The organism is Bacillus sp. DX3.1 (genome assembly GCF_030292155.1).
Lineage (GTDB): Bacteria > Bacillota > Bacilli > Bacillales > Bacillaceae_G > Bacillus_A.
On sequence record NZ_CP128153.1, the window covers coordinates 2,499,096 to 2,614,438 of the forward strand.

Consider the following 115,343-nt stretch of genomic DNA (forward strand, 5'->3'; position numbering starts at 1 on the left):
AAATTCTGAAGGGACTTTCCATTCACATAATTAGTGTTATCGTAAGTCAAGGTTATCGTTAGTTTGGATTCGACTTTTGTATAGTTGACGAAATTTGATGAAAGAGATAATTCTCCAAGGTAAGATATATCCCAGTGCTACAGTCATAAATAGTGCTGCTTCTGTTTCTGGACCTAGCCATTTTAAATAATCACGAAGTAAAAACCGGGTAATTGGAGAACTAAAAGAAATTATAAGACACCCAATAAAATCATTTCGCGGGGAAAATGTTCAACAAACTTACATTGCATCCTATGGTTTATATGGAGATAGAAGCCATGCTTTTTTAGATGAAACAAGACCAGAAAAATATTTAACCGCAACACAATTTCATGAAATGATTGGCTATACGGCGAGTTTTATGGGAGAAGAATTTTTGGATACATATCTACCAATCAAAATCGTTTCTCCTGAAGGGAAAATATACAAGTGGGGAGATCAAGAGTTACTTACAGAATTAGAAGAAAAATCAGGTCGTAGAATTAAAGGTATACAATACTTACCTCGGCAAGTACCTCTAGGTGCAATTGAAGAAGAACATGTATTAATCGTGACTGATACATCACTACAAGAAATGAGTGCACTGTGGGGGCAAGAGGTGAACCATAGGAGATTTCGTCCGAACTTAATATTCTCATTATATGAAAATATTCCTTTTGCAGAAGATACATGGTTTGGAAAATGTATACGTATAGGAGAAGTAGAATTAGAAATAGTAAGACACTGTGAACGTTGTATGATTATTACTATTGATCCTAGCACATTAACATTAGACAAAACTCTCTTAAAAACTGTTGTACAAAAAAGAAATAATCATTTTGGAGTCTATGCATCAGTTATAAAACCAGGAAAAGTGAATGTTGGCGATTCTATTAGATTGGAGTAACTTCAAGTATTTGAGCTTTCGTAACCTGGTGGAAATGGCGGAGAGGTATTTTGAAAAAGCATACAAGGTGAAATGGAAAGCACAGGAAAACAGCCATGTTATAGAGTTAGCAAAGCAAAATGGGATTAGTATAGAAAATCTTGAACAACTTAAGGTTATTGTTTAAGAACCGAATAAATATAGTGGCGGAAAACATATCTCACAATGATTACTCTAAAATTTTAAACGGTTCCATATTGGTGGTACATTTTAAAAATCAGTAACCAGACTCAATGGTTTAGATTGAAAGAAACACGTTGATACAGAAGGGCGTTTGCTCTTCTCTCAGTTACTTCATATAGCTTGATGCGCAGCTGTATAAAGCAGCATTAAGCAACTGAGAGAAGAATAAAACTTCATATACCGTATTTATAGAAATAGTATAGAGTTTTGACGAAAGGGTAACTGATGCATGGTTGCTCTTTTTATTTACTTTTAATGGGAACTTGTTTTTCGCTATGATACAATTATATTAGTTTATAATTCTGATATTAAATATGGAAAGGAGCGTTGAAAAAAAAGTGAGCTTCCCGGATGAATTTGCAATAAGAATAAAAGAATATTTAGAAGACGAGAAGGATAAAAAAATTATCAAGAACGGGCACAGAGATGTAATCTTTCAATATTTATATGAACTTGAAGTTAAGATAGGTGTTGTAAAGAATCCTAATTTTAATTTTTTTACATCTGGAAGACGTTCGCATATAGTAGTAGAAAATATTGAATTTAAAACGGAAGTAAATACTGAAAAAAATATAATTGAAATTACAAAAATTGTTGATAAAGTAGTTACTCCTCTTGATACAATTATTGTAAAGGATGGAGAATTGTTTGTTTTAGGTTGTAATGAAAAATTTACGACAGAGATCTTAGAAGGCTATCTGCGCGAAACATTTAGTGAAAAGTTAGGACTTGATTAAATTATTTTAAAGCATTCCTTATGGAGTGCTTTTTATTTTGAACATTTGAGTATGAGATAGCATTATAGGTTTTGGTGCAAAAACTTCAGGACAATTGCAAATCTTGAACATACTGATACTATTACTCTACAAAAGGTGTGTGATTAGTATGGAAAAAGAATATGTATTCAAATGGAAGCATTACCAGCCTGAGATTATCCTTCTTACAGTGAGATGGTACCTATGGTATAATCTCAGCTTTCGTGATTTGGTAGAAATGATGGAGGAACGGGGCTTATCCATTTCTCATACAACGATTATGCGTTGGGTTCATCAGTATGGTCCTGAATTGGACAAACGAATTCGTCGTCACCTCAAGCAAACCAATGACTCTTGGAGAGTCGATGAAACATATATCAAAGTTAAAGGGCAATGGATGTATCTGTACCGTGCTGTTGATTCGAAAGGAAACACAATCGATTTTCGCCTAAGTAAAACAAGAGATCAGAAGGCTGCAAAGCGTTTTTTCAAGAAAGCTTTGCGGTCTTTTCATGTTTCGCAGCCTCGCGTCATAACAGTCGATAAGAATCCGGCTTATCCTATAGCAATTGAACAGTTGAAAAAGAGAAAAGCATACCTGACGGTATGCAACTTAGACAACAAAAGTACTTGAGTAACATAGTAGAGCAAGATCATCGCTTTATAAAGAAGCGAATCCGTTCTATGCTAGGGTTCAAATCTTTTGACACAGCTACAACCATTCTTTCTGGAATAGAAGCCATGCATATGATTAAAAAAGAACAGATTGACTTACGGGACCAGTCTGTCCAAAAACAGAAAGAATTCATCCATCAATTGTTTGAGCTAACAGCATAAAATAGGATTCCGCTAGAAATATATACGCTATATTCTCTATTATTTTATCTTTGCACCAGAGCCTAAATTGTCGAGCAATCGATAATTTAGGCCTTTTTTCTATAATTTTCGCAAAATTTTTTTGACGTATTACTTTTTTCACTATAAAATAATATTCAGACAACCAAATTTAACCAAAAACATGAAAAAGGATATACCTTTCAAGCAGTTATATGCTTAGGTATGTCCTTTTTTGTAATTATAAGGGGGAAATTTCATGAGTCAATTCAAAAGAATGTTGTTTTGAAAATAATTTGATTAAAATCAACTCATAATTCTTAAAAACGGAATAACACTTCATAAATCAATTATTCGGGGGGAAGGGTTAACATGAAAGCAAAGAAACTAGTTACACTAGCAATTCCAGTTATGTTATTAGTAGGTTGCGGAACTGATAAAACAGACGCAAAACCAAAGGGAAAAGTGGAGTCTAAAGCAGAAACAAAGGATAAGTTATCAAAAGAGAAGTATCCAGTACGTATGATGAATTTATCTTCTGAGTTAACACAAAAGATTACGGTCATAACGGAAATAGCAATGGACAAAAGCAAAGATGAAAAGACTCTATATAAAGAGTTATTAAAGGAAGAATCTGAGTTACAGAAAATCATTGCTAAGTTCGATAAGATAGAACCACCTAAAGAATTTCAAGACGCACATAAAGACATCTTAAAAGCAGTAGATTGCTATAGTAGAGCATATGGACTACAGGCTGAGATTATCAAAACTGATGCTAAAGACATAGATACATCTAAAGCACAAGAGTCAAAAGACTTACTGAAGAAGGGTAACGAGTATTGGAAGACTGGTTTCCAACCTATCCAAGACGCGGCAGTAAATGGAGCAAACTCTCTTGATAATAAAACAAAGGATGAATCAAATAGTTTTGAAACCTCTGATTTTGATAATGAAACGGTACAAATATCAAAAAACGGTAATGAGTTGTTAGGAGAATGGGGTAGTTATAAAGGTTCTAAGTTCTATGTAGGTTTAGAATTCAAAGAAGATGGTACATATACCGCATATGATGATACAGGTAAAACATCGTATGAAGACAACCATATGACAGGAACATGGTTCTACAGTGCAGACAAGAAGCAAATTACATTCATCCCTAAAGAGTTTGTTAAAGACGGTAAAAAGCTAGAAGCGAAACAAATGAATGCGGTAGTAGACCATAATGTTGAGTTTTTCAGAGCAGGTTCTTTGAAAATGACAGATGGTAAAGGGAATACAATAACAGCAGAAAGACGTAAATAAACACAAATGTGGCTTTTAAATAAAGTTTAACTGTTTATAAAGTAAACGTATTATTTATCAGCATCTCACTCATCTATTTTGCGGTTAAACATTACTTTTTACTATTCACAGGTTTAAGTATACTAACTAACTTTATACTGATAGGGTACTGTAAAGTAGAGATAAGGTTTAAGTTTAAAGGTACACCTAAATTTAAGAAGTCAGTTTGGGCGGAGTCTTTTCGAAACCTATTGTTCTTTCTGTATAGCGGTGGACTTATCTCAGAAGGGGCATACTTTTACTTTCAAGTACTAAAGTCAATATTACATAAATAAAAGGGGTACAGACGAAATGAACGGTATAGGGAACTTAATTGAAAATCATGTTGAGACTTTGTTTCTTATCTTTGTAAGTATAATTGTACTGGTATTTCAAAGTATTGTCTTTGTAAGAATAGCAAGAGACCGGTTTAAAAGTAAAGATATAGAGAAGTTAAAAGAAGATAAACAGTATATTAAGAAGTTAACTATAGTATACATAGGAATTATGGTAATAGGTACTATAACAAACTTACCTTTATTCGGATTTATATTGTTAGGTTTTATGTCTAACACTATTATATTAACGTCTTTAAAGATAGAATTGTCTGATACAAAGTCAAATCAGTTGAAGACTGTAAAGAACTCAAATTTCATGTTATGGTTTGTAATAAACGCTATGCACTTAGTATTATTCTTTATTGAGGAAATAAAACTTATTAAAAGTATTTAGGGGGTAGACTTATGGATAACGATATGACTTCTTATGCTTCACTGATGAACTATATAATAATTGCATTACAACTAGCTATCTTTCTAATGGTGGTTCTTTACTTTATTAAGAAAGACTTATTAATAGCTATAATTAAGAAGATGATAAAGAAAGACATTAAGATAGAGGATATAGGTCTTTTAAATGCAGTAAGATACTTATTATTTAAAGGTATTATTATTCAAGTAACAGTTACATTGATTTTAAGCTTTATGTACGGATTATCTCAAGTAACACCTATGTATGTGAGTTTTGTAACAAACATTGTTCTTTTAGTATTTTTCTCATTTGAGTTAAACTACAAAATGGATAAGAATACTTTTAATAAAACAAAAAGAAATGTATTCTTAATACTATCATTCCTTGTCACAGTGGGGTACTTTTCAGTAGTTTTAGACTTCTTTAGTCAACTATAATTTCTAACTAAAATTGTTGCACCAGAACCCCCCATATAGCCGTTTAATAATTATTTCTGTTATCTTTATATATTTACATAGTCTTCGTTATCGGAAGTTAATTAGATCCGTCTTATAAAATAAAATAATAAAGATGATAAAGTAATAGGAATACTGTCTTTTAAAAAGTCCAGTATAGTAAAAGATATAATATGTCCTCCAGAGAATCCCATACCGATTAAAAAACCATAGAAAACTCCTAACAATACAAATAAGGGGATCCCGACTTTTAACTCATAACTCCTTTTTATTTTTCTATAAAAGAATTCTCCTAATAAACAACCTATAAGAACAGGGATACTTCCAAGTATCACATACATAATAATTGATACTCAAATTGGACCCCATGTCTCTGCAAAATTTGGTTTTTGTACATACTGTAAAACATTCACAAAAGTAGAGAAAAACATCAAGCACGCTAAATAGCTAACAGCAAATTTTTTCAACGTAATCATCCTCACGATTTCCTAATCTTGCCTTCATTATATGACAGTTACCATTGTGTAAGATAGATAAAATGTGAAATGAATATCGTATACATGTAAGGTTTACATAATATATTATTATCAGTAGTCAATAATGAATAGAATTTTCGTTATGGGGGGATTTTGATTCTTTAGGTTGATGGCGATGTGGTGCTACCCCATGCCCATCAACCTAATTTTTTAAAGTACCCAAAACGAAAATTTTATCTTTCCACAATTGTCCATGAGAGTTCAGCTCATTTTTTCCGTTTTTGGGGTATTTAATTTCGTTAGGTTGATGGCGATGGGTCTGTACCCCTATAAGGGATACAACCAATATATGTGTCAAAGAGGGGCATAGTGTGGATTGGATATCATGCTATGCCCCTCTTATTTGGTTAACTTAAAAATTTTGTAGATCTGATAGTTTTGTAAGCAAACTATCTATACTATCTGTATCCTTCTTAAAATTTTTAAGTATACGTGCCATAACATAATAATTTTCTCCGCCACGCTCAGCTACAAGAGCGTTCTTTTCATTTTCTTTTACAACTTCATTTTCTAATACAGAGTAGGCTTGTTTGTAATCACCTTTTTCAAATGCTACACAACATGTAAGCAAAGCAATTCCGTAATAATAGCCTATGGAGTCATACATGTCAAAACTACTATTCGGCATCAATTTTAATTCGTAAGAATGTATTACATCTGCAATAAGCTGTGTTACTTCTTCGGATTCGATAAACGGGGTCATACGTAAACAATGATTTCTGTTTAGTGGTGTATGAGCAAACGATTTCAATTTGCTAATCAACTTCTTTAATACTTTTTGATCGTCTTCATTTAACGTATCTATTTTAGATAATAAAATATCTCTTATCTTTTCCATTTCTAATCTCCTTCAACAATTAGTAGGATATAGCTACATTATCATTATAGCAAGGTTCTACACGCTTCCCTATGGATATGTTTTATATTTAGGGAATCTTGGCGAAGAACTAATGAATCCTTATAAGAATCGACACCGATAAATCGGCATTGTATTCATTTTAATTATGTAAAAAATACATAACTATAAATAATGGTACTGAATTCATATAAGACAAATGTCAGAGTGAAAAAATTAAAATTCATCATCCGCAATTAAATTTCCAGCATCATTATCTTTCGTCAATCTTTGTTTTAAGTAGTTTTCTTTTGTCGTCCGGTCATTTTTATGACCTACTGCAACTGCAATAACATGAGGTGCTAGTCCCTTGTAATCATATAAGTACTGTACATAAAAATGTCTAAAAAAGTGAGGAGTAATACGAATATTCTCCGTAAAGGGTAACTTTGTATCTTTTATGATCTTAGAAATATATTGTGATAGATAATTTTCTCTATAAGCAGTATGGTTCTTGGTTTGAAATGTGGTCCCGCCATTTTTATTGCCTATATCTATAGGTAATCGTCTACGGATTCGGAATGCAACGATACGATTAAAAATTTCTTTATTAATAGAAACAATCCTCTCATTATTACCTTTTGTGTCTACTGTTAAGTAATAACGTCCACGTATAGAGTCATATTCAATATGCTCCCATTTCGCATGTGCTACTTCTGCTACACGTAACCCTGTAGTAGCCAGGACCGATAATAAAGCGTAATTGATTTCATTATCCTTGTAGTAGTTTAGCAGTTGCTTCACTTCCTCATATGATAACTCACGCTTTGGTTTATGCTGTTTATTCACCGTCGTGCTTAGAATCTCCACATGAAGAGGTTCCTGAATATATTGGATTTCATATAACCATTTCAAATAGGAACGTATCACACCAAGCTTCCTACTAATCGTAGATGCTTTGTATTTTTCTTTTGATTGATAGGAGATTGCCTCCTGGGATAGCCATTTTTGATAGTTTCGGATATGACGCTTTCTTAGATTCCTCCAAACTTGGCCAACTTCATAATCTTTTACATCTTGCTGCAGAAATTCTGTACTTTGTTTGATAAAGAAGTAAAACTGGCTTAAATCGCGTGCATATAGAGTCCTGGATGCGTCCTTGATACATTTTTCCTGGTCAAAATGTGTTTGCCGGTTCAAGTAGTAATATAGAATCTCTTTATCTGAAAATTCCTCATAGGGATCCCGCCACATGTCCAACAAGCTAAGATGAATCAATTTTTCTAATATTTGTGATGAACTAATTTAACAGTTAGACTTGTTGTCTAACGGTTTTTGATTTGGTCCTATTTTTCACCTATATTAAAAATAATGATAGGGTTATTGATTTTCATTCGTATTAGAAAGTAGGTACCAATTAGCAGTGCAAGGAGGTCTAGTTTTGAAGATAACAGAAGAAAATGTTGTACAACAAATCAAAAAACGTAATGAGAAGAGCATTACGTTCATTATTCAAACATACGGAGGCTTACTCAACGCTATTATTAAAAGATATGTACATAGTAATCAGCAAGATTATGAAGAATGTTTAGATGATGTATTATTAGCAATTTGGTTTCATATCGATTCATTCGATCCAAGTAAAAATACGTTTAAACAATGGATAACAGCCATTGCTAAATATCGAGCGATTGATTATCAGCGAAAAAATATGAGAAATCAGCAACAAACTGTCAGTACGGAGATTAATGACCGTCTATATAAAGAACAAAGAAAATCAAACGATTCCTTAGACGTACAGGAATTGCTCAGTGAGCTGTCAGCAACAGAGCGTGACATTTTTGAAAAGTATTATTTAGAAGGTGTACCGTCTCGTGAAATTGCTTCCCATCTTAACGTGAAAGAGTCATGGATTCATAACAAACTGTCACGCGGACGAAAAAAGCTCAAACAGATTTTTATTTTTAAAAATGGAGTGTGAGGGCATGTCTACTTATAAAGAGTTAAATGATATTCAGTTGGATGTCACAGAATTTGAAGAGATCCTCCTAACAAAGCTAGAGGAAAAGCAGTGGGAAAAGCGTGTGAAAAGTAAGCTCCGTAAAAAAAAACAGTCAAAAAAATGGTTCGGAATCGCTGCGGCTTGCTTGCTAATCGTCGGTATTACAGTGCCACTTGGGCAATCTTCTTTAGCCAATATGCCATTTATTGCGGGATTGATTGAAAAATATATTGATGAACAGCAACCACGCGACTATTCAGCCTATAAAACGGTCATTGGGGAAACCGCAGAAAACAAATACGGTAAACTGACTTTAAATGAGGTACTAGTGGATGACAATAAATTGCTCATTAGTTCTACATTTGAGCCAGCAGAGGGCGTGAAGTTTGATTATCAAACATTTTTAATTCCACAAGTACGAATAAACGGCCGTGACTTTTCCACAACAAAAGAAGCTCAGTCAATTGAAGTGAATGATTCTATGTTTACAATCTACGGTGGTGTCGATTTAAGCGAAATGCCACAAGCTGACACACTTCAAATTGAAATTACTTATGATACATTCAACTGGGATACTGTGATTGAACAACCATGGGTATTCGACATGAAAGTGTCACAAGCTCAGTTAATGAAAGAGAAGCAGACGTTTGATCTAAATGAAACGATTGTTTTACATGATGGCAACAAAGTAACTGTTACAAAAGTTGTTTACACACCGATTTCCACAACGATTTATTATGATGTGACACAAAGTACAAATGAAGAAATCTATTTTAAAATCGAATCAGAATCTGGAGAAGCGTGGACATTTAAAGAGGCATTTGTATCGAATGAAGCTGGAGACATTTCTATTAGTAGATTTGATGCAATTAATCTAGCAGTGGGAAAGTATTCACTCGTACCGTATTCTGGTGAAGAGAATAAAGTAATCGGACCATCTATCTCAATTCAATAACTTATCTAAGCTGCTAAATCGAAGTATTACTCAGTGGTCGATTTTTAAACGTGCAGCTTGGACTCGGAAAGAATAATGATAAAACATACGGTACTATCTGCCTTGAAACCGTTGAAAAAGGGGATTTGTGCTTGCGAGATCTCGGTTACTTTGATTTAGGCGATTTACAAGCGATTCATGATAAAGGGGCTTACTACATCTCTCGGTTGAAGCTGAATACACGCATTTATATCAAGAATACAGAGCCAGAATACTTCAAAAATTGGACATTAAAAAAACAAACGGAATACATCCAGCTCGATATGGCACACATGATGACGGAGCTAGCATCTGGTAAAACGATTGAAATTCCCGATGCGTACATTAGTCAAAGTCAGAAGCTCCTACACGTGTCATTGATGGGTTATGAAAACCTGGTATATAGAGAGTTTTATTTTTGTAATTTTAAGAAAAATGATACAATAAAAGATAAAATATTTGATTATACATACTGAAGAGGGGATGACTTCATGCTTTTAAAAGAAGAGATACGAGTGGTAGTTGGCGCTGGAGGATACAATAATAATCCCGAGTGGATACAAACAGAAGAAACAGAACTAAATTTGTTAAAACGAGGTAATTGGGAGAAAAAGTTTTCACCTGATACGGTAACAGCTATTTTAGCTGAACATGTATGGGAGCACTTAACCTATGAAGAAGGGAAAGAAGCTGCAAAAATATGTTTTGATTTTCTAAAACCTGGTGGTTATATTCGTTGTGCTGTTCCCGATGGTTTTTTCCCAGATGAAGAATATCAAAGTGGAGTACAAGTAGGCGGACCTGGACCTAAGGATCATCCAGCAGCAAGTCATAAAATTGTACATAACTTTAAAACCATAACTTCTATGTTTAAAGAAGCCGGTTTCAAGGTGAAGATTTTGGAATATTGTGATGAAAAAGGAGATTTTCATTTTCATAAATGGGATGAAAAACAAGGATTGATTTATAGATCTAAACGTTTTGACCATAGAAATAAAAATGGAGAGCTTGGTTTTGTTTCTCTTATAGTCGATGCTATAAAACCAGAAAAATAATATCAACTGCTAAGGAATTAAGGGTTTATAAGAGGAAGTTGGCTATGATTATGTTAACCTTTTACAATTCGCTTCCGCAAACGTGAATTATGTTAACTGGGAAGGAAAACGTTTAGTAGGAGAGTATAATGACAATTTATTATTTTACGTTTGAGGCTATACCATGTTCAGATAATCCAGAAAAAGATAGCTGTGAAGGTGCATTTATAAATTGTTGGATTGACTCAATAGATGTGAACTCAGCATTAACTAAAGCGAATAACTATATTAACGATGAAGGCTGGGACGTAATAAGTATTGAAGATCAATTTATTGCAAACCGAAAGCAGTACGAAGGGGATTATAAATTAAAGGAATCACTTGAATGTTTTGATCAAGCTATGAGCGATGGAATCGTTGTAATCTTTTACACTTGGTCTTATGATGATTAGATTTAACTTTGTAAGCTAACGGGTCCAATGTTTTAAGCGTAATATATTTACTTACGCTGATTATGTGAATGAAAAGCCCCTTCAGATTTTTTCTGAAGGGGCTTTTCTAGGTTTCTAGATAGATTGAACACCGATAAGTGGGGTTATGTTAACCTCACATGAATATGATATACAACAAAAATCTTACTTAATAAGAACGTAATAGGAGAGGAAACCTAACCCAAATAAGCATTTAGGAGGAAGGAAATAATGCGACAGTTTATTTGGATGTTAGTGTTGGTTATAACAATTGTTATAAGTCCGAATCAAATTCAAGCAGATTCTTCATCGTCTTTACCATGCAGTTTAATATTAGAACGAGTCAATAAAGAGGATAAGAATGCAAAAGGAGTAGCATTGGTGTACAAGGTGAAGCTGACACCGAGTTTCCCACGAACAAGTATAAGTATTCATGCTCTTCACTTACCTGATCCAAGTACTTTGGGTGATTATGACATGTATGAAGGATTTGCTTTTATTCCAGATGAAATCAGTTGGCGCTTTACATTGTATCCCTCTGTTGAAGAGGGCGGCCCCACATGGGCAGGAAGAATTGACATTATTACAGCTGAAATGAAAGGTGTTCAAATCCAAGTCCGTCCTTCCAATTCAAAGACAGAAAAATTAGGACGGCCAATCCTGACAAATAGCATAAAATACTGTAAATGATTTTTTTGAAAATATTGTAGGTACAACTTTAGCTACCGGGAATTATGTGAAAAAGGCTAGCGTGGAACTAGTTTTTTCGCTTTTTTTCATCAATGTTCTAACCTCTTTATTTATCATATTTTGAATGTATACTTTTGTTAGTTATTTTTAGAGAAAAAGGGGTAAGCACGATAAAATCAATGAAATGAATATAAACAAATATACTAAAGTTTACTTTCGTTATTAATGGAACATGTAACAGTCAAATACCCTCACCAAAACAGAACTGAGCATGTATGTACCAGGAGCATATATTGCTGTAATGGAGTACACATTCAAAGATGGAAAAAAAGAATATCGCTCATTCATGATTTCAAAATAAAAAAACACTCCCTTGAGTGTTTTTTTATCTTCAGAAAGACATATTTTAGTGAGTTGTATAGCGGCCAGATAACTGTTCTTCGCTCATACGAACTAAACGTTTTGTGATTTCTCCTCCAACAGAGCCATTTGCACGTGCTGTAGTGTCTGGACCAAGTGTAACACCAAATTCACGAGCGATTTCATATTTCATTTGCTCAATAGCAGTAGCAGCAACATTTGTCAAAAGTTCATTTGAATTTTGGCTTGCACGAGTTTTCATATAAATCACCTCCTATTTGATTATGTATAGGATTCGCTTTTTTTCCATAAATATGTATACATAAAATTGGTATATATGATGAAAGGACTATCGTGTATGAACAGCACCTTCTTGACTATGAATACATTGATATAGAGCATTTAGAAATGGAGGGAGATATTGATTTTCACCAGAAAAATACAATGTGTCTTTTATACCAAGAGAAAACTCTAACATCTATGTATGATGAACATCTACATTGGATTAGATATTGCTTGTGTTGCGACCATAGAGCAGAAAAACAAATATATAGTCTATTTATATACTAGTGAGGGAGGAATTTGTATGTTTCAACATAAAGCAGGAGGATTTTTTGAATTTGAAGACAAGTTCCCAGTAGAATTATTAGAAAGAGGACATGATTGGTCGGACCTAAACGATTGGATACTTTCTATTGAAACAGAATACTCGAAGAATGAGAAGAGGTTAGTAATTGCTTAATCCCATGCTTTATAGTAGTATTTTGTGTTGCATCGAATTATCATAAAAAAGACCTGATGAGGTATTACTCTCAGGTCTTTTTTGTTTAATATCTTCTAAAAAATCATCCAGTATGTCCATGTGTGTATTGAATAATATCAGTAGTATTTTGAGTCTCTTGTGAAGTTGGAGAACCAAAAGTTAAAGTTAAAGCAGTTACAATTCCAAATAGGCCAAATATTACTTTTTTCATTTTAATGCCTCCTTCTCAAAGAGTTTTTCTCTAGCCTTGCTGCTTAAATAAAAATATTGACTTGCTTTTGAGTGGTTATCCTCATGATAAAACTTTATGGCTAATTTTTCATTGTACTCATGAATATATTCATGAAGTTCTTCTCTTTCAAAATAGGTTAATCCCTCAATAACGACCTGTTCTAATTCTTTTGTTGAAACATTATTATTTAGATTTTTTAAGATATTGAAATGAAGTATATAACCTTCATTATTTAACCCATGGCAAATCGATAAACCTTTTTCAATAAGTTCAGCAGCTATTTGTGTTTCTCCTAATTTAGAATGCTCCCTAGCTTCAATGAAAATTGCTTTATAGTTACTTGGCATTTTTTGATTCACTTCAGATAAATAACGAATAGCTAAACTAGATAAGTTCTGAGTTGCATACATGAATCCAAGGTTATGACGGACAATCATAGTGAAATGTTCTTCGTTTTTCTTTTGGAATGATTCTATTGCAGTAATATAATGTTCTTCAGCTAGTTCAAATTCTTTTAATTGAGTATAAGCTAATCCATAGAGGTTATTACAAAAAGCAACTTTCATTTCGTATCCGCTGCCATTATTAGAAAATATGTCTTTTGATTTTTGTAAATAGTTTATTGTGATAATGGGTTTTTGTATATGGCAGTAGAATATCGCTAACTCATAATAGAATTCTGCACTCTCAATCTCATCCGGTATTTTCTTTAATAACAATTCTGCTTTATCGTAATGTTTTTTAGCTAAAGTGTGATTACCGGTTATGTTAGAATGAATGGCTTTAAAGAAATGCAAAAAGTACGATAAAAAATTATCAGTTGGTTCTTCAAAAGAATCTATTTTTTTAAAGCTGTCTTTTGAAATGCTTAAACTATCTATTAGGTATTGGTGTCTGAAATCAAGTAGTGAATAGTATAAAAGTAAGTTTTGATCTTCTTCTATACTATGAATCATTGTATCAATTTCAGCTTTTAGTCGCTGTGCGTTAGTAACATGCCTCGCACGAATTTCGAAATACCATTCATTTAAAAGCCTCGTAATTTGCTCATTCCCCTTCACCGAAACGTTCATAGTATCCTCCTCGTTATATTTATTCTTGTAAGAATAGGATAACAGAATTTATCTATAAGATAGAAGTTATACTATATTTCTCGATTGTTTTTTGAATATTCAGTTTTTTATTATTGAAAATAATGTCTAAAGAAAGTGGAACATGATGTGGCTTTAAAACAAAGATGAATTGTTTTGAAAAAAGTCGATTCCTTTACGTACAAGAAATCGACTTTTTAGATTGAATTTCATTTGCTCTAAGTAAAGGAAATTCAAACTTTTTTACTGTATATACGGAATAAGTTTTACTGTAAAAGTTGTTTTTTCTGCATCGCTATATACTTCAATTGTACCATCATGAATTTCCACAATACTTTTGGCAATTGCTAAGCCGAGTCCTGATCCACCTGTATATGCAGAACGTGATTTTTTAACGCGGTAGAAGCGTTCAAAAATATGTGGTAAATCTGTGCTAGGGATGGGTTGTCCATAGTTTGTAATTTCAACAGCAACCATGTATTCGTCTTAATATGCAGAAATATCAATATATTGTCCGTCATTTCCATAAGTCATTGCGTTCATTATTAAGTTTTCAAATACACGTACTAGCTTATCACCATCGGCAAGTACCATCAGTTTTTGAGATGGAAAAGAGGGTCTACATTCTATATTTGCTTCTTGAAACTGCATGCGAAATTGAACGGTTAATTGACCAAGAAGTTCGATGATATCAATGGGTCCGTTATTTAGTTGGATACCTTTATTTTGCACACGCGTATATTCAAATAAATCATTCATTAACATGTTTAAGCGAATGACTTTATCGTAAATCACTTGAATATAGTAGCGTAATTCTACTTCGTCTCTGTAATTATCATGATGAATGAGACTAACATAGCCAACGATTGAAGTTAAAGGTGTCCGCAAGTCATGAGATACATTCGTAATCAGTTCGCTTTTTGCTTGCTCTGTTTGACGCTCTTCTTCAACAGAAACCTTTAATTGTTCCACAATTTGATTAACCCCAGTTGCTAAGTCTTCTAAGTAATCATGTTGTAAAATAGAGATTTTATGATTGAAATTTCCATTCGCAATGTAACGGATTTCTTCAATCATTTGTTTTATACACGCTTCATAGTATAATTTCTTTTCGTGAAGATAGAAGATATATACATAGAATGAAAAAATAGAAAACAAAAATAAATAGGACAGCATGATAGTCCAAAGAGATTCTTTTAAACCGTTGTATTTTTGGTAACCGACGATTCTTACAAATTCTTCACCTAATGCCGTCAATGTAAGGGAACTGTCAATGACACTCGTAATTAGCCGGTATACTACAACCTCAGTAATGGGTGTTAGTAAAATGGCTAACAGGAGCCAAAAAGTAATCTTCCATTTTGGAATTGCTTTTAATATATCAAACGTTTCATTTCTCAATTTTATAACCTACTCCCCAAACAGTATGGATGAGTTTTTCTCCAGTTGTTCCTGTTTCAAGCTTATCTCTCAAGTTACTAATATGGACCATCACCGTTTTATTAGATCCATATCCATCTTCATCCCAAACGCGTTCAAATATTTCTTCTGAACTAAATACTCTACCAGTATTGCTTGCAAGCAAATATAAAATATCAAATTCAATGGATGTGAGCTTTATATGTTTTCCATGTACGTTAACAGTGTGATTATGTTTATTTATCTCAACAGAGCGGATCCGGATGATTCCATCTTCTTTTATTTGTGATGCTGCATATTGGAAGGACGCTCTACGTAATAAGGCTTTTACTCTTGCAACTAGTTCTAACGGGTTAAATGGTTTAATCATATAATCATCAGCACCGGTCATAAGTCCGAGGATTTTATCCATATCTTCAGCTTTTGCGCTTAACATCAGGATAGGTATTGTGCTTTCTTCTCTCACATGTTGGCATACTTCTAATCCATTTCGTTTCGGCATCATAATATCTAATATCATAAGATCAACTTGATGTTGGGAGAGCATATGTATAGCCTCATCGCCATCATAGGCTTTATAAATCGTGTAGCCTTCGTTTCGCAAATAAACTGCCAATAACTCTACGATTTCTTTATCATCATCAATAATTAAAATATTTCTATTCATAAAATACGCAATTCCTTTCCTGTTAGTTCTTCATAATTAATATAATACCAACATTTGAGTCTTTTTTGTTGATTCCATTCGTATTTCATCCATACACATATAAAATTTCATGTAACGTAATAAAAAGAATTAAAAAATATTTCAAGAACAATAATATAATAGAAAGTTAAAATATATTGTAAAACGATTTTATAAAGGAGAAATGAAAATGCTACATAAGCAATTTTATACATCAACACTACCAGGAAACTGGGATATGGATATAAAACAATTTTTTACGCATTATGATAAGTTATGTACTTATGAACATTCCTTTCGAGTTGCAAATGAAGCAAGAAAGATTGCGAGAAGATTTAATCTAAACGAAGAAGCAGCTGGTATTGCGGGTTATTTACAGAATTTATGAGTGGGAAAGCTCATATGCTTCAGCCGTGGGATGAAAGCGAATAAAAAAAGACATATGTTTTTGTTTTATTTGTTATATTGAACGTAAGGAAAAATAAATAAGAAAGGAAAATACAACATGTTTGTCACACATGCTTCTTGTAACAAATGTTTATAGAATGAAAGAAAGTTTGACTAAAAATATAAAAAAAGTAAACGTGTATAATCGTTACATAAAGAAAAAAGAGTTAAAATTTCATGTAATTCAAGAAACGTTGCCATATATGTTTGATGATGAAGATTGCTATTGTATTTATCAGTTTTCTTTAAAATGTAACAAAAATGATATTCGATATTCGGAACTTCTCCAAGCAGTAAATTTCATTAATGCTACAAAAGCTATCATCATGTTTATTTACGATGATAGAGGATGTGAGGTAATTGCGAAGAATAAAGAAACTATACGACCTTTCTATGAAAAGTATAAAAAGTGGATTTCGTGTTATGACTGTCAAAAAATAGATTCATATTTCATATAAAGTGAAACTTTGATTAGTGGAGGCATTACAGCCCGCGAATAGCGAGATAAATATAGATAGCTTAAGAAAGGAGAGATTTTTATGAAACGAATTGCAATCGTAGCAGCGTGGGAACCAGAGCTTACATACTTACATCAACATTATCCCAGTCATCGTATAGAAAAACGTGCTGCTTGGGAGTTCCATTTTCATCATATTAATGAATTAGAAATTATATCTGTTATTACTGGTGTTGGAAAAGTTAATTGTGCAAGCTGTGTACAGCTGTTGATTAGTGAATTTCAACCTGAACAATTATTTATGACGGGAATATGCGGGAGTTTATCCGAAAAAGTAAAGAATGGTCATATCGTAGTTGCATTGAAAACATTACAGCATGATGTAACAGCCGCTGGAACAGGTGTGGATTCTTTTGATTTATATACGGGCCGCACAGCTACGATTGAAACGACGAAATACCTTGTAAAACAAATGAAAAAAATGCGTTCCTATGATCCTGTACATTATGGCATTTTTATTTCGGGAGATCAACACATTCGTAGCACAGAAACGAGATATTTACTACAAACTGTATATGGTGCGCTTGCTGTAGATCAAGAAATAGCAGCTTTTGCATATGTATGTCATGTAAATGATAAGCCGTTCCTTTGTTTGAAAGCAGTATCTGATCAAGCGAATGACAAAACAATAGAAGAACAAAAAGTGTTCAAAATGTTAGCTTGTGAAAAATCTTGTGAGTACTTAATTGCTTTTCTACGTACATATGAAGCATCTGCAACTCGTCTATAAACTCGTCATAGCAATATAATCGTTTGGAAGGAGATTATTTGAAACAATGCAGAACAAAAATAAAATAGCAATCATTGGAGCCAGTGGAAAGGTTGGCCGTTTTCTTGTAAAACAAGCATTACAAGACGGCTATCAAATCCGTATTCTTACAAGAAGTCCAGAAAAAATCAAACGATCTCATAAAAACCTTGAAGTTGTTCAAGGAGATGCGCGAGATATAACGGCAATTCGTAATTTACTTAAAGGGTGTATCGCCGTGATTAATACAGTTGGCCAACCAAAAAATGAACCGTATATGTTTAGTACTGTCACAAATCATATTTTAGTAGCAATGAAAGAACATGGGATTAAGCGATACATTCTCGTTTCTGGTGGTTCTTTAGATGTTCCGGGAGATAAGAAACGTATGATGAATAAATTAGGTGCCAAACTGTTTCGTGTATTCCTGCCTAAGATGATGCAAGACAAATATAAAGAACTGCAGACGATACAGAATAGTAATGTCGATTGGACGATTGTCAGATTGCCTTTTGTTGTAGAGGGAGAAGGTACAGGTCAATTAAAAGAAAGTGTAAAAGATATGCCAGGGTTGAAAATTCAAAATGGAGATATTGCTCCTTTTCTTATTAATCAAGTTAACAACCCTACCTATATAAGAAACTGTCCGTTTATATCGAATTAATGGCTTATACAGCTTTGATTTGTTAAAAGAAAGGAAGTGAATGGATAAGTAGATTTCAAATTTAACCGTAGTATGACATCTCTCATCTTCATCTAAAGCAGAAGGAGAGGGATGTCTGTTTGTCGTATATAGTGTGAAGTTTTCATTTCATTTTTGTTGTATTTCGTGTAATATTGTATTAGAAACAAAAAACGAACGTATGTTCATATTTTTGTCTTTAACTCACTATACTAAAAAGAAAATTAATTAAAAGAGAAGTTTTAAAAAAAGGAGGAATAACTATGTTAGCTATAATAGAGAAAATGGAGAATGGGTATGTAGCTCAATATAATCGTCCATTAAGTAATTCAGTAGAAAAAGTGTGGGCTGCATTAACAGAAAATGATAAGTTAGCAAGATGGATGCCAAACCTCCAAGTAGAGGATCTTCGAAAAGGAGGCACCATAAAATTTGATATGATGGATGGTTCTGGAACATTTATTGATATCGAGATTTTAGATTGCCGTTTAAATTCTGTATTGGAATTCACATGGGGGAACGATCGAGTTCGATTTGAATTATACCGGGAATCCGATGGCTGTCTATTAACATTGAAGGAATTTATTAACGCAATAAATGATCATACACCAAAAGACTTAGCTGGATGGCATATATGTCTAGATGTTTTATCTGCTTTACTGGATGGCTGCTATATGGAATTCCCAAAAGAAGAATGGGAAAGATGGTATAAAAAGTATGATTTAGCAATCAAACAAATGAAAAGTGACTAACAAGTAGATTGTCCGTATCCTCTTATTTAATTCAGGAAAATGAATAAGTTATTGTGTAATAATTGTATAATAAATTAAAGCTTAAAGATGTTAAATAAAATGACATTGGAGGAATTGTAAGTGAATGAAAAACATATAGAAGAGAACAAACTTATTATTACACGCATATTCGATGCGCCGCGTGATTTAGTTTTTAAAATGTGGACTGATTCTGAACACCTTAAACATTGGTGGGGACCAAAGGGATTAACAATGCATATTGCTAAATTAGATCTTTGCTCAGATGGAGTCTTTCACTACAGCATGAAATCCCCCGATGGGCAAGAAATGTGGGGGAAGTTTGTTTATCGTGAAATTAGTGCACCGGATAAACTTGTATTCATCAATTCTTTTTCTGATGAGGAAGGTAATACAGTCCGTGCCCCATTTAGCCCAACGTGGCCTCTTGAAATCCAAAATACATTGATATTCTCTGAAGAAGAAGGAAAAACAAAATTAATTATGCAAGGAACCCCTGTATCTGCGACCGAAGAGGAATACGAAACTTTCCGGGCAGCGCATGATGGAGTTAAGCAGGGGTTTGCTGGCACATTTGAGCAATTGGCTGATTATATCAAGTAGGTTAAATAACAATTATCAATTTTCAAATTACTAACGTTGAAAGGACTGAACAAATATATGCTTGCTGTCAAAAACTATACTCAAAAATATATAGATGAATGCCGCTCTAAAGTTAATTTAGTGCTATCAACTTATGAAGACTTGGTTAAAATATCAAGAGAGCAAGTTGGGGCTAATAATGAGCAACTTAACTCTGCAATTGAATCTTTTGAACCTAATTTCTTCAATAATATGATTTTAGCTTTAAATGATTATTTTGTTCATAGAATGAGGACTTTAGAAAAGAAAGATGGCAATCCATTGAATGAAGTGAGGATTTTGTGTGATTCAATAATGAATAACAATAATATTGTAATTCCAGATAATACGATTAAATACAAAGCTGATAAATCAGTCTTAGGGTATAAGTATGGTGATAATATCAAGCTTTCTCAAGAAAATTTCGAAAAACTATCTGAAGCATTTTTCGCTGAAATTGAGAAGAAATTTTTATAATTAGAAGATGTTTATGAAGATGTAATTAGGGTTCAAGGTAAAAGTAAGGTAAGATTCGTACCTATATCGCTTATTTTAAAGAAGTAATTACTAAAGTATATGAGAGTTCGTAACAACGTTTCTAAAGCTGAAAACTGTCCCTATTTACTGTTTTCTACACAAGGGTCTTCATATGGATACACTTTTACGCTTACTTAAACAAGCATATCGACGAGTTGTTTCAATAGATTCATGTCTAGCCATTTGTGCAACTAACACAAGATCACCACCACTAACTTCTAAAAGACTTTTACAATATGTATGTCTAAGACTGTGTGTAGTTAGTCCGCCTTTTGGTGAGACTTTTTCTAAAAGTGGTTTCACCTGTTTATGAATTGCCTGTCTGGTCATTTTTTTCTTATGAGTGGAAAGAAAAAGGGCTGTGCTATCAACAGATTGTCCTCGAACTTCCATCCACTCATCGAGGGCGCGACAAATATCCTTTTACTGCCTTTACTACATCAAGCTTACCGCCTTTACCTTCACGAATTGTAATAGTCCCTACACTACTAATTTTTCTATAATCCTCTATCTCTAGATTTACAACCTCACCAATTCGAAGGCCCGCTTGTAACATTAAACGAACCATGGCCATATTCCTTTTTCGTTTCCATTCATTTTCTTCTCGTCGGATCAAGTTAAGTAATTTCACTTGTTCCATGTCATTCAACCAACGTGGAGTGTCTTCTAACCTAGAAATACGTTTTATCTTTATTTTCTTTGTGGGATCATATATTGCAATCTTTTGTTCAATAAGATACGACCAGTATACTTTTAATGAGGCAATTCTTTTATTTATTGTAGGTTTTGCCACTTTTTCAATGGTCTGCATATGATGAATCCATTCATGAATAAATTTTGCACTTATTTCATCAGGGTTCCAATTTCGTCCATGTGAAATTTGTAACCATTCCATAAATTGACGGACTGAACGAACATACACTTGAATGGTTTGCTCTCGTTTCCCTTCGTTTTTTAACCAGTTTTTAAAATCCATAGGTATCCTTCTTTCTTCAATTGTGTTCCGTAAACTTAAATTATCATCAATTTCAACTGTGTTCCGTAAACAATATCTATTATATTAAGTTTAATAAGTTAACGGAAGACATCTTCTGTTAACTAAAAAGAAATAAGAGATAAAACATTAAGAATAGAAAGTTTTTTGTTTTTTTACAAATAGCACACAAAAATGACATACTTCTATCTTACCTTTATATATAAGGATTATTTTGTAAGTCATATGACTTGAAATAGTTACTACATATAAAGGAGGTTTAAAATGGATGTGGATTCCTATTATTGGGAAATGGTTAAGAAGAATATTGGTGTGTATTCTAAACAGGAACAAGAATACCTTAGAAATAAGAAGGTTATTATTTTTGGATTAGGGGGTGTAGGTGGATATGAAGCAATTCTCTTCTCTCGGATGGGGATTGGGCATATTACAGGCGTTGATCCAGATGAATTTGAAATATCTAATATTAACAGACAAATGTTAGCGCTTTCTAGTGTTATAGGTGAACCAAAAGCAAAAGTTGCAGAACAGGTTGTAAAAGATATACATCCCTATATATCAACAAACTTTATACAAACAAGAGTAGATGAAGATAATGTAATCGAGCTTATAAAAGGGCACGATATTGTAGTAGAAGCCGTAGATGATATGCCTTCAAGAGTTATTATACATAGAACAGCTAGAGAATTAGGTATACCAAGTGTGGGGATGTCAGGTAGTCCTCCTACAAGAGGATTTGTTTCTACATTTTTTCCAACTGGAATTCCTTATGAGGAAGCATTGAATGTATCTATTGTAGGAGGCAAATTAACAAATCATGAATTAAGACAACAAATTGCGGATATAAAGAAAAGTCGAGCTTGGTATTCTGTAGAAAAAGGAGCACCAAAAGAGTGGGCGCAAGATTTTTGTGATGGAAAAGCAGGCTGGATTATCACGCCGATGCGTGCCCATCTATTGTCACTATTTAGCTTTCATGAAGCAATCCAAGTGTTAACTAGTCGTGAACCGTTAGCGAGAGCTCCAAAAGGAATTGTTATTGATATAAATAGCCAGAACCCCGTCCAAGTAAAAAATGAACCAAAAGATGGTTGGGATTATACAACACTGTAAGGAGGAAAATAATTTGTTAACAAAAAATAAAAATACGCAAAATATATATGAAGAAAGTTTCACGAGAAATATTGGCGTCATTTCTGTAGAGGAGCAAGAAAAATTAAAAAATGCTCGCGTTACTGTAGTTGGGGCAGGGGGAGTAGGAGGAATTACACTCATTCAATTGGCGCGAATGGGTGTAGGTTCTTTACATGTTATTGATCAAGATGTATTTGAAGCAAGCAATATCAATCGACAAATGCTAAGTTCCATCAGTAAATTAGGACAGCAAAAAGCAGAGGTCGCTTTAGAAGTTTTGCAGGATATTAATCCATTATTACAAGTAGAGATAACAAAAGAATTTGTTACCGAGGACAATGCATTAGAACTTCTAACGAATACAGATGTCATTATAGATGCAACTGATAATTTAGTAGCGAGAGTAATTATCCATCGTACAGCTCAGAAACTAGGAATCCCTTCTATTTGGATTGCAGTTACCCCCCCTTTTAGAGGTGGCGTCATGTCTTTAACTCCTAACTCTACGCCCTATGAAATTGCGTTAGGATATCCATCCTATCAACAAGAGCTAACACCAGAAATGCAGAATAAAATTCATGAGTTAAAAGATGGACGTGCACTTCATTCTGTCAAGCATGGTGCGGATGAGAAATGGGCAAATAGTTATGTACAAAAAGATCGCCCATGGGCTGTACTGTCTCCTGTTGCGAATATCATAGGCATTCTAGCAAGCTTTGAAGCATTTAAATTTATAATAAATCGAGAAGAATTAAAACCTGTAATAAGTCCAAATTTAATACAAATTAACCTTGCAAATCAAAATATGGTACATGTGTCTGTACCTGAAAATGATAGTTGGAATTATACAACATTATAGATGAGGTAAGAGAATATGCTTCCTTTTTTGTTACTGGGGATTATTGTTACACTCGCCCTGCTTGTTAAGGATTATGCGCTAGCTGGTACGGCTTGTTTATTAGGAGTTTTACTTGCTGTTGGACAAAAAGCTTTATTACATCTTATTCAACAATATTCTTTTCCAATTGGTATTTTCTTTCTGATGTTATTCCTTTTAGTACCAATTACATCTGGAAAGATTACAAGTGAAAACGTAATAAAATTAATTACCTCTCCTATCGGATTAGGATCCATTCTAGCAGGTTTTACTGTGTCATACATAGGAGGAAAAGGTGTAGGAGTTCTACCTATGAATCCTACGATATTGTTAGGTGTCTTAATAGGTACTCTTATTGCCGTATTATTTACAAAAGGGTTACCAGCCGGATTAATTATTGCGGCTGGAATCATAGCTATTATTTCTATGAAATGAAAGGAATATTCTAAATGAAGATAAAATGGACACATATTAGTTTAGTAGGAATTTTTTTGATAATACTTATGTCTAGTTGTTCTAATATCAAAGAAACTTCTCAAAATGATCAAACTTCTAAAGTGGTAAAACAAGAATTAGAAATTCAGCAAGGAGAAGAAAAATTATTTTTACTTCATAAAAACTTAAATAATAAAAAACAGTATACATCTGATGAAATTATCTTATTTTTAGAACCATTTAGTGTACCTACAGCTCAAGCATTTGATGTACCAAAATTTTCGTGGATGGATGAGTATGCCAGAAAAGGGTATGATACTTGGGCTATGGATTTCAGAGGGTTTGGTCGTTCTTCTCGCCCTAAAGAAATGTCAGATCCTCCTTCCCAAAACCGTCCGGTTATTCATTTGAATGATGCAACTAAGGATCTAGAAACAATTGTAAATTGGATTAAAAAGAAGAGAAACGTAAAAAAAATTCATATTGTTGGATGGTCATATGGAGGCGTTGTGGCTGGAAATTATGCGATGTCCCATCCACAAGATATTAATAAACTGATCTTATACGGATATATGCATGGATTCACGCTTCCTATGATGACAAAACCTCTTGAAAATCCATTACAACCTAATCAATTTAATCCTGAAGCATCAGCCTATCAAATGGTGGACTTTGATAAAGGAATGCATCATTGGCATATGATGATGGGAAATAAAAAAATTGTTACAAACGAAGCAACGGATGCCGTAAAACAAGTTTTTATTGATTCAGATCCTATGAGTAAGAAAAATAATCAAACGATTCGTCGACCAGTTGGTCCACTTGAAGATTTATTTTATATTTGGAAAAATCAGCCTCTATATGATGTATCTAAAATTACTGTCCCAGTACTTGTTATTTATGGTGAAGATGACATATTTGCAGACCGAAATATGATATCAAAATTAACAAGTACAAAACAAAAAAAAGAAGTGATAATCCCTGATGCAACGCACTGGGCCGTTTATGAAAAGAATCGTAATATTCTATTTGAACAAACATTAAACTTTATAGAAGGGAAAGAAGGCAAAAAGGAATGAAAAATGGCATAACAATATTAGATGCTACCTTACGTGAAGGAGAACAACAATGTGGTATTCGTTTCTCCAAGGAAGATAAAATTTCATTACTGCATATGTTAGAGAATTTTGGAGTAACTCTTATTGAGGTTGGACATCCAGGTATTTCTGAAGAAGAAGAAGAGATTTGCCGAGAAGTTGCAGCCTCTGCAAAGTGCGCTGAAATACTTATGCATGCTCGGGCGAAAAAAGAAGAAGTTCATGCGGCTTATCGTGCTGGTGCCGATTGGATAGGAATCTGGGCGTCTATTAATCCTATTTCTTTACAAACAAAGTATACCAATCGATCAAAAGATTATGTTATTAATCAGGTGAAACAAGCTATTGAAGAAGCAAAATCTTTAGGAATGAAAATCCGTTTTACTATTGAAGATGCTTCACGAACGGAATGGGAAGATATCGCCTACATTGGACAGATTGCACATATAGCTGGAGCAGATCGAATCAGTTTAGCAGACACTGTAGGAATTTGGGAGCCAGGTCAGTGTGCGACAATCGTGAAGAAATCTGTTGAGACATTCCCTTGTGAGATTGAAGTTCATCTTCATAATGATTTAGGATTAGCCATGGCAAATGCTCTTGCTGCAATCGATTCAGGGGCATCTGTCATTGATACTACATTGTGCGGAATAGGTGAACGTGCTGGGATTGTTGATTTGCTAAATTTATCAGTATTTTTATCTCAAAAGCGTAATCTACAGTGCTTTAAACTACAGATGATTCCTGAATTAACGCAATCTCTCCAATTAGCTACTGGTTGTCAAGTAGATCATTGGAGACCGATTATTGGAAAGAATATATTTACTCATACTGCGTCCTATCATATAAAAGCTGTTCAGCAGAATTACTCAGCATACGAGGGTATTCAACCTGAAATGATAGGAAGAGTAAGGAACATACAACAAAAACGTATAGAAAGAAAAGGGCCTCGGCTTTCAAAGTCTCTCCGAGTTAGTAAACCATTTGTAAAAGGAGCATCTGAGCTTTTATATCATCGTGATGGTCCAGGAGAGCGTTGGGTACAGATGGATTATAGAACTGATGAACGTGCTTCATTTTATGTAATACAGCGTGTATTTTACGACGCCCATATGGATGAGAACTTAGAAGGACATGTAGATACTCACGCACATCATTGTGATAGTGCCTTTATTTTCTGGGGGAATAGAATAGATGGTACAGGTCTCATATGTGAAGTGGAAATTGAAGGGGAATTGCAAATAATTGAAAGTCCAGCATCTGTTTTTATTCCATCGGGGTTAAAACATAGGTACAAATACCTTTCAGGGACAGGAACATATACAAACATCGTACTAGCACCTAATTATAATTCTAGTTTGTTAGAGGAAAACTCATCAAAAGTATTTGTATATTAATTAAATATAAAAAAGTTTTTATTTCTGTTATGATGATGTTTTAGTAAACCATCTGACTGATAATTGTATAAGCAGCCTCAATGTTCTTTATGTGAAAAAATAAAAAACAGATAGAATTCAATATGTTCTTTGAATTCTATCTGTTTTTTGAATGGCCCCAAAAAGAAAGGATCGTTGCCGTGCACCTAGAGAAGGAATTTCAGCTTTTCTATTCATGTTCGGAGTGGTCGTAATGAATGTAACGTAGTTGCTTGTTTTATATTAAATGTATATTCACCCAGAAAGTTGAAACACTAATCCTTCATAAGCCGTTAAAATATGGGCATAGTTCCAACGAAGTGTGTTGCTAAAACCAGTTGGTTGTATGTCAGCATGTTTTTCTAGATTTTGTAAATTGTTTAAAGTAAACCCACGAAAAAATTGAAGTTGTTCAAAGACTTTGTCTATTATTATTCCTCCGTAACCATTTTTATTATTAATAATTATGCCTGATGCCATGCACCTGGATTGTTTCCTTCCACATATTGCTTCAGAATGTACATAAGTGTACCCCAAGTTGTATTAATCATCGCATATGGACCCTCCATGGACTCCCATCCAGAATGGTTAAAGTTTACAATTGTCGCCCCGTTTTCATTCACATTCAAATCGAAACGAATTTTTGTACCTTTCCATCCTGGCATATCATGCTGAGCTGTCCATGCTACCAGCTTACCTGGTTCGAGCTGATCAATGTGCATTTGGAAGACGGCTTGACGATTGTAAAAGCCAAATTCAGCAATGCTTCCTATTTGAGGTTCAGCTTTAGCATCTGTTGTCCACCAACCCTTAAATCCTTCTGCTGTGGTAATGGCTTCGTATACTTTCTCAGAAGTTGCGTTGATTATGATTTGATGCGGCATGTTTATCATCATATACCCCTCTTTTCTTCAACATATAGTTTTATAGTTAGCTCTGAGCTTGAGCTTTATTCCACTATGTGGTGTTTTATGTTACAAAAAGGTCACATTTATTTTTATTGCTTTATTCATGGGAGAAGGGAGGTTTGTTTATACTACATGATGATGGAAAACGAAACATTAGCAAATATGTTTAAGGCATTGGCTCATCCTATGCGAATCAAAATTCTTGATTTAATAAAAGATCGTCCGATGAGCACTGGAGAATTAAGCAAACAGTTTCAAGTCACTCGATTTGCTGTTATGAAACACATCGATATATTAGAAGAAGCCGGACTGTTGGTTCATCGAAAAGTAGAACGAACCCGATTAAACTACCTCAATGAGCAAGAAATTATATTGTTGAATATCTACTCGTGTTAGATGCGTAAAATCACCACCATTTTGAGAAAGTCAGCCATGAAAATTTCAAAAGTCATAATACTATTATAGTTAACTTGTTTGCGGTTTGTTAAATATTATAATTTTTCTAATAAAGCAAGCTCTTTCTCTACAAAATCCACAACTTCTTTTATCGTCTCACTCGAAAAATCAAACCGGATTCCAGCAGCTTCATACACTTCTTTTAAGGATTTTGAACTACCTAATGCCAAGGCTTTTTTATAATTATGTAATGCTTGCTCTGGATTTTCTTTATATTGTTTATACATTTGCAGTGCGCCAATTTGTGCAATCGCATACTCAATGTAATAGAAAGGTGCTTCAAAAATATGCAGAACAGAAAGCCATTGTGTTGCTCGCCATGTTTCATACCCTTCCCAATTTACTATACTTGAATCATAGGTACCGTATAATTCTAGAAACTTTTCATTTCGTTCTTTAGCTGAATGAACCGGGTTTTCATAGATCCAATGTTGAAATTGATCAATAATAAGAATGATTGGTAAATACATAATAGTTCCTTGTAATTGTTCTTTTTTTGCTTTCTTAACGTCAGCCTTATTTTGATAGAATACATCCCAGTATTCCATTGTAAACAGCTCCATTGTCATACTTGCTAATTCAGCTGATTCCATAGGTACATTTTGATACTGCTTTAGTTCAAAATGTTTCATACATTCGTTATGAATACTATGCCCCATCTCATGCAAAAAGACTACAACGTCATCTTGCGTATATGTGAGATTCATAAAAATAAAAGATAGTTTCGAAACGGGTAAATATTCACAGAAACCACCATGTGCTTTTCCTTTTCGGCTTTCTAAGTCCAAGTAGTTTTTTTCGTGCATACGCTGTAGTAATGATGAAAAATCCGGGTCTAGTTTATGTAAAATTAGGGAGCTTTTTTCTATTAATTCATTTTCTTTTTCTATCGGTTTTAAAATTTTTTGGTTAGGAGCTATAGCTTTAACATCCCATGGACGAAGTGTGTCTAATTGAAGGTCCGTTTGTTGCTCCCGATGAAATTTTTCTTGAAGAGGCACAACGAATTTTCGTATTGATTCTGCTAAATTATTACAATCTACAGCGCTATAATCAAATCGTTCATATTTTTGAAACATGTAATCACGATAATTAGGTAAACCGACATTTTTTGCTTTTTTATGACGAATTGCAATTAATTTATTTAAAATGTCTTGTAGTTCCATTTCGACTGATAACATTTTTTCAGAAATAAGCGTTTTAACATTTTGTCGCACATTGCGATTCGAATCTTGTAAATATACGTTCAATTCAGTAATTGTTTTTTCCGAGCCTTCCCACATCACGGTCAAATTACCTGTAATTTCGTAATATCTTGTTATCAATTCATCTTCTTCTACTTCTAAATCAATATTTTTTTCATGAAATAATGCCATTGAATTTGTTATTTTCTTATTTAATAAACCATAGTAATTAGAATCGAGTTGCAACCGGAAAGGTGAATCAAAATACTTTTTATCTAATAAACTTTGATAACGTTTTACTAGTGGCTGGACATGTTTTTGGTCAAAATCAAGTGCTGCTTTTGTTTCTAAATCATCTGTATTACATTGAAAGGCGATGTAATGCAACCTCAATTGTTCATCAATTTCATTCATTAATTGTGATTGTTGCTTTAGCCAACTTTCAAGATTTGTACTAGAAGAAATTTTGGTGTGTAATAGTATTTCAAATTCTTTTTCTAATACATGTAAATTACTAATATCTAAAGTATCAGTGTGCTGCATAATGTAATCCCTCGCTTTTTTATTTGCTATTAGAGGGTTTCTTCATTATTATATGAATTCCTTTTTATGGATTTCTTCTTTTCTTTTTTACCTAAAAAGTTTGTTCCTAATATACCGAGTACAATCATGACTGCTCCAATCATATGATAGTATACAATTTGTTCATTTAAGAACAGAACACCTGCGATAATTGTAAGTAACGTTGAAAGATTGCTGAACACGCTCATTTTAGATGCTTCTATATATGTTAATGCATAGTTGGATAAAAACGCTGTAAGAAGGGAAGAAAGCACCCCTAAATATAGAATTGATATGAGAAATGCCCCGTTTGTAAATGGTTGAAAATATAGGTTTATTGTTCCTGTACGTATGTGATTGAAAATTGCAATCATATTAAAACAAAGGAAACCAATTGCTGTCATCATATACGTTAAGTCAATGAGTCTGAATGTCTTTGTCATTTTCCGGGCTAATATGTTATATCCAGCCGATGCCAATGCTGATAAAAGAATGAAAATAATCCCTGTGAAGCTAGTAGCTTGCGTTCCAAGACCTTTCATTACAAAAATATAAATGACACCTGTAACAGATAGGAGTACAGATAGTTTTTGCCACATATTTGTATGTTCTTTTAAAAAATAAGAGGCCAAGACCATTGTAAAGATCGGAATGGATGCTTGAATAATGCCTGCTTCAGATGATGATGTATATACTAATCCAAATGCTTGAAAAGCAAAGAACAATGCTGGATAAAATAAAGCTAATGGCAAAATAGATAACATGTTTTTGAAGGAAATATTCAATTTAATAAAACCGAAAATGACAGGTATCATCGCTACTAAAAATGCTACTGTGAATCGATGAGCAAGTATATCAAGTGGCCCTGTAACTGCTAATGTTAATTTCACAAACATAAATGAAAATCCGATAATAAAGGCGTATAGCAAAGCTGCAATATACGCTTTTTTTGTATTCTCCATATTTCCACCTCATATTGTCATTTTGTTACTGGCCAGTATATGTACATGGTAATGTTTTGCAGCCTTTGCTACAATGTAAAGAAACATAAACTGTACCGGTACAAAATGTACACATAGGGGTGAAATGATGTATAAGTATTTAGCTGTGCTTAATCATTTAGAAGATATGATTCAACAAGGCGAAATAAAAGAAGGGAATAAGTTACCGTCTATTCGTTATCTCGTTAATCAGTATCAATGTAATAAAGCAACGATTATACGTGCACTACATGAGTTAGAAAGACGACACATCATCTATTCCGTACCAAGAAGTGGATATTATGTTGTGAAAAAAATGAGTGATGATGGAGAGAATGATGCAACAAGTATTAATTTTGCATCATCTGCGCCTGATCCAGATGTCTTTCCATATTTAGATTTTCAGCATTGTATTAACAAAGCAATTGATACATATAAGAACGATCTATTTATTTATGGTACGCCAAAAGGATTACCATCATTAATTTCAGTCGTGCAAAAACAACTCGCAAACTATCAAGTATTTGCAAATGAAGAGAATATTTTTATTACATCTGGTGTTCAGCAAGCTTTAGCTGTATTAACGTCTATACCATTTCCAAATAGAAAGGAAACCGTGTTAATTGAACAACCGAGCTATCATTTGTTTATTGAATATCTAGAAACACACAATATTCCTGTGATTGGAATAAAACGAACTTCTGAAGGAATTGACTTAGCTGAGCTAGAAAAAATCTTTCAAACAGAAGAGATTAAGTTCTTTTATACCATTCCAAGATTCCATCATCCGTTAGGAACTTCATATTCTAGAAAAGAAAAAGAAGCAATCGTTTCTCTAGCTCAAAAATATAATGTTTTTATTGTAGAAGATGATTATTTAGCAGATTTAGAACGAGACAAAAAAGCAGATCCACTGTATAGTTACGATGATTCTGCGTATGTAATTTATGTGAAAAGCTATTCCAAGATTATTTTCCCAGGATTACGTGTTGGAGTTGCGATCATTCCTTCATGTTTAGCAGAAGCATTTCACAAATATAAGAAATTACTAGATATCGATAGTTCCATGATTTCACAAGCGGCATTAGAGGTCTATATAAAAAGCGGCATGTTTGAAAGGCATAAACAAAAAATACAGTCTTCCTATTTTGCAAGATCAAAAACGTTATCAGCTACCCTACAATATGCTTACACAGAGAACCAACAACTATTTACATATACTCCAGTGAAACAATCAAGTATTCATACTTGTCTTTCGTTACATAAAAGCATTCCCCTTGAGCCTTTGATTCGTACTTTAAAACAAAAACAGATTTTTATTGAGTCGATTAATAGAAACTACTTATCAGCTTTTCCAAAAGAAAAACTGATAAAATTAAATGTTTCGAATGTAAAAGAAGAGAAAATTGAAGTTGGTATTTGTAGAATCATAGAAGAAATGAAGAACATAAATAATGCGCCATTTCAGTTTAAGCAGGACTGACATCCATGAACTAGAAGTATTAATAAGTTATGGATGAGGTGATTGATATAGATATTAGAGAATGCAGCAATTATTTTGGAAACGCTTAGGGAATCTTAAATAAATGATTCTTATGTTTATAAGGTTCGGATAACGTATTACATTGATACAAAACAAACAGCTTTTGAGGAATAAAGGTAAAATAAAGTGCGTGAAATATAGATGTCTAGTGGTAATCTATATGTATTTAGGAGGGGAAGATATGGTGGAAGCCAATGTAGTGATAAGGCAAGCTACGGAACAAGATTGGCAAACGTTATGGTATTTGCTTCAAACAAGAAGCGGTACGGATGGTAAAGAAAGAGCTCAGCAAAGATTTTTATCAATAATTAAAAATCCAGATCATTTTTTACCAGTGGCTTTCGTAAATGATAAGGTTGCTGGATACGGTTGGATTCAAAATTATGGACCACATTTAAGAAGTGGCAAGTCTATACATCGATTTCATGATTTGTTTGTATTAAAAGATTTTAGAAACAAAGGAATTGCAGCGGCGCTGTTCCAACAGATAAAATTATGGTCTGAGCAAACGGGAGCTGCTTGGTTACAATGGAATGCCAATCCTACATCAGCGAGTTTTTATGAAAAACTTGGGTATCATTCAATTCCAGAAGAAGAGAAAGGCTTTCCGTTTTTTGAAATTGAATTTAACTAAAGTGAAATAAAGTAGATCCATATGAAACCATTACAAGGGAAAATTGCGCTAGTAGCTGAGATTTGAGGTCATCACAAATTTCAGCACGGTTACTCACACATACTTTTTGGAAAACAGTGGGCCTCTTATTGAAGAAATATCTCAGTCTCTAGAAGTATATGTGAATATTTGGTATGTACAATAATAGAGGAGATCAGGTAATAAGAAAGAAGGAAATATTAATAGGATTTTCTAAATAAATGAGTAGTGGTATTCCATTCGAAAAAGTAGATGTAACAGAATTTAGAAAAGTTTTATAAAGGGAGGATGAGATTGAGGAATAGAATAATAATAGTTTTTATCTTATGTATTTTAATAAGTATTAGAATCTTCGCGATTGTTATAAATAATAAAATGATTAACGATAAAAAAACAATACGAATACAACAATGTGTATCGAGATTGGTAAGCACATAAAATCAGTTGTGTTAGATCAAGACAACTAACCTTTACTAAGTATTAAAGTTTACGAAGATGCTATTAGTGAAAAAGAACTGGCTGTTACAAATTCGCAAGGGGAGCTTACATTTGGTACTGATGTTTGGTTTGTGGTGAAATTACTTTAATATTTGTCGGCCCAGATGGAGAAACATTCACAAAAAAATACGCCAGAAAGAATATACCTAAAATTATCAAATCGGATTAGAGATTAGAAGATAGAGTATAACTCTTATATATCTTATTTTCATTTATTACATGATATTATTATTTAATTATTACATATTAAAAATGGAATTTTAGAGAGAAATAATTGATTTTAATGGATTACCCGTTTATCAAAAAAATTTTAAATAATTGATTCTCACATTATGTTGTTGTTTAAGCTATATTTGAGCTTGAAATATCAGAAATATATATGAGGAATAAATGTTTAAAATAGGAATTTTTCATGACGAAGACTTTAAAGAAAACGATGTTGATGTAGAGATAAAGACAAATGGATGTGATAGGTGAATATAAAAGTACAAAAAAGGTCACGTTTAAAAATGTGAATTTAGCTTTAATCGCTTCTATTACAGTAAACGGAAGTTATAAATAAATGTTGAGGCTACTGTGAGATGGATTGAATCTTGAGAGCTATAAATCAGTATTTATCATGTGAGTCTAGCAACAGAAGAATATTCTAATAAGTTGATTGCAGAATAAAGAATAAGATAAGTGATATATAAGAAGAAAAAACACTCTTTAAGTGCTTTTTTCTTTTTACAACCATTTTAATAATATCGCTTTAAATCAATTGTAGCATATAATGTATTGAGAAATATACTAGGCTCATATGAGGGAATGATTGTTGTACTGGTATTTTTCTATTACAACAAGCCAATCAAGTATAAAAAGCTACCCTCTGTCTCTCAAAGCTTACGTATAGGACTAAATAATGCAATGAGGACCTCGATAATCTTTGTAAAGGATGCCAAGGCAAATACTGCGACTGGGTTATAGGAAGAAATCATCCCGCCAACTAAAGCTCCTAATGGCATAGCTAAACGAGTAAGTACGCGTGAAAATCCTAGAACTCTTCCTTGCATATTAGTAGGTACTGTTTTTTGCCGAACTGATGCGACGATCGTGTTCCAGGCTATATTACACGTCATAGCGATACCAAAAGCAATACCGGGTGCGAGCCAATATTCGCTCCATAGCGCATACGTTAACCCAATTGCGCCTATACCTAGTAAGACAGGAATAAGAACCCCTCGCCGAAAATGTTGTTCGAGTGGCACGACAATGATGCTCCCTACAAGGCCACCTATTCCAATCAACGTATAATTGAAACCGCTTTGCTCAGATGTTAAATGTAATGTAAAAAGTAAGTAATACATAAATACTCCTAGAACAGCACTAGCACCAAAGTTACCTACCATAGCTTGCAGAGATAAAGCAAGGTTAAGTCGATCATTCGTTAACCATTTAAATCCATCTATCAAATCAGTTTTTATATTTTGCAATACATTACCAGTTCTAACCATAGGTTCGTTTTTTTCCAATTTAGGTAATAGTAATACAGTGATTAAAGTAGCAACAAAAGAAATCACATTGAGCCAGAGGGCATGAAATCCTCCTATTAAAGCAATCATAATACCAGCTAATGCAGGTCCAGCTAAACTAGCGATTTGATTAACCATTTGGTATGCAGAATTCGCTCTTGTTAACGATTGACCTGCAATATGTGGAATCGCTGTAATCATTGCTACGTCAAATAACATGGATAGTACCGCTAAGGCAAAAGAAATCACATAAAGATGCCAGATTTGAAGTAGGTTAAAAATGTGGAGAATAGGAACAAGTCCGACCAAAACGATACATCCTACATCAGAAATCCACATCAATTTTCTTCGATTCCATCGATCTACTATTACTCCGACGAGTGGACCAAATAAAACAATTGGTAATACACTAGTAGCAAAAAGTGAACTCATAATTACCGCGGACCCTGTTAGTTCATAAGCAATCCACGGAAGGGCGAAGGTATAAAGAGAGTCGCCGATTCTAGAAATAAGTAAACCGAAAATAAAAATCATGTAGGAACGGGGCAATCTTGTAATTGCTGAAAGCCTGTTTTCATTCGTTCGCTTTGCCTTCAGCATAGAAGTAAGCTTTGCTTCTTTATTAATTTTCACAATTCTATTTTACCTCCTCTTAATAGAGTCATGTTATAAATGTTCTTTATACCGTTTAATAAATATTTGATAATGTTAGAATTCTTTACAGTTTTATAAATTCCTACTGTAGCTGCATTTATTAATCTTATTTTTATATGGAGAGGGAGAAATGATAGCAGTCTTTTTAGGTCGTGATGGCACAAGTAATTGATGGTACAGGAACATATACATGCCCCTAAATATAATTCTAGTTTGTTAGACAATAGTCTACTAAAAACTGTTTTATGCTAACTTGATGTAAAATGGTCATAAATGTTGAAGGTAATAGTGTTGTATATTAGGATAATCTAGAAAACTTTAAGATTATCATAATTTTTTTATGTTAACTTCTAAGTATATACAGTATTAAGACTCTATTTTTGAAAAGTTGATTCAAAAATAGAGTCTTTTATTTAGCAAAGATTAAGCATTAAAACACAATTTATTCTTATTTACTTATATTTTTTCTAGCAACTCTAATTCCTCTTCTATAAAACACATTCATTCTATTATTTTTTTACCAAAAAAACCAAATTAAATTCCAGTGGCTTCATATACTTTCTTTCTATAAAAAAAAATTTTTAAAAACTAAACGTATTAAATGTGAAAGGAGATAAAATCGAGGTAGGGATTCATAAAGTAATTGAAGAAATGAAGCAAGTGAATCACGTAGATTTTCATTTTAAGGAGGATTAGGCTTATTATGAAGAAAAGAATAATAGCTTTGTTTATATGTATTGTCATAGGTATCGGAGGAATAGCGATTGTTATATTTAATAAAGAAGATTCAAAGTGTAGAGCTGTTGCTATTGAAATAAAATCAGTTGTTGTAGATCATAATAATGTACCTTTATCAGATGTTAAAATTTATGAAGATACGTTTGAAGATAAGGAACGTGCCATTACAAATTCACAAGGTGAGTTCAAATTTTACTCTGGTGTTTGTGGCAAAATCAAGTTACAATTTGTTACTCCAAGTGGAGAGAAATATACAAAAAAATATGTTAGAGAAGATGTACCTAAATTGATTAAGTTAAAAAATAAAAATGAAGGAGAATGATATGAAACCATTACAAGGAAAAATTGCGCTAGTAGCCGGTGCAACGCGCGGTGCTGGCCGAGGTATCGCAATGATGCTTGGTGAAGCAGGCGCTACTGTATATGTAACAGGAAGAAGTACAAAAGGAAACTTATCATCGATGGGAAGAACAGAAACGATTGAAGAAACAGCCGAACTTGTAACAAAACAAGGCGGAGAAGGAATTGCTGTCCGTGTTGATCATACGGTTGAAGAAGATATAAAAGCGTTGTTTGAAAAAATTAAAAAAGAACAAAATGGTCAACTTGATATTTTAGTAAACGATGTATGGGGCGGTGATCCGCTTACAGAATGGGGCACACCATTTTGGGAGCATAACTTACATAACGGACTATTAATGCAGCAACGTGCGGTGCAGTCACATATGATGACAAGTTATTACGGTGTACCTCTTATGGTGAAAAACAAGAAGGGTCTTGTGATTGAAATTACAGATGGTGTTGACTACCAATATCGAGGAAACTTATATTATAGTCTAGCTAAAATCTCAACGATTCACTTAGCAGAAGCGATGGGTAAAGATTTGGAAAAACATCATATTACTGCTGTTGCGGTAAGTCCGGGGTTTTTACGCTCTGAGGCAATGTTAGATTTATTTGGTGTGACAGAAGACAATTGGCAAGAAGGCGTAAAGAAAGATCCTCATTTTATCGCATCGGAAACACCTTTCTTTATCGGAAGAGCAATCGCTGCCTTAGCAAGTGATCCAAATGTTCGTAATAAGACTGGAAAATCCCTTAGCTCATGGGAACTAGCGAGAGAATACAGATTTAAAGACATTGACGGAAGACAACCTGACTGGGGTAAGTATTTTGAAGAGAATGTTTTAAATGAAAAGGAATAAATTGTTGCTGTTTTAAAATAAAATTTGATCAAAATAAATACTTTGGTTTACATAAAATATAAGGGCTTATTTCTATAAATAAGCCCTTATATTTTATGAGATTTTGTTACTACTCTGCTGCTTTTACATAGATTTTTATAGAACCACCACTAGTACCATATCCTTCGGTTAAGTGAGTCCATCCATTTTTTTCGTAATAACCATTCAAGTCAGTGCTTAAATAAAGATTTTCATACCCTTTTTTTGAAGTCTCTTCAATGGCGTACTTTATATATGAAGACTAATTTGAATTATTAGCTTGATAGACATGAAGCGGTCGCTCCTATCCTATAAGTTATTCCTTGAGGAAAATTGTACGTTTACACACTATTTAATAGTCAAAATGAACAAGCTATTTTCTATCAAATGAATATACTGTAATATCAAATGAATAGGGAAGTGACTCATACCATGTCTAAAGGTTTTTTTGCTAGATTAACAGGTCGGGAGGAAGTACCTCCTGTAAGAACAGATGCTTTTGGTTTAGCGCAATTTAGGTTTAACAATGATTTTACGAGACTTCGATTTAAATTGGTGGTCAATGATATAGAAAAGTTGACCGTTGCTCATATTCATTTAGGAATGAGGGGCGAAAACGGACCCGTTGTCGTATTTCTTTTTGGACCGGTAACGCGTGGTATCAGTGTCGATAGAGGAGTGGTAACGGGGATCATTACAGAAAGTGATCTTGTCGGTCCTTTACAAGGTATGTCTTTATTAGAACTAGCAAGAGAAATGGAAGCAGGCAATACTTATGTAAACGCTCATACGGAAAACCATCCAAATGGAGAAATTCGAGGTCAAATAAAAGAAATCCATCATTCTTAACAATTTAGACAGTATGCTTCTTTGAAAAGCATACTGTCTTTTTAATTATTTATTTAGAGTATATTACGCCTGAAAATTTCTAAGGACTTGATCTACGTAATCTGATTTCATATTTTCATTTCTGGTAAGTATGATTATAGCAACCTTTAGCCATAATTATGACTAAAGGTTTTTTGTTATTGAAAATGGAACAGACTTTAAACAAATCTCATAAGGGAGAAAAGTTCATGATAGAAAATAAAAACTTAATAATTCTTTTTATTATTTTAGCTTTAGCTTTAATGTTAGTAATTGGAGGCATGGTATATGAATTATGGGGGCCATTTTGAATTGTAGGAGTTACTTATATTTTAACTTGAAGATACATCTCACTCAATGATTTGAGAAATGAATGAATTAACCTTCTCAAATGCACGTTACATGTTTTTCCTTTATTTCTGAAATGATATATATATATCATTTCAGAAATAAAGGAGAGCATCGGTATGAATTATAAGATGTTTAAGGTTATTAACCGTCTCGTTGGTCAATTTGCTTTGTGGAGTATAGCAAGAAAATCCATAAATTGAAAACTCCTTTAAAGGACTGGATTATTAATGAATATTCTTTTTGAAAGCTTAATACTAATCGTTACAGGTATCCTTGTCTTAAAAGTAACGGGGAGTAAATCGATCAGTCAGATGACAAGAGCTGAAATCATTATCGTTGTATCCATTGGACGCATTATTGTAGAACCAGTGCTAAGTAGCAAAGTAGGACCTTCTATTCTCGCTGCGGGTATATTTTCTGGTGTTTTACTTATTATTCATTATTTAGAGATGAAATCACGAAAGGTGGAACAATTCCTAAACGGTAATAGCATCATTATTATTGAAGAGGGAAAAGTTTTAAAGAGTAATTTAAGACGTGCCAAAATGACAGAACAGCAATTGTTTATGTGTTTAAGGGAACAAGGAATTCATGATATTAAAACATTACAACAAGCAACAGCAGAGCCAAACGGTCGCGTTGGGTATCAACTAACAGCTCAAGCACAGCCAATTACTCGTGAAGTGTTAGAAAAAATACTGCGTCAATACACTTTTAAAGAATAGTTAATATGTAACTATATTAGATCCTTTTCAAAGCTGGTTTTGAAAATTGAATATTACATCACGGAGCTTTTGTAATCCAATCGCTAAATCTTGTTCACTTAACATAGAATAGCTAATACGCAAATAATTATGTTTCGATTCATGAACAAAACAAGCTGTGCCAGGTAAAAAGGAAACATCTGCTTCTTTTGCTTTTTCAAGTAGTGCAAGAGAGTCTATTGTATCTGGGAGGGAAATCCATAAATTAAAACCTCCTTGTGGGATTTGGAAATGAACGATACTCCCTAAAGAAGATACAAGATCTACAGCGGTATCTCTTCGGATTTGTAAAGCAGTCCTTAATTTTTCTAAATGATTTTTCATTCTTTCAGTCCGTAAAAAAGGTAGAATGGCTTTTTGTGTTAACAGTGGACTACCTATATCCATTAAAGCTTTCACAGCATACAACCAATCAAAAACAGGCCCTTCTGCCAGCAATGCTGCGACGCGAATACCAGGTGCCAGTGTTTTGCTAAAGCCTTTTAAATAAATAACATGACCATTATTGTCAAAATGTTTAAGAGGAGCTGGAAGAGAGACTTCATCAAAATAAATCTCACCAAATGAATCATCTTCAATAATGAAAAAATGATAAAGTTCTGCTAATTCTATAAGCTCGATTCGTCTTTGTTTACTCATTACGATTCCGGTAGGGTTATGAAAAGCGGGATTCACGTATAATAAAACTGGTTTCTTTTTTTGACAAACCTCATCTAATAAATCAGAGCGAATACCTTGTTCATCAAGCTCAACGGGAATTACATGAATTCCTTTATTAACAAATACATCAATGGCAGCACCGTAGCATGGGCTTTCCACGATAACCGTATCCCCAGGCTTTAATAATGTTTGAGCAATTAAGTCAATTCCTTGTTGTGCACCACTTGTAATTAATAAATGAGCAGGATCTACCGTTAACCCTTGATAGTCTTTTAAGTATTTAGTAATTTCTACGCGAAGCTCTTCATCACCTTGTACAGGGCCGTAAGTGGCCAATATCATTTGATCTTTGTCTAATAGTTTTTGTATTGCTCCTGATAGAAATGGATTCGGTAAAAGACGAGGGTAGAGAATTGCCTGAGAAAAATCATAATACTCTTTTTGACGATTACTTACATATTGAGACCTTACAACATTAACAGCTTTCATGTGCTGCCAATCATATGGTTCCTGTACTTGCAGGGCGCCATCTCTTTTTCTTCTTATGTAAACTCCTTTTCCTGGTTGTATATGTACATAACCTTTTGTTTCGAGCCATTTATATGCTTTGCGAACCGTTAATACACTTACTTTTAAATCATCTGCCATCGTACGTAGAGAAGGGAGGAGCTCACCATCTGTTAACATTCCACCTTGGATACGCTGGACAATTTGCACATAGATTTGTTGATAGAATGGTATATTAGATTCTTTGCGCAGCACAACCTTCATAATTTCACCTGCGTTTCTTTTTATCTTCATTAAAACGGAAAAAACGCCTGAAATCAACTGAAAATTCATACAACTGTTATATGCCGTGATGTACTGTTATACATCATTTCCTCTATACTCATTTCAAGAGTAAAAAGGAGGAAATTAGATGGTTATTTTCAATTATATTCTCATTTGTATTATTTTCGGAACGACATTTTTAACGATTAAGATTGGAATCGAGGCCGGCGCGCCGCCCCTTTTTTCAGCTGGTATCCGTTTCTTTATAGCAGGTGTGATTGTCATAACATTTTTTATTGTGAAACGTAAACATGTCATGACATACCTTTTATCTAAACGAATTATGTATGCTGGTTTTTGTCTTACCTTTATGACCTTTTCGACTTTATATTGGGCAGAGCAGCATATTTCTTCCGGCTTGGCAGCTGTTCTTTCTGCTATAGGCCCAATGATGATTTTACTGCTTCAAGTAAAACGAAATAAAGCAAAGTTGAGAAAGGAACAACTTTTTGCTTTAATAATTGCTCTTGTGGGAGTGGTTTGTATTTCCTTACCAGGATTTCAACAACAAGTTTCTTATGTATGGAGTATCGCCTGTCTTGCTATATTAGTAGGAGCGTTTTTCTACGGAATGGGTGCAATCCATTCGAAGGAGATTTTATCGGATTTACCGAAAGTATCGCCGTTTTTAGTGAATGGAATTCAAATGTTTTATGGGGGATTATTATTGATTGTTTGTTCTATCTTTATAGAAGCTCCAAATCTGTCTGTATTAACATCATGGAGCGTTCAATGGCCTATTCTCTATTTGATCTTTATCGGTTCTATCGGTGGACACGGATTGTATTACTGGCTTTTATCAAAAACGAATCCAGTGTTTCCTTCTACGTGGCTGTATGTTTCACCTTTAATCGCTGTACTGACAGGCTATTTATTGTTAGGAGAACCAATCAAGCCAGTAATGGGAGTGGGAGCTTGTTTCATCTTAATAGGTGTATTTATGGCGAATCGATCGACACTTGAACTATATTGGAAACAAGGGAAGTTATTAAAAAAAGAGATGTAATCTCCTTACAAAGGTAATGTTACACTTTTACTTTACTCTACGTTAAGCTTAAGACCTTTTTATTTTCTATAGGATAAATAAAAAAACTTCTCGTATATAGTCGCAGAATTAAAACTGCAAAATAGTACGAGAAGTTTTTGTGTGTGTTTATGTATTGATAATTAATTTACTTTTTTTATAAATCCTTTGTAATGACGTTTTACGAGCTGGCTTTCTAACGTTTTCATTGTTTCTAACGCAACACCCACGATGATTAGTAAACTTGTGCCACCAATTTGTGCAGAAGGGGGAAGGTTACCGAACTTTGTAAATACGATTGGCAGAACAGAAATAGCTCCTAAGAAAATTGCACCGATAAAAGTTAAACGATACAAGATTTTTGTTACATATTTCTCAGTCATTTTCCCTGGTCGAATACCTGGAACATATCCATTTTGCTTTTTTAAGTTTTCTGCCATTTGTTCAGGGTTTACTTGAACAAATGCATAAAAGTATGTAAATGCAATAATGAGTCCAACGTATAGAACCATACCAATTGGATGTGTAAAGTCAAGATTTGTACTTAGCCATTTGGATACTTCAGAATTAGGGAATAGTTGCGCAATTGTCCGCGGTGTCATTAGAAATGCAGAAGCAAAAATAACTGGAATTACACCTGCGCTATTTACCTTAAGAGGTAAGTGCGTATTTTTTGCTCCTTGATATTGATTATTTCCCGAAACAGCTTTTGCATATTGAATTGGTATTTTACGAATAGCTTGTTGAATGTAAATCACACCAACAATAATTGCTAAAATAACTAACCCAATCAATACTATCTTTACGATATGCATAAACAGTTGATCGCCAACATCTTGAAATTGCTGTAAATACACTTGGTTTACCACATTTGGAATCGCTGCAACAAGACCCGCAAAGATAAGCATAGAAATACCGTTACCTACTCCGTTTGCGGTAATTTGCTCACCTAACCACATTAAAAATGCAGAACCAGCAGTTAATACCGTAGCAATAAATAAATAGGTAGTCCAGCCCGGATTTGAAATGAGTTGTCCACCTGCTATATTGTTAAAGCCAAAAGACATTCCTAAGGCTTGAATGAATGCAAGAATGATTGTAAAATAGCGGGTGAATTGAGCTGATTTTTTGCGGCCCATTTCACCTTGCTTTGCCCACTCTGTAAATTTAGGAACAACATCCATCTGTAATAACTGTACGATGATGGAAGCTGTAATATAAGGTGTGATACCTACAGCAAAGATTGAAAAGTTTTGCAGGGCACCTCCGCCAAAAATATTAAGCATGCCTAGCACATTGGCTTGATCTTGTACTTTTAATACCTCTGCATTAGTATGAGGTACCGGAATAAACGTGCCAATCCGAAATACGATTAACATTGCTAAAGTATAAAGGATTTTACTTCTAATCTCAGCTACTCTCATAAAGTTTGAAATTGTACGAAACATCATGTCGCCTCCTGTATTTTTGTCAGTTGTCTAAATGAAAGAAAACTGATCATTATATCCCGATGAATAAACCGCAAGCCTCCTTCCGTGTAGAATTCATTTAACAAATGGATTTTTAAAAATTTTGCAGTTTTGTCATGGATATAAAAAATACAAATATAAGCGATAGATTGATTTTCGTAATCATTCAATAACCATAATATAACTAATAAATAAAAATTTGTATACAGAAAAGGCAGAAAAGAGTAAAAGTAACAGCTGTTTCATAATTTTCTTTCTAGATAAATAGTTGGATTTGCAAATTATTAACATGGAGCAAAATCATTCCCCTTTGCAGTTATATAACCTTATAGTAATATTATGCTATGAAAACTCTAATTCAAAAAAGAAGGAGCCTGCTATGACAATTATCGATAAATTAAATCTTAATAAATATACAAATATGGCAATAGTTAACCAACCAAACGACTATAATGTCTTTACTGAACAAACGACTACCCTTTCCAAAGATCATGATGCTATTTTTATTTTTGTAGAAACAATTGATGAGATGGTTACGCATACACAACTTATCCTTAATAATGAACAACTATTACTTGAGAAGGGTTATGTATTTCTCGCTTACCCGAAAAAAGGTAACACTCGTTATGAAACTTTTGTTCACAGAGATGAAATATTTCCAGCATTTCCAGCAATGAAAGTTAGAGAGGATGGATATGTAGGTAATAGCGATATCAAGTTCGCGCGTATGGTGAGTATGGACGATGTCTTCACTGTTGTAGGTTTAAAACGTGAAAAAAAGAAAGTTAAGAAAACATCTCCTGTTAGCCAATGTGTTGCGGATTACGAGAATAATGTTAAGGATGTTGAAGCATTATTAGTCGATCATCCCAATGAACTTAAGTTTTATCAAAGCTTAACACCGGGATATCAAAAAGATTGGGCGCGTCACATATTCTCAGCAAAGCAGCAACGGACACGCGAAAATCGTCAACAACAAATGATTGAAATCCTTTCACAAGAGTACAAATCAATCGATTTATTCCGTCGGAAGAAGAAATAAAGCAGTGTCAGCGTGCCAGACGTAGAACTGGAGCATGACAAAATGACTTGAACTTTTTAAAAGATTGTGGTTTCGATTTCCTATTAATATTAGGTACTATCTATAATGAATTTGAACCAGTTTAGAGCATATAAGAAATAAAAGAATTAAAATGAAAAAGGTGTATTTTAATGAAATCGTATATTATAGTTGGAGCTGGAATTCTAGGAGCATCTACTGCTTATCACCTTGCAAAGGCAGGGGTTAATGTTACATTAGTTGACCGTCAAGATTTAGGGCAGGCAACGGATGCGGCAGCTGGAATTGTGTGTCCTTGGCTTTCACAGCGTCGTAATCAAGCTTGGTACAAAATCGCAAAAGGTGGAGCTCGTTACTACGCTTCTTTAATTCAACAATTAGAAGAGGATGGCGAGACGGATACAGGTTATAACCGAGTAGGTGCTATTAGTTTACATACAGAGGATAAAAAGTTAGATCAAATGGAGGAACGAGCGTATAAACGACGCGAGGATGCTCCGGAAATAGGTGAAATTACTCGCTTATCACCGATTGAAACGAAACGTTTATTTCCGCCTTTATCAGAAGAATATGGCGCTGTACATATAAGCGGTGCTGCTCGAGTAAACGGACGGGCTCTTCGTCAATCCCTTGTAAATGCTGCTAAAAAGCATGGTGCTACCTTTATAAAGGGAGACGCAGTTTTAATTCATGAAAACAAGCATGTTACAGGTGTTAAAGTAAACGGTAAAGCGTTAACGGCAGATCAAGTTATTGTAACTGCTGGTGCATGGGCAAACGAGTTACTAAAGCCGCTTGGTATTAACTTTCTAGTGACTTTCCAAAAAGCACAAATTGTTCATTTACATATGCCAAATACGGATACCAAAAGTTGGCCAGTAGTTATGCCACCAAATGATCAGTACATCCTAACTTTCGAAGATGGCCGAGTAGTTGTAGGTGCAACGCACGAAAATGATACGGGTCTTGATTACCGAGTTACAGCAGGTGGTTTACATGAAGTGTTTGATAAAGCACTGTCAGTTGCTCCAGGTCTGGCAAATAGCACGATGCTTGAAACAAGAGTAGGATTTAGACCGTTCACACCAGGTTTTCTTCCTGTAATTGGTTCATTACCTAACTTTGAAGGCATACTAATTGCCAATGGACTTGGTGCTTCTGGTTTAACAGCAGGACCATACCTAGGTTCCGAACTTGCAAAGCTTGCTCTTGGTCAACCGACAGAACTTGACCTTAGTCATTATGATGTAGCTGGAGCGATTGAATAATTATATAATGAATAAATTCATATATTATAAAACGATTATGGCTTTTGTTACATACTTGTGATATTATTTACATTTATACCAAAAGAGGACGTGACTTATTGTGATTAAAATTGAAATACCTGAAGTAGATATTACTATTACAGAGCGCAAACAAGTAATAAAAGGAGACGAGCCAAGAATTACTCCTATTCATGGGTTCATCGATTTCCACCTGATTCCAAGAGATAAAGGCGGCATTTTTATGTTTTATAACATAAATGACGAGCTTCTCTTTGTTGGGAAAGCAAGAAAACTAAGACAAAGAATTAAAAAGCATTTTGAAGACAATGTTTCACCAATTAAAGCCCACAGAGATGAAGTATATCGAATTGATGTATGTGTAGTAGAAGACCAATTGGAAAGAGAAATTTACGAAACATATATTATTAACGAGCTTCAGTCAAAATGCAATGTGGATAAAGTGTTTTTTAAATAAAAAGCATTGTAGTTTGTCTATTATAAAATCCCCCCAGTATTGTTCTGGGGGGATTTTATTTGAATACCATTGTTGTACACTTTTATTTTTCAATGCTACATCATTTGTTCATTGTTTATTTATAGATCTTCATCGAATCCTCTTTCTTTATGACACGCTTATGTATTCAATATAAGAACCTCCTAAAAATGAACAACTTTACATAACAAGAAAAAACAAACATATACTGGTACAAGCAAACTAGAAAGGAGACAATCATGAACTGGTTAGAAGCCTTTATTTTAGGAATCATTCAAGGGTTAACGGAATTCTTGCCTATTAGCAGTACTGGTCATTTGTATTTAGGGAGACATCTTTTTAGTTTAGATGAAGCAGGTCTTTTTTTAGATACGATGCTTCATATCGGAACGTTACTTGCCGTGTTTATTTACTATAAGAAAGAGTTTATCTATTTAATTAAAAATCCGTTTTCAAAGCTCACATTTTTACTCATTGTTGGAACAATTCCTGCTGTTATTATTGGCCTATTATTTAAAGATTTTTTTGAAGACATTTCAAAGACAGGTGTCACAATTGGTTGGGAGTTTTTAGTGACGGGTTTGTTTCTATATATGGCAGAGAAACAAACAAACGGACGGAAGAAGATGGACGATATTACATATCAAGATGCTTTGATTATTGGTTCGTTTCAAGCATTTGCTATTTTTCCAGCAATCTCTCGTTCGGGCATGACGATTGTCGCTGCACTTTGGAGAAAGCTAGATCGTGAAACAGCAGCATATTTTTCCTTTTTATTATCGACACCTGCTATTGTTGGAGCAATCATTTTGCAGTCTGTTGATGTCTTTCAAGGGAAAGCAGAAGCAATCTCTAGTACGTCTTTAATTATCGGTACATTATCTGCGGCATTCTTTGGTTATATCGCAGTCTCTTGGATGATTCAGTATTTAAAACATCATTCTTTAAAGATATTTGCGTACTACGTATGGGCTCTCGGAATCTTAATTTTAACTTTACAATTTACTGGCGTATTTTAGGAGGAGAGAACGTGAAAAAATCCTGTCTCGCATTTATACAACAGGATTTTTTATTTTATAATTCTATTAACATGTTAGGAAAATGAATGGGATTATATAGAATGAAGAACAAAATAAAAATTTAGATTTTAGTATAGGTATCATGAGATGGGAGGTAGAAAAATATCGGAGAAAGTGATAGTTATTGGCGGAAGCATTGCGGGGAAATTAGCAGCAAAAGCTTTATCTCATTTCTTTCGAGAAGTGATCATTTTAGAAGCTGGTGAAGAGTGGAGTGAAAAAAGTCCTAGAAAAAGAGTGCCACAAAGCTATCACCCCCATGTGTTATTAAAAGGAGGAGCAGAAGCAATTGAGAAATTATTTCCTAATATTACGGCGCAATTAATAGAAGATGGAAGTATTGTAAATAACTTTACTGGTGATTTAAAGTGGCATCACTTTGGCTTATGGAAGCAACCCTTTGCCGGAGAATTGAAAATGGTCCAACAGAGTCGTCCTATGCTGGAGTGGCATTTACAAAGGCGAATCAATCAAGTTTCTAATATTATAACGAAATATGAAACGATAGCGGATCAGTTGCTAATAGATCAGCAGCATAACAAAATCTCCGGAGTAAAAGTACGATGTTTGAGAACAGGAATAGAAGAGGAACTTCATGCAGATGTAGTTGTTGATACAAGTGGATTTGGTTCCAAGAATATAGATTGGTTACAAACGTATGACATAGAGGTGAAGGAAGAAAAAGTATGGATTCAGCTATTTTATGCAACTAGATTATTTTGTCTAAAACAGAAAGAACGTCTTGACTGGTGTAACTTACTTGTTTCCCCTAGTTTTCCTGAAAACCCTTATGGCGCATTCATTCAAACGATTGAAGACAATCGTTATTTTGTGACTTTTAGTGGTTACGCCAATGAACGTGCACCTCAAACTGATGAAGAATTCCTTGCCTTCGCTCATAAGTTACCTATTCCAGATGTACTTCATTTTCTTGAACAAGCAGAACCCATTACAGATATAAAAATACATAAGATTCCTTACCAAGTACGTCGGCGTTTTGATTTAGTAAGAAATATCCCAGAAGGTCTCCTAGTAATTGGAGATGCTCACTGTCGTTTTGATCCTGTATTTGGACAAGGAATTTCTGTCGCAGCGATGGAAGCAGCAGAATTGCAAAAGTGTCTCCAGCAAGGCAGTTCGCTAGAAAAAGGGTTCACTAGGAAATTTTATAAGCGAATTTCTAAGATTATTGCAACGCCGTGGGAAATGGTTACTACAGAATCATTTCGTCATCCTAAGATTAAAGGAGACAAGGCTTTTATGCAGCCATTTCAACAGTGGTATACGAAAAAAATATATCAACTTTCCGCCAATAATTCAGAAATTTACACCCGATTGGTTAGAGTTATGAATCTTATACGTACCCCTTTACACCTTTTTCATCCAAAAGTATTGCTTGCTATATTTACGAGTCGATGGAAATAGCCTTTCTCCAGCAGGAATTCACGACTAAATAGCAAATTTATATAGTTGATTGATTTTGAAAAGGACTGGTTAGCAAATGGAAATATACATAGAAAAGTTAAAGGTACAAGATGCAGAGGAATTGTTTGCTTTTGAATGTAGTAACAGAGTTTTTTTCGAAAAGATGGTGCCTAGTCGTGGAGATGATTACTATACATATGAAACGTTTCAAAAGATACTGTATGAATTATTAAAAGAACAAATTGAAGGTATTTCATATTTTCACCTCATAAGAAATCATGAAGGGACAATCGTCGGGCGAATCAATTTAGTGGACATTGAGAAAGACAAAGAATTAGGATACCTTGGTTATCGAGTAGGAGAAGAGTATGTTGGAAGAGGCATTGCAGCTAAAGGTGTGAAAATCCTCTTAGATGAAGCAGTAAACTATCATGTTACTGAAATTCATGCGAAAACAACAAATAATAATATTGCTTCTCAAAAAGTATTAGAAAAGAACTATTTTTCACGTATCTCAATCGATGAAAAGGCAGCAGAGTTATACGGTCAAAAAATTAATTTCATCCATTATATTTGGAGACATACTAATTAAAACAAAAAAGGGGAGCAATACAATTATGGACTTACGTTATCCGATTGGTCATTTCACTTATGAAGAAAACATTACGCAAGATACAATAGAAAATTGGATAAAAGAAATTGAAAATCTTCCTGCAGAGTTAACAAAAGCGATAAAAGGCTTGCAAGAAGATCAGCTTGATACACCATATCGTACCGGTGGATGGACAGTGCGTCAGGTCGTTCATCATGTTGTCGATAGTCATATGAATAGTTATATTCGTTTTAAATTAGCCCTTACAGAAAACAATCCTACGATTAAACCATACATGGAAGAAAAATGGGCAGAACTTCCTGATTCAAAGCTACCAGTAGATGTATCCCTAGTGTTATTGGAAGCATTACATAAAAGATGGGTAAATTTATTACGTTCTTTAGGACCTGCGGATCTTGATAAAACGTTCAATCATCCGGAAACGGGTAAGAATAAACTTGCTGTTGCAATTGGACTTTATGCATGGCATGGTCGTCATCATACAGCACACATTGTATCTTTACGGAAAAGGTTAGGTTGGTAATCTATAAGACTTCATACAAAAAGACTATCTGTAAACTAGATAGTCTTTTTGTATATTTAAAAGAAAATAATGCATTTTGTTCCAAAATATACGGGGTTAATACTTTTGTTTTTGCATAAACATACATTTCTCGTTATTTTGTTGTGTATGTGACTAATGCTTTTTGGATGCTATAAATACTATCATCCTTTTTGAATTCTTTCGTAATCGGATTGTCCATACTAGAAATCCAAATTTTAAGTTCTGCATCTAAATCGAAATGACCAGCTGTCTCAATGCTATACTGTGTAATGCTTTTATAAGGAATAGAATGATATTCTGTTTTCTTACCAGTCAGCCCTTGCTTATCAACTAAAATGAGACGACGATTTGTAAATACGATTAAATCGCGAATCAACTTATATGCATGTTCAACTCGTTCATCTTCAAGCATAATCTTTTCTAAATCACGTTCCACGCTATCCGTATTCGCATCAGAAGCGTTTCCTAAAATCCCATTAAATAAACCCATATAAAATTCCTCCTTTATTATGAATGGAATGAGTTCCTTACATTGTATCACGTTATGCAGGAAGAGATTCTTACATAATGTAAAGAGGTTTTATTACTCATTGCAATGAATTTATTAATACTTCCTCCTAATATCTTATGCTAAAATGAAGTAAATAATAAAATCAATAAATGATAGCAGAGGGAATATGGATGAAAAATATCGGTTTAGTATTAGAAGGCGGAGGGATGAAAGGCTTATATACAGCAGGAGTCCTAGAGTACTTTATGGAGAATGATTTATTTTTTCCGTACGTAGTCGGTGTTTCGGCAGGTGCATGTATGGGGGCTACTTATTTGTCTCGTCAAAAAGGGAGAAATAAAAAAGTAAATACAGAATTAGTTTCTGATCATCGTTACATATCCTATCGAAATTTATTATGGAAACGTGAACTATTTGGCATGGACTTCCTATTTGATGAAGTTCCGAATAAAATTGTGCCATTTGATTTTCAAACATTTTTAAACGGAAATGAGCAGTTTGTTATAGGGACAACGGATTGTGAATTAGGACAAGCTGTTTATTATAATAAGCAGGAGCATGGGAATGACATTTTAAAAATTATTCGTGCATCGAGTTCTGTACCGTTTATTGCTCCAGCTGTGGACTATGATGGGAAAAAACTATTAGACGGAGGAATTATTGATCCCATTCCAATTCGAAAGGCACAATACGACGGGTTTCAAAAAAATATAGTTATTATGACAAAACCAAAAGGATACGAGAAACAACGGAATAAGTTTTCACCTATGGCGAAATTTTTATATCGACGTTATCCGAAAATATCGGAACTATTAGTAAATCATTATCACTTTTATAATGAAACCGTTTCTTACATGTATTCTGCAGCGCAACAAGAGAACTTCTTTGTGATTCAACCAAGTGTACAGCTACCTATAAGCGGTATAGAACGCAATAAAGAGAAACTCGTTAATTTATATCACCTTGGGTATAACGATGCAAAGAAGCAGCATGAGAAGTTATTAGAGTGGATGAACAAATAAGGAGTGATCGATTGATACTAGGAAAAAAGACGATTTTTGAAGAGCTAAAGAAGTTACATCATCATTTAACTCAGCCATTTCCATATCGTGATACGAGCAAAATATATCAAGATTTTAAGGAAAGTTTTTCTGAGGAAGATTGTTTAAATGCTGATTTGAATACGTATTGGATGTACATTGCAGGGAGTTTAAGCTATGTTTTAAATGGTAAAGCAAATAAAATCCTGAAAAATCAAATTGAGCGGATGCACTTGTCGTTTTTTGATATTTTTAAACAGTATCGTTTTTTAGAGAATCATATAGAAAAGTACTCAGCATTTTATAAAGAATATATGTATTATGAAAGAGCTCGTAAACTATTAATCTATTATCTTTCCTAAAAGCTCATAAAAACACACAGACAGCAGCATGGTTTGTGTGTTTTTTATTTGTTCATAAAATATACAACATAGTCACGGTGTTTATATAGGAATTTTCACATGAGAAACGAAAATAAATATAGAGAACATTTATGCTATGAAAGGAGAATAGAAATGAACTCTATTTTAAGTCCCTTGATAAATGAGCTTGCGGAACAATTACAAAATGAAAATGAACAAACTTTACATCAGTTTCTAGATGAAATGAAAACAAATGAGACACCGCTTATAGAGATTTGTCCTATGAACGAAGGGTATCGTCTTATTACTTATCTTTGGTTAGGTGATGAAGAAACAGAAAATGTATATGTATGTGGAAGTTATCCTGGGTGGGATCTTACTTCAAATAAATTAGAGAAGCTATTACATACAAACCTATGGTATAAAACATTTCGGACCAATGAACAATTTGTTTCTACATATTATTTTTCTGTTAACGATTATTTTGAACATGATTGGGTAAAACGCAGTAAACATTACCAATTGGATCAATTTAATAGTAAAACATTTGGTACTAATCCCGATAAAGCGTCTTTTTTAGAACTAGGAACAGCAATCCAATATGATAAAACATATTTTCAAAATCATATTCCTCATGGAGAAATCGAAACATATTCGTTTTACAGTTCAGCTTTAGGGAATGCAAGGAAGCTTATTATTTACACACCTCGCGATTACTCTCGTACATCAACGCCTCAAGACCTTGTCATTACATTTGATGGCAGTTCATTTATGCAAAATCTTTCTGCAGCTATTACGCTTGATAATCTAATTTACAAAAAGGAAATTCCTTCGTGTATTGTAGTTGGAATGGATCATGTAGATCGATTTGCTGAGCTTACTTATAACGATAAAATGAATTCATTTTTAAAAGATGAGTTACTTCCTTGGATTCAAACGAAATATCATGTACAAAAGGATCCAACTCATATAACGATTGCTGGTCTAAGTCTAGGTGGTCTAGCAGCATTTTATGCAGCGTTGCAGTATCCTCATGTTTTTGGCAATGTGTTGTCACTTTCAGGTTCCGTTCATCGAAAAAAAGACGGTTATGAAGATACGATTCCATGGATTGAACAGAAATTTTTAACAAGCAGCAGCAAATACCCATTTCATACGTATATGGCAGCCGGAGCACTTGAGAACAAATCACTTTTAGAAGCGAATAGAAGCCTATATAAGACTCTTAAAGAAAATGAATACCAAATCACCTATTTAGAATTTTCAGGTGGTCACGATGAAATTTGGTGGCGCGAACTGTTTGCGGAGGGGTTACTAGCACTATATCATTCTAAAAAGATCGTTTAAAGAGAAGGGAAGAGGTAAGCTATGAACAAAAAAGATTTGGAAAAAGCGCTAAAAAAACAAGAAATCTTAGTAAAGGATGAGAAGGTTTGGTCTTTTACGTATGAAGATCATATAGATTCTATTATTAAACGTGCAGAAAAAGAAGGAGCTTTTAATGATTTATCAGGAAAGGGGAAACCCCTTAACATTGATAAAAGTCTTTCTTATAACCCTGAAAAACAACTTTATAAAACATTGAAAGATAATCATGTTTTACCAAAATGGGTAGAACTGGCTAAAGAAATTGATAGTTTAAAAGAAAAATTGAAGGAATATACAAATCCGGAGGAAGCAGCAAAGGTAGTTCGACATATTAATAAAAAGATTTTAGAACATAACTTAATTTGTCCGCGAGCAGCGCAAAAGATGAGGGTGAAAGCGGATTTTTAATAGTTGTCTGTTTGCGTAAATATTAGTTGAGCAAAGTTATCAGCCTGTTACCATGGGAGACTATCGATTTGAAACATTACCAATTGACCTAGATGAAGTCATTGATGCTGAAAATGAAGTAGAAATGTGGGATCTTTATGAAGAACATTTTGGCGGACAAGGTCATAAAATTGGCGGTTATCCATTTTTTACACAAACCGACCCAAGAGAATGGGAAAAAGCATATCAAGAACATAACATTTTACTCCTACAAATTGATACAGATGATGATTTAGGCATAATGTGGGGAGATTACGGCGTTGCAAACTTCTTTATTACAAAAGAAGTTTTACTAAACTTAGATTTCTCCAATGTACTGTATAATTGGGATTGCTGTTAGGATGAAAAAAGCCTCTGCCTGGAAATTGGTTCAGTGAGAGGCTTTTTGTAAGTCATATACGTTATGATATGAAAAGATAGGACTGATGCCATTAATGCTTCCAATAAAGACTTGAAGCATTAATGGCATGTTTATCGAATAATGGTGGAATAAATATATTATGTTAACTAAAATAAAAAAATGGCAATTCAAGAATGATAATAGGTTAAAAACAGCATTTTAATGGACAAACCCATTATTTGGTTATATTTAATAAAATAGATATAAATATAGGAATTAACACAGCAAACAAAATGGATTACAGAATTGATGATTAAAAAACAATCTATAATTAAAATAAAATTTAAATGCTCGCTCCAAAAAATTATTATCATCAGCGTTAAAAATAATCTGCTGCGATGAAATAAATATAAATTACACACAAGCATATACAAATCTAAAGAAATGATATATGAATCAAATTTCATTAAAAATTCCCGTTTCATCTCAAAATGTATAGTTTACTTGCTTATAGAGACACGGAACTCCTTTCTTTGTGTAACTTCCTATAATAAGTATTATGTTAACTAAATAAAATAAAGTTACTTACTGTTTGTTCATTGATTCTCCCCGCTCTTTTACCTTTTATAATGTTAGCGTCAAATCAGTTAGTATGCTTGTTGTGGAATTTAGCTTATTAACTGATTTGACGCTAATTATTAAAGTGTGTTTGTTAATAGAATTATTTTTGTTCAGACTCAAAAAAATTTATTTCTTCTGTTGAAAAATTTCATATTTTCTTTGTAAGAACAATTCTTTATCTTTGTAAATCTGACAGTATATTTCTGGCTACTCAGTCTTGCTTATCTCTTCAATTCTTTCAAAGTCTCCAGCACAGCAATCGTAAACGCAGAGTTTGCCTCTTTCTCTAAAGTTCGGAAATACAAGCTTCTTAAGAACGTTCTAATATTTTGTACTAAAATATCATTTTGAGGAGATGGATCTGCTTCAATTATCGTAAAGCTGTGAAGCCAGTTTTTCCATTCTTCTTCCACCAATGTATTCTGGTTCCATAAAGACATTACTGCAGTCACTAATCTCTCATCTTCAAAGTTTATGTACAAGTAATCGTGCAGACAAACCTTATGACGAACAGCAACAAGTATTGCATGAGCGAATTCACGATTTTGTATAGTACGGGCCAGAGCATTTAGGGCATCTGCGACATGCGCAGTAGAATGAGCCCATCCTTTCCCTTCTATATATCCCCTTACATCCTGTTCAAGATACACATAATCAAGAACTTGTTCTGCGACGCTGTATAGCTGTTCTTCAGATAAGAACGATTCTCTTTCATGAACAGATAAAACGAGTGGTGGGATCAAAATAGAAAAAGCACGCTTAAAAACAGAGTCCGTTCCTTTATCACCGATTTTGTAAAACAAATAGTCGGGACTCAGTGCCTGCAGCAGTAGTCCGCGTAGCTCCTTCTGCCTAAATACTTCACCTGTAATCCATCGTGACAGCGTACTGTAAATCAGTTTATCGCGCAGTTCGGCATCAGGTGATCCGATATAGTCAAGCATCCATTGTGCATATGGATATGCGTCCACATCTTCCGGGACGGAGTAATTGTTATTTTTGATGCGTTGTAGCTCTTGTTTCAATTCGTATTGGTCCATCATAATATTTTCTGTCCTCTCTTTTAAAGTTTTTATGTCTTGTTTTTTACACTACCCTATATTTCTCTTTACGGGATTAGTAAGTCTATAGTATCACCGATTGGGGTGTTATTTGGAACAAATCTTACTAGACCAACAAAAAAACAAAATGATGCGCAAACTAATATCAGCTTGCACGTCATTTCGTTTTTTCTATGCTTTAGATTAGTTAAGTATTAAATTATCCTCACTTAGATGTCCCTAACTTAAAACATTATTTATTTAAATCTTTTTTCGTTACTTCACTTCTAATATTTACATCTTTTGAGAATTCAGTATCGTTTTTTAGATTATTAGGATATTTATTTTTACGTTCTCGATTATCGTTTCGATTCGTCATAAATTGTCCTCCTCTTATTAAGATTTGTACCTATTTTGTACCAAAGGAACAATTCCATACAGATTAAATTTTTATTTTATCTCTAAGTAAATACACTATGAACTGATAATGTTTACAACTCCTTTTTCCACTTTTTGTGCACTTTCTTTTAGGCAAAATACTTACTTGTTGGCACATACTACTCTTATTGGAGGTGACAATCATGGGACACAATCAAAACCCATTTACAACAAAGAAGCGTAATGCCAACGGACAATACGATAAGGAACCACACAGCATCGACAGCCACGGCAATTTTGTACCTAACACACCAACGAATGAAGCTGTTCTTCGTGCTGAAAGACCAAAGAAGAAATGAAAAAAGCCCTGGAATTCTCTCCTGGGCTTTTTTCATTTCTAATAATTTTTATTGATATCGCTTGTCAAAATTGATGAGTAAGTAACATTATCTTTTTGCTGTCTCACCAAGAATACTTACGACCTCTGATTCTGCATGACCATCCCTCTCTTCTATCAGCATTAACAGTCACTGCTCGAGTATCAACTGCATCTGGAAGAACCGATTTTTACTACTAGAGACGGTAATAAGATGAATCCAATTTGACACAATACATTCAATATATTTCCAAGCTATCTGGACATGATAAAAGATGAGGTGACTGTCATGAAGGATGAGATATTAGAATTAGTACCAGGATCGGTAAAGAAGTTACTCCAGAAAGAAGTTAAAGATGGGAACCGATGCCTCATTGATTTGGTTGTCGATGAGGCAACTACTTATGGATTTGAACCGGAGCAAGTAGTCCCTTGTATCATGGCGGGTTATTATGTTTACGAATCCACGACCTATCCCAGTGAAATGGAGGAAGAATGGAAGTTGAGCTTGGTTTTTCACGCGGCCAATCGTTCGGCAATGAAGCTTCTGTCTTATGGGAAGTATAAGGCGAAACGATCAGAAAGTGGATGGATGAGGTATACAAATCCATAAAGTTTACTTAACGTTCACTAATTAGCTTGATGAGCATGGAGTACCGTAAGCAAAAAGGAAATTTATCACATTAAGCTAATTCGATATGAAAAAGTCCGATTTCAACCCCGTTAAGGTTGCATCCATCTGAAGAACAAGTATTAAAAGGAATTAAAAAAGCTGTGGAATTTACACATTCAACGGCTTTTTTAATGAATATGACTTAAATGAACTATTCTCTAAAGATTGATTTTAATTGCTATACTCAATACAGCAGCTGAGAAAAATTCATTTAAGAGTTGGCATGCGAAGTTTCATGTTACATATTATCCGATTAGAAAAAAGTAGATTTACCTCCCTCCTGCTCGTCATTACATCATTTCTCTCATACATTTACTACACTATCGTTGTAACACGGATTTCTGGTCCCTAAGAAGCTGGTAAATCAGATTCGAATTTATTTTTTTGTCTCTTTAAACCTAATTTGCCAGCGTAATAATCAAGTGTTTCTAAAACAGTAAAACGATGTCCGAGTTAACAACAAGGTTAGAGATGCGAAGAACGAGTTAACCAGTTTTATCTTGCATACCAAAAAAGACCATAATCTGTCATAACAGAGGCGTGGCCCATTTGATGCAACATGGCCGTAATATTGCCACGGTGATATGTTCCATGATTCACAACGTGTAGGACCACTTCAGAAAAACTAGTTTCCCGTAGCCCAGCATATGGATTATCAAGCACTAGCGTCTTTTCCAAATCTTCTTGTTGATTGAAAAACGATGTATACTGCTCAGATAAGTCGAAAAACATCGTTTCAATTCCCTCGATACTTTTCGTTTCAGTCTGTTCTTTCAAATGATCTGTAAATGCCAATGCTTCCTTCATGCTTTTACCAGAAAGAATGTTTAACCAACAGTAATCGGTAAGGTAAATGTGCGAAACTGTCTTTGATACGGATGGAAACACGCTTTGAATTTCCTTATGGTAAATGTCCCGTGGAAGTTCTTTTAACCGATCAAAAATTGTTTTATTCGCCCATACGTGGTAGTCATACAGGTTTAATGCATGATGCGTCATATTAAATCCCCTCCTTTTCCCACTATTCTTAATTATTCTTTTGATATGTGTTTTGTTCTGTTTCTATCTAACTAATCCCTCTTCCGCTCACCTGCCCAGTTAGGATTAGTTAAATTGTATTGTTATTAAACATTTGAATTGAGAACCACTCCAGGATCAAAGTTTGCTCATGCTATTGATAAAATGCAGACCTTTCCTTAAAATCCACAGGTGACTTCAATATTATGTACGGTTAATACTATTGGGACAGCTGGCGCCTTATTTAGCTTAGGGTACTATTTAGTGGTGAGTATGATTACATGGGGAATGAGTTTACTTCATACAGGTTCCTTACTAACAATGCCATTGTATTTTCTTATTCTTGTTATCATTATGGCTATTACTTGCAGGATTTTTCTTTATACTTCCAAGTTAAAGAATTCAAGTGTTTAATTTAAAACGAAAAGAGACTCATCATAATGAGTCTCTTTTGTAGAATGTAATAAAATTTAAACATGGTAACATGCTCACGCTGCTCCGCGATAAATCTTTTGCTTTTCCTGTTGCCGATTAGGTGGTCGAATCAAAATAGCGATGATAAATGATACAACACACAATGCGCCAATTACAATAAAAGTTGGCTTAAATCCACCTAGAAATGCACCAATAAAGGAACCTGCGAGTGCTCCAAAACCAAAACCTTGATATACGATTCCGTAGTTTTTACTATGATTTTTTAGACCAAAGAAATCACCAACAATAGCTGGAAAAATGGTGATATTTCCACCAAAACAAAAAGCAACGCTTGCTACACATACAAAATAGATACCATAATTTAAGTCCACAAAACTAAGAACAAAAACAGATATAGCTATAACGACAAACGTTGCGGAAACAATTTTTAAACGACCGATTTTATCTGACAACGGTCCCAAAATAATTCGGCCAACCGTATTAAAGATCGCAACCATAGCGACAGCATTAGCTGCTGTTGCGGCGCTAAGCCCTACGAGTTGAACACCGATATCTTTTACCATGCTAATTAAGTATAAGCCACTCATACATGATGTAAATAACATAATAAATAACAGATAAACTTCTTTTGTGCGTAGCATTTCTCTTGTTGTATAGTCATGACTTTTTGTTTCATGAACTGTATCTTGTTCAGCGGCTTTATGGATAAAACAAGCGCCTATTACTATCATAACTGCAACAATTAAGCCCCAATATAAAAACGCTTGTGATACACCAACTGAATCAATGAACTTTGCGTTAATGTATTTAAAAATTAGGCTACCCATGCCATATGCGGAGACAGATATACCAGCAATTAAACCTTTACGCTCTGGAAACCACTTTATTAAATTGGACAGTGAAGTAATATAGGCTGTACCATCTGCGTAACCTACAACAACTCCTGCTAGTACATAAAGCATTGGTAATGAGGAAACTTGCGAACTAAGCATCAAGCCAATTCCTAAGGCTAATCCGGCTATCATAATGAGTTTGCGAATTCCCCATTTTTCTTGTAATTTACTCGCAAACAAAGTTGAAAATGCTAAAGAAAAACTAGTGATCGAGAAGGTTATAGCAACAGAGTTAAGATTCCAGCCAAATTTACTTACTAAAGGTTGATTAAATAAGCTCCATGTATATATCGTTCCAAGACCCATTTGTACAATGATTGTACCGAGGACAACAAGCCATGGATTAACAGATGAATGTTTCATACCATCTTTTCCTCTCTTTTCTTAATTCAATTCTTTTCAATCATTGTCTAACGATGTTTATTATAACCACAATGCTACGCCAGATACGGATATTGAAGTGAAAATTAAAATGAATTAATACGGAGTAATACATTTCATATAAACAAGTGTTTCACTGTGATAGATATGTGAAAATTCTCATCTCAAGCTACTACAGCATTACGTTAAATTGGAATGTTTATTTCATTTTTAGACACTCTAAAAATGAGAGGTGTTATAAATGAATAATCCATACTCAAGAAAAGAAGGAAAAATTGATAATAAGAATAAAAACCTGTATAAAAGTGATGATGTTATTGACCTGGATGCAGATGAACAAGCAATGAACGGATTGTACGGAATGCCAGAAACTGAGCTGGAAGATAGTGATCATCACGAAAAAGAGACTTCAAAAAAATAAAATGGAAAATAGGTAATTTGCGTTCTTGATTGTTCTTTAACAACAAAAAGACACTCCGTTGTATTGGTAAGTGTCTTTTTGTTGATTAGATATATACGATTTTATTGCAGTAAAGCTGTGTTAAGATAAGGCATCTTCTAATGCTTATATACATATCGTATCAAACAATGTGATTATTTAGATGGGACTTCAGATGTATTTTTCTATCCTTAAAAAGTCTTATGGAAAATAAAAACAGATTAATATTCAATTTCATCGTAGTCTTTTGGCTGCGGCACAGTTTGCATATTCGCAGCATCTTTCGGATCACTGTAGATTGCATTTTGTTCTGTGCTCATGTCTTTCAAGTTTTGTTTTTTATTGTTATTAGGTTGTTTTTTCATCAGAATTCACTCCTTTTCTTTTCAAAGGTAGTTATGCCCTAATTTAGGTACTTTTACTTATGGTAACGGTGTGTATGAACAAAGGGTTTATTGAGCAAATGTATCAGCCACTAAATTGCTAAATTCTCTTAAATATTGAAGATAGTTGTTTCCGCCATAGTTATATCTTTTGTTATACATCTTTGCGATAACGACATTATATTCAGGAATAACTAAAATCGTTGGCCCTGTCACACCTAATATTTGATAAGATCCTTTTGGAACTCGTTCACCTATTTCACTTTGTAATGCTGGTGTATTTTGAACAAACCAAAATAATCCGTTTTGTGGTAAATCTGTATTTTTATAATGAGGACATTGAACTTGTGTTGCAATTTCAATAACTTTTTTCGGTACGATTTGATTTCCATTGATATATCCTTTATTCAAATGTAGATTACCCCAATAAGCAAATTCTCTTGCAGAGACAAAAAGGTTCGTCTCTGTTCCGTCATCTAGTTTCCCTACATGAGAAACTGCTTCCTCATTGGGATTCATAACCACTTGAACCAAATTCTCATGTTCTTTTGTTCGCCAAGCAGTTTCCTTAAATCCCGCAGGTGTAAAAACTCGTTCTTTTAGTAACTCTGGAAAGTTTTTGCTATATAGCTTATTTATGAGCTGTGTCATCATTAATACATTGATGCCTCTGTATGCCCATCCTTGTCCAGGTTCGAATTCTCGATACATTGTTCCATTCTCTTTCGTGTTTAAACCATGTGAATGTGTTACTAAATGTCTTATGGTTGTTTTACCGAGTATGTCCTTATCATAATCTTCGAAGTAATCCGCTGCATAATCATCAAGGTGCTTTATTTTTCCTTCATAAAGTGCATAGGCGATTGCGAGCCCTAAATAACTTTTTCTTGCAGAAGCGACATGAAACTGTGACGATGCTGTAATTGGAGAGCTATCGATCGTATTAGAATGATTTCCGCTATAGTGTTCTAGTACAACTTCATTATCTTTTAGAATAAATAGTGCTGCGGCAGAGCTATGATTCCATTCTTTTATATCTTCAACCCATGAAATTAATTCCGCGTATTTATCCATTTTTCAATTCCTCTCATTATCAAACTACATGTATCGAATTCCAAATTCGACAAAAAACGTTAAACCCCTTCGTATAATCTATTTGAAATGAAAAAGAGCTTAATTTCTTTTGTCTCAAGAAATTAAGCCCAAATCCCAAATTCACTTAAATCATTCTATTGGACCAGGATTCATGTTTTTTCCATAAAATATTTCATCCGTTTCCGTTGTTAATTTCCTTGTAATTTCTTCTTGTTCTTTTGCGGTTAATTTTTCTTTTGTATAACCAAATAGATAGTTGTTTAAATCAAATTCTTTTAGTTTACATTTTGTATGAAAAATATGTTCTTGATATACATTGACATCAATCATGTCATACAAACTTTTTACGTTTTCTGGAATGTAATTTTGGATAGAATTTATCTCGTGATCGATAAATAATTTATGCCCTGTTATATCTCTTGTAAACCCACGAACACGGTAATCAATTGTCATAATATCTGTATCGAATGAATGAATAAGATAATTTAGCGCTTTAAGCGGTGAGATTTCCCCGCATGTAGATACATCAATATCCGCTCTAAAAGTACTGATACCCTCATTTGGATGAAATTCCGGATACGTATGGACCGTAATATGACTTTTATCTAGCTGCATGACAACTGAATCAGGAAGCGGTCCAGGTGATTCAGTGAATGACTCAGTCGGAACTTCTACGATTGGACCTTCTGAAACCAATATAGTTACGCTTGCTCCTTGTGGAATATAATCCTGTTTGGCGATGTTTAATACATGTGCACCTATAATGTCAGATACATTTTGTAAAATCTTTGTTAATCTGTCTGCGTTGTATTGTTCATCTATGTATTCTATATAAGCTTCCCGTTCTTCTTTTGTTTTTGTGTAACAAATGTCATACATATTAAAACTTAATGATTTTGTGAGATTATTAAATCCATGCAATTGAATACGTTGCTCTGGTGTTAGTTTCATGATTGATTTCCCCTTATACTGTAATATTCATTGATTATTTACAAATCCCATATAAAATATGATTCCATACTACAATTTTTTAATGCATGGTTCTTTTTAACGACATTGAGATATGTATTAACAATATTGCATATGCATTATTGTTTTTTTATTTTTAATATTTTTGTAAAAATACGGTAAATGAAATTCTTTTTTGTTTTTATCCCATAAACAAGGTTTGTTCTTGTAATATGGAGCATAATTGAGATTTTGTTATATACAAAAAGAACTTGGATTCAATTGGATCCAAGTTCTTTTGTATACCTGATCTATTCATATTTCTAGCTGTGTAAACTTCCTTTCAACCAAGAGCGCGGTCGATAGAAACCGATTGGAATTTGGATGAGACTCGTTTTTCCTTGTGAATCGGCCCTGTAGATTTCATCACACAAGTTTGCATCGAATCCAAGAAGCGGGTGTCCTCCTAGTCCCATGCTAGAAGCTACCAATAATAACTTTTGTACAAGTATCCCTGCCGCCATCTGTTGAATGCGATATCCTCTATAACCAAGTGTTGTTTTGAGATGATCCTTATCCCCTAACACATGGAGACAAATCGGCACTTGGAATAGATTTACATTGTGCATTGTCATCCCATTTTGCAGTGAAAGTCGATGATCCCCAAGAAATATTTGCCGTAGCATATGATTTGCGCTGTCATAAGAATAAGCTCCATCTGGAATACCTTCAACACCAGACAAACAGACATTTAAGGAAACACAATCTGTAAGTTCTTTATGTGTTTCATCTAGATCATTTTGATAGGCAAAAGAAGCCATCGTCTCATGTAGCAAGTTCGTTACTTGTTTTCGATTTATCTTTTCGTTAACAAAATCCATTTCTGGTGAATATCGTTTTCGGCACGCTGCTGCGAAATCATATGACACTTTCTCACCCTTGGCTAGAACCATCGCCTGACCATCACAATTCATGTTCTGTTTTCTTCTTATTTTTTGAAACGATTGCGTTGATTCAAATAGAGATGCTTCATTCATTTGAATGAGCATCGGATATTCTGTGATTTTTCGTGACCGAACATAATGGTCATGATGAATATTTGGTAATTCTTGGCATAATTCAGTAGCAGAGATATCCTTATTCATTGCATCATCCCCATTATGAAACCATGTTGTTGTGTGTTTTACTGATAGTGGGATAATTGCATACGCACTTTCCTCTTGTGCAGATAAGCCAAGTAAGTGATTAATAGCCCGGTCAAGGAATTGGAAATATACGCCTGATGTGAAATCAAATCGCTTTGCTACTTCTTGCAATTGTCCGATTAACACGCCTGCATCTAATCCTTGCAGGCGGTAAGAAAAATTATTGTATTTAAAGAAATTTTTCCAAAACATTGTTGATACAAAAACCAGACCAAAACAAACGGATGTATCACAGCGATCGCCAAGAGAACGAGCTAGATATGAATCAAAATTCCCTTCTCTAAGTAACACTAAACGGTGATGTGCTACATCATAGTGATATACTCCAGTAGGTAAATGATCTATCTTTAAATACATATATAATTCATTGGGATATAAACCTCCGCCCGAAGGAGCAAATCGCCGATACGACTGTATGAAAGCTATTTCTTGTTCAATAAAATCGGAGGACATGGTTAATTGACAACATTGAGTAAGACCAAATACATACCAAAGAAAATGACCGATTTCGCGAAGATCTGGCTTTTGGGATGCTTCTAAATTTTCAAGTGTTAATGGTATTTCTGGGCATAACGGAATGGTAGGTAAACCACGATATAATTTATAAGAAAAGGGCTTGTCGTCCCAATCAGCTTCCCAATTTGGTGGTGTAACTTTCTCTGTATTGAAATGTAAATTATGCAAAAATGTATCTAAACTCATCCTGCGCCCCCTTCGTTACCATTTATACAGCCCCATCAGTGAGAATAAACTCCTACTGATGGAGGCTTTTTATGGAAATGGATGTGGATGTGGGTTAAGATCATCAAATGATAATGGCTGTTTTGTATACCCAAGCTCCATGGGCACTTTCAAGACTCTTTTTAACCCGGTTAAACGAGTAAGTTGGTATCCAAATGTCATTGGTAGCATCCCTGGAATTAGTACTTTCACACAGTGTAATCCATTACGAGCAATTTCTGACGTTGTTTGATTGACAACAATGACGTCAAGATTTCGTCTGTGAAGTACTTCAAGCATATCTTTTAAGTCATCAGTTAAGTCCGTATGTTTGACTCGCTCTTTAAATTCTTCATTAAACGTTCGAAGTGGACGTGTATCATCGAATAAAAACTGGAAACGCTCCTCTGCTTCCTGTAAACCGTATAACATCGAATGATCATCCATTTGTTTTACTAAGTACGGATCGGAGAGCATTTTCTTATATTTCTCTTTATGTTTCTCAAATTTCGGATCAAGTGTTAACATCATTCCCGCCAATTCATAAACAGCACTCTTAATCGCACGAATTGGATCTAGATGAGCTCCTGAAGCACAAAGAAGATTCATACCGTGTTCTTTTCTGTTTTTCGCTATAACCCAAACGCTTGGAATTCCATGCTCCATCGTCGAGTTGAAAATGTGTAAATCATAACCTGCTACTGCTTTCACACGATGAATCATTAATTGTAATTCTTCATCGTGAATAGAAGAAAGATCAAGACGCGGTAGAGGAAGCTGTGCATACCAGGTTAACAAAAACGAATCACGTTCAATTACTTCTAGCATGCCGTGAAAAATGGCTTCTTCTAAGCTGCCACCTAGTGCACAACCATTAGAAGTTTCATAAACAAACCCTTCACTATTTAAGCTGTAATAAGCAAGAAGTTCTGGAACCAAAATCGGGCGCTCTTGTAAAAATGAATAGCCCCAAACCCAGTTCATTGGACGATCTGGGTGAAATAATTTGAATGGGAAATTAGGCTGCATATATTTTTCTTTTGCGTGTATACCTACGTCAAGAGGATTAAGTGCTTGATCAGCTAAGTTATAAAAGGTGTCATGAATAACAGTTTGTTTTCCGCGAGGTTCGAGACCGCAGTATCTCTCTAATCCTTCTAAAATAGCAGTTAACTCACTTTCCTCATAAGAGTGGGTTCGTCCTGCTGTTCCTTCATCTCCAAAGGGAAATGGAAGATTTACACTTACATCCGCAAAAGGTGGTGTCATATCATATGCCTTATCGTTTAAAAAACCAGTTTGATAATCTAAGTAATCTTTGACTAACACTGTACTCAGTTCAGACATGGAACGACAGCGAAAAGTGTTCATATGAAGCTTCTTATTTGGCTGCAATGAAATTTCAGCTAGTGCAGCAGAATCTTTTGGTAATGAGCTACAAACGGGACAAAGCGGATGAGGAAGGAAGAAATGATAAGAACTTTTTAATGTTTTTAGGTTAACGAAAAGCATATGTTCTTCTAACAGACTGCCGTCACCTTGCATGATACAATGAACTTCTTTTACAAGGTGATGCATCATCTGTAATAAACCGTTATTCGATGCCGAAATGTCACGTTGTATTTCTTGTTTGTATGCTAGGATTTGTTGTATGTTCCACATTTCTTTTGAATCATTTCCTGCTAATATGCGCCGATTATCTGCACATTGAGAACACCCTGGTATACCTGGACGTACAAAAGGGCCGATAAGGGCTTCCCCAAATGAAACAAAAGCTCGTAACCAAGGAATCTGAATGGTTTCTGCTTGTTTATGAATAGAAGGATTCCAATTATCATGTAATACGAGAACTAAATCTGTTTCTTTTGGTATTAGTTTTTCAAAATCGGTATATTGATTGACTTTATATTGTGAGGATAGTTCTTTATACACGTAATCTGCCAACAATCCCTCGCCCACAATAACAACAGCGCTCAACTGGATTCCTCCTTCCTTATCAATACACCTACTATGTCTGTTGAATTTTCTTTCCAGACATCTTCTAATTGTATCTCTAATACTACAAGCTGTTGTCTATTTTCTATTAAGAGTTGTTCGGCGGATTGTAAAACCTCTAATTCTGTAACGCTTGCACTAGACGGAATGATTACGTGTAGTGGCTCTTTTTCTTGTAATACGACTGACGAAATTTCTCTTGCTTGTGATGTAGAAGAATCGACCTGATTTTGCACGTCTGAAAGTGCTTGCTGTAAAGCTCTTCGTAATGCTAAAGTGATATTTAAATCTACACTTCCATACCAGTGATTATTCGTACCTACCCACATTACAGGAAAACCTAATATTGTTTTTCCCACGCCAATTATTGGTGTTTCTTGCATCGTAGCAAGAGACTGTAAATAAAAAAGGCAACGTTCATCTTCTATGCTATCTAACTGTATTTGAGAAACAGGGATTTTTTTGTTCATCTGATTCTTACTAAATTCTCCATGTAAACACTTTTGTAACCCCCGGCAAATACTTTCTGTCATTGTTGTACCTACACCAATTCCTATAAAGTGTTGTGAAATTTTCTCTCGTTCTGGAATCTGTGAAAAGAGTAAGTTAGCCATTCGTGATACGTAGGCTTCGATTCCAGATAGGCCAGCTTCATATCGCGCCTCCGTATGTGTTAAACCCATACCTATCATGCTTGGTAACAATGAAGTTGGTCCATCTGATATGGGATCAACTACTTGCATACGACACTGTGCTAAAGGAAGTTGTTTTAAGTCTCCTTCCTCCCAAATATGAAAAATTCCAGCTTCCTTGGAAATTAAATGGTGTAAGTTAAAAATAGATGGATTCGATTCACTTTTATTTGAACTTTGTTCGGTTTTTGCGCTGATGTCTTGCAACCATTCGATATTTATATTTCCTCTTACTAAAGGATGAGGCAAAAAAGAATGCCAGTTTCCTTCTAACGTTTCTAAATTGAGCAAGAAAAATTGATTTGTGTCTGAGGGCTTCGTAACTCCTGTAACCTTTTTGAATAATTCAAACACGGCTACATTTGCTAGCATCGATTCAGCTGTAGAAGAAAGTGTATGTTCTAGGAGATTTTCAGGAAATACGGATTTGTGTATGCGACGCCAAGCTGATTCCCAACAAGCATCACTGTCTGGATGTACGAGTGGCCCAGTTAATCCGATTCCTTGCATACATATAGCAGGAAGGAACATCTTTTTTTCTTCTTTACAAATTGCATGAAGAATTTTAAGCTCCTCTATATTTTCTTTTTTAGAAACATACACAATTGCGTCAAATGGTTGTATAGCCTTTTTTAGAAGAACTATATTTTCTTTTTGATAAAAAATTTCTTCAACGGACACTTCTGCATCTGTTTGTTGTGCATGGTTAATGAATTCATGTATTCGTTTTTTATTGGTGGCTTCTGTGTTCGTAACCATCATATGAAACTGAGGTAATCCGGATTCAAGTAACGTAGAAACGAGGGAAAGAAAAAAAGAACCTGATCCTATAGCTAACACTTTGCATTGACGATAGGATTGAAAATGATACGCACCAGAATGACCAAAGCTATCTAAAAATTCAATTTGAGAAGCAAATTTTTGAAGAATGTTTTCTGGTAATTCATGTGGACGATCTTGACTTATATCTACTGCAAACTCATTTTGATATAGTATTTCTGCTATTTCATAGACTCGCCTTTTATATGGATCAGGTAGCCCATCTGTCAAATGCCCTAACGTATATTCGCCATTGAACATAGGAAGCAACTTTTCAACCCATTGATTAATGGACTTCCCTTCCATTTGGAACGAGCTTGTGTTATTTCGAAAATACACATTTCCTTTTTGATCAGGTAGAAAAAAGGTATCTTTTTTCATTTTCAAACGTGTAGAAGTGTTTAAATTTGGCATGTTACTCCTCCTTACCCGTTCATTTACTTAAATAAGTATAATAACTTCCATCATAACGATTGTATGCCTTCTGTTTTTTTCTTATGTCTAACGGTAAGGAAGAAAGCTTTTTATAATAAGAAAAAAAAGTGTTTCTACAATCAAAATCACGTAGGAACACTTTTCTTCTATGAATAAGCAATTCATTTCATAAAAGGGAATTAAATGAACCACCAGAAACAACTGAAACATCCAAAGCATCCAAAGCAGCGTCCACAGCCACCACATCGACCGCATCCGCCACACCGGCCGCATCCGCCACATCTGCCACAACCACCGAACTGACGTGTAGCATCTTCCATGGCATAGTATGGAGAGATGTTTTGGTGATCCCAATACACGACATTTCCAGATTGATAATCATTCAAGTTTAAGGATTGTAATTCTTGTTGAAATTCATTCATTTTTATAACCTCCGTATATAAAGTGAAATTTCCATTGACTGATGGTTAGTTGAACTAACCGGTCTCTAACGAACAGTTATTCCAAACATGCTCTAAATTTCACTGTCCGTAAGAGCTTGATAACAATAGCAAATAACAACTTATAAGAAATAGAGCTATAAACCAATTCCGATGCGTACAACAACAAAATATGACCTTTCTTTAGGTGATGTACCTTGTTCGAATGCCTATTTTAAATGAATGTATAATTCCACAAGCCATTTATGTAAACTGAAAAAAACATATAAACCATAACTCTCCCATTCTATTTGTAATCTTGTTTATACCAGCCTGATTATGTAACAAAAAAGAGACTTCTATATGAGTAGAAATCTCTTTTGGTAAATATGTTAAATTCGGAACCACCGTTCAATTCTTCTTGCGGTTCATTGCTACAGTAATCCATTCAGGTGCATAAGATGATGTACAGCCTTTAGGTACAGGTTTATTATTTAATTTCCCTATTTTTTCACCAATATTCATGCACATCTCTGTGTATTCAGGAAAACGAACTCCTATTTCAACTAGACAGCGATTCATCGATCCTTGTTTACGTTTGGGAGCCGATGACCGCCTGGTAAAAAAGAATGATTCTCCTTGAAATTTGCTATTAAAAGCTGTTCATCTTTTATAACAATTCCTCTGACAATATGATGAAATATAGTTTTCACATAGATCCCTCTTTTTTATATAGTAACTTTTTAATTTCATGTATTTTTACTAAGTCCTTACTATTATTTTTTGTCCTTCTATACCCATCATGCAACGATTTAGAATACACCTTAAAATAATCTTCTAAACTTAATACTTGATATGTTGCTCCATCATATGTAACTGCCTCAAGATTCTTGTAATCTACGTCAGCAAATGGGGCTAAATCTTCGATAAAAGCAATCCCAATATTTGTACCATACTTTTCAAATGTATGTTCATGTAAATCTACAAGTGTATACCCTAATTGCACCATTGTTTTTCGTAAACTGCTCCATCTTTCATTCGAAAATTCTAGTGGAACAAGAATATCAATATCCTCTGAGGAGAAATTGATTTGCGATATAACTTGTAGTCCGAGTAAACCATATAATACTGGTACGATTTGTAACTCTTTATTGAAGACTTTCGCTACTTCAATGAATTCTGTATATAGTTGATTTTCTCTTGCTTCAAATATAATTTCCTCCAAAGTTATTACATTTCTCCAAAATAATCATTTACTAATGGAATAATATAATACCTGTTCATCATCATAAACTTGACCAAGATCCGTAAAACCAAAGTTTTCATATAACGTTCTAGCCGTTTTGTTTTCTTTATGAACTGTTAAGCGAATTTCTTTGCACTGAGAAAACCGATTTGTAATCCAATGAATCATTTCCGCTAAAGCTGCTTTTCCATACCCTTTTCCTTGATAGCTTTCATCGATTATAAATCCGTTAATCCAGTACATATTCGAAGTACCTTTTTCAAAAGCATGCATAATGAACCCAACCATTTTGTCTTTGTCATAAATAGCAAACGGGATATACTCAATATTGTCACCATCTGGCTTTATGTATACTTTCGCAAGTGAGATAGCTACTGTTGGTACAAATTTATTTTGTTTTTCTGTTACTTTTAATTTCAATGCCTCTTCCCAATTTTCTCTAGTAATAATTTTTAATTGTACGCTCATCGTGCTTTACTCCTTATCGAATGAAAGTTTAATATAAAACATCCCATTTTTCTCTTTTTATATTCAGCAGCGGATAGGAATTTCCTTTTATTTTTAAACTTATTTCAAATTAACTTCTATACAAAAAAAGAGTATGGAATCCCCTACTCTTTTTTTGTACAACTTTATCAAGTTTACTAGAGAAACAAAACCGATTTTCTAGTTTGCACGTTTGTGAGTGTTTTATAGTAGAATAAAAATCGTTTCTATTATCATACAAGTTATTGTTACATATTTGGTTTCATAATTCTCTTTTGTTTTTTACCTATTTTTATATTCGTAAGTATAACACCAATTATTGTTATCACTCCGCCTGTTATAGATAGCAAAGTTGGTACCTCACCAAGCCAGATCCAGGCAATGACGAATGCAAATGCGGGTGTTAAATAAAGTGAACTTGTTGCTTCAGATGCTCCTACATGAGATGTTATGTATGCTAAAGCTATATACGGAAGTACAGTTGGAAATAGACCTAAATATACAACACTTAGCGTTACTTCAAGTGGAGCTACTATCATCTCCTGACCAAGTCCAGGAAGAAAGACTAACATAAATAGAGTACCTGCCCATAATGTATATGCTGTAAAAGTAAGAAATCCATATTTTTTTAAATATGACTTTTGAAAAACAAAGAATATACTTTCTGAAAATGCTGCAAGGAGTATGAATAGCACGCCATAATTGAATTGTAGTACGTCTTCAGTACCTAGTGATATGAATACGCCCCCTATAAAACTAACACTACCTCCTATCCATCCCCATAGTTTCAATCGTTCCTGAAAAAATATAAAAGCAAGAATTGCAGTAAAGATAGGAGTGATTGATACAATAAGACTTGCAGATCCTGCATTAACACTTTTCTCTCCATAATTTAAGGCAATATGATAAACAGTAAAACCTAAACCTCCTAGCAACAAGATGGCTGGTATATCACTTAGTTCTGGTGCACGCATACCACTTATGAACGCAAAAATGAGTAGAGCCAATGAGGCTAACAGCATCCGTAATAGAGTAAGATGTTCAGGAGTATATGCTTCTAGACCAACACGAATTCCGGGAAAGGCTGAACCCCAAAGAAGAATAGTAAGGAATTGTGCTGCTATAATACGAAGATCCCATTTATTATGTATCATTTTATTTCATCCTTCCTAAAAGAAAAAACAACCATTTTCCTTTTTCCAATTATTTCTTTTCATAATATTCAATACTTGATAAAATGTCTCCAACCAGTTCTTTAGTGTAAAAACCAACCACTTTAGAATTTAAATGCAAAAATAAGGGAGATTTTTATGAGCACATACAATCAGAAGTCAAATAAACAAATCCCTAAATATCAACAAATTGTGAATTATATGAAAGAAAAAATTACAAACGGAGAATGGCCAATAGGAAGCAAAATTCCGAGTCAACGAAAATTAGCAACAGTGTTTAATGTGAACCGAAGCACAGTCATCACTGCATTGGAGGAATTAACGGCAGACGGTTTAGTTCAAGGGAAAATGGGTATGGGCACAATCGTAGTCAATAATACATGGACGTTATTAGCTACAGATCCACCCCCTAATTGGAATGAGTATATCAAAGCAGGTCTGCATAAACCAAGTAAAGTAATGGTTCAGGAAATCAATGAAGCCGAATCAAATAAGAAATTAATTCAACTCAGTAAAGGAGAACTTGCATCAGATATATTTCCTTTAGACACAATGCAGTTAGTCATGCGGAATGTATCTGAAAAGATGAATGCTTTCGGGTACGAGGAACCAAAGGGTTTTTTACCTTTACGTCAAGCTATAAGTCAATATGTAAAATCATTTGGTATTCATGCCTCACCCTCTTCCATTTTAATCGTGTCCGGAGCATTGCAAGCATTGCAATTAATTTCAGTAGGTCTTTTGCATAGAGGATTAACGGTTTTACTTGAACAACCTTCTTACCTTTATTCTCTACACGTGTTTCAATCAGCGGGAATAAATTTTTCAGGTATACCGTTAGATAATCAAGGAATTTTGCCAAATGTCTTATCAAGAAGAAATAAACATATTCAGGGGAAAACAACATTATACTCCATTCCTTGTTTTCATAACCCAACAGGAATATTAATGTCAGAACATCGCCGGAAAGAGATTATAAATGTATGTGAAAAAGAACAACTTCCAGTTATTGAAGATGATATTTATCGAGAGTTATGGATCGATGAAACCCCACCCTCTCCTTTAAAAGCATTGGATAAACATGGACATGTATTATATCTTGGTAGTTTGTCCAAGACATTAAGTCCGGGTTTAAGAATTGGATGGATAATTGGTCCAGAACCTGTAATAGAACGATTATCAGATATTAAAATGCAAACAGATTACGGTTCTAGTTCATTATCACAAAGGGTTGCTGCAGAATGGTTATCTAGCGGTTTATATCAACAACATGTTAAATCAGTTAGAGAACAGTTAAAAATACGTAGAAAAGTAGTAATCAAAGCATTAGAAGCACACTATAAAGATATTGCATCGTGGGATGTACCTAGCGGGGGATTTTTCATATGGTTAAAAATCCGACCAAAAATGCCGATGAGAAAACTGTACTTAAAGGCACTGTCTAAAGGGATACTCCTTAACCCAGGGAGTATTTATGAAGAAGAGTCGGATCGTTACATTCGTTTATCTTATGGTTACGCCTCGATAGAAGATCTTAGTCAAGGAATCTATCAATTAAGTCAAATCATTCGAGAGATAATGGCATCATAAGAAAGTCCTCAACCAGTCACTAACTAGAAGAGGACTTTCTATTATTTTTGCATTATGGCTTCTTGTTAATCTTTTATATTGTAAGTAATCTCTATGTCTCTAACCACGATAAATTGTTTGATTTAAAATATCTCTTACAAAATCCGTTTTGGCATTACAATAGTTATCTATATCAAAGCGATACCTTTCAGCTAATCGATATTTCAATTCCTCATATTCTTTACGCGCAGTTTCATTAGCAGATAGATAATCACGTAAAGCGATATACTCTAAATAGCTTTTACCATCTTTCGGACAAACATAAAGATGATACTTCATAAAACCATCTACATAAATTCTTTGAAATGCTTCACGTCCTTCAACACCCAAATTCCCTTGATGTTGATAGCCTTCTTTCGCTAACCGTTCTATTATATGAGGGAAAATATCATAACTATCTATAACTACATCAATATCAATAATCGGTTTTGCTGCTAGGCCTTCAACAGAAGTACTTCCAACATGCTCTATTTTTAAAATTAAATCACCTATATAACCATTTATCATCTTTTTAATTTTTTTAAATTCATTTTTCCATTCAGGGTTATACGGAATTATTTCTATAACTCTTGTTTTTTCAGCCGTAATTCTCATCCTCCCTATAATAACTGCATTTCTTTACCTAATAAAATAAGTTGTTCATAAGGATCTCCATCTAACTTTAAAACTTTTACAAAAACAGGTTCTGTTTTCATACCTTTCTCTTTTAAATGTATAATCTCTTTCCGAATATGAGGGATTATCATGCATCTTACGTTGTAGTGTTTATTACCGCAATTATCTTGTCCGTTTTACACTGGGAAGAAATTGCTTATTTGTTTTATGTAGCCCTTTTTTCATACTCGTTTGCAATTTATGGTTACCTTGCACGTAAGAGACTTTGGAAAAACTGGATTCACCATCATATTAGAAGTATGTTAGGTTCTTATATCGGCGTTGTAACAGCCCTTTTGGTTAATATTGGAGGTATTATTCCTATACTACACTTATTCCCGAGACTATGGTTTTGGTTTCTACCTACTATTGTTGGTATCCCTTTCATTTATATTATGGGGAAAAGATAAAACGTCTAATGAGTAAAAAGCATTATTATCAGCCCGTAGTCCCTGATAAATAAATAAGAATCTCCATTGTCTATTCAGCAGAGATTCTTTTTATATAGTTCATTTAATTGACAAAAATGTAGCGAATACATTACCTTTCATTGGCGACAGCAGGTGAAAGGTTTGAAATTACATCTTGCAATCGATCCGGGTAATTTGTGAACATACCTGTTACACCCCAATCAATCAACCTTTTCATATCTTCTTTTTTATCAACTGTAAATGGATGAATTGCTAGTCCCTGTTCACGTACTTTTTGAACATATGCTGCGTCAATATATTTATAGTTCATACCAAGACCAATGCAGTAGGATTTATATTCTTCTAATTCTGAATGTGTTACTGTTGCTTTGTTTTGATAAGCTAGCAGCTGTATAAGTGGAATGTTTGAATTAAGACTATGAATCTTTTTTAAGCTTTCCTTACTAAATGACTGGATGATAACTTTTCCTTTTACAACCGTAGGATCTGTTAGCTGATAGTGATTGAGTATTTCTAACAGCTTTTCTTCCATTCCAGGATACTCTTCCGGTGATTTCGTTTCAATATAATAACGAGCATCTTGCCCAAATGTTTGAATCAATTCTTCAAGTGTCGGTACTTTAGCATTCTTAAATTCATCCTTTGCTAAGCTTGGATACTTTTTATTAAAATAAATTCCAGCGTCAAGATTTTTAATTTCCTCTAGTGTATGATCTTTGATGGGACCATATCCATTTGTCGTTCGATTTAACGTTTCATCATGCATAGCAATCAACTGTCCATCTTTTGTCATTTGAAGGTCAATTTCGATATAATCCCCTTTTAGCTGTTGACCAAGTTCGTAAGCAGGAATCGTATGTTCTGGAGCATAAGCAGATGCCCCTCTATGAGCGATTGTTATAATGTTTTCCGCCTGATTACTAGCTTTTGTATACTTCATTTCTATTGTTTGCTGAAATATCGTAATGCTTATTCCTATAAAAATACATATGGTTGTGACGATAAAAAGTTTTTTCATACTCTTTTTAAGCTCCTAATCTAACTTTCTATTACTTATAGATTATAAGGTAGAGTTTAAGTACGTATAAACATATTATTAAGAATTTGTAACAAAAGAGAAAAACAATACAGTCTACATGAAAATGTAGACTGTATCGGAAATAGATTACCAGTATTAGACTTTTACTCTCTATTTTATTTAAAAATTCAAAGCTTCACCATCAATTGGAACTAGAATATTGGTATGCATATTTTGTTTGATTAGATATTTAAGTAATTCTCTCCTTGTTAGTAAACAATGATTCAAGGCTTCCATATGTGAAACAATTATAGTTTGTTCTTTTCATAAATAGAATAGTACGATTTAATAAATAGATACATAGCATAATGAAAGTGAAAATGATGAAACTCTTGAATATTGAAAGGAGTTAAACGATGATTGATCATACAGATTTAAAAATAATGAATGAATTAAGAAAAAAAGGTCGAATAACGATGAAAGAGTTAGGTGAAAAAGTACATTTGACAGGACAAGCAACAGCAAATCGAGTAACAAAATTAGAAGAACTTGGGGTAATTAAAAATTATACAATAAACATAGATTGGTTCAAAGCTGGAAAGTCAATTCAAACCTTTTTAACGATTTATACGAAAAGCCTAGCGCACAAACCGTTTTTATCTTTTATACAACAGCAACAATATATTGAAAATATTTATAAAATTAGCGGGGATGGATGTTATTTGATAGAAGGCTTTTTTTCTTCTCATCTTGAACTGGATGCTTTTTTAGAAGAGCTGAATACATACTCAAATTATAAAATTTCAATTGTAATAAATAAATTAAAAACTTCTAATTGAACAAAATAAACATCCCATACGTTTTGTAAATACGTATGGGATGTTTATTGAAATTTGATTTACGATTCGATTCAATTCACTTCTGTACTTCCCTTACTCCCTTAATTGGTAAACATGCACCTACTACTGCAACCACAGCACAGCCGATCAACATGAAAGATAGCCCATAGCCAGCGACCAAGGATAACGTACCAAAAATAATTAAATCTAAGACGGAATCTACAACAGATAATAATGAAATCGTTGTTGCACGTACATGCGACGGAATAATATCATTACTGAGTTGTGAATAAATTGGATATCTTATAGCGCCTACGAACCGCAATATAATAAACGCGCCTAAAACAATCCATAATGTGTCTCCAAAACACGCTGATAATAATAAACCACCGACAGCCAAGGCTCCAGAAATGTTCATCAGTAATATGCGAGAGAATTTTTTCGTTAACCATCCTATAGAAATTGATGCAAAATAACCACCTATTGCCGCCAACGCATATAAGATACCAATTGCAAATACAGGTACCCCCGCATTTTTTAAGAGTAGTTGATCATAATTATTAAAAACTGCACTCGCTGGAATAAATACAAGTGATACATTTAAAAACATAACAAGTAATTGCGGTGCTTTTCGGATTACTTGTATCCCTTCTATCACTTGTGAATAGGACGCTTCGCTATATTCAAAGACTGCAGCCGGATTCTTTATGAACAGGAGCAAAACTAATTCCGCTAAGTGAAAAAGAAGTCCTAATGAAATTAATAATGTAAATTGTTCTTCTTTTAAGTCTTTAGCTAAATAAGAGCCGATAATAACAGCAATTAACATAGAAATAAAGCCTGCTGATTGGATTTTTCCCATCGCTTTATCCATAAGATGATGTTCGCCAGTTTCTTTTAATGATTCATAAATTAAAGCTTCGTCAGCACCAGAGAAAAATGTAACTGATAAACCATTTAATAAGCTGTATAAACAAAATAGCCATATATTGTCTGCAAAGAATAAAATAGAAATGCTTGCGATCTTTATGAAAGCACCTGTTAAAAATGAGATTTTCACCCCATACCGATCGGCAAAAACGCCTGCCGGTACTTCTCCAATCAGAACGGCCCCGCTCCAGCACATTAATACAATGAAAATATTTGAGGTAGTTAATCCTCTTTCCACATAAAATAATGTCATAACTGCCTGTAAAAAACTAATTGTTCCAAAAAAATGCACCCAAAATAAAATAGAAATATTATGAGATGCGATCGTATGTTTTTTCAAACGTTCTCCTACTTTCCATCGTTCGTATTTTTCATACTCGGAAGCAGGAGTGTTATGCTAGCTTAGTTGCTATTCACTCCTCTTCCTTTGTTTGGGAATGTTTGTAGTGTTTTTGACATGTTAATTCCTCCTTAAAAATAATTAAAATAATCATAACAAATATTCTTAATATTAACAAAATAAACTTATGATCCCGATAAGATTGTCGTAATAAGAAAAGTGGTATATAATAAGCAATAACATTACTAGTAATTATTTTAGGTATTCCTAGAATAAAGGAGCGATACATATGAAAATTACTATTTATTTCGGAAGTCATGAAGATCAAGATGTACGTACAATGGACTGTCATTTAGATGTAGAAGATACAGAAGAACTTGTCTCTGTTTCTTAATATAAATTATTAATAAATCGGGTTGATTTCTCTTCCCTATCTTCTTGAAGACACCTTATAAAAGGTGTCTTTTTTATTGTTTTTTTGAGATAAATCCTTTACTTTAGGGCTATTGCGTAGTAAAATATAAATATACGAACAAATGTTCTTTTGTTATTTTTGATTGGTATTTGAAAGGATGGTTTTACAATGGCTCAAAACAAACGCAGAGGAAGAAAAAAGCATACACCTACAATTTCAAATACAGGCTTTATCGGTTCTGTGTTTATTGATACATTGGAACTGCAAAAGAAATCTTATTATTTCGCTCGTAAAAAGCTACAAATTGTCCACCATGTGTTAGATGGCCTTTCTGACGCTACAAGTTCCTTATTCTCAGAACATAATATAGCTGCACATATGTCATGTGTGTATTTACATAAACAGAAGAAAATCGGTTTTGTCCTCTCAACAAAACCATTTGAACAAGCAGATGGCGTTGCTTATTTTAAAAATTACTTAATTGAAAAGAATTTCTACCATGATCATGATGTAGAATATCAAGAAGTTTTTAATACGGGTTTTATCGGTGTTGTCTTTGCAGATTTATCTAGCATTGACCGTTTTAACTTTGATTTTGAAATGAGTATGTTATCGAAATTGATGAAAGACATGATTATTCCGGTGAAAGAACTCTTTTTACGTCATAATATCCCGGCTTATATCTCTACTTCTCATTTAGAAGAACAAAATAAATTAGGTTTTGTGTTGTCAGTGAAACCTTATGATGAACGTGCAGAAGCTGATTTGTACTTTGAGATGTATTTGAAAGAACGCGGTTTATTTATCGGGGATGAAGAAGAAGATATTGATAAAATTGTCATTCGAAAGAAAGTTGAAATGCTATAGAAAAAATGCAGGATACATTGCTATCCTGCATTTTTTATTTAAAGGTTTCATTGTCTAATATAACAACATAATCATTTGTCATATTAGCAGCCTCTTTTGTATAATCAACCAGTCGTTTTATATTATCACAGCAAAGCTTTGCTCCGAATACTAATAACGGTACACCAATAAAATCAATATGTAACCTTCTTGAAAATAAACCACCAAGTGTCATAGGGAGCGGAACTGTTGGTGACGTATTTGAAAAAATGATTTTTTCATTTCTTTGATACTGATGTTGAAGGATTTCTCCTAAGTTTTTCATAGCTGGTACGACTACTTTTGATGCCCCGTGCCCTACTGTGTATACTGGATTCCCTCCCTCGTCTCGTCCATGAAAAATAATTTTCCCCATATCAGACGTTTTGAGTTTATTGAAATAGTCTACATTTAATATCTCATTTGTTGTCAGTTTTCGATCAGTCGGTAGTTTATTTAAATGATAAGCTGCCGCTAGTGAAGTTGTATGAGTTCCGCCGAAATCCGTGTATATATAAATCATCGTATCATTCCTTGTCTTTTTCGTTCTATGTTTATCCCGCTATTCGTGGGCAATAATCCCCCCCTACCTCAAAATTCGGCAGGAAGTAAAGAAGTTAGATGAGGATAAACTGCCCGTAAAAGCCCGATTGGTGAGGACTAATGATTACTGAGAATAAAGCCCCTCACTGATCAAAGTTTCACTTTATTAGTATCACCATTTCGCAGTATGCTAATCAAAGAATGATTGTAATGTTGTATTCCTTTGATTATTGAACGTAGAAAAAGACGTGCAATCTTAGCCGCACATCTTTTTTATTTTTCTACAATGGAATTGTTTCATGCTTATTGCACAAACCTATGCTCATAACAAAAGCATTCATGTTTTCATATAGTTATACCAACAGATTATCTTCTATCGCTTTCGTGATGTCTTTTGGACCAAATTCCTTATTTGAAGGGATAACCAATTTAATTCCCAATGTAGGATATACGGATGAGCAAAAACTCACACCAGGGTCATATCCCATAACGTGGTATTTGAAGATATCTTTATTTCTTGTGCTTATCCATATTCCATAACCGTAATAACCATCATCTTTTACATAGATGTGTGGATGTAAAAGTATATTCGTATATTCTTCACTTAATAGTTTATGGCTAAATAGTCCGTCCCAAACCTTCATCATATCTTGTGCTGTGACAAATGCCCCTCCATCAGCCCCACCTTTAATAGGTATGGAATATACATTTGTTCTCCATGTTTGATCTTCTTTATTGTCTATATATCCATACGCTGTATTTTGAGGAAGATTATCTAAAAAAAAGTATCCCGAATTTATCATGCCTATTGGTTTAAATACATGTGACTCTATATAATCTGTAAAACTAAGACCTGTATGCTGTTCTATGATTAATCCTAATACAATGAAACCTGCATTGTTATAATGAAATCTTTCCCCTGGTGCAAACATCATTTTACTGTTTTGAAATAAAGGTAAAAAGTCTTGTAAACTCTTTAAAAGATACATCGGGGTTATTTTCCAAAGGTCTTCAAAATCATCCATGATACTTTCATCGAAATAGTCCGGGATTCCAGAGCTATGTGTTAAAAGATGATGAATCGTTATGCTGTCATCAAAATCTGGGAATTCGATATCCAAACAGTCTTGTAGCCGAGTATTAAAAGATAATATGCCTTTTTCAACAAGCTGACAGATTCCAATCGCTGTAAATAATTTACAACCGGATGCGATTCCAAATCGTGTATGAATATTGTTTAATAGTTCTTCAGTTCTATTTGCGTACCCAAATGCTGATTCGAAAACAACTTCATTGCTGTCTTTCATCAATACTACACCTGAAAATTCTATCTTGCTGCTGATTTCTTTCACAATCTTGCTAATTTCTTTTCTCGTTTTTAACATGACATCATCCCCAGTTTTATTTTTACAGAAAATTACATAGTTTATGAATTTCTATATTGAAATGCAAACACCTTTATTTTTTTACTGTTCTTGACTTTATCCGTACATTTAAAAATTTTATATTTCTTGTGAATCTACTATTACGGTTGAATAAAACTTCGCCTTCGATGGTAGTAAATTGAATGCACATAACACAATGGTTATTAGCATCATTGCCAATGCCCCTACAATGACAACAATTTGAATCGAGATCATTTGTGCTGCCACTCCAAAAATAATCGTTGCTATAATGGTTAAAATAGCCTCGAATAATTTATATACGCTCCCTACTCTTCCCATCACATCAACAGGAATATTGTTTTGGTAAAAGGTATAAAACCCCGTATTTGCAAAGGCAAGAGAAAAAGATAGGATAAAGAAACCGATGGCTGCCATGTGAAAGGTATTGGAAAAGGCATATATCAAATACCCGATTGATATAGATACAGATCCGATTCCAATTAAAAAAGAAGTCGCTAATTTTTTCGTGAATATCGTATTAACAAGAGCTCCAACAACAATACCAGCTCCAGCTATGCTAACGAGAAATCCATATTTACTATCTGATAAAGAAAGTACTTCTTTAGAAAAAGATAATTCAAGGGAGTCCATAGCTGTTGCTAATACCATCATTCCACTAAATAGAAAGTAAATTAACGTGACATATACATACCGACGATTAAAGTTAATAACAATACTCCAATCTTTTTTCAATAGTTCAAGAGACAAATGATTATTCGTTGTATCCGCAAAGCCTTGTTTTTCAAGGTTAGGCATTACCATTGTTACGATTCCTGATAAAAACAAGGCAATAGCGTTCATATTTATCGCAAAATTTGGTGTTCCTATTATTAATAGTATTCCTGCTATAGCTGGACCAATCAAGAAAGTACCTGAGCCAATTAAACTACGAAGTGAGTTAAAGCGTTGTCTTTGTTCAGATGGAATTAATTTTGTCATATACGTCATAGATGTCGGTTCATACATAGAGCTAGCCATACTAATGAAAAAAACAAGCGTGTAGATTAACCAAATAGAAGGTAGAAATGGTAAAACAGCAATTAATATTGCCCGGCACATATCGAGATTAACCATTAGATTCCGTTTATTCAAACGGTCTATCATACTCCCTGCCCAAATATTTGTAAACAAAGTAGCCAGCGGTTTAATTACATACAGAGCGGCTACTGCTAAAGGTGATCCACCCATGTTATATACCATTACATTAAGAGCAATTAAGTAAATCCAAGCACCAAGATTTGCAACACCAATTCCGAACAATAGAAGAGCTGGATATTTCCAAGATTCTAATCTTTTTTTTACGTTCATTTGATTTTCCCCTTTCATATTCTCGAAATTCTTAGGCGTATTTATTTACATTCTCTTTTTGTACAACAAAAAAATCCCACCCCCAAGACTGAAAGTCTTAGGGACGAGATTTATCATCGCGGTGCCACCCTAGTTTGTTAATATGTCACCATATTAACCTTATCAGGTACGGCATTACAATGAATGCTTATACCCTAGCTCTATAACGGGAGCTCCCGTCACACCACCCCCTGTTCGAAGGTTCCGATGTGATGCTCAGAGGCTTGGTTCAATAAAGAATTCTTGCTCCTTTTCAGCTACTGGAGTTCTCTGTAAAGAATTTATTTTATCTACTCTTCTCTTCATCGCATGTAATTTTCAACTATATTACTATAAATTTCCATGGATGTAAATATGATTAATTGAATTTATAGAAAAACCAGATTTTATTTTCTTGATTTTGATTAATTTTTGCTTTTCGGGAGATATGACAAACAAATCGCATGTAATTTTATATATATTATCAGGGACTCCTTTTTCTGCAAATGATTATTTTATATTTCAAAACTTTCAATTAAATACGGTGTGTGAAATTATAACGAGGTTCGTACTTTTATATATGGGGTCGTGACAGGGTTGCTGTCATTACCTCTACAAAAAACGCCATCCTTTCCTATGATTCTACAGAAAGAATAACGTATTTTTATCGTTTTGAGGTGTCTATTTTCTTTAGCTTGCTGTCGATCTAACAATACCCTAATTTACAGTATCTTTTTAAAATTATATTCCATTTCTCCAGCTAGTGCCTCAGGTGTATCACCAGTTTCTCTGAAATCATGTGTATAAATTTGTTCAAATGGACCAAAATCTATCTGCTTATAAAATTCAAAACAAGGGAATCCATCATGTGCTCCTTTAATATTTATAATACCATCTTTATTAGCATGTACAATTAATAGGTAGTCAACGGAAGGTGCATATAAATCTAAAGGGTTACTAGCACTTGCATGCATTTCAAATTTAACATCATCAGAACCCCATACAATATTAGTGCACAAAATACCTTTTGCACTAGCCTTTCCTGTTCTTTGATTAACAGACCCCTCTGGATTTGTAACTCTTTCTGTTGTTATACCAGTATTCGCATATGAGAAAATTTCTTTTTTATAAAAATCTACAACTGTTTCTTGTTCAACTCGGGAACGCATCGTATTTACTGCATATGGCGTGAATTCACGTGAGTCACCTTCGAATTGGACTATTTTTCCGCTTTGAAGATCCTTCCTAGGTTCAGTCCAAGACATTGGAATAAATACGCTCGCTCTAATTTTAACAACGTTAACCATATAGAAACCTCCATATTTTATTAATTTTCGTTTAGATGAATCCTATTTTTTACATATCTAAGAAAAAACGGCTCTCTCATTATATATTAGTTTGTAAAGGACGAAGCAATTCTAATGTTGTAGTAGGTCTGGTAAATCTGTATTCCCCTAAGAACTTGATGTGTTCCCATCCCATTGGAGATATAGAGTAATAAGACCTCCTAAGCAAATAGGAGAATGAATATTTCCCCACTGTGCACACTAAGCAAAAAAGCACTTGCAAATCAAGCGTATTAAAGAAAAACGTTGATTTTACAAGTGCTTTTTTTATTCATAAAGAACGAATGAACCCGAACAACAGCACTTTTTTTAGCGCCTGTTATTCGGGTTATGATTCAAAGTGATGGAGCTACTCTTTCTATTATTACTTACCTTCTAATTCTTTTTTAATACTTTCTAATGTCTTCCCTTGATATTTCTCTTGCGGTTGTGGAGGATTCGTTGCAGTTTTATTCACCGCTAAGAAATTCTTTTCTATAAACGCAAAGTCTTTCATATCAACTGTACCATCAAAATTGATGTCCGCGCTGCGTTTATTTGTTTTCCAGTTTTCCTCCATGAATACTGCATCCATAATATCGATGACTTGGTCTCCGTTAACATCACCGGCTACCAACGTTGCACTAATCTTTGTATCACGCTCTCCACGAATGGTTTCTCCATCTTGTTTAAAAACAGTAAATGGTCTGTTGGTTTCAAAGTGACCAGGTACGTGAAGGTGATACATAAGCTCTTCAGAAGTTACCGGCAACTTAGAAATAGTTGCATATAGATAACCTGAATTATTTGCGACTGTTCCTTTATATTGTTTGTTGTTCTTATCCGTAACAGTTGCAGTTGCACCTGCTTTCGTATAATCTGTTGTTGCAGAAAGTCCTTCAGCCTGAGTTCCCACTAGTACTTCCGAAAATGTTGGAATCACATATGACTCAACAGATAGACTCGGAACAGAGATTGTCTCATGTTCAGTATTGATATACGATGATGTTAGGTTTTTCAGGTCTAGTTCACCGTCATAATATCGGTTATCCTTCACTTTCAGTGTTACATCTACTGCTGGAATAGTCCCATCAATACCTTGGTCAGCATCCTTTACAGATAGATGAATATTATGCTTTTTCAGCGTTTCGCTTCCTGGTAATTCTTCATGTTTCAATTCTACATTTTCTTTTTTCTGAAGCTCTTGATGGACAGTTACACTTTCAATGTCAAAGTAATCACCTAGATAATCGAATGTAAACGTTTGTTCTTTCAGTTTATTAGCATTGTTCATTGTTAATGTGTAGGTAACCGATTCACCTAATTTTGGTTCTTGCTTATTTGGTGTAGCAGCTACATATTGTGTACCCTTTTTTACAAAATAAGTTGTCGGCATTTTTGGGTAATTTCCTGCTGTTGATACACTATGACCATAGAAACGAACAGGAAGAATTGAGATGGATTCATCCATTGGTATTTCACTTGCAAATGTTCCATCTGGATTAAGAGAGATGTTCCCGTTCGGTTTCCATTGTGGATTATAAACACTATCTGTTGGACCTGGCTTAGGTTTGTTGTAATAATACACAACTGTATTTGCAGCTTGAGAAATATTGAAACCGGCAGCCTTCATATCATTAATACTCTCGTCGTAAATAGACCCTGAAACGGGAACCGTTTTTTGACCTGCTTCATACTCGTACACTCCGTGTGGAAGGGAAAGCTTAAATTCTGGTGCCGTATTATCTATAAACAGATATTCATCTTCTGATGCAATGGTTTTTCCTTGCTCAGTCGTCATAATGGCTCTTACCTTATAATTTCCATGCGGTATAAACTCTGAATTATCAGAAAAAGAAGAGTTTAAATATTCTGGATCAGTAGAAAATGGTTTGTCTGGATCTCCAATAAACGGTGTATACATCCCATATCCAAGAAGAGTATAATCTTGATTTCCATTCAAGTTTGAATTAAAGCCGAGAGACCCAACAAATTTGTTTGTTTTGGCATCTACAAGCATGAAATCAACCCTCTTTACATTCGACTTCAACTTTAAAGACGTATAGAGACCGTAAGTCGAAAATGGGTTTGGTGCCGACTGAGATGTCGTTGTTAGTGCCTTTGTTAGCACTGTGAACTTTTCAAATCCGTCTTCTACATAATTGATACCAAATGGGACTTGATACGTTTCAGATGGATTGTCTTTGTTTGTATACACCACATATCCTTCATAGATTCCCTTTTCTGCTGTTTTTGGAATGAGGATCCCAAAGTTAGTCTTTTTTTCACTGCCGCCTTCGAGTGTAATCGAATGACTTGTCATCGCCTTCACACCGTTTTTCTTTGCGTCCTTTGATCCCCTTGCATCTGTTTGGAATTCCACTTTTACATCAAATGTTTTTGTTGTTTTTCCTTTGTTGCTGAGCATCAAGGAGCGTATGTCTTTAATGTCCTCGCCTGTAGAAGAATGTGTGCCAAAGCTGATGCCACCTGTTTGCTCTTTGATAAGTTTTTCCTTGCCGTTTTCAATCATTGGTTTCTTGTCATTCACTTTAATCTCCACATCAGAATGGATCGCTTCATATGGATCGACGCGTCCTGCACCGACTTCAAATACGCTGTAAGGTTTGCTGAGTGGATCTGCTGTATTCATTAAAATAGTCTTCACATCTTCTGGCTGTAATTTAGGATTTGCTTGCAGTAAGAGTGCAGCGATACCGGCAATATGTGGAGATGCCATCGATGTTCCAGACATGCGCTGATACGCATATTGATAATTGTCTTCTTTATCACGATTGACCACATCTGAAGCAACAGTAGAGAAGACTGCTACGCCTGGTGCTGTTACTTCTGGCTTGACGTCAGAATTGATACGTGATGGTCCGCGGGAGCTAAAACCTGCCAATAGATCTCCTTCTGTTTTCGATTCTGTCATTTCTCCAAATGTGAAGTTTGTGTGCCCCGCTTCTACCTTTTCTTTCAAGGCTAACCCTTCTGCATTGGATAAGGAGAATGTCGGAATATAATCTATTCCTTCTGCTAAATAAGCGGGAATATGCCCTTCTTCTGCCTTGTCATTGAATAAAAGTACCGCAGCTGCACCATTTTTCTTGGCAAACTTAATTTTATCAGCCAATGCCATGTTATTCCCGCGACTCACTAAAGCAATCTTCCCTTTTACATCTTTCCCCGTAAAATCAGCCTCAGTGCCCATACCAGCATAGACAATTGGAAGCGTCTGGTCTTTTAGCTTGGTAATGTCATCTCCATATCCGAGTGCCAATAGACGTAGGTCTGCAGATACTTTGTCTTGTCCCGCTGCAAGTGAGCCTTTATAGTTTACAAGTTTAATCGGAACATCGCTTGCTCCTACGGTAATTGCTAATGCTGCTGCACCCGGAGATCCTAACGTGTACATTTTATCTCCTGTGTTTCCTGCAGATACTGCTGCTGTGACTCCGCTTAAAACGGCGTTATTCACGGCCATACTTGTGGGATACATCGGGTCATTTCGGGCTGCGCCGAGCGACAGATTGATAACGTCCATACCATCTTCGACCGCTTTATCAATTCCGGCAATGACCCCTGAAGTGAATCCCGATCCATAAGGTCCTAGAACACGGTACGCATACAGTTCAGCGTCTGGAGCGACTCCAGTGGTTGCGTGCTCACTAGCATTGGTTCCTTGTCCAGCAATCGTACCTGAGACATGTGTTCCGTGCGTAGTGTAATAGGTCGACGAGCCTGAGACTTCTGGTTGACTTGATTTTTCCCAATCCTCAAACGTAGTTTCCATCGGATCTGTATCATTATCGACAAAATCATGTCCACCTTTAAAAGCGGCTTTTAAATCTGGATGGTTATAGTCAATACCTGTGTCTATCACTCCTACTTTAATGCCTTTTCCTGTGTACCCCTCTTGATGAAGCTTGTCCACTTGTAGGTAGGAGATCTCATCTGCCATTCCTTTACTAAGGGTGCCGACTGCAGGTTCTTCCTCTTTTACAGGCGGTTCAGCTTGTACCTGCACATCACTGTACACGGCCTTGACTTCCTTCGATTGTAAGAGCGATTGAACTTGGTTTGCCGGCAGTTTCATAGACACCCCATTGAAAGCGTTTTTATAAGAGTGTTTCACTTGGTAAGAAGGTGCTTTTTTCTCCCCTTTTGACGTAAAAATCGTTTTTAAATCTTTTTTAAAGGTATCATGGGAGGCAGCTACTTGTTTTTTAGCTTCCGCCACAGACAATTTTTTCCCCTCTGCAGCTGCCTCTAATACAGCTACTTGATGTGGTTTTTGTTTAAATTCAACAATAACAGAAATTTCGTCTGTACTCTCCACATTTACCTCTGGTGCTAGTTGCAGACCAGTTTCATTTAATGTTTGTAGTTTCGTAAGAGCGTCACGCTGCTCTTGAGTAAGGTTAGCTAGTATTTCCCCTGCTTCTTTGTTCTCTTCTGCATGTGCAACTTTTGAAAAAGAAGAATTTGGTAAGAGTCCAGAGAATTGTGATAAAACGAGAGCGCTAGAAAGACCGATTACTGCAAATTGTTTTTTAATGTTGTTCACTCAATATCCACCTACCTATTATTTTATTTTAATATTTTTATAAATATCTATAAATCCAACTAGAGTCTTCAACACGTTTACTGTCAGTCTGTTTCCACCTATATCCATGCAGATAACGCCAGCGGTACGGAACGCTTATTGGCATACAGAAAAGCACCGGGACGTTCTCTCTATCTGTCTCAAGAGGAAGAACAAGAAATCAGACGGATACTGAATACTGATTGACCGTACGAAGGTATTAGTCCGAAATCGTATTGGGACGTGTGTTTCAATCCGTTCTCGAAGAGCGTTTTTCTATTTTAGGAGAGAGTTCTCAAAAGACTAGGTGTTGTGCAAATGTTGAAAGATTAATTTGGATTTACATACCACCAAATCATGATATTCAATTTGAAATCGCTTACATAAACTAAAATGGACGTAGGGCCATAGAAGTTACAAACTCTTTTTGTTTGTACTTTAAATCCCGTGAATCCTAAGAGTGCTAAAGATATAGAAAACTTAATTTAGGCATACGTATCACGTCATCGTATGTATTTGTTGTACAATCCGTTTGCGCACTGACAATTTTGACTTGCTCGCCTACTAACCTCGTAACTTGATCTTCTACTTGTGATGAAAGATAAAATTTTACAATATTTTACTCATTTAATCTTTTAGCATGAAATAGTGCAGTTGACATGTTTGTTAATTCACAGCAAATGTAGCTATTATTGGTAATGATTTTCCAAACGAAACAAATAAAGCCAATATAACAAATATTCCTACTTATTACTCGTTTTTTCTAGTGTTTCTTTTTTAATCCTCCCTTCTTCGGAATTCACTGTCGAAACAATTACTATTATTCAGAAAATTCCAACTGAAGTCAACCGTTTGCAGTACAATTTATGTTGGGAAAATTCTACGCTTTTTTGTAATAGAAATATCCCAATTGTAATTTTTAGGTAATTATGTATAACAAATACCAATAGAGCTATTTTTCAGTGCAGAATAAAGGATCTGTGTAGCAACAAAGCTAAAAACTAGAGATTTTAAGGAGAGAAGGTCTTGCGTTTTTTATTCTACATCGCAGATTACACAAAAAATAAGGAGGATGATTATCGTGAAAAATCATTGTAAATCATTTAAAGAATTGATAGGGGTACCGCTAACATTTTTTCGATTTACTGGCGGGATCCCACATCCATCAAGCTAGTGAAAAGACCCAAAAAAAAAAACAGTAAAATTTTCATCTCCAGAGTAAAAATGTACAAAATTCTTGTTTTAGGGACATCAGGAAATCTTATCTTGATGTTGATATAGCACTTCCCATAATTGGAAAAACACCTTGAACAGGTACTAATATATCTCCATTCTCCTTGAGTTTGAATAATACAATAACGCGATACCAATAATTGGTATCGCGTTTTCCTCAACTTTATTCATATGTAATCTTAAGATTTTCTATTTTATATCCCTCTGCTAATGCATGAAAAGTGGATTGTGATTTTTGAGGAGAAGCTTTCGCTAAAAATAATGTACCTTCCTTACCATTAGCTTCTATTCTATCTACCAGGTATCCCTTTTTTGCATAGATGTACCATTTATCATTTTGATGTAAAATGGTGGTTTCGTTTGGTTTCTTTTTAGCTTCCTCCCATTGTACTTTTAATTCTTCAGGAATTCGTTTATCAATATTTCCAGTGGTCATTCTAGGCTCATCCATTTTTAACATATCTTCTTTTTTATATCCCTCTAAATTTGGTATAAATTTTTTACTATCAATAGGAACATTAATCTCAAGTTTTGTAGGATATAAATAATCAACTACATTTCCAGCAGAATTATAGGTTTCATACTTTACCAATATTCCTGTATCTTTATCGGCCCAAAAACGAAATGATTGAAAGTTGTGTCTGTTTATCTTTCCTTTAATAACAAGAGTATTATGTTCTAAAACCTTTTCATTTTGTTTTTCTATTTCCCATGAATTTAAGTCCCTTGTATAGTTAGAGGCAATTTCATAAGGAAATAGTGAACTTTGTGCTTCTCCAATAACAGGTCTCTCCCGATACTTTGTTACGTTAATTCCCTCACTATCTACTGAAAATGCGTCCTCAATCTTTAAAGTCTTAGAATGTGTTTCTTGTAGATATTTCACTTCAATATATGTGCCTGTCTCTTCATGAATATCCCACATAATACCATCATGATAATAATGATATGTTACCTTTTCTGTTGCATTTCCCATATTAGTGATTTTACTATAACCACCAGCTTTATTATTTAAACTTAGTTCATAATTAATTAAAGTGTCTCCTGGAATATTAGCATAATGACTCTTGAATTCCCCTTTGGCAGTTTCGAAATGATCAACAGTATTAATCATTTTCGTAAGTATCTCTTCTTTGGTCATATCCTTAAAATTTTCTTCTTGTTTAGGAGGTATATATACCGTTTCCTCTTTTGGTGTTGACTTTTCTATAGATTGTGCTTTCTGCTGTTCATTTGATCCATCTGCATGCGCATTTAGTAAGGATAGCGATGAAACAGCAACAACAGCAATAACTCCGAGTGCAGACCAACGATATGATTCCTTTTGGAATTTTATTCTTAGATAAGAAAAAAAGGAGTTAAGTGAATTACGACAAAAAGCCGATTTCCTGTATACAAAGGAAATCGGCTTTTTTCGCTTTTCTATGTAACTTTATAAATAATAATTTTGCATGCAACTCATTCTAATTATATTATTATGTATGTTTTTAAAATCTTAAAACAAATTCGGTGCGTGAAATTCAAACAAAGGTTGCAATATAAATTTTTCAATAGATATGAATCTATTGTTTATGTAACTTAGAACTATATATATCCAGTGACCTGCACTCGTTTTCTCTCTTTATTTTCACTTCGCATGGGGCAGGAAAAGGATCTGACCGCTTCTATGCATGGCCGGATCCTCTCTCCCACCTAAAAAGAAGGGGTTTATGTCCGTTTTTTAATTTGTATTTATATAAGCCGAATGTTTCAAACATAATTTTTCTACTCAATACATAAAGCTATATTTCCAAATTGTTCACCTTGATTCATTCTTTTAAATGCCTGAACTGTTTCTGATAAGGGATACACTTGATCAATAATCGGCTTAATTGAGTGATGCTCTATAAATTGAATCATACTATTAAATTCTTCCCGACTCCCCATAGATGTTCCCATAATGCTGATTTGCGGGTAAAAAAGAGCACGCAAAGGAATTTCGATTGTATCTCCTGAACTCGCTCCAAAATTTACAATTCGGCCATTGGGATTTAATATATCAAAATATTTCAAGAAAGTTGCAGGACCGATACTATCGAGTACGAGGTCCACCTTTTCTCCTTTCATGCTCTCTTCCCAATTGCCATGACTATCAAACGCATAATCCGCGCCATATTTTTCTGCTGTATTTCTTTTTTCTTCCATTCTTGATGTGACACTTACTTTCGCACCAATTGCTTTCGCAAATAGCATTGCATAAGTTGCGACACCACCGCCGATTCCAGGTATTAAAACGTGCTCATTTGCCTTTAACTGGCCTTTCGTAAAAAGGGCTCTATAAGCAGTTAATGCTGATAGTGATAGTACCCCTGCTTCTTCCCATGAAAGATTAGAAGGCTTTTTTACTACATTTTCAGCTGAAATAATCACATAATTAGAGAAGGTACCGTCTGAAGGACCACCTAAAACTTCAGGAACCGTTGGAAGATTATTTGCAAACTCCCAGTCTATACTTGGATTAATAATAACCTCTGTATTTACTGTAACGCTTGTAACACCTTCACCTATTTCTTCAATTATACCAGCACCATCGGATCCGAGAATTAATACTGGATCTTCTTCATTTCTATTATTTATAATAAACAAGTCACGATGGTTTAATCCTGCGGCCTTTAATTTCACCTTTACTTCGCTGTAACCCGGACTTTTGTCTGATACATCTTCATATCTAAGTCCTTCTATACCTCTTTTCCCTTTATGTACGATAGCTTTCATAACATTCCCTCCTTATAATTTCTAATATACTAGAAATATCGAACTTTATGAAATAATCTGATTTTGGTACATATAAAACTATTTCAATTATTCCCTTTTTTTCACTTGCTGATTTTCCTTTGCTATTGCAATAATTTGTTGAATAAAAGGTGCCTTTTCATTTGTATACGCCACTCGATCAAATGGATACTTCGCAGCAAGCACCTGTTTTAATTGCCTATATTTCATCCGTGCCCATTCATTTGTTTTCATATAATCGCGAAATAATAAGTTGTTATTCCACTCTTCACTATTATAAATATAAACATGTAAATGATGCGTACCTGCTCTCCATTTCCCTTTTCTAAAAAAGCGTCGATTTGGTATATTTTTGTGAAATACATGCTCATAACCTATCGTTTGTAACAGTTCAATCCATTGTTCAACTTGCTTTAAGTCATTTACACCAATCATCATGTCGATAAGTGGTTTTGCTCCTAATCCTTCGACTGATGTACTGCCGATATGTTCAATCGCTACGATATCATTATTGAATAATGCTATGAATTTCTCTTTCTCTTTAATGAATTCCGTATGCCAATTTGGATTATATGGTTCAATAATTATTTGTTTATCCATGTGTCTCTCCTTTTATCGTTGAAAAATGTATATCTATTTTACCATTAACAGATAATCTATATGACTAACTGGACAGGATTTTTATATAGTCATCACGAATATATTAGCGTTTAATTTATTTATATAAAATAGGAGGTATATAATGAGCGAATTTCTAGTCACACTTACTATTGATGATGTATCTTTCAAATTGAAAGAATACCAAGATTTTGAATGGCTTATTCGTCTTGGTAAGGTATTTTGTGTGTTTAACCAACAAGATTCTGGAAACATATGCTTCGGGATTGAAAAAGATGGAAAGAAAAAATTTGTTAAATATGCTGGAGCAAAAACGATGGAGTATTCAGGACAACCGCAAGATGCAATTGTGCGGTTACAAGAAGCGATTGTTCTCTATGAGGAATTAAAACATGAGAATTTAATAAAATTAATTGATCATTTTGACGTGGAACATGGATATGTTGCAATTTTTGATTGGTTTGATGGTGAATGCCTTCATCCTCATTGGACTTTTCCACCACCAGCAAAATATAATCATCCAGATTCTCCATTTTTCCGATATAAACAATTACCAATTGAATATCGCCTCGCTTCGCTAGATCGAATTTTTTCTTTCCATGTTTATATTGAAAAGAAAAATTATGTCGCTGTTGATTTTTACGATGGTAGCATCTTGTATAACTTTAATACAAATCGTACAAAAATATGTGATATAGACTTCTATCAGAAAAAAACATATATCAATAGAATGGGAAGACTTTGGGGCTCCTCAAGATTTATGTCCCCAGAAGAATTTGAACTCGGCGCAGTAATAGACGAACGAACAAATGTATTTAACATGGGGGCAATTGCATTTGGACTGTTAGGCGGAGAACTCGATCGATCGTTCTCTAAATGGGATGCAGGGAAAGAACTATACGAAATAGCCTCTCACGCTGTAGAAAAAAATAGGAATCAACGCTATACATCGGTTGCGGAATTTTACTTAGCATGGGAATCTGCCCGCAGCAACATGATGATTTCAAAGTAATCACCTTCATTATTATAAAAAGATAATTAATAGATGAAGAAATTTCGTTTTTTTTGTATAATACTTGTAGTATTGAAAATTATGATAATGAGGCATGCTAGATGAATTTTGTATACAGCAATCAAAACGTTTTAAACAATCTTCTTTACATTTTAAGTAGTATATTTGTCTTTTATTTTATATACGACAATGGAAATTTTTTCAAAAAACACAAAAAGATTCTAATGATTATTTGTACTAGTCTCCCTCTTATTTTATGTATGAAATTTCCTATTTATATTGATACAGAACGTATTCATGATTTACGACAAATTCCATTTTTAATTGGAACACTTTATGGTGGTCCACTAATTGGGATTATTTTATTGGGTATCATGTTAATTTTTCGGGTTATTTTTTATGGTGTCAACTTTTTAATAGGCATTGTATATATGGCGATGCTTATCGTCGCTGCTTTTTCTTCTTCTAAATTTAAAAATTTAAATAGAAGAAAAAAGCTTAGCATGTCTATGCTTTTAACTTTTTTTCTTGGCTTACTGACAACTGTTATTGTTGTCGTTCTGTCAGATTTTCAAATTAATAACTCATATTTCATTGATTTTATTCTTCTCCCACCTATTGTGATGTTATTTGTCGTCTATATTATTGAAATTTTAAACGACGCAATTATGATGAGATCTAAATTAGTAAAAGTGGAGAAAATGGAGATTGTAAGTCAACTTGCTGCAAGTATTTCACATGAAGTGAAAAATCCATTAACTGTAGTGAAAGGGTTTACTCAGCTCCTTAAAACACCTGATTTATCACAAGAGTCAAAAGAGCTATATATTGAACACATTATTGAAGAGCTGAACCGTGCGCAGGTAATCATTGATGATTATTTAACATTTGCAAAACCGGCATCACAAAAAATCGATACGATTGTAATTGATCAAGAATTACGAAGAGTAATGAGTATGATGATGCCATTATGTAATATAAATTCGGTAACAATATCCGAAAACTTAGTAACAGGCAGTATCACTGGGAATACGCAACACTTTCATCAATGTTTTTTAAACCTAATAAAGAATAGTATTGAAGCAATGCCAACTGGTGGAACACTGAGTATCACTTCATCTATCAGTGAGAATAAAATCATCATTATGATTAAAGATAGTGGCATTGGCATGACCCGGGATCAAATAAATCGATTTGGCGAACCATATTTTAGTACGAAATCAAAAGGAACAGGCTTAGGTACTATGGTTGCGGTAAAAATCATTGAAACGATGAATGGGACATTGAATATAAAAAGTGTTGTAAATAAAGGAACAACTTTAACAGTTACATTTCAACGAAGTAATAAGCAAGCTTAAGATCAATTTTTTCAGAAAAAAGAGAAAATGAAAGGCACCCAAATGGGTGCCTTTTATGTTTTTTGTAATTACTTAGTGCGTTGAAATACAAGCAATAGAAGCTTCTGCGGCTTTTAGTATCCGCCTCCACCCCAACAACTGCATCCAACAATGATTAACAGGATAAATAATACAACTAGTAGAGCGAACCCTCCACCAAAACCACGTGAACCACCAAAACTCATATTTTTTCCTCCTTTTTAGGAGTTCAAACTAATGGGTAATAGATATTTTTAACGGCTGCGTATTATACATTATGTTTGTATGTAATTTGTGAGCACGTCTTTTTGAAAATAAAAAGGATACTCATACGAGTGACCTATCGTTCATGTAGATACAGAAACTCGGTTTTTAGAAAAAAGGAAAAGTAGATTTGTTACACAAAAGATACCATTTTTCTCGTTTTCTTATCCTAGTGAGCATGTACCGAGACTTTTTACGATTTTAAAAAGGATACCAAAAATCTTGAAATATCGTTAGTTTTAAATAGATTGCAAGTAATAAAGTAATGATACCAGTTAGAAGTACTATATAATCATTTTTCTTCGCCTTCGTCGCAAAATACCACGTTCGCTTTTCTTTTTTACCGAATCCTCGTAAATCCATTGCATTTGAAATGGTATCAATTCGATCTAATGAATGAATGATAAGTGGCCAAAAGATTGTTACCCTATTTTTAATACGTTGAAATAGCCTTGCTTCTCCTTTCTCAAACGGAACACCCCTTGCCTCTTGTGCATGCTTAATGAGTGTATATTCCGCTTGTATATTTGGAATATAACGAAGTGCAATATTAATCGCATAGGCAATCTTATACGGTAAGCCAATTTTATGAAGGCTGCTAGCAAACTGACTTGGATGTGTTGTATAAATGAAAATAAGTGTAAATGGCAATAATGTAAAATACTTTAATGATAGCGTAAGTGCATAAAAGAGTGTTTCGAATGTAATTGTTGCATACCCAATATAGAAAAAAGGTGTACTCGTTCCAGTTAACTCAGAACCATGCGTTGGCGTAATGAGTAAAATCATAATAGAATTTAGCATACTGAATGTAAAGATGACACTAAAAACAATTATTATTTTACGAATGGGAGTTTTAGCTACAGCTAAGCCAATGCAACCGATAAGAAACAAAGATAGTAAAATACGAAAATCAAAAAATAAGAATGTGAGAATCATCCAAACCATAAATAATAGCAGTTTCATCGTGCCATCCATTCGATGAAAATATGTATCATTTTCTATATAGAGTAAACCTAATTTACTCATAGTCCCCCCTCCTCTTCGCTTCCATATACATTTGCACAAATACTTGCGGGAAAAGAATGTTGCTTAACCTGGCTAATGTTGTTAATGAGCTCTCTTGCAAGTTTGCTTGCTGTAAAACAGAGTGATTTGCGAGCACGACTGCGACATTATCATCGGCAAGTATTTCTCCATTGTGAAGTACAACGGCACGATCGGCGTATTCTAAAGCTAAATTCATATCATGTGTAATGAAAATAAAGGAAATTCCTTGTGCTGCTAATTGTTGTATACAAGACATAAACTGTTTGTAGTGAAAATAATCTTGTCCTGCAGTTGGTTCATCTAAGATCACAAGCTTTGGATTATTAGTTAAAACCGCAGCAATTGTCAGTCTCTTTTTTTGTCCATAGCTTAGTGCTTGTACGGGCCAGTTTCGAAATGGATATAATCCACAAATACGCAATGCATCTTCTACACGTTTTTGTATTTCATTTGGATGAAGCTTTTTAAGTTGTAATGAGAAGGCTGTTTCCTCCCAAACAGTAGACTGTGTAATCATATGATTCGGATTTTGCATGACGTATGAGATTGCTTCTCCACGCTTACGAATCGACCATGAGGTAATATTTTTACCGTCTAATACAATTTTTCCATTCTGTGCTTTTTGCATCCCGGTCAGAATTTGAGCAAGTGTGGATTTCCCTGCACCATTATGTCCTAATAATGCGAGAATTTCCCCCTTATATAAAGATAGGGATACATCTTTTAAAGCGCAATTTGTATATGGATATGAAAAAGAAAGGTTTTCTACCTGACATACGATTTCTTTTTGTGTATGCTTTTTATAAGGAGAACACTTCCGCATCCACTGCGTTACTATTTCATTTAATTTTTCACAATCTATAGCTTCGATCGGATAAACTGGCTCATTCGAAAAAGAAAACTGCAAATTTTTAAGTACTTCTATATATACAGGTTCTCTTAGCCCTATTTTTTGTAGTATATCTGCCTGTAATATCTTTGCTGGTGAATCAATCGCAACAATTCGTCCATTCTCTACTAAAATAATTTTATCTAGATCAAGTTTTAATATCTCTTCTATTCGATGCTCAATGATGACAATCGTTTTATTCGATTGTTGATGTATCTCTTGAATAAGTTCTACTGTTTTCAGGCTACTTGTAGGATCTAAATTAGCTAATGGTTCATCAAATAACAATACTTCAGCATTTGTCGTTAACAGCCCTGCCAGTGAGACAGTTTGTTTCTGTCCTCCGGATAATTGGTGAGGACTTTGTGAATGAAAGGAGTGCATCTGTACTTTATGTAAAGAATCCATAACAACTTCCTTCATTTTCTTCTGCTCTACACAATCATTTTCCATTGAAAAAGCAACATCTTCTCCTACTGTTAAACCAATAAATTGTGAATCTTGATCTTGTAAAATTGTTCCTACATGTTTACTTTGCTCAAAAATACTACCTTTCCGAGGATCTTTCCCACAAATTGAAAGGGTTCCTGTACTCGATCCTTCATAAGAAAAAGGGATAAGCCCATTGATACAATGGGCCAATGTCGATTTTCCAGATCCGCTTCGTCCAGCAATCAGTACTTTTTCCCCTGGATAAATATGAAACGTAATATCCTGCAAAGTAGGTTCTGTTACGTGTTGATATCGAAAGGTAAATTGTTCAAAAGAAATTATGGGTTTCATCGTAATACCCCTACTTTTCAATCTTTAATTGTGTATGTTTCTTATTATTTTTTGCTAATCCAAGTGTAATTGGTAAACCAAGAAGTAAAAATACAAGAACATCTGCGATGGTTGCACCAAGTACTTGAATGACAATTTTATCGAAAGGCTCTCCCATAACGGCAATATCGAAGAAACCTGCAAATATGATCGCAATGACAATACCTATTACACCTGTTACAGCAAAATACGAAACATCACGATTTCGATATGTCCCATTTTTCACACTGAAATTTGCTCGCTTATGAACAAGTCCCATAGTAAATCCAATAATACCAGAGCTTAGGACCCATCCCCACCAAATTCCCCAACCAGCAATGGTATCTGTTACTGTATGACCGATAAGTCCGATCAATAATCCTGCGAATGGACCAAAAATCGCCCCGAAAATGGTAAGTATTGCAAGCGCTGGTTTAATAAAAGTATTCGGAGCGATGGAAAATCCCCAAAGACCTAATACACCATAAATTGCAGAGCCAATACCGATTGCTACAACGAGTTTTGTAGATAATTTGTTCATACGATTTCTCCTCTCATCCTATTTGGTTACTATTAGTCCTATATGCAAAAGAAAAATGAATTATACGTCCCCACTTTCTTTCTCAATAAAGCGAAACTAAATCATTGTATTCTTATCTGAATTATGGAATAATTAAATAACAAAAACAGTTATCGGGAGGAATGAAAATGAAAGTAATTGGACTAATTGGTGGATTAAGCTGGGAATCAACCTCTCTTTATTATAAACATATCAATACACTGACTCTGTCCCAGTATGATCATAATGCAAAACTTGTACTATATAGCATGGATTTTGGAGAAGTGACCACGTTATTACAAAATCATCAATATGAAGAAGTTCAAAACGAACTTGTTGCAGTAGCAAAAAAAGTAGAAAATTCCGGTGCTGATTGTATACTCATGTGTTCAAATACCGTACATCAATTTGCAGAAGAAGTACAACAAGCTGTATCTATTCCACTTCTCCATATTGGCGATGTGAGTGCAGAGGAAATTGTAGGGCACGATGTGAAACGAATAGGTCTTCTTGGGACAAAACAAACGATGGAACAAGACTTTTATAAAACTAGACTAGCCAATTATGGAATTGAAACAATTATACCGCAAGTTGATGAACGGGAATTTATTCATCATGTGATTCTTCATGAGTTAAGTAAAGGTATAATTTCACAGCGATCAAAAGAACGATTCTTACAAATCATTGCAAAGCTCATTGAAAATGGCGCGGAAGGAATTTTATTAGGCTGCACAGAAATACCGTTACTTATTTCACAGAAGGACCTTTCTATCCCTGTATTCGATACTGCTTTTTTACATGCCAAAACTGCAGTGCAATTTGCTGGATAATAACTCATGTTTATGAGTTATTTTTTCATATGTAAAAATTCACAAATTTATATATATAAAATCATTTGTAATACATTTAAACCCTCTACATCAATATTAAGTACTTCAAGAAAGGAAGTACTCATATGCAAATAACAATTGAAGTTTTACAGTTTATTGGCGGAGTAATCCCATACGTAATAAAATTATTACAAGCATTATCTTAATTTTTTCGTATAGTATTAGGCAATTATTTTTTTATAATTATATGTACAAAAACGATCCTCTAATTTTATAGAAGATCGTTTTTCCTTATGTTACTATATAAATCCATTTTGATTTTTCGACATATAGCCACGGCTATGGATAACAACAGGTGACCTGCACTCGTTTTCTCTCTTTGTTTTCACTTAGCATGGGGGCAGGAAAAGGATCTGACCGCTTCTATGCATGGCCAGATCCTTTTCCTGCCTAAAAAGAAGGGTTTTATGTCGGTTTTTTAATTCGTATTTATATATGTTAATTTTTCATAAACAACATTTTTTCGTGTCTTACTTTCAGACTGCTCAGAGAGTGGAAAATAGAGTGTAACCATCGTACCCACTCCAACTTCACTCATAATACAGATTCTTCCCTGATGACTTTCAATAATTTTATAGCTAAGCATAAGTCCGATTCCAGTTCCTTTTTCCTTTGTACTGTAAAAAGGTTCACCTAGCCTTTTGATTCTCTCTTGCGGAATTCCTATCCCTTCATCAGCAATACAAATAATAACCTCATTACTATCATCCTTATTTACTGTAATAGTGATCTTACCACCATCTGGCATCGCTTCAATCGAGTTTTGCATAATATTAATAAATACTTGTTTTAATTGATTTTCATAGCAATCAATAAATAAATTCTGTGAATCTATTTGCAATTCAATTTGGATATTTGCCATGATAGCCTTTGGATTTATTAAAGAAACGACATTTTTTAATATTGAACAGATGTTTTTCTTTTCATTTGGAATGACATCCGTCTTTGCGATTGATAAAAATTCATGAAGAATGGTTTCAATTCTTTCAATTTCTGAAAGCATGAGATCAAAATATTCTCCATGATCTTTCTTGTTTGTTTGAAATAATTGAATAAATCCTTTAATTACAGTAAGTGGATTTCGAACTTCATGAGCTACACCAGCAGCTAATTGCCCAATCGCCGCAAGTGTATCTGATTTATTAAGTAATTCCTCAGTCTTTTTCCGCTCTGTAATATCTTGGACAAGAATCATCACTTTATCTTTTAACAGCGGTAAACATCTAGCTTCAAAGAAACTAATACTACCCTTCATTGTTAGCGAGTATTCAACTATAACCATGGATTCCTTTTGCTGTACTTGTTTAATAGCGTCGATAAATTGCTCAGCTACTTGTGAAGGCAACACTTCATAAAACTTTTTTCCCATAAATAATTCTACGGGTACATAAAATTTATCTGAAGAACCAGCTTTATAATCTACAATTGTTCCATCACCATCTGTTAAGAAACATAAATCTGGGAGTGCTTGAAAAATAAGTTCTAGTTCTGAGGATTGTTGCTTTAATTGCTGCTCTATCCCTTTTCGATGTGTAATATCCACACCAACTGCCCAATAACTATAGTCTCGAACTGGAGATTGTTCAGAGATATTCGACCACATAATCGTTTTGATTTCTCCATTTTTACAAGTAAGGTTCATTTCCCAATCCCGAAAGCTTTTCCCACGAATAGAAAGTTTCTTTTGTACTTGTTTACGATATTTTTCATCAGGATATAACAGTTCTAGTGCCTGTGGATTCCCAATAATCTCTTCTGCTGTATAGCCAGTTACAAGCTCGCATTCACGATTCCATAAAATAAAATCACCATTTTTATCTAATGCGTCCACCATGATCGGCATCTTTTTTAATATCGTATGAAGTTGTTTTTCTTTTTGAGAGAGTATGTCGACATTTTGATTTTGCTGCTGAAGCTGATTCATTGCCCTATCAACAATGAGATTGGTAAGCTTTTCGAAGTATGTTTGACAAGCAATCACATTATTCTGTATTGGAAAGGCAACAAATTTCCCTACATGTTGCTCTTTTAATACTATTGGAATTTCAATCTTTGTAAGTAGTATATTATCTTCTTGATTCATTCCAAATGAAAAAAGACATTCGTTATTATGATCAAGAAGTTGATGTGAAATGTTTGTTAGTAAATAAAACTGTTCTGCCATGGTTGCTATTGTTTTCACATCAATAATTTCCATAAGCCGCGCATTCATTTTCTATCCACCTCTATATGTAAAATTAATACTAATTTTAAATCATGCTTCTCCATTATACGTATTATGACCTTATAGGTATAGAGGGCGAACACAATTATTCAAATAAATTTTATTTTTCAGCAAAATCACACTATGTTTCCACCATTAATCGTTATTTTTCAATCACATATTCACAAAATATTCAAAAAATATTCAAAAATTCCATTTAATTTTTCCGATATATTCTATATAATAAAAACCAATAAGGCTTCTATGAATCTCATAGAACACCTTACCCCTAATAAAAAGTAAAAAAGAATCCTTTATGGATTCTTTTTTACTTTTTATGCCATTACATAATGATGCAGCGCATGTGCAACTCCATGCTCTTCATTTGAAAGTGTTTCATAGCGACATATTTGCTTAATTTCTTCTACTGCATTACCCATCGCGATCGATATATGTGCTTTCTCCATCATAGAAACATCATTAAGACCATCACCGATTGCAACGGTATTTTCAACTGGGATGTTAAAATGTTTTGCTAATGTGTATAGGCCATTTCCCTTTTGAGCATCACGATGATTAATCTCTACGTTATGCCAATACGAAGCTGTAATAGCTAATTCAGTATTATGCTGAAACTGTTCTTTTAGCTTTTGTAATTTCTCGATGTCATATGAGAACGGTAAAAGTTTATGAACATACAACGAATCTTCTAGTAGTGGTTTACAGCTTTCTGTAATGTGAAACACAGTATGCTCTAGGTATAGTGCTGCGATATTTTCTAGTTCTTGCAGATCAATATCTTTATTCGAATTTTTAATTTCATCGATTTCAAGGTACACACTTTCTTTACCATACTTTGGAACGTATACTCCTCTATCTGTATACAGTTGGTAATACATTCTATTTTTCTCTAGATACTCCACAATTTCGAATGCATGTGTGTTTTGAATTGGATATCTCTTCATTATTTGTTGATCCATAAAAATAAGAGCTCCATTTTCTGCGATAATCGGACATTGTAAATCAACTTCTAGTAAAAGACGCTCGATATCTACAATGGAACGTCCTGTACAAATCGCCACAACATGCCCTTGCTTTTGGCATTTGCGGATTGCTGCCGCATTTTCTTTACTAATCATTTTATTTCCTGAAAGAAGAGTACCATCTAAATCAATTGCGATAAGTTTCATCATCCTGTCACCACTTTCTCTGTATAAACCCACGGTTCATTAGAAGTATAGATGAAAACAAGGTATCGTTTTCACACTTACCCCATTAAGTACCCTTTAGTTATAATTTATGAAAAGCGTTTCAGGTCAAGAAATATTTTCATCTCATTCAAAATTCCCAGTTGAAATATGAACAATATATTACAAAAAGGAGTTTCTAATATATCCTTTTTATATATTAAAAAAGAACTATTAACAACTTGTCAAAAAGTCCTTCATAAACAATTAATGTCCATTCAAACTCTAGGTGAAACAACAGTTTTTGTTTCTGAAGTTGTTCAATATAGTAAATCCCGCATTGAACATGAGCTAGCTTGGATTTCAACACTTATGAAAAAAATATAAAAACTGACAAGAAAAGTAAAAAACACGAATGAAAATGAAATTTATTATCAATACTATAATTAATAAAAGGGCAACCACCATATGGTTACCCTTTATCGTTTAAGCTTCTGGTGTAAATGTTTTGCAATCTGTTTCTTCCGTTGTAGACGCATGCTTTCCTTTATGACTGACTACATAAATTGCATCTGCGTTACATTTGTTTCCATTGCCCCAATAGTGACAGTTGTTTACTTCACAAAGAACATCTTGTGCCATAAGTATCACACCTCCTTATTTCTTTAGCATTAACAGTTTTAGGAGGTATGATACTTCTATTTATTATTTGTATCGATACTACTCTTCCTAGCTATCATACAAAATTCAATAAAGAAAACAATTTTCCCCAATTTTTTTTTGTTATATACTTTTATTTATTATTTATTAAATAATAAAGGGGATTATATAATGAAGGATCCTTGGAATCCTACAAAAAAAGAAATCATTGAATGGGCTTATAAGGAACGTACCTTTCTTCCTGAGCAAGACTGGGATTTAGCGATATGTACTAATTTTGTGGAAACTATATTGAATATTGCAAGTGATGAAAATTGTCCAAAGCAAGATTTTTTTCTTCATTGTTTATATCTATTAGTTGGAGATGCTATACGTACACACGGAAATACATATAATATAGAATCTCTGCAAAATATCTTACAAAGTGCAGCAAATTCAACGAATACAGATATTTTAAAATGGGTAGAGCGCTCCCGAACTCTTCTATCTAGGCCAGAAACATTTTGCTATGATTTATGGTGCGATGGTGGCTTCGTTTATAAAATTGATAAAAAATAAAAGAAGAGGACTAAGTCATCGGAAATTAGTCCTCTTTTTTGTATATTTTCCATTATTAAGATGATTTCACTTTTCGCAATGCTCCTATATCTTCACTTACAATTATATCAATACTTGAAGAAAATTTTTTAATATCAAAATCCCACCATTTTATTTCTAACAATTCATTTATCACATCATCTGAAAATCTCTTTTTTATCTCAGTAGCAGGATTACCCCCAACAATTGTATATGACGGAATAGCTCCATCCCCTATTTTAATTCCTGGCATAATCGTAGCATCCATACCAATCCAAACATCACTCCCAATTATGGTATCGCCTTTTAAAGGTAAATCAGAAAGTGAAGGTGTGTACTTTTCCCAACCGTGGCCAAGAATATTGAATGGATACGCTGTAAATCCGTCTATTCGATGATTCGCTCCATTCATAATAAACGTAACACTAGATGCCACACAGCAAAATTTCCCCATTATGAATCGATTACCGATGACTTCATAATGATATAGAACTTGATCTTCGAATGTCTCTCCATGTTTTGAATCATAATAAGAATAATCGCCTACAATACGTAATTGTATTTTTAATAAAATGAACACTCTTATTTCCTTCTATCGGATATTTCACATTTGGATTAGGATTCATGCTGGATAGTACCTCTTTCATTTGAAGCAGCGGCAACTGGTTTTAGGTTATATATCGGCAAAATAAATAATAAACCAATAATAAATAGTAATGCTGTTCCTTCATACATTGTACTGAGTGAAAATGCTTCTTTTAATGAACCAGCTATACTCATCGTTAATACCATTGAGCCTGTAAATAAAGGACTCAAAATCCCATTTACCCGTCCGATAAAGTCTGTATCTGAGTTTTGAATAATAAGTGTATTTATCCCAATTTGGATACAAGGAAGAGCTAGACCACTGAAAAACTGAGCGATAAGCGTGAGCCATAAATTTGTAGAAAATCCGATAATACCAATACCAATAGCCTGTGCAAACATTCCGAGAATTAACATCTTTTGCGGAGCAACGTTTTTCGCAAATATCATTGCTAATGCTCCACCAATAATCATTCCTGCACCATTTACAGTTAATAACCATTGTAAGCTTTCTTTCGATAAACCTAATTGTTCTGTAACGATAAAAATTCCGAGTGGTTGGATAAGACCAATGCCTAATCCTGCTGCCATAAAACATAACCCAAGTAATGTTAATGTTTTCTTTGATTTAACATACCTTATACCGTCCGCCATTTCTTGCAATAAGCCAATTTTTTTCTTTTCTTCCTGTTCTTCTAGGTCTTTTGGAAGAAAGAGTAATACGAAAGCCGCAAGTAAAAATACACTACCTGTTACGACAATCGAAATATAAATTCCAAAGCTTTGAAACACAAACGTACCAAGTATAGGTCCTAACACCATAAATATTGCGAAAATCGTTTGATACAATGACATTCCTATTTGCATTTCTTCTGTAGACAAATGCTGTTTAAACAGCTTCATACCTGAAGGCTGTGAAAACTGTGAAAGTATCGCAGAAATAAGTGTAACAAAAAAAACCACTTTCCACGTTCCAAATATAAGTGTGAGCAATACCGCGAAGACTGATAATGAACTTAAAACCTCACACCAAATCATCGTCTTTTTCGGTCGCCACCTATCAGCAAATGTCCCACCAATAAAGGAAAAGATAAATATTGGTGCAAATTCAGCAACTGAAATCATAGAAATCGCGAATGGATCACCATTCGTCATTTCCATTACATAAAGCAGTACAGCGAAATTTCGAACCCATATTCCTACCTGCAAACATAATGCTGAAACAAGAATTGCTTGCACAAATCGATTTTTTAATACTTCTGATACACTACTACTCTCTTGTTTCATTTCCACTTTCCCTGACATAAAAAGCCCCCTATTTTACATTCTGAACAGGAGGCAGCACAATCATATTAAAAAGACAGTATATTCGCAGCGCGAAGACACTTCTCTTTTACATAAAAATGTACAGACTAATCCTATTCAGAAGAATATTTCGTTTTATAACGAATGTCTCTTTGAAAATAGAATTAGTTAATCATTGGATGTCTTCACCCTTCCGTTTCGATTTTAAATTACACATACATACTCTATGTGAACAAAATAATATGTATGCATGTCTCAAATACCTATTCTAGAAAATTAACGGTAATTCCTCTAAAGAACGCATTAAATAATTGCCCTGCCATTTGATTTTTTCTCGCTCACCTTTTATTTGTACTGTAGGCATACGTCTTAGCAAAGTTGAAATTGCAATTTTCGCCTCTAAACGAGCAAGTGGTGCTCCTAAACAAAAATGACTTCCATGTCCAAAGGCAATGTGCCGATTATTTTCTCTTGTTATATCAAAAACTTCTGGATTTACAAAGACATTCTCATCACGATTTGCTGAAGCTAATGAAATAATAACCACATCCCCTTTTTGAATTTCTTGATCATGAATCATAAAAGGTTCAGCTGCCCAGCGTGCGGTTGTAATTTCAACTGGAGAATAATAGCGTAATCCTTCTTCAATTGCTGAATCAATAAGTTCTGGTTTTTCTTTTAGTAATTGAAGCTGTTTTGGATTCTCAAGTAACGCCAATACTGTATTTGTAATAAAATTTACAGTTGTTTCATGTCCAGCTACAATGAGTAACACAATCATCGAATAAAGCTCTGGCGCACTTAACTTACTCCCTTCACTTTCTGCTTGAATTAATGCGCTAACTAAGTCTTCCTTCGGCTCCTTTCTTTTCATATCAACTAAATATTGAAGATATGTAATAAACTCAGATAATTTCACTTCATTATCTTTTATCTCTTCAGGAGTTTCAGGTGAAGCAATTACCGCATGAGACCACACTCTAAATTTTTCTTGATCTTCTGTTGGTATACCAAGCATTTCACTAATGACATTGATTGGTAATGGGAATGCATAGTCGTTTACGAGGTTCATAGATTGTTGCTGCTGTACGTTATCTAATAAATAATCGGCAATCTTTTGAATGCGCCCTTCTAATTGTGAGATCATCTGAGGGGTAAATGCTTTTTGGACAAGTGATCGTAACCGGTTATGATCAGGTGGATCTGAATTTAACATGTGTTTCGTTAAATGATCTCCGTTTTCTATTGATAGAAATGGTTTGAGCTCATCTTTTGAAAATACATTTTCAGGATTTTTCTTTAAGCGGGAATCTTTTACAAGTGGTAATGCATCTTCGTATCTTGTTATAAGCCACTCTGTACCCATATCCCCTTTATATACAGAAAAGATTGGCTGTGAAGCTCGTGATTCTTTATAAATCTCATAGGCATCTTCTTTAAACTCTGCGGAAGCTAACTGGATATTCCCAAGTGTTTTTCGGGTAACCTTGTTTTTGAAAGACATTGCATTCCCTCGCTCTCATGTATTTGTGGAAATCACTTCCACACATGCATTATAACGCAATTAAAATAAGAAAATTGTAAATATTCCACTTTGATCTTACTTTATATATTGAAAAATAATAACGTGATGTACATTTTCACAAAACAGCAGGAGAATAGAAAAATATATTTTCTACTCTCCTGCTTAAACTTGAAAAATCTTCAATCATAGATGGAAAATTCTTTTTGTTCGTTGAGTTTATTTCTAACCAAAACACATAAAATTACTAATTTGCTGGTATCTATAACTCACTTTCCGGCGACGCCCGCCTTGCCAAGTGTATCCTGATACTCCATTTCTTCTGACCTCAGTTGGGAAAAACCATAAATCTCTTCCAAAAGGTCCTGGTCGATGTAATCGTAAGTATCCCCATCTCCCTAAACAATTACACATCCATGTTTTCAAATTACCGCTTTGTGTAGGAGTAGCGAATGTTGATGGTAAAGATGGTACTTGTTGGGGAGGTGCTGACGTTGGAGCATCTTCAGCATCATCAGGTCGATATTCTTCATGCTCAGTTTCTCTTATTTCACTAGATGATTCATACCCAGGATGTTGTGGGTTATAATATGGTGTTTGACCATAACCTACTCCTGGATATATTGGTTGATTATACATATAAACGATCACCTTCTTCTTATTTGTAACTTCAAAACATTAATATGTGATATCCCCCTTATAGGAAGCTTATGTACAGCCCAAATTCTTCTTTCATAATTTCATTTATACAAATGGATCGGTTTATAAAACAAATAAGAACATGAGAATTTTCCTTTTGACCAGCAATTCGCGAAACAAATATAGCTCATATTTTTGAGAAGGATTCCTTCAAAAATATGAGCTATATAAATCTATTTTGATGTTTGTTTTTCTAAATCCTATCATTATTTATTCAACTTAACACTATAATAGCGCATTGATTTTAATGTACCTTCCATTTCAAAAACACCTTGCTGGATTAACGTACGTAATCGGTATTCGATAAAGTCATCACCGATGTATTGCTCTCCATTACCAAGTACCTCGCCAACTAATCTTGCTGATTTGTAGAAAGTATCTTCTGTTTTTTCTAACTCAAGTTTTGTTGCACATTCAATCATGAAAGAGTCCAAGTAATCTTCTTGTACAGAAAGAACTTTATTGTCTTTCCAAATTCGTAATACATCCGTAGTTTCGGAGAATGTTTCCCATTCTTTTTCAAGTTCCTTACGTGCATTTTTTGTTAATAATGGACCCTTACCATACTTTTCACGAATAACTGCTAGCTTCTCTGGTGGTAATTCTCCTGTTGCACGAATACTATAATCTTTTGAAAATAACTCTTTATGAGCTTCTGACGTATTAATTACACGGATATTATTTTGTTCTTTTAACTGCGCAAGTGTAAAATAAAGTCCGATATGTTCATGGGCATTGTCTGCCTTCCAGATTGTGATTGGGATATCTTTCGGAATAGATTGTAATTGTTCCATTGTTTCTAAAAATCTTGGTAAATACTCTTCTTCAAAATAAAGATCATATGAATTTAAATTTCTTGATAACCATTGTTGGCGTGCTGCTTGCCCAGATTGCAATTCCAATTGATGAATTGGACCGATAGAGAAGGCATCTGAGAATGAAATAACATGCTCTTGACGTAAATCTGCTTGACTAAGCATGTGCTTTAAACAACCTGCTGGCGAGTCGCCAAATGCAATATGTACATGCTTACTGTCTGTAATATTTAGTTTTGGTTTTTGCGATTCAATCAATTGCTTTGGTATTTCTGCTAACATCTTGATTGTTTCTTCATCTATATTATTTTCAATTAATTCAAATTGGAGTAGAATGTGATGGAGTAACGATTTCGCCTCATCTTCTGGCATATTATCAATTACTTTACTTAATTTGTCAGTCATGTATTTCCCTCTCATTTCTTTACTAATGTAATTTATAGTGTACCATATATTACTTACCCTGCTACATTTTAAAAACATACTCTTAGCCTAGCTCTATACTCACTAAAAGAAATGAAAAAGATACCCAACTATACAGTATGGTATTATCCCCTTTAAATAGACAGAAAAAAGAGTCCACTTGGTATGATGGACTCAGTACTGTTTATCAATTAACTATATGTTAAAAAGCAAGGATACCTTAAAGTAGCCACTATTTAAAACCATTCTCCATTTATATTAATAAAAAGTCACTTATTTTTGGTTAATCATTTCAAATACTTGTTGTACGTCTTTGTCGCCGCGCCCTGATAAATTGACAATAATCCTTTGATCGTTTGGTAAGGTTGCAGCTAACTTTATCGCATATGCTACTGCATGAGAACTTTCTAATGCCGGAATAATACCTTCAACACGAGACAATTTATGAAAAGCTTCCATTGCTTCATCATCAGTAATGGCCACATATTGTGCACGTCCAGTTTCTTTATAATAACTATGCTCTGGTCCGACACCTTGATAGTCCAGTCCTGCAGCAATGGAGTGCGCCTCTGCAATTTCTCCATTTTCGTCTTTCATCATATAGCACTTAAATCCGTGGATGATACCAGGCTCTCCTGCTGTAAGAGGCGCTGCATGCATCCCTGTTTCAATCCCTTTACCACCCGGTTCAACACCTACCATTTTTACTTCTTTATCATTATAAAATGGAGCAAATAATCCAATTGCATTACTCCCTCCACCTACACAAGCAACCAAATAGTCAGGTAGACGTTGTTCTTTTTCAATGTGTTGTGCTCTTGCTTCTCTTCCAATTACAGCTTGGAAATGACGAACAATCGTTGGGTACGGATGTGGTCCCAGTGCAGAACCTAATAAATAAAATGTGCCTTCATAGTTTTGAGCGTAATCTTCAAGTGCTGCATCTACTGCTTCTTTAAGAGTACGTCCCCCTTCTTGAACAGCAATTACCTTCGCTCCTAATAATTCCATACGAAATACATTTAATTGTTGACGTTCTGTATCCATTCCACCCATATAAATCATACAATCTATTCCGAACATAGCACATGCGGTAGCCGTAGCAACCCCGTGTTGCCCTGCTCCTGTTTCTGCAATGATACGTTTTGCTCCCATTCTTTTCGCAAGCAAAATTTGCCCTAATACATTGTTAATTTTATGAGCTCCTGTATGATTAAGGTCTTCTCGTTTTAGGTAGATTTTTGCACCACCTATCTCTTCACTCAAACGCTTCGCATAGTACAATGGATTTGGACGCCCTACATATTCTTTAAGATAGTACTCATATTCTTCTATAAACTCTTGATCATCTTTGTATTGATTAAATGCGTTCTCCAAGTGAAGTAGAGCCTCTTGTAGTTGTTCTGGCACAAAACTGCCCCCAAATTCTCCAAAATATCCATTTTCCGCTTGTAATAAATTCATGTTAATTCCTCCTTGTAATTTTTAAATATTGAATGAAAAAAGTAAAAAAATGCAAAAAGCCCTCTACATGCATAAAGCATGTAGAGGGCGATATATACGATTATACCGTGGTGCCACCTCTTTTAGTTCCTTGTCACATAGACGAAGAACCCTCTCGTTTTTGGATACGGAATAATAAATTCGATATCCTCATCCTTTTGACCACTCCCACGGCTGAAGCCATGGGATTCTTTTTCGCAAACATCTCACTTACTATGTTCCAAAGAAACAAGCAGAGGCGAGACTTGGGCGAACAACTCTCGATAGAAAAACACGCTAACAAGAGGGCAAAGTCTGTGCCAACTACGCCATCCGACAGGCGATACTTTTTTTCAAAAACCTTTTATACCAAACTGGTTGTTTATATACAACCGATACGATTGGTTGTACGTCCATCTCATGCAATTTACGCGCAATGTTTTGTGCACCATTTACATCTCGATGGATTTCTGTTTTGTGAACAGAACATATAAAACGACGTCCGTTAGCTTTGTGTCTTCCCCCACAAAATGGACAGTCTTGTGACGTATAGATTTCTTCTGTTTTTTCCACTTTGATACCTTTTAGCTTTGCTTTATACGTTAGCTTTTGTTTGATTTTCCCTTGATTCCAAAGCGATAATTGTTGTCGTCTTTTTTTGTTGTTTTTTTGTTTCTTTTTTACATTTTGTTTTGTGTTTTTTTCAATTCCTGATACATTTCCAATCACAAAATGTGTCACTTGTTCTTGTTCTAAAAATTGAACCACTTCTTTTGTTGTTTTATGTTCTAACTGTTCAATTTGATTTTTACTTTTTTGACGGATTCGATTTCGTGCTGTTTTGTATTTTTTCCATTGACGAGAACCTTTTTTACACCGAGACATTTTTTTACTCAGGTCTGCTAATGCTTTAGCACGAAATTGTGAAATACTACGTATAGCTCTTCCAGAAACCAATAAGGCTTTGTCCTTTGTTGCGACCGTTACTGTATGGATTTCACCTAGATCTCCGCCCGCGACTTTTTTCTCGTACTCGGATATATCTTTTTCTGGAACAGCCACTGAATAACAAAACCAATACGCACCGTTACGCCAAACAATCTCCGCATAATTACAATCTTTCACATCATCCATTGCTAAGTTTGGGATGGATACCGCATTGTTTTTCTTTGCAATCGATTCGTTCCAATTTTTCTTCTTCTTTTTTGTTAATAAATCGACAAGGTTAACTTCATAATTCACACGTTTGATTTTAATTATTATGTCTGTGATTTCCATACTTGCCTTTTTTAATGGAATACAATAATAATATTTTCTTCGCCATGGATACTTTACTTTTTTATCCGTTTTTCTTAATTTGCGAATGGTTTCACGATTCGCTTCATATTTGTCTGCAATTGCCTGTACAGTTTGAGAATGTAGGTTGTACGTTTGTTTGCGAACAGCTTGGATTTCGGACTTACTTAACCATTTTTTCCACGTGAAATAATAGCTCGTCGCTTCACGAACAATATCATTCCAAACCGTAGCTGTTTCTCTTTGCATGTTACGAAGTTCTTCGTATAATTCTTTTTCAAATGGAATTTGAAATGCATGTGTGACAAACATGTTGTATTCTCCTTTCTTCTTTATTTCCCCTTACGTTCAATATAACAAATACATGTGTCTTTTTATATTTGCTTTCATCCCACGGCTGAAGCACATGGGCTTTCCCGCTCATAAATTCTGTAATCATTAAAATCTATTGCTTCAAATTTCTTAAGGTTTAGCATTTGCCTAAGTTTCATATAAACTTCCCTCATTTTAAATAATAGATTTATGTATCAACTCCATAATCTCTTAACTTTAATTAAACTTTCATTTTTAAACTCTAATTTATAAATATCAGGCTTTGATGTACTTTTCCAGAAATCATATCCATAACGGTCATCGAAGTAATTCATAATTATTGTCATAATGTTCCCATGTGTTCCAATAACAATATTCTTCCCTTCATAATCTTTTAACAAATTCTTGATGATTGGAATTGATCGATTTTGAGCTTGTAATGTTGATTCACCTCCTGATAAACAATAATTTTTATCTTCAAAAGATAGTTTGATAGCTTCTAATATCTCATCTTCAGAAAGCTTATAATCTAATCCTTTAATTGGTCCTTCCTTTAATTCATCATATTCTTTTATAGTTAAGCCTTTATGCATAGCAAGTGCTTGTACAGTTTGAACTGCTCTTGTATAAGAACTTGATACAATTACATCAATATCCTTATCAATTAATAATTCAGTTACCTTCTTTGCATCTATTTCACCTTCTTTAGATAATCTTCTCGTTTTCTCTTCTCCAAATTTAAATGGCGATTTTGCATGACGTACCATATATATTACAGGAGTCAAAATTTACCCCCTCCTTATTTAATTTTTAATATTTCAATTTTACCAATTTTTCATAGTAAATTGCTGCTTAATCCAAGCCTTATTCCACAATACTTCCTTTAGTTTAAAATATGGACTCAAATCCAGTTGCTCATTAATATATTTACGCTTATATTATTAGAGTGCGTAATTTTCTGATTTTTTAATTTTAGGTACTTACCTTCTAACTTATTTATTAATTTTTAAAGGAGCTATCTTATGAATTATAGAATTGTATTTTTTGATGTTGATGGAACTCTTACACATCATGAAAATGGTTGTATTTCAGCTAATACTAAAGAAGCTATAAAAGCACTGAAAAATAAAGGGTTAAGGGTGGTTGCAGCAACAGGAAGACCGTTATCCATGTGCAATGAAATAAGAAAATTAGGAATAGATACGTTCATCACAGCAAATGGGGCTTATGTGAAGCACAATCAAGAAGTTCTTCATAAAGTACCAATGGATAAAAACATCATTCGAGAAGTGGTTGAATTTGCATATATTGAGAATAACGGGCTGTCATTTTTTACAGAAGATTTTAGTATGAACGGTGTAGAAGATAAAGAAATACTAACAGCATTGAACGAAACGTTGTCATTGAATGATTATCCAACTATAAATAAACATATTTATAATCAAGAGGTCTATTTGATGTGTTTGTATGCTACTGACGAAACGGTAGAGAAATACATTCACAAGTTCCCACATCTAACGTTTAGCAGATGGCATCCTTTTGTTTTAAATGTATTACAAGAAGAAGTATCCAAATCTTTAGCCATCAAAAGTGTCTTACAGTATTTTGACATTGATAAATCAGAGGCTATTGCGTTTGGGGATGGAGGAAATGATATAGACATGTTGGAATTAGTAGGACTTGGGATTGCTATGGGAAATGGTAATGAACAATTAAAAGCAGTTGCAGATTTCGTCACAAAAAAGTCAAGTGAAGATGGAATCAATTTTGCTCTAAGAAAGCACGGAATTATTTAAGCATTCATAAGAAACTGATATTTTATTTATGTTTGGAGTGATTTCTTTGCTAGATCTGTTTCAATATAATTGGCAAGTTAGAGAAGAATGGTTTAAATGGTGTGAAACAATTCCGAGTGAAGAGCTTATGAAAAAACGTACAGGTGGTATGGGGAGTATTATACATAATTTATTTCATGTGATTGATTGCGAACAATTATGGGTTAATCAAATGCAAGGAACTACTGTCATTAACAAGGACATAGATACGATTTCTAGCCTAAGCGATGTAAAGACATTTTCTAATATAACCAAGTTAGTAACAAAGAGATTTATAGAGTCGTATGCTCTTGATTCTGATGAGAGAATTTTAGAAGTTAAGAGTAAGAATGGTAACTCATTTTCGTTTACTTATGAAAAAATCATGCGTCATATCATTACTCATGAAATTCATCACATTGGACAGTTGTCTGTTTGGTCACGAGAAATGAGTATCAAGCCGGTTTCATCTGATTTATTAACAAGAGATTATTTAAGAATCTAGTTCTCTCCCCTATTTTTAGGGGAGAATCCTTGACAAAAGGTGCTTTCATGTACAGAAAACACCTTTTCAGTCTACAACTTTTTTTAACAGTCTATTTCAAAGTCTTTTGAACGAAGTTTTCTACCTGTGCCCTGTTCATAAACTATTTTCGTCACTACAAGCAATAATAATGGCTTAAAAGAGATTACCGATACTGATCATGGTTAGGCT

At 34.2% G+C, this 115,343-nt stretch carries 111 protein-coding genes, 13 pseudogenes and 1 other annotated feature (1 of these 125 only partly in view); of the genes and pseudogenes, 61 read left to right on the forward strand and 63 right to left on the reverse strand.

What is annotated here, in order from left to right:
* Positions 1-36 precede the first annotated feature (36 nt).
* Positions 37-213: pseudogene (locus QRE67_RS12235) on the reverse strand (CcdC protein domain-containing protein); the annotation flags it as partial.
* On the opposite strand from QRE67_RS12235, the gene QRE67_RS12240 reads away from it, so the two are divergent.
* The 7 genes from QRE67_RS12240 to QRE67_RS12270 all read left to right on the forward strand — a co-directional run bounded on the left by QRE67_RS12240 (position 212) and on the right by QRE67_RS12270 (position 5,243).
* Complete coding sequence (locus QRE67_RS12240; RefSeq protein ID WP_286125270.1) at positions 212-925, forward strand: MOSC domain-containing protein; 714 nt, start codon at positions 212-214, stop codon at positions 923-925. The pseudogene QRE67_RS12235 and the gene QRE67_RS12240 overlap by 2 nt on opposite strands.
* Positions 926-935: 10 nt before the next feature.
* Entirely contained in the window at positions 936-1,091 is a 156-nt protein-coding gene (locus QRE67_RS12245; RefSeq protein WP_286125079.1) for a hypothetical protein, read from the forward strand.
* A 370-nt stretch (positions 1,092-1,461) separates the two neighbouring features.
* Entirely contained in the window at positions 1,462-1,884 is a 423-nt protein-coding gene (locus QRE67_RS12250) for a DUF3942 family protein (protein WP_483298677.1), read from the forward strand.
* 148 nt (positions 1,885-2,032) lie between these two features.
* Positions 2,033-2,739, forward strand: a protein-coding gene (locus tag QRE67_RS12255; RefSeq protein WP_286125081.1) for an IS6 family transposase whose coding sequence is annotated in 2 segments (ribosomal slippage) — positions 2,033-2,498 and positions 2,498-2,739 — 708 coding nt in all. Because the reading frame shifts where the segments join, the coding sequence is not laid out codon by codon here.
* A 369-nt stretch (positions 2,740-3,108) separates the two neighbouring features.
* A complete protein-coding gene (locus QRE67_RS12260; protein ID WP_286125082.1) occupies positions 3,109-4,038 on the forward strand; it encodes a DUF7018 domain-containing (lipo)protein in 930 nt (309 codons plus the stop codon).
* Positions 4,039-4,368: 330 nt separating this feature from the next.
* Positions 4,369-4,788, forward strand: coding sequence for a hypothetical protein (locus QRE67_RS12265; protein WP_286125083.1), 420 nt, complete (start codon positions 4,369-4,371; stop codon positions 4,786-4,788).
* A gap of 11 nt (positions 4,789-4,799) precedes the next feature.
* Positions 4,800-5,243 (forward strand): hypothetical protein, encoded by a 444-nt coding sequence (locus QRE67_RS12270; protein ID WP_286125084.1) that lies wholly within the window; start codon positions 4,800-4,802, stop codon positions 5,241-5,243.
* Between the two features lie 101 nt (positions 5,244-5,344).
* Here the strand turns inward: QRE67_RS12270 and QRE67_RS12275 are convergent.
* The 3 genes and pseudogenes from QRE67_RS12275 to QRE67_RS12285 form a co-directional block, all read right to left on the reverse strand.
* Positions 5,345-5,728, reverse strand: a pseudogene (locus tag QRE67_RS12275) (hypothetical protein).
* Between the two features lie 421 nt (positions 5,729-6,149).
* On the reverse strand, positions 6,150-6,635 hold the full coding sequence (locus tag QRE67_RS12280) for a hypothetical protein (RefSeq protein ID WP_286125085.1): 486 nt from the start codon (positions 6,633-6,635) through the stop codon (positions 6,150-6,152).
* 234 nt (positions 6,636-6,869) lie between these two features.
* Positions 6,870-7,871, reverse strand: a pseudogene (locus QRE67_RS12285) (tyrosine-type recombinase/integrase); the annotation flags it as partial.
* A 202-nt stretch (positions 7,872-8,073) separates the two neighbouring features.
* Here QRE67_RS12285 and QRE67_RS12290 point away from each other — a divergent pair.
* From QRE67_RS12290 to QRE67_RS12315, 6 genes and pseudogenes are all read left to right on the forward strand, one after another.
* Entirely contained in the window at positions 8,074-8,613 is a 540-nt protein-coding gene (locus QRE67_RS12290; protein ID WP_286125086.1) for a sigma-70 family RNA polymerase sigma factor, read from the forward strand.
* A 4-nt stretch (positions 8,614-8,617) separates the two neighbouring features.
* On the forward strand, positions 8,618-9,589 hold the full coding sequence (locus tag QRE67_RS12295; RefSeq protein ID WP_286125087.1) for a DUF4179 domain-containing protein: 972 nt from the start codon (positions 8,618-8,620) through the stop codon (positions 9,587-9,589).
* 26 nt (positions 9,590-9,615) lie between these two features.
* Positions 9,616-9,972, forward strand: a pseudogene (locus tag QRE67_RS12300) (transposase); the annotation flags it as partial.
* A gap of 126 nt (positions 9,973-10,098) precedes the next feature.
* Positions 10,099-10,662 (forward strand): class I SAM-dependent methyltransferase, encoded by a 564-nt coding sequence (locus tag QRE67_RS12305; protein WP_286125088.1) that lies wholly within the window; start codon positions 10,099-10,101, stop codon positions 10,660-10,662.
* 128 nt (positions 10,663-10,790) lie between these two features.
* Positions 10,791-11,093, forward strand: coding sequence for a hypothetical protein (locus tag QRE67_RS12310; RefSeq protein ID WP_286125089.1), 303 nt, complete (start codon positions 10,791-10,793; stop codon positions 11,091-11,093).
* 249 nt (positions 11,094-11,342) lie between these two features.
* Positions 11,343-11,801 carry a YoqH family protein gene (locus tag QRE67_RS12315; RefSeq protein ID WP_286125090.1) on the forward strand — a complete coding sequence of 153 codons (459 nt, stop codon included), beginning with the start codon at positions 11,343-11,345 and terminating at the stop codon, positions 11,799-11,801.
* A 406-nt stretch (positions 11,802-12,207) separates the two neighbouring features.
* On the opposite strand, the gene QRE67_RS12320 is transcribed toward QRE67_RS12315, so the two are convergent.
* Entirely contained in the window at positions 12,208-12,423 is a 216-nt protein-coding gene (locus QRE67_RS12320; protein ID WP_286125091.1) for an alpha/beta-type small acid-soluble spore protein, read from the reverse strand.
* A gap of 324 nt (positions 12,424-12,747) precedes the next feature.
* Here QRE67_RS12320 and QRE67_RS12325 point away from each other — a divergent pair, with 324 nt between their 5' ends.
* The gene (locus QRE67_RS12325) at positions 12,748-12,903 is read left to right on the forward strand and encodes a hypothetical protein (RefSeq protein WP_286125092.1); all 156 of its coding nucleotides are present in this window, start codon (positions 12,748-12,750) and stop codon (positions 12,901-12,903) included.
* A gap of 103 nt (positions 12,904-13,006) precedes the next feature.
* Here QRE67_RS12325 and QRE67_RS12330 read toward each other — a convergent pair whose 3' ends face one another.
* From QRE67_RS12330 to QRE67_RS12345, 4 genes and pseudogenes are all read right to left on the reverse strand, one after another.
* Positions 13,007-13,135 carry a hypothetical protein gene (locus QRE67_RS12330; protein WP_286125093.1) on the reverse strand — a complete coding sequence of 43 codons (129 nt, stop codon included), beginning with the start codon at positions 13,133-13,135 and terminating at the stop codon, positions 13,007-13,009.
* The gene (locus tag QRE67_RS12335) at positions 13,132-14,229 is read right to left on the reverse strand and encodes a Rap family tetratricopeptide repeat protein (RefSeq protein ID WP_286125094.1); all 1,098 of its coding nucleotides are present in this window, start codon (positions 14,227-14,229) and stop codon (positions 13,132-13,134) included. The genes QRE67_RS12330 and QRE67_RS12335 overlap by 4 nt, the downstream gene beginning before the upstream one ends.
* Positions 14,230-14,490: 261 nt before the next feature.
* A pseudogene (locus tag QRE67_RS12340) lies at positions 14,491-15,648 on the reverse strand (sensor histidine kinase).
* Positions 15,638-16,333, reverse strand: a complete 696-nt coding sequence (locus tag QRE67_RS12345) for a response regulator transcription factor (RefSeq protein WP_286125095.1) — start codon at positions 16,331-16,333, stop codon at positions 15,638-15,640. The pseudogene QRE67_RS12340 and the gene QRE67_RS12345 overlap by 11 nt, the downstream one beginning before the upstream one ends.
* Positions 16,334-16,541: 208 nt before the next feature.
* Here QRE67_RS12345 and QRE67_RS12350 point away from each other — a divergent pair, with 208 nt between their 5' ends.
* The 7 genes and pseudogenes from QRE67_RS12350 to QRE67_RS12380 all read left to right on the forward strand — a co-directional run bounded on the left by QRE67_RS12350 (position 16,542) and on the right by QRE67_RS12380 (position 20,613).
* Positions 16,542-16,739 (forward strand): hypothetical protein, encoded by a 198-nt coding sequence (locus tag QRE67_RS12350; RefSeq protein WP_286125096.1) that lies wholly within the window; start codon positions 16,542-16,544, stop codon positions 16,737-16,739.
* A 130-nt stretch (positions 16,740-16,869) separates the two neighbouring features.
* Positions 16,870-17,256: pseudogene (locus tag QRE67_RS12355) on the forward strand (DUF3885 domain-containing protein); the annotation flags it as partial.
* A gap of 81 nt (positions 17,257-17,337) precedes the next feature.
* Positions 17,338-18,045 (forward strand): 5'-methylthioadenosine/S-adenosylhomocysteine nucleosidase, encoded by a 708-nt coding sequence (gene mtnN, locus QRE67_RS12360; protein WP_286125097.1) that lies wholly within the window; start codon positions 17,338-17,340, stop codon positions 18,043-18,045.
* Between the two features lie 46 nt (positions 18,046-18,091).
* Complete coding sequence (locus QRE67_RS12365; protein ID WP_286125098.1) at positions 18,092-18,727, forward strand: SDR family oxidoreductase; 636 nt, start codon at positions 18,092-18,094, stop codon at positions 18,725-18,727.
* A gap of 281 nt (positions 18,728-19,008) precedes the next feature.
* Positions 19,009-19,497 carry an SRPBCC family protein gene (locus QRE67_RS12370; protein ID WP_286125099.1) on the forward strand — a complete coding sequence of 163 codons (489 nt, stop codon included), beginning with the start codon at positions 19,009-19,011 and terminating at the stop codon, positions 19,495-19,497.
* 120 nt (positions 19,498-19,617) lie between these two features.
* The gene (locus tag QRE67_RS12375) at positions 19,618-20,118 is read left to right on the forward strand and encodes an SRPBCC family protein (protein ID WP_286125100.1); all 501 of its coding nucleotides are present in this window, start codon (positions 19,618-19,620) and stop codon (positions 20,116-20,118) included.
* 57 nt (positions 20,119-20,175) lie between these two features.
* Positions 20,176-20,613, forward strand: coding sequence for a hypothetical protein (locus QRE67_RS12380; protein ID WP_286125101.1), 438 nt, complete (start codon positions 20,176-20,178; stop codon positions 20,611-20,613).
* Positions 20,614-20,781: 168 nt separating this feature from the next.
* Here the strand turns inward: QRE67_RS12380 and QRE67_RS12385 are convergent, their stop codons facing one another.
* Entirely contained in the window at positions 20,782-21,066 is a 285-nt protein-coding gene (locus QRE67_RS12385) for a tyrosine-type recombinase/integrase (RefSeq protein ID WP_286125102.1), read from the reverse strand.
* 4 nt (positions 21,067-21,070) lie between these two features.
* Positions 21,071-21,649, reverse strand: coding sequence for a tyrosine-type recombinase/integrase (locus tag QRE67_RS12390; RefSeq protein WP_286125103.1), 579 nt, complete (start codon positions 21,647-21,649; stop codon positions 21,071-21,073).
* Positions 21,650-21,931: 282 nt separating this feature from the next.
* Here QRE67_RS12390 and QRE67_RS12395 point away from each other — a divergent pair, with 282 nt between their 5' ends.
* From QRE67_RS12395 to QRE67_RS12415, 5 genes are read left to right on the forward strand one after another with little or no spacing between them, the layout of a single operon-like run.
* Positions 21,932-22,780 carry a HesA/MoeB/ThiF family protein gene (locus QRE67_RS12395; RefSeq protein ID WP_286125104.1) on the forward strand — a complete coding sequence of 283 codons (849 nt, stop codon included), beginning with the start codon at positions 21,932-21,934 and terminating at the stop codon, positions 22,778-22,780.
* A gap of 13 nt (positions 22,781-22,793) precedes the next feature.
* Positions 22,794-23,660: a HesA/MoeB/ThiF family protein gene (locus tag QRE67_RS12400; protein WP_286125105.1), complete on the forward strand. Its 867-nt coding sequence runs from the start codon at positions 22,794-22,796 to the stop codon at positions 23,658-23,660.
* 15 nt (positions 23,661-23,675) lie between these two features.
* Positions 23,676-24,113 carry a DUF441 family protein gene (locus QRE67_RS12405; protein WP_286125106.1) on the forward strand — a complete coding sequence of 146 codons (438 nt, stop codon included), beginning with the start codon at positions 23,676-23,678 and terminating at the stop codon, positions 24,111-24,113.
* A gap of 14 nt (positions 24,114-24,127) precedes the next feature.
* Entirely contained in the window at positions 24,128-25,192 is a 1,065-nt protein-coding gene (locus QRE67_RS12410) for an alpha/beta hydrolase (protein WP_286125107.1), read from the forward strand.
* Positions 25,189-26,607, forward strand: coding sequence for a hydroxymethylglutaryl-CoA lyase-like TIM-barrel protein (locus QRE67_RS12415; RefSeq protein ID WP_286125108.1), 1,419 nt, complete (start codon positions 25,189-25,191; stop codon positions 26,605-26,607). The genes QRE67_RS12410 and QRE67_RS12415 overlap by 4 nt, the downstream gene beginning before the upstream one ends.
* Positions 26,608-26,880: 273 nt before the next feature.
* Here QRE67_RS12415 and QRE67_RS12420 read toward each other — a convergent pair whose 3' ends face one another.
* The gene (locus tag QRE67_RS12420) at positions 26,881-27,105 is read right to left on the reverse strand and encodes a DinB family protein (protein ID WP_286125109.1); all 225 of its coding nucleotides are present in this window, start codon (positions 27,103-27,105) and stop codon (positions 26,881-26,883) included.
* Positions 27,090-27,521 carry an SRPBCC family protein gene (locus QRE67_RS12425; protein ID WP_286125110.1) on the reverse strand — a complete coding sequence of 144 codons (432 nt, stop codon included), beginning with the start codon at positions 27,519-27,521 and terminating at the stop codon, positions 27,090-27,092. The genes QRE67_RS12420 and QRE67_RS12425 overlap by 16 nt, the downstream gene beginning before the upstream one ends.
* A gap of 144 nt (positions 27,522-27,665) precedes the next feature.
* Between QRE67_RS12425 and QRE67_RS12430 the strand changes: the two genes are divergently transcribed.
* On the forward strand, positions 27,666-27,929 hold the full coding sequence (locus tag QRE67_RS12430) for an ArsR/SmtB family transcription factor (RefSeq protein WP_286125111.1): 264 nt from the start codon (positions 27,666-27,668) through the stop codon (positions 27,927-27,929).
* 95 nt (positions 27,930-28,024) lie between these two features.
* Here QRE67_RS12430 and QRE67_RS12435 read toward each other — a convergent pair whose 3' ends face one another.
* Together QRE67_RS12435 and QRE67_RS12440 are read right to left on the reverse strand one after the other, a co-directional pair.
* Entirely contained in the window at positions 28,025-29,716 is a 1,692-nt protein-coding gene (locus QRE67_RS12435; RefSeq protein WP_286125112.1) for a M3 family oligoendopeptidase, read from the reverse strand.
* Positions 29,717-29,745: 29 nt separating this feature from the next.
* Entirely contained in the window at positions 29,746-30,696 is a 951-nt protein-coding gene (locus QRE67_RS12440) for a DMT family transporter (protein WP_286125113.1), read from the reverse strand.
* A gap of 127 nt (positions 30,697-30,823) precedes the next feature.
* On the opposite strand from QRE67_RS12440, the gene QRE67_RS12445 reads away from it, so the two are divergent.
* The gene (locus QRE67_RS12445) at positions 30,824-32,197 is read left to right on the forward strand and encodes an aminotransferase-like domain-containing protein (RefSeq protein WP_286125114.1); all 1,374 of its coding nucleotides are present in this window, start codon (positions 30,824-30,826) and stop codon (positions 32,195-32,197) included.
* Between the two features lie 241 nt (positions 32,198-32,438).
* Entirely contained in the window at positions 32,439-32,891 is a 453-nt protein-coding gene (locus QRE67_RS12450) for a GNAT family N-acetyltransferase (protein WP_286125115.1), read from the forward strand.
* Between the two features lie 1,391 nt (positions 32,892-34,282).
* On the opposite strand, the gene QRE67_RS12455 is transcribed toward QRE67_RS12450, so the two are convergent.
* Entirely contained in the window at positions 34,283-35,452 is a 1,170-nt protein-coding gene (locus QRE67_RS12455; protein WP_286125271.1) for an MFS transporter, read from the reverse strand.
* Between the two features lie 823 nt (positions 35,453-36,275).
* Between QRE67_RS12455 and QRE67_RS12460 the strand changes: the two genes are divergently transcribed.
* From QRE67_RS12460 to QRE67_RS12475, 4 genes are all read left to right on the forward strand, one after another.
* Positions 36,276-36,632, forward strand: coding sequence for a hypothetical protein (locus tag QRE67_RS12460; protein ID WP_286125116.1), 357 nt, complete (start codon positions 36,276-36,278; stop codon positions 36,630-36,632).
* A gap of 1 nt (position 36,633) precedes the next feature.
* Positions 36,634-37,515 (forward strand): SDR family oxidoreductase, encoded by an 882-nt coding sequence (locus tag QRE67_RS12465; protein WP_286125117.1) that lies wholly within the window; start codon positions 36,634-36,636, stop codon positions 37,513-37,515.
* 450 nt (positions 37,516-37,965) lie between these two features.
* Positions 37,966-38,382, forward strand: a complete 417-nt coding sequence (locus QRE67_RS12470) for a CHRD domain-containing protein (protein WP_286125118.1) — start codon at positions 37,966-37,968, stop codon at positions 38,380-38,382.
* Positions 38,383-38,978: 596 nt separating this feature from the next.
* The gene (locus tag QRE67_RS12475; protein ID WP_286125119.1) at positions 38,979-39,476 is read left to right on the forward strand and encodes a DUF421 domain-containing protein; all 498 of its coding nucleotides are present in this window, start codon (positions 38,979-38,981) and stop codon (positions 39,474-39,476) included.
* A gap of 27 nt (positions 39,477-39,503) precedes the next feature.
* Here QRE67_RS12475 and pdxR (QRE67_RS12480) read toward each other — a convergent pair whose 3' ends face one another.
* Entirely contained in the window at positions 39,504-40,946 is a 1,443-nt protein-coding gene (gene pdxR / locus QRE67_RS12480; protein ID WP_286125120.1) for a MocR-like pyridoxine biosynthesis transcription factor PdxR, read from the reverse strand.
* Between the two features lie 148 nt (positions 40,947-41,094).
* Between pdxR (QRE67_RS12480) and QRE67_RS12485 the strand changes: the two genes are divergently transcribed.
* Positions 41,095-42,012: a DMT family transporter gene (locus QRE67_RS12485; RefSeq protein WP_286125121.1), complete on the forward strand. Its 918-nt coding sequence runs from the start codon at positions 41,095-41,097 to the stop codon at positions 42,010-42,012.
* 161 nt (positions 42,013-42,173) lie between these two features.
* Here the strand turns inward: QRE67_RS12485 and secY are convergent, their stop codons facing one another.
* Positions 42,174-43,478, reverse strand: a complete 1,305-nt coding sequence (gene secY / locus QRE67_RS12490) for a preprotein translocase subunit SecY (RefSeq protein WP_286125122.1) — start codon at positions 43,476-43,478, stop codon at positions 42,174-42,176.
* Positions 43,479-43,878: 400 nt separating this feature from the next.
* On the opposite strand from secY, the gene QRE67_RS12495 reads away from it, so the two are divergent.
* The 7 genes from QRE67_RS12495 (at position 43,879) to QRE67_RS12525 (ending at position 49,960) form a co-directional block, all read left to right on the forward strand.
* A complete protein-coding gene (locus QRE67_RS12495; RefSeq protein ID WP_286125123.1) occupies positions 43,879-44,541 on the forward strand; it encodes a YdeI/OmpD-associated family protein in 663 nt (220 codons plus the stop codon).
* Between the two features lie 170 nt (positions 44,542-44,711).
* Entirely contained in the window at positions 44,712-45,827 is a 1,116-nt protein-coding gene (locus QRE67_RS12500; RefSeq protein ID WP_286125124.1) for an NAD(P)/FAD-dependent oxidoreductase, read from the forward strand.
* Positions 45,828-45,927: 100 nt separating this feature from the next.
* Positions 45,928-46,302: a nucleotide excision repair endonuclease gene (locus tag QRE67_RS12505; protein ID WP_286125125.1), complete on the forward strand. Its 375-nt coding sequence runs from the start codon at positions 45,928-45,930 to the stop codon at positions 46,300-46,302.
* 257 nt (positions 46,303-46,559) lie between these two features.
* Positions 46,560-47,339 carry an undecaprenyl-diphosphate phosphatase gene (locus tag QRE67_RS12510; RefSeq protein WP_286125126.1) on the forward strand — a complete coding sequence of 260 codons (780 nt, stop codon included), beginning with the start codon at positions 46,560-46,562 and terminating at the stop codon, positions 47,337-47,339.
* Between the two features lie 162 nt (positions 47,340-47,501).
* Positions 47,502-48,824, forward strand: a complete 1,323-nt coding sequence (locus QRE67_RS12515; RefSeq protein ID WP_286125272.1) for an FAD-dependent oxidoreductase — start codon at positions 47,502-47,504, stop codon at positions 48,822-48,824.
* A 76-nt stretch (positions 48,825-48,900) separates the two neighbouring features.
* Positions 48,901-49,416 (forward strand): GNAT family N-acetyltransferase, encoded by a 516-nt coding sequence (locus tag QRE67_RS12520; RefSeq protein WP_286125127.1) that lies wholly within the window; start codon positions 48,901-48,903, stop codon positions 49,414-49,416.
* 22 nt (positions 49,417-49,438) lie between these two features.
* Positions 49,439-49,960 (forward strand): YfiT family bacillithiol transferase, encoded by a 522-nt coding sequence (locus QRE67_RS12525; protein ID WP_286125273.1) that lies wholly within the window; start codon positions 49,439-49,441, stop codon positions 49,958-49,960.
* A gap of 133 nt (positions 49,961-50,093) precedes the next feature.
* Here QRE67_RS12525 and QRE67_RS12530 read toward each other — a convergent pair whose 3' ends face one another.
* Entirely contained in the window at positions 50,094-50,471 is a 378-nt protein-coding gene (locus tag QRE67_RS12530) for a PH domain-containing protein (protein ID WP_286125128.1), read from the reverse strand.
* Positions 50,472-50,662: 191 nt separating this feature from the next.
* Here QRE67_RS12530 and QRE67_RS12535 point away from each other — a divergent pair, with 191 nt between their 5' ends.
* The 5 genes and pseudogenes from QRE67_RS12535 to QRE67_RS12555 all read left to right on the forward strand — a co-directional run.
* Positions 50,663-51,514: a patatin-like phospholipase family protein gene (locus QRE67_RS12535; protein WP_286125129.1), complete on the forward strand. Its 852-nt coding sequence runs from the start codon at positions 50,663-50,665 to the stop codon at positions 51,512-51,514.
* A gap of 11 nt (positions 51,515-51,525) precedes the next feature.
* Positions 51,526-51,894 (forward strand): YxiJ family protein, encoded by a 369-nt coding sequence (locus tag QRE67_RS12540; protein ID WP_286125130.1) that lies wholly within the window; start codon positions 51,526-51,528, stop codon positions 51,892-51,894.
* A 153-nt stretch (positions 51,895-52,047) separates the two neighbouring features.
* Entirely contained in the window at positions 52,048-53,241 is a 1,194-nt protein-coding gene (locus QRE67_RS12545) for an alpha/beta hydrolase (protein WP_286125131.1), read from the forward strand.
* A gap of 21 nt (positions 53,242-53,262) precedes the next feature.
* The gene (locus QRE67_RS12550; protein WP_286125132.1) at positions 53,263-53,670 is read left to right on the forward strand and encodes a DnaJ family domain-containing protein; all 408 of its coding nucleotides are present in this window, start codon (positions 53,263-53,265) and stop codon (positions 53,668-53,670) included.
* Between the two features lie 28 nt (positions 53,671-53,698).
* Positions 53,699-54,049: pseudogene (locus QRE67_RS12555) on the forward strand (YwqG family protein); the annotation flags it as partial.
* An 842-nt stretch (positions 54,050-54,891) separates the two neighbouring features.
* Here the strand turns inward: QRE67_RS12555 and QRE67_RS12560 are convergent.
* Together QRE67_RS12560 and QRE67_RS12565 are read right to left on the reverse strand one after the other, a co-directional pair.
* Positions 54,892-55,713 (reverse strand): DUF2785 domain-containing protein, encoded by an 822-nt coding sequence (locus tag QRE67_RS12560; RefSeq protein WP_286125133.1) that lies wholly within the window; start codon positions 55,711-55,713, stop codon positions 54,892-54,894.
* A gap of 250 nt (positions 55,714-55,963) precedes the next feature.
* Positions 55,964-56,089: a hypothetical protein gene (locus QRE67_RS12565; RefSeq protein WP_255258154.1), complete on the reverse strand. Its 126-nt coding sequence runs from the start codon at positions 56,087-56,089 to the stop codon at positions 55,964-55,966.
* 202 nt (positions 56,090-56,291) lie between these two features.
* On the opposite strand from QRE67_RS12565, the gene QRE67_RS12570 reads away from it, so the two are divergent.
* A complete protein-coding gene (locus QRE67_RS12570; RefSeq protein WP_286125134.1) occupies positions 56,292-56,447 on the forward strand; it encodes a hypothetical protein in 156 nt (51 codons plus the stop codon).
* Positions 56,448-56,753: 306 nt separating this feature from the next.
* Positions 56,754-57,077 carry a hypothetical protein gene (locus tag QRE67_RS12575; RefSeq protein WP_286125135.1) on the forward strand — a complete coding sequence of 108 codons (324 nt, stop codon included), beginning with the start codon at positions 56,754-56,756 and terminating at the stop codon, positions 57,075-57,077.
* 555 nt (positions 57,078-57,632) lie between these two features.
* On the opposite strand, the gene QRE67_RS12580 is transcribed toward QRE67_RS12575, so the two are convergent.
* On the reverse strand, positions 57,633-58,136 hold the full coding sequence (locus tag QRE67_RS12580; RefSeq protein WP_286125136.1) for a DinB family protein: 504 nt from the start codon (positions 58,134-58,136) through the stop codon (positions 57,633-57,635).
* Positions 58,137-58,370: 234 nt separating this feature from the next.
* Here QRE67_RS12580 and QRE67_RS28880 point away from each other — a divergent pair.
* A pseudogene (locus tag QRE67_RS28880) lies at positions 58,371-58,568 on the forward strand (multidrug effflux MFS transporter); the annotation flags it as partial.
* A 74-nt stretch (positions 58,569-58,642) separates the two neighbouring features.
* Here QRE67_RS28880 and QRE67_RS12585 read toward each other — a convergent pair.
* Positions 58,643-59,845 (reverse strand): L-lactate MFS transporter, encoded by a 1,203-nt coding sequence (locus QRE67_RS12585; RefSeq protein ID WP_286125137.1) that lies wholly within the window; start codon positions 59,843-59,845, stop codon positions 58,643-58,645.
* A gap of 259 nt (positions 59,846-60,104) precedes the next feature.
* Here QRE67_RS12585 and QRE67_RS12590 point away from each other — a divergent pair, with 259 nt between their 5' ends.
* Complete coding sequence (locus QRE67_RS12590) at positions 60,105-60,284, forward strand: DUF4021 domain-containing protein (RefSeq protein ID WP_286125138.1); 180 nt, start codon at positions 60,105-60,107, stop codon at positions 60,282-60,284.
* Between the two features lie 239 nt (positions 60,285-60,523).
* Here QRE67_RS12590 and QRE67_RS12595 read toward each other — a convergent pair whose 3' ends face one another.
* The 12 genes and pseudogenes from QRE67_RS12595 to QRE67_RS12650 all read right to left on the reverse strand — a co-directional run bounded on the left by QRE67_RS12595 (position 60,524) and on the right by QRE67_RS12650 (position 71,896).
* Entirely contained in the window at positions 60,524-60,667 is a 144-nt protein-coding gene (locus QRE67_RS12595) for a hypothetical protein (RefSeq protein ID WP_286125139.1), read from the reverse strand.
* Positions 60,668-60,754: 87 nt separating this feature from the next.
* Positions 60,755-61,759: a serine hydrolase domain-containing protein gene (locus QRE67_RS12600; protein WP_286125140.1), complete on the reverse strand. Its 1,005-nt coding sequence runs from the start codon at positions 61,757-61,759 to the stop codon at positions 60,755-60,757.
* A 150-nt stretch (positions 61,760-61,909) separates the two neighbouring features.
* Entirely contained in the window at positions 61,910-62,731 is an 822-nt protein-coding gene (speD, locus tag QRE67_RS12605; protein WP_286125141.1) for an adenosylmethionine decarboxylase, read from the reverse strand.
* Positions 62,732-63,051: 320 nt separating this feature from the next.
* The gene (locus QRE67_RS12610) at positions 63,052-64,635 is read right to left on the reverse strand and encodes a SagB family peptide dehydrogenase (protein WP_286125142.1); all 1,584 of its coding nucleotides are present in this window, start codon (positions 64,633-64,635) and stop codon (positions 63,052-63,054) included.
* A gap of 69 nt (positions 64,636-64,704) precedes the next feature.
* Entirely contained in the window at positions 64,705-66,630 is a 1,926-nt protein-coding gene (locus QRE67_RS12615) for a TOMM precursor leader peptide-binding protein (protein ID WP_286125143.1), read from the reverse strand.
* Positions 66,627-68,573, reverse strand: coding sequence for a putative thiazole-containing bacteriocin maturation protein (locus tag QRE67_RS12620; protein ID WP_286125144.1), 1,947 nt, complete (start codon positions 68,571-68,573; stop codon positions 66,627-66,629). Before QRE67_RS12620 ends, QRE67_RS12615 begins: the two co-directional genes overlap by 4 nt.
* 215 nt (positions 68,574-68,788) lie before the next feature.
* A pseudogene (locus QRE67_RS12625) lies at positions 68,789-69,016 on the reverse strand (heterocycloanthracin/sonorensin family bacteriocin); the annotation flags it as partial.
* 408 nt (positions 69,017-69,424) lie between these two features.
* Complete coding sequence (locus QRE67_RS12630) at positions 69,425-69,595, reverse strand: hypothetical protein (RefSeq protein ID WP_286125145.1); 171 nt, start codon at positions 69,593-69,595, stop codon at positions 69,425-69,427.
* Positions 69,596-69,621: 26 nt separating this feature from the next.
* Positions 69,622-69,726: pseudogene (locus tag QRE67_RS12635) on the reverse strand (NUDIX domain-containing protein); the annotation flags it as partial.
* Positions 69,723-70,238, reverse strand: coding sequence for a nucleotidyltransferase family protein (locus tag QRE67_RS12640; protein ID WP_286125146.1), 516 nt, complete (start codon positions 70,236-70,238; stop codon positions 69,723-69,725). The pseudogene QRE67_RS12635 and the gene QRE67_RS12640, both read right to left, overlap by 4 nt.
* Positions 70,239-70,262: 24 nt before the next feature.
* A complete protein-coding gene (locus QRE67_RS12645; RefSeq protein ID WP_286125147.1) occupies positions 70,263-70,727 on the reverse strand; it encodes a GNAT family N-acetyltransferase in 465 nt (154 codons plus the stop codon).
* Between the two features lie 266 nt (positions 70,728-70,993).
* Positions 70,994-71,896, reverse strand: a complete 903-nt coding sequence (locus QRE67_RS12650; RefSeq protein WP_286125274.1) for a DMT family transporter — start codon at positions 71,894-71,896, stop codon at positions 70,994-70,996.
* A 159-nt stretch (positions 71,897-72,055) separates the two neighbouring features.
* On the opposite strand from QRE67_RS12650, the gene pdxR (QRE67_RS12655) reads away from it, so the two are divergent.
* The gene (pdxR, locus tag QRE67_RS12655) at positions 72,056-73,507 is read left to right on the forward strand and encodes a MocR-like pyridoxine biosynthesis transcription factor PdxR (RefSeq protein WP_286125148.1); all 1,452 of its coding nucleotides are present in this window, start codon (positions 72,056-72,058) and stop codon (positions 73,505-73,507) included.
* 99 nt (positions 73,508-73,606) lie between these two features.
* Here pdxR (QRE67_RS12655) and QRE67_RS12660 read toward each other — a convergent pair whose 3' ends face one another.
* Positions 73,607-74,140 (reverse strand): GrpB family protein, encoded by a 534-nt coding sequence (locus QRE67_RS12660; protein ID WP_286125149.1) that lies wholly within the window; start codon positions 74,138-74,140, stop codon positions 73,607-73,609.
* A gap of 5 nt (positions 74,141-74,145) precedes the next feature.
* Positions 74,146-74,283: pseudogene (locus QRE67_RS12665) on the reverse strand (DUF4269 domain-containing protein); the annotation flags it as partial.
* On the opposite strand from QRE67_RS12665, the gene QRE67_RS12670 reads away from it, so the two are divergent.
* Positions 74,257-74,610 (forward strand): DUF2306 domain-containing protein, encoded by a 354-nt coding sequence (locus QRE67_RS12670; protein ID WP_286125150.1) that lies wholly within the window; start codon positions 74,257-74,259, stop codon positions 74,608-74,610. The pseudogene QRE67_RS12665 and the gene QRE67_RS12670 sit on opposite strands and share 27 nt — an antisense overlap.
* Before the next feature lie 130 nt (positions 74,611-74,740).
* Here the strand turns inward: QRE67_RS12670 and QRE67_RS12675 are convergent, their stop codons facing one another.
* Positions 74,741-75,649: a glycerophosphodiester phosphodiesterase gene (locus QRE67_RS12675; RefSeq protein WP_286125151.1), complete on the reverse strand. Its 909-nt coding sequence runs from the start codon at positions 75,647-75,649 to the stop codon at positions 74,741-74,743.
* A gap of 416 nt (positions 75,650-76,065) precedes the next feature.
* On the opposite strand from QRE67_RS12675, the gene QRE67_RS12680 reads away from it, so the two are divergent.
* Positions 76,066-76,488: an Lrp/AsnC family transcriptional regulator gene (locus QRE67_RS12680; RefSeq protein ID WP_286125152.1), complete on the forward strand. Its 423-nt coding sequence runs from the start codon at positions 76,066-76,068 to the stop codon at positions 76,486-76,488.
* 76 nt (positions 76,489-76,564) lie between these two features.
* Here the strand turns inward: QRE67_RS12680 and QRE67_RS12685 are convergent, their stop codons facing one another.
* Positions 76,565-77,758, reverse strand: a complete 1,194-nt coding sequence (locus tag QRE67_RS12685; RefSeq protein ID WP_286125153.1) for an MFS transporter — start codon at positions 77,756-77,758, stop codon at positions 76,565-76,567.
* A 583-nt stretch (positions 77,759-78,341) separates the two neighbouring features.
* On the opposite strand from QRE67_RS12685, the gene QRE67_RS12690 reads away from it, so the two are divergent.
* Positions 78,342-79,040 (forward strand): hypothetical protein, encoded by a 699-nt coding sequence (locus tag QRE67_RS12690; protein ID WP_286125154.1) that lies wholly within the window; start codon positions 78,342-78,344, stop codon positions 79,038-79,040.
* A 34-nt stretch (positions 79,041-79,074) separates the two neighbouring features.
* Here the strand turns inward: QRE67_RS12690 and QRE67_RS12695 are convergent, their stop codons facing one another.
* The 8 genes from QRE67_RS12695 to QRE67_RS12730 all read right to left on the reverse strand — a co-directional run bounded on the left by QRE67_RS12695 (position 79,075) and on the right by QRE67_RS12730 (position 92,890).
* A complete protein-coding gene (locus QRE67_RS12695; protein WP_286125155.1) occupies positions 79,075-79,581 on the reverse strand; it encodes a DUF3189 family protein in 507 nt (168 codons plus the stop codon).
* 373 nt (positions 79,582-79,954) lie between these two features.
* Positions 79,955-80,986, reverse strand: a complete 1,032-nt coding sequence (locus QRE67_RS12700; protein ID WP_286125156.1) for a serine hydrolase domain-containing protein — start codon at positions 80,984-80,986, stop codon at positions 79,955-79,957.
* A gap of 117 nt (positions 80,987-81,103) precedes the next feature.
* Positions 81,104-82,354 (reverse strand): MFS transporter, encoded by a 1,251-nt coding sequence (locus QRE67_RS12705; RefSeq protein WP_286125157.1) that lies wholly within the window; start codon positions 82,352-82,354, stop codon positions 81,104-81,106.
* A gap of 96 nt (positions 82,355-82,450) precedes the next feature.
* Positions 82,451-82,708, reverse strand: a binding site (T-box leader).
* Positions 82,709-83,094: 386 nt separating this feature from the next.
* Positions 83,095-83,679 (reverse strand): DUF3238 domain-containing protein, encoded by a 585-nt coding sequence (locus tag QRE67_RS12710; RefSeq protein WP_286125158.1) that lies wholly within the window; start codon positions 83,677-83,679, stop codon positions 83,095-83,097.
* A 403-nt stretch (positions 83,680-84,082) separates the two neighbouring features.
* Positions 84,083-88,267, reverse strand: a complete 4,185-nt coding sequence (locus QRE67_RS12715; RefSeq protein ID WP_286125159.1) for a S8 family serine peptidase — start codon at positions 88,265-88,267, stop codon at positions 84,083-84,085.
* Positions 88,268-89,681: 1,414 nt separating this feature from the next.
* Complete coding sequence (locus tag QRE67_RS12720; protein ID WP_286125160.1) at positions 89,682-90,632, reverse strand: sigma-E factor regulatory protein RseB domain-containing protein; 951 nt, start codon at positions 90,630-90,632, stop codon at positions 89,682-89,684.
* Positions 90,633-91,282: 650 nt separating this feature from the next.
* Positions 91,283-92,272: a zinc-binding dehydrogenase gene (locus QRE67_RS12725; RefSeq protein WP_286120547.1), complete on the reverse strand. Its 990-nt coding sequence runs from the start codon at positions 92,270-92,272 to the stop codon at positions 91,283-91,285.
* Between the two features lie 87 nt (positions 92,273-92,359).
* Positions 92,360-92,890 carry a GrpB family protein gene (locus tag QRE67_RS12730; protein WP_286120548.1) on the reverse strand — a complete coding sequence of 177 codons (531 nt, stop codon included), beginning with the start codon at positions 92,888-92,890 and terminating at the stop codon, positions 92,360-92,362.
* Between the two features lie 142 nt (positions 92,891-93,032).
* On the opposite strand from QRE67_RS12730, the gene QRE67_RS12735 reads away from it, so the two are divergent.
* On the forward strand, positions 93,033-93,920 hold the full coding sequence (locus QRE67_RS12735; RefSeq protein ID WP_286120549.1) for an inosine/xanthosine triphosphatase: 888 nt from the start codon (positions 93,033-93,035) through the stop codon (positions 93,918-93,920).
* A 101-nt stretch (positions 93,921-94,021) separates the two neighbouring features.
* The gene (locus tag QRE67_RS12740; RefSeq protein ID WP_286120550.1) at positions 94,022-95,278 is read left to right on the forward strand and encodes a sensor histidine kinase; all 1,257 of its coding nucleotides are present in this window, start codon (positions 94,022-94,024) and stop codon (positions 95,276-95,278) included.
* 113 nt (positions 95,279-95,391) lie between these two features.
* Here the strand turns inward: QRE67_RS12740 and QRE67_RS12745 are convergent, their stop codons facing one another.
* From QRE67_RS12745 to QRE67_RS12760, 4 genes are all read right to left on the reverse strand, one after another.
* Positions 95,392-95,502, reverse strand: a complete 111-nt coding sequence (locus QRE67_RS12745) for a YjcZ family sporulation protein (protein ID WP_286120551.1) — start codon at positions 95,500-95,502, stop codon at positions 95,392-95,394.
* A 259-nt stretch (positions 95,503-95,761) separates the two neighbouring features.
* Entirely contained in the window at positions 95,762-96,589 is an 828-nt protein-coding gene (locus tag QRE67_RS12750) for an energy-coupling factor transporter transmembrane component T family protein (RefSeq protein WP_286120552.1), read from the reverse strand.
* Positions 96,582-98,282 carry an energy-coupling factor transporter ATPase gene (locus QRE67_RS12755; RefSeq protein WP_286120553.1) on the reverse strand — a complete coding sequence of 567 codons (1,701 nt, stop codon included), beginning with the start codon at positions 98,280-98,282 and terminating at the stop codon, positions 96,582-96,584. Before QRE67_RS12755 ends, QRE67_RS12750 begins: the two co-directional genes overlap by 8 nt.
* A 10-nt stretch (positions 98,283-98,292) precedes the next feature.
* On the reverse strand, positions 98,293-98,841 hold the full coding sequence (locus QRE67_RS12760) for an ECF-type riboflavin transporter substrate-binding protein (RefSeq protein WP_286120554.1): 549 nt from the start codon (positions 98,839-98,841) through the stop codon (positions 98,293-98,295).
* A 167-nt stretch (positions 98,842-99,008) separates the two neighbouring features.
* Here QRE67_RS12760 and QRE67_RS12765 point away from each other — a divergent pair, with 167 nt between their 5' ends.
* Positions 99,009-99,689 (forward strand): aspartate/glutamate racemase family protein, encoded by a 681-nt coding sequence (locus QRE67_RS12765; protein WP_286120555.1) that lies wholly within the window; start codon positions 99,009-99,011, stop codon positions 99,687-99,689.
* 478 nt (positions 99,690-100,167) lie between these two features.
* On the opposite strand, the gene QRE67_RS12770 is transcribed toward QRE67_RS12765, so the two are convergent.
* Both QRE67_RS12770 and QRE67_RS12775 read right to left on the reverse strand, forming a co-directional pair.
* Positions 100,168-101,961, reverse strand: coding sequence for an ATP-binding protein (locus QRE67_RS12770; RefSeq protein ID WP_286120556.1), 1,794 nt, complete (start codon positions 101,959-101,961; stop codon positions 100,168-100,170).
* Positions 101,962-102,287: 326 nt separating this feature from the next.
* Positions 102,288-103,142, reverse strand: coding sequence for an HAD family hydrolase (locus QRE67_RS12775; RefSeq protein WP_286125275.1), 855 nt, complete (start codon positions 103,140-103,142; stop codon positions 102,288-102,290).
* Positions 103,143-103,361: 219 nt separating this feature from the next.
* On the opposite strand from QRE67_RS12775, the pseudogene QRE67_RS28885 reads away from it, so the two are divergent.
* Positions 103,362-103,526, forward strand: a pseudogene (locus QRE67_RS28885) (PadR family transcriptional regulator); the annotation flags it as partial.
* Between the two features lie 99 nt (positions 103,527-103,625).
* Here QRE67_RS28885 and QRE67_RS12780 read toward each other — a convergent pair.
* Positions 103,626-103,781 carry a DUF1540 domain-containing protein gene (locus QRE67_RS12780; RefSeq protein ID WP_286120557.1) on the reverse strand — a complete coding sequence of 52 codons (156 nt, stop codon included), beginning with the start codon at positions 103,779-103,781 and terminating at the stop codon, positions 103,626-103,628.
* A gap of 189 nt (positions 103,782-103,970) precedes the next feature.
* Between QRE67_RS12780 and QRE67_RS12785 the strand changes: the two genes are divergently transcribed.
* Positions 103,971-104,357 carry a hypothetical protein gene (locus QRE67_RS12785; RefSeq protein WP_286120558.1) on the forward strand — a complete coding sequence of 129 codons (387 nt, stop codon included), beginning with the start codon at positions 103,971-103,973 and terminating at the stop codon, positions 104,355-104,357.
* A gap of 55 nt (positions 104,358-104,412) precedes the next feature.
* Here the strand turns inward: QRE67_RS12785 and QRE67_RS12790 are convergent.
* From QRE67_RS12790 to QRE67_RS12825, 8 genes and pseudogenes are all read right to left on the reverse strand, one after another.
* Positions 104,413-105,001: pseudogene (locus tag QRE67_RS12790) on the reverse strand (CatB-related O-acetyltransferase).
* Positions 104,991-106,265, reverse strand: a complete 1,275-nt coding sequence (locus tag QRE67_RS12795; RefSeq protein WP_286120559.1) for an MFS transporter — start codon at positions 106,263-106,265, stop codon at positions 104,991-104,993. The pseudogene QRE67_RS12790 and the gene QRE67_RS12795 overlap by 11 nt, the downstream one beginning before the upstream one ends.
* 268 nt (positions 106,266-106,533) lie before the next feature.
* Positions 106,534-107,769: a cytochrome P450 family protein gene (locus tag QRE67_RS12800; protein WP_286120560.1), complete on the reverse strand. Its 1,236-nt coding sequence runs from the start codon at positions 107,767-107,769 to the stop codon at positions 106,534-106,536.
* Positions 107,770-108,012: 243 nt separating this feature from the next.
* Positions 108,013-108,426, reverse strand: a complete 414-nt coding sequence (locus QRE67_RS12805) for a hypothetical protein (RefSeq protein WP_286120561.1) — start codon at positions 108,424-108,426, stop codon at positions 108,013-108,015.
* A 266-nt stretch (positions 108,427-108,692) separates the two neighbouring features.
* A complete protein-coding gene (locus QRE67_RS12810; protein ID WP_286120562.1) occupies positions 108,693-109,706 on the reverse strand; it encodes a DUF1835 domain-containing protein in 1,014 nt (337 codons plus the stop codon).
* Positions 109,707-109,997: 291 nt separating this feature from the next.
* Complete coding sequence (trpB, locus tag QRE67_RS12815) at positions 109,998-111,188, reverse strand: tryptophan synthase subunit beta (RefSeq protein WP_286120563.1); 1,191 nt, start codon at positions 111,186-111,188, stop codon at positions 109,998-110,000.
* 342 nt (positions 111,189-111,530) lie between these two features.
* Entirely contained in the window at positions 111,531-112,814 is a 1,284-nt protein-coding gene (locus QRE67_RS12820) for an RNA-guided endonuclease InsQ/TnpB family protein (RefSeq protein WP_286120564.1), read from the reverse strand.
* Between the two features lie 215 nt (positions 112,815-113,029).
* On the reverse strand, positions 113,030-113,599 hold the full coding sequence (locus QRE67_RS12825) for a histidine phosphatase family protein (protein ID WP_286120565.1): 570 nt from the start codon (positions 113,597-113,599) through the stop codon (positions 113,030-113,032).
* Positions 113,600-113,836: 237 nt separating this feature from the next.
* Here QRE67_RS12825 and QRE67_RS12830 point away from each other — a divergent pair, with 237 nt between their 5' ends.
* Both QRE67_RS12830 and QRE67_RS12835 read left to right on the forward strand, forming a co-directional pair.
* Positions 113,837-114,610 (forward strand): Cof-type HAD-IIB family hydrolase, encoded by a 774-nt coding sequence (locus tag QRE67_RS12830; RefSeq protein WP_286120566.1) that lies wholly within the window; start codon positions 113,837-113,839, stop codon positions 114,608-114,610.
* A gap of 46 nt (positions 114,611-114,656) precedes the next feature.
* The gene (locus QRE67_RS12835; RefSeq protein WP_286120567.1) at positions 114,657-115,133 is read left to right on the forward strand and encodes a DinB family protein; all 477 of its coding nucleotides are present in this window, start codon (positions 114,657-114,659) and stop codon (positions 115,131-115,133) included.
* A 184-nt stretch (positions 115,134-115,317) separates the two neighbouring features.
* Here QRE67_RS12835 and QRE67_RS12840 read toward each other — a convergent pair whose 3' ends face one another.
* Positions 115,318-115,343: the final stretch of an isochorismatase family protein gene (locus QRE67_RS12840; RefSeq protein WP_286120568.1), read on the reverse strand. The gene runs 535 nt beyond the window's last position; only the last 26 of its 561 coding nucleotides appear in the window; the start codon falls outside the window, past its right edge — the gene reads right to left on this strand; the stop codon is at positions 115,318-115,320.

Excerpts from the sequence above, each read along its gene's own strand:
- QRE67_RS12250 (WP_483298677.1), top strand. The coding sequence starts at position 1,462 with ATGGAAAGGAGCGTTGAAAAAAAAGTGAGCTTCCCGGATGAATTTGCA.
- QRE67_RS12260 (WP_286125082.1), top strand. The coding sequence starts at position 3,109 with ATGAAAGCAAAGAAACTAGTTACACTAGCAATTCCAGTTATGTTATTA.
- QRE67_RS12265 (WP_286125083.1), top strand. The coding sequence starts at position 4,369 with ATGAACGGTATAGGGAACTTAATTGAAAATCATGTTGAGACTTTGTTT.
- QRE67_RS12270 (WP_286125084.1), top strand. The coding sequence starts at position 4,800 with ATGGATAACGATATGACTTCTTATGCTTCACTGATGAACTATATAATA.
- QRE67_RS12280 (WP_286125085.1), bottom strand. The coding sequence starts at position 6,635 with ATGGAAAAGATAAGAGATATTTTATTATCTAAAATAGATACGTTAAAT.
- QRE67_RS12295 (WP_286125087.1), top strand. The coding sequence starts at position 8,618 with ATGTCTACTTATAAAGAGTTAAATGATATTCAGTTGGATGTCACAGAA.
- QRE67_RS12305 (WP_286125088.1), top strand. The coding sequence starts at position 10,099 with ATGCTTTTAAAAGAAGAGATACGAGTGGTAGTTGGCGCTGGAGGATAC.
- QRE67_RS12310 (WP_286125089.1), top strand. The coding sequence starts at position 10,791 with ATGACAATTTATTATTTTACGTTTGAGGCTATACCATGTTCAGATAAT.
- QRE67_RS12315 (WP_286125090.1), top strand. The coding sequence starts at position 11,343 with ATGCGACAGTTTATTTGGATGTTAGTGTTGGTTATAACAATTGTTATA.
- QRE67_RS12320 (WP_286125091.1), bottom strand. The coding sequence starts at position 12,423 with ATGAAAACTCGTGCAAGCCAAAATTCAAATGAACTTTTGACAAATGTT.
- QRE67_RS12325 (WP_286125092.1), top strand. The coding sequence starts at position 12,748 with ATGTTTCAACATAAAGCAGGAGGATTTTTTGAATTTGAAGACAAGTTC.
- QRE67_RS12330 (WP_286125093.1), bottom strand. The coding sequence starts at position 13,135 with ATGAAAAAAGTAATATTTGGCCTATTTGGAATTGTAACTGCTTTAACT.
- QRE67_RS12335 (WP_286125094.1), bottom strand. The coding sequence starts at position 14,229 with ATGAACGTTTCGGTGAAGGGGAATGAGCAAATTACGAGGCTTTTAAAT.
- QRE67_RS12345 (WP_286125095.1), bottom strand. The coding sequence starts at position 16,333 with ATGAATAGAAATATTTTAATTATTGATGATGATAAAGAAATCGTAGAG.
- QRE67_RS12350 (WP_286125096.1), top strand. The coding sequence starts at position 16,542 with ATGCTACATAAGCAATTTTATACATCAACACTACCAGGAAACTGGGAT.
- mtnN (WP_286125097.1), top strand. The coding sequence starts at position 17,338 with ATGAAACGAATTGCAATCGTAGCAGCGTGGGAACCAGAGCTTACATAC.
- QRE67_RS12365 (WP_286125098.1), top strand. The coding sequence starts at position 18,092 with ATGCAGAACAAAAATAAAATAGCAATCATTGGAGCCAGTGGAAAGGTT.
- QRE67_RS12370 (WP_286125099.1), top strand. The coding sequence starts at position 19,009 with ATGTTAGCTATAATAGAGAAAATGGAGAATGGGTATGTAGCTCAATAT.
- QRE67_RS12380 (WP_286125101.1), top strand. The coding sequence starts at position 20,176 with ATGCTTGCTGTCAAAAACTATACTCAAAAATATATAGATGAATGCCGC.
- QRE67_RS12385 (WP_286125102.1), bottom strand. The coding sequence starts at position 21,066 with ATGGAAGTTCGAGGACAATCTGTTGATAGCACAGCCCTTTTTCTTTCC.
- QRE67_RS12390 (WP_286125103.1), bottom strand. The coding sequence starts at position 21,649 with ATGGATTTTAAAAACTGGTTAAAAAACGAAGGGAAACGAGAGCAAACC.
- QRE67_RS12395 (WP_286125104.1), top strand. The coding sequence starts at position 21,932 with ATGGATGTGGATTCCTATTATTGGGAAATGGTTAAGAAGAATATTGGT.
- QRE67_RS12405 (WP_286125106.1), top strand. The coding sequence starts at position 23,676 with ATGCTTCCTTTTTTGTTACTGGGGATTATTGTTACACTCGCCCTGCTT.
- QRE67_RS12410 (WP_286125107.1), top strand. The coding sequence starts at position 24,128 with ATGAAGATAAAATGGACACATATTAGTTTAGTAGGAATTTTTTTGATA.
- QRE67_RS12415 (WP_286125108.1), top strand. The coding sequence starts at position 25,189 with ATGAAAAATGGCATAACAATATTAGATGCTACCTTACGTGAAGGAGAA.
- QRE67_RS12420 (WP_286125109.1), bottom strand. The coding sequence starts at position 27,105 with ATGGCATCAGGCATAATTATTAATAATAAAAATGGTTACGGAGGAATA.
- QRE67_RS12425 (WP_286125110.1), bottom strand. The coding sequence starts at position 27,521 with ATGATGATAAACATGCCGCATCAAATCATAATCAACGCAACTTCTGAG.
- QRE67_RS12430 (WP_286125111.1), top strand. The coding sequence starts at position 27,666 with ATGATGATGGAAAACGAAACATTAGCAAATATGTTTAAGGCATTGGCT.
- QRE67_RS12435 (WP_286125112.1), bottom strand. The coding sequence starts at position 29,716 with ATGCAGCACACTGATACTTTAGATATTAGTAATTTACATGTATTAGAA.
- QRE67_RS12440 (WP_286125113.1), bottom strand. The coding sequence starts at position 30,696 with ATGGAGAATACAAAAAAAGCGTATATTGCAGCTTTGCTATACGCCTTT.
- QRE67_RS12445 (WP_286125114.1), top strand. The coding sequence starts at position 30,824 with ATGTATAAGTATTTAGCTGTGCTTAATCATTTAGAAGATATGATTCAA.
- QRE67_RS12450 (WP_286125115.1), top strand. The coding sequence starts at position 32,439 with ATGGTGGAAGCCAATGTAGTGATAAGGCAAGCTACGGAACAAGATTGG.
- QRE67_RS12455 (WP_286125271.1), bottom strand. The coding sequence starts at position 35,452 with ATGATTTTTATTTTCGGTTTACTTATTTCTAGAATCGGCGACTCTCTT.
- QRE67_RS12460 (WP_286125116.1), top strand. The coding sequence starts at position 36,276 with ATGAAGAAAAGAATAATAGCTTTGTTTATATGTATTGTCATAGGTATC.
- QRE67_RS12465 (WP_286125117.1), top strand. The coding sequence starts at position 36,634 with ATGAAACCATTACAAGGAAAAATTGCGCTAGTAGCCGGTGCAACGCGC.
- QRE67_RS12470 (WP_286125118.1), top strand. The coding sequence starts at position 37,966 with ATGTCTAAAGGTTTTTTTGCTAGATTAACAGGTCGGGAGGAAGTACCT.
- QRE67_RS12475 (WP_286125119.1), top strand. The coding sequence starts at position 38,979 with ATGAATATTCTTTTTGAAAGCTTAATACTAATCGTTACAGGTATCCTT.
- pdxR (WP_286125120.1), bottom strand. The coding sequence starts at position 40,946 with ATGAAGGTTGTGCTGCGCAAAGAATCTAATATACCATTCTATCAACAA.
- QRE67_RS12485 (WP_286125121.1), top strand. The coding sequence starts at position 41,095 with ATGGTTATTTTCAATTATATTCTCATTTGTATTATTTTCGGAACGACA.
- secY (WP_286125122.1), bottom strand. The coding sequence starts at position 43,478 with ATGTTTCGTACAATTTCAAACTTTATGAGAGTAGCTGAGATTAGAAGT.
- QRE67_RS12495 (WP_286125123.1), top strand. The coding sequence starts at position 43,879 with ATGACAATTATCGATAAATTAAATCTTAATAAATATACAAATATGGCA.
- QRE67_RS12500 (WP_286125124.1), top strand. The coding sequence starts at position 44,712 with ATGAAATCGTATATTATAGTTGGAGCTGGAATTCTAGGAGCATCTACT.
- QRE67_RS12510 (WP_286125126.1), top strand. The coding sequence starts at position 46,560 with ATGAACTGGTTAGAAGCCTTTATTTTAGGAATCATTCAAGGGTTAACG.
- QRE67_RS12520 (WP_286125127.1), top strand. The coding sequence starts at position 48,901 with ATGGAAATATACATAGAAAAGTTAAAGGTACAAGATGCAGAGGAATTG.
- QRE67_RS12530 (WP_286125128.1), bottom strand. The coding sequence starts at position 50,471 with ATGGGTTTATTTAATGGGATTTTAGGAAACGCTTCTGATGCGAATACG.
- QRE67_RS12535 (WP_286125129.1), top strand. The coding sequence starts at position 50,663 with ATGAAAAATATCGGTTTAGTATTAGAAGGCGGAGGGATGAAAGGCTTA.
- QRE67_RS12545 (WP_286125131.1), top strand. The coding sequence starts at position 52,048 with ATGAACTCTATTTTAAGTCCCTTGATAAATGAGCTTGCGGAACAATTA.
- QRE67_RS12550 (WP_286125132.1), top strand. The coding sequence starts at position 53,263 with ATGAACAAAAAAGATTTGGAAAAAGCGCTAAAAAAACAAGAAATCTTA.
- QRE67_RS12560 (WP_286125133.1), bottom strand. The coding sequence starts at position 55,713 with ATGATGGACCAATACGAATTGAAACAAGAGCTACAACGCATCAAAAAT.
- QRE67_RS12565 (WP_255258154.1), bottom strand. The coding sequence starts at position 56,089 with ATGACGAATCGAAACGATAATCGAGAACGTAAAAATAAATATCCTAAT.
- QRE67_RS12570 (WP_286125134.1), top strand. The coding sequence starts at position 56,292 with ATGGGACACAATCAAAACCCATTTACAACAAAGAAGCGTAATGCCAAC.
- QRE67_RS12575 (WP_286125135.1), top strand. The coding sequence starts at position 56,754 with ATGAAGGATGAGATATTAGAATTAGTACCAGGATCGGTAAAGAAGTTA.
- QRE67_RS12580 (WP_286125136.1), bottom strand. The coding sequence starts at position 58,136 with ATGACGCATCATGCATTAAACCTGTATGACTACCACGTATGGGCGAAT.
- QRE67_RS12585 (WP_286125137.1), bottom strand. The coding sequence starts at position 59,845 with ATGAAACATTCATCTGTTAATCCATGGCTTGTTGTCCTCGGTACAATC.
- QRE67_RS12590 (WP_286125138.1), top strand. The coding sequence starts at position 60,105 with ATGAATAATCCATACTCAAGAAAAGAAGGAAAAATTGATAATAAGAAT.
- QRE67_RS12595 (WP_286125139.1), bottom strand. The coding sequence starts at position 60,667 with ATGAAAAAACAACCTAATAACAATAAAAAACAAAACTTGAAAGACATG.
- QRE67_RS12600 (WP_286125140.1), bottom strand. The coding sequence starts at position 61,759 with ATGGATAAATACGCGGAATTAATTTCATGGGTTGAAGATATAAAAGAA.
- speD (WP_286125141.1), bottom strand. The coding sequence starts at position 62,731 with ATGAAACTAACACCAGAGCAACGTATTCAATTGCATGGATTTAATAAT.
- QRE67_RS12610 (WP_286125142.1), bottom strand. The coding sequence starts at position 64,635 with ATGAGTTTAGATACATTTTTGCATAATTTACATTTCAATACAGAGAAA.
- QRE67_RS12620 (WP_286125144.1), bottom strand. The coding sequence starts at position 68,573 with ATGCCAAATTTAAACACTTCTACACGTTTGAAAATGAAAAAAGATACC.
- QRE67_RS12630 (WP_286125145.1), bottom strand. The coding sequence starts at position 69,595 with ATGAATCGCTGTCTAGTTGAAATAGGAGTTCGTTTTCCTGAATACACA.
- QRE67_RS12645 (WP_286125147.1), bottom strand. The coding sequence starts at position 70,727 with ATGAGCGTACAATTAAAAATTATTACTAGAGAAAATTGGGAAGAGGCA.
- pdxR (WP_286125148.1), top strand. The coding sequence starts at position 72,056 with ATGAGCACATACAATCAGAAGTCAAATAAACAAATCCCTAAATATCAA.
- QRE67_RS12660 (WP_286125149.1), bottom strand. The coding sequence starts at position 74,140 with ATGAGAATTACGGCTGAAAAAACAAGAGTTATAGAAATAATTCCGTAT.
- QRE67_RS12670 (WP_286125150.1), top strand. The coding sequence starts at position 74,257 with ATGTATAATCTCTTTCCGAATATGAGGGATTATCATGCATCTTACGTT.
- QRE67_RS12675 (WP_286125151.1), bottom strand. The coding sequence starts at position 75,649 with ATGAAAAAACTTTTTATCGTCACAACCATATGTATTTTTATAGGAATA.
- QRE67_RS12680 (WP_286125152.1), top strand. The coding sequence starts at position 76,066 with ATGATTGATCATACAGATTTAAAAATAATGAATGAATTAAGAAAAAAA.
- QRE67_RS12690 (WP_286125154.1), top strand. The coding sequence starts at position 78,342 with ATGGCTCAAAACAAACGCAGAGGAAGAAAAAAGCATACACCTACAATT.
- QRE67_RS12695 (WP_286125155.1), bottom strand. The coding sequence starts at position 79,581 with ATGATTTATATATACACGGATTTCGGCGGAACTCATACAACTTCACTA.
- QRE67_RS12700 (WP_286125156.1), bottom strand. The coding sequence starts at position 80,986 with ATGTTAAAAACGAGAAAAGAAATTAGCAAGATTGTGAAAGAAATCAGC.
- QRE67_RS12705 (WP_286125157.1), bottom strand. The coding sequence starts at position 82,354 with ATGAACGTAAAAAAAAGATTAGAATCTTGGAAATATCCAGCTCTTCTA.
- QRE67_RS12710 (WP_286125158.1), bottom strand. The coding sequence starts at position 83,679 with ATGGTTAACGTTGTTAAAATTAGAGCGAGCGTATTTATTCCAATGTCT.
- QRE67_RS12720 (WP_286125160.1), bottom strand. The coding sequence starts at position 90,632 with ATGATTAATACTGTTGATCATTTCGAAACTGCCAAAGGGGAATTCAAG.
- QRE67_RS12725 (WP_286120547.1), bottom strand. The coding sequence starts at position 92,272 with ATGAAAGCTATCGTACATAAAGGGAAAAGAGGTATAGAAGGACTTAGA.
- QRE67_RS12730 (WP_286120548.1), bottom strand. The coding sequence starts at position 92,890 with ATGGATAAACAAATAATTATTGAACCATATAATCCAAATTGGCATACG.
- QRE67_RS12735 (WP_286120549.1), top strand. The coding sequence starts at position 93,033 with ATGAGCGAATTTCTAGTCACACTTACTATTGATGATGTATCTTTCAAA.
- QRE67_RS12740 (WP_286120550.1), top strand. The coding sequence starts at position 94,022 with ATGAATTTTGTATACAGCAATCAAAACGTTTTAAACAATCTTCTTTAC.
- QRE67_RS12745 (WP_286120551.1), bottom strand. The coding sequence starts at position 95,502 with ATGAGTTTTGGTGGTTCACGTGGTTTTGGTGGAGGGTTCGCTCTACTA.
- QRE67_RS12750 (WP_286120552.1), bottom strand. The coding sequence starts at position 96,589 with ATGAGTAAATTAGGTTTACTCTATATAGAAAATGATACATATTTTCAT.
- QRE67_RS12755 (WP_286120553.1), bottom strand. The coding sequence starts at position 98,282 with ATGAAACCCATAATTTCTTTTGAACAATTTACCTTTCGATATCAACAC.
- QRE67_RS12760 (WP_286120554.1), bottom strand. The coding sequence starts at position 98,841 with ATGAACAAATTATCTACAAAACTCGTTGTAGCAATCGGTATTGGCTCT.
- QRE67_RS12765 (WP_286120555.1), top strand. The coding sequence starts at position 99,009 with ATGAAAGTAATTGGACTAATTGGTGGATTAAGCTGGGAATCAACCTCT.
- QRE67_RS12770 (WP_286120556.1), bottom strand. The coding sequence starts at position 101,961 with ATGAATGCGCGGCTTATGGAAATTATTGATGTGAAAACAATAGCAACC.
- QRE67_RS12775 (WP_286125275.1), bottom strand. The coding sequence starts at position 103,142 with ATGAAACTTATCGCAATTGATTTAGATGGTACTCTTCTTTCAGGAAAT.
- QRE67_RS12780 (WP_286120557.1), bottom strand. The coding sequence starts at position 103,781 with ATGGCACAAGATGTTCTTTGTGAAGTAAACAACTGTCACTATTGGGGC.
- QRE67_RS12785 (WP_286120558.1), top strand. The coding sequence starts at position 103,971 with ATGAAGGATCCTTGGAATCCTACAAAAAAAGAAATCATTGAATGGGCT.
- QRE67_RS12795 (WP_286120559.1), bottom strand. The coding sequence starts at position 106,265 with ATGTCAGGGAAAGTGGAAATGAAACAAGAGAGTAGTAGTGTATCAGAA.
- QRE67_RS12800 (WP_286120560.1), bottom strand. The coding sequence starts at position 107,769 with ATGTCTTTCAAAAACAAGGTTACCCGAAAAACACTTGGGAATATCCAG.
- QRE67_RS12805 (WP_286120561.1), bottom strand. The coding sequence starts at position 108,426 with ATGTATAATCAACCAATATATCCAGGAGTAGGTTATGGTCAAACACCA.
- QRE67_RS12810 (WP_286120562.1), bottom strand. The coding sequence starts at position 109,706 with ATGACTGACAAATTAAGTAAAGTAATTGATAATATGCCAGAAGATGAG.
- trpB (WP_286120563.1), bottom strand. The coding sequence starts at position 111,188 with ATGAATTTATTACAAGCGGAAAATGGATATTTTGGAGAATTTGGGGGC.
- QRE67_RS12820 (WP_286120564.1), bottom strand. The coding sequence starts at position 112,814 with ATGTTTGTCACACATGCATTTCAAATTCCATTTGAAAAAGAATTATAC.
- QRE67_RS12830 (WP_286120566.1), top strand. The coding sequence starts at position 113,837 with ATGAATTATAGAATTGTATTTTTTGATGTTGATGGAACTCTTACACAT.